The organism is uncultured Pseudomonas sp., from assembly GCF_913774235.1.
In the GTDB taxonomy this organism is placed as follows: Bacteria; Pseudomonadota; Gammaproteobacteria; order Pseudomonadales; family Pseudomonadaceae; genus Chryseomonas.
The window spans coordinates 334,828-415,875 of the sequence record NZ_CAJYDW010000006.1 but is presented as its reverse complement, the minus strand read 5'-3'; the positions used below and the strand labels follow the sequence as shown (position 1 = coordinate 415,875).

69 protein-coding genes, 1 rRNA gene and 1 pseudogene (1 of these 71 only partly in view) are annotated in these 81,048 nt (G+C 66.1%); 44 read left to right on the top strand and 27 right to left on the bottom strand.

Annotated elements, in window-relative coordinates; translation table 11 throughout:
• Positions 1–101, top strand: a 5S ribosomal RNA gene (gene rrf / locus QZ471_RS07110); the annotation flags it as partial.
• Positions 102–494: 393 nt separating this feature from the next.
• On the opposite strand, the gene cmoB is transcribed toward rrf, so the two are convergent.
• The 4 genes from cmoB to lon form a co-directional block, all read right to left on the bottom strand.
• Positions 495–1,463, bottom strand: coding sequence for a tRNA 5-methoxyuridine(34)/uridine 5-oxyacetic acid(34) synthase CmoB (gene cmoB / locus QZ471_RS07105; protein WP_295462171.1), 969 nt, complete (start codon positions 1,461–1,463; stop codon positions 495–497).
• On the bottom strand, positions 1,460–2,197 hold the full coding sequence (gene cmoA / locus QZ471_RS07100; protein ID WP_295462169.1) for a carboxy-S-adenosyl-L-methionine synthase CmoA: 738 nt from the start codon (positions 2,195–2,197) through the stop codon (positions 1,460–1,462). Before cmoA ends, cmoB begins: the two co-directional genes overlap by 4 nt.
• Positions 2,198–2,260: 63 nt before the next feature.
• Positions 2,261–2,653, bottom strand: coding sequence for a protease inhibitor I42 family protein (locus tag QZ471_RS07095; RefSeq protein ID WP_295462167.1), 393 nt, complete (start codon positions 2,651–2,653; stop codon positions 2,261–2,263).
• Positions 2,654–2,714: 61 nt separating this feature from the next.
• Positions 2,715–5,105, bottom strand: coding sequence for an endopeptidase La (gene lon / locus QZ471_RS07090; RefSeq protein WP_295462165.1), 2,391 nt, complete (start codon positions 5,103–5,105; stop codon positions 2,715–2,717).
• Positions 5,106–5,333: 228 nt separating this feature from the next.
• Between lon and QZ471_RS07085 the strand changes: the two genes are divergently transcribed.
• From QZ471_RS07085 to QZ471_RS07060, 6 genes are all read left to right on the top strand, one after another.
• The gene (locus QZ471_RS07085; RefSeq protein ID WP_295462163.1) at positions 5,334–5,999 is read left to right on the top strand and encodes a methylamine utilization protein; all 666 of its coding nucleotides are present in this window, start codon (positions 5,334–5,336) and stop codon (positions 5,997–5,999) included.
• The gene (locus QZ471_RS07080) at positions 5,983–8,301 is read left to right on the top strand and encodes an EAL domain-containing protein (RefSeq protein ID WP_295462161.1); all 2,319 of its coding nucleotides are present in this window, start codon (positions 5,983–5,985) and stop codon (positions 8,299–8,301) included. Before QZ471_RS07085 ends, QZ471_RS07080 begins: the two co-directional genes overlap by 17 nt.
• Positions 8,298–9,149, top strand: coding sequence for a DUF3034 family protein (locus QZ471_RS07075; protein ID WP_295462159.1), 852 nt, complete (start codon positions 8,298–8,300; stop codon positions 9,147–9,149). The genes QZ471_RS07080 and QZ471_RS07075 overlap by 4 nt, the downstream gene beginning before the upstream one ends.
• On the top strand, positions 9,149–9,577 hold the full coding sequence (locus QZ471_RS07070; RefSeq protein WP_295462157.1) for a group 1 truncated hemoglobin: 429 nt from the start codon (positions 9,149–9,151) through the stop codon (positions 9,575–9,577). Before QZ471_RS07075 ends, QZ471_RS07070 begins: the two co-directional genes overlap by 1 nt.
• 78 nt (positions 9,578–9,655) lie before the next feature.
• Positions 9,656–10,093 (top strand): DNA methylase, encoded by a 438-nt coding sequence (locus QZ471_RS07065; RefSeq protein WP_295462155.1) that lies wholly within the window; start codon positions 9,656–9,658, stop codon positions 10,091–10,093.
• Positions 10,094–10,187: 94 nt separating this feature from the next.
• Positions 10,188–10,475: a hypothetical protein gene (locus QZ471_RS07060; protein WP_295462153.1), complete on the top strand. Its 288-nt coding sequence runs from the start codon at positions 10,188–10,190 to the stop codon at positions 10,473–10,475.
• On the opposite strand, the gene QZ471_RS07055 is transcribed toward QZ471_RS07060, so the two are convergent.
• A complete protein-coding gene (locus QZ471_RS07055) occupies positions 10,472–11,455 on the bottom strand; it encodes a DctP family TRAP transporter solute-binding subunit (RefSeq protein WP_295462151.1) in 984 nt (327 codons plus the stop codon). The genes QZ471_RS07060 and QZ471_RS07055 overlap by 4 nt on opposite strands.
• 167 nt (positions 11,456–11,622) lie before the next feature.
• Between QZ471_RS07055 and QZ471_RS07050 the strand changes: the two genes are divergently transcribed.
• On the top strand, positions 11,623–12,456 hold the full coding sequence (locus QZ471_RS07050) for an aldo/keto reductase (RefSeq protein ID WP_295462149.1): 834 nt from the start codon (positions 11,623–11,625) through the stop codon (positions 12,454–12,456).
• On the opposite strand, the gene mnmC is transcribed toward QZ471_RS07050, so the two are convergent.
• Both mnmC and QZ471_RS07040 read right to left on the bottom strand, forming a co-directional pair.
• Positions 12,453–14,393: a bifunctional tRNA (5-methylaminomethyl-2-thiouridine)(34)-methyltransferase MnmD/FAD-dependent 5-carboxymethylaminomethyl-2-thiouridine(34) oxidoreductase MnmC gene (gene mnmC / locus QZ471_RS07045; RefSeq protein ID WP_295462147.1), complete on the bottom strand. Its 1,941-nt coding sequence runs from the start codon at positions 14,391–14,393 to the stop codon at positions 12,453–12,455. The genes QZ471_RS07050 and mnmC overlap by 4 nt on opposite strands.
• A gap of 55 nt (positions 14,394–14,448) precedes the next feature.
• Positions 14,449–14,664, bottom strand: coding sequence for a DUF6316 family protein (locus tag QZ471_RS07040; protein WP_295462145.1), 216 nt, complete (start codon positions 14,662–14,664; stop codon positions 14,449–14,451).
• 286 nt (positions 14,665–14,950) lie between these two features.
• Here QZ471_RS07040 and QZ471_RS07035 point away from each other — a divergent pair, with 286 nt between their 5' ends.
• The 7 genes from QZ471_RS07035 (at position 14,951) to QZ471_RS07005 (ending at position 20,334) form a co-directional block, all read left to right on the top strand.
• Positions 14,951–15,589 carry a peroxiredoxin gene (locus QZ471_RS07035; RefSeq protein WP_295462143.1) on the top strand — a complete coding sequence of 213 codons (639 nt, stop codon included), beginning with the start codon at positions 14,951–14,953 and terminating at the stop codon, positions 15,587–15,589.
• 162 nt (positions 15,590–15,751) lie between these two features.
• Positions 15,752–16,339 (top strand): NADPH-dependent FMN reductase, encoded by a 588-nt coding sequence (ssuE, locus tag QZ471_RS07030; RefSeq protein WP_295462141.1) that lies wholly within the window; start codon positions 15,752–15,754, stop codon positions 16,337–16,339.
• A 14-nt stretch (positions 16,340–16,353) separates the two neighbouring features.
• Positions 16,354–17,319, top strand: coding sequence for a sulfonate ABC transporter substrate-binding protein (locus QZ471_RS07025; protein WP_295462139.1), 966 nt, complete (start codon positions 16,354–16,356; stop codon positions 17,317–17,319).
• Positions 17,320–17,342: 23 nt separating this feature from the next.
• Complete coding sequence (gene ssuD / locus QZ471_RS07020) at positions 17,343–18,491, top strand: FMNH2-dependent alkanesulfonate monooxygenase (protein ID WP_295462137.1); 1,149 nt, start codon at positions 17,343–17,345, stop codon at positions 18,489–18,491.
• 9 nt (positions 18,492–18,500) lie between these two features.
• Positions 18,501–19,289: an aliphatic sulfonate ABC transporter permease SsuC gene (ssuC, locus tag QZ471_RS07015; protein ID WP_295462135.1), complete on the top strand. Its 789-nt coding sequence runs from the start codon at positions 18,501–18,503 to the stop codon at positions 19,287–19,289.
• A complete protein-coding gene (gene ssuB, locus QZ471_RS07010; RefSeq protein ID WP_295462133.1) occupies positions 19,286–20,095 on the top strand; it encodes an aliphatic sulfonates ABC transporter ATP-binding protein in 810 nt (269 codons plus the stop codon). Before ssuC ends, ssuB begins: the two co-directional genes overlap by 4 nt.
• Before the next feature lie 23 nt (positions 20,096–20,118).
• Positions 20,119–20,334: a TOBE domain-containing protein gene (locus QZ471_RS07005; RefSeq protein WP_059230179.1), complete on the top strand. Its 216-nt coding sequence runs from the start codon at positions 20,119–20,121 to the stop codon at positions 20,332–20,334.
• A 249-nt stretch (positions 20,335–20,583) separates the two neighbouring features.
• Here the strand turns inward: QZ471_RS07005 and QZ471_RS07000 are convergent, their stop codons facing one another.
• From QZ471_RS07000 to QZ471_RS06990, 3 genes are all read right to left on the bottom strand, one after another.
• Positions 20,584–21,144: an alpha/beta hydrolase gene (locus QZ471_RS07000; RefSeq protein ID WP_295462130.1), complete on the bottom strand. Its 561-nt coding sequence runs from the start codon at positions 21,142–21,144 to the stop codon at positions 20,584–20,586.
• A gap of 319 nt (positions 21,145–21,463) precedes the next feature.
• The gene (locus QZ471_RS06995; protein WP_074528435.1) at positions 21,464–22,084 is read right to left on the bottom strand and encodes an NAD(P)H-dependent oxidoreductase; all 621 of its coding nucleotides are present in this window, start codon (positions 22,082–22,084) and stop codon (positions 21,464–21,466) included.
• Positions 22,071–23,465 (bottom strand): class II fumarate hydratase, encoded by a 1,395-nt coding sequence (locus tag QZ471_RS06990; protein ID WP_295462126.1) that lies wholly within the window; start codon positions 23,463–23,465, stop codon positions 22,071–22,073. The genes QZ471_RS06995 and QZ471_RS06990 overlap by 14 nt, the downstream gene beginning before the upstream one ends.
• A gap of 170 nt (positions 23,466–23,635) precedes the next feature.
• Between QZ471_RS06990 and QZ471_RS06985 the strand changes: the two genes are divergently transcribed.
• The 5 genes from QZ471_RS06985 to arfB all read left to right on the top strand — a co-directional run bounded on the left by QZ471_RS06985 (position 23,636) and on the right by arfB (position 26,732).
• Positions 23,636–24,172 (top strand): DUF2059 domain-containing protein, encoded by a 537-nt coding sequence (locus QZ471_RS06985; protein WP_295462124.1) that lies wholly within the window; start codon positions 23,636–23,638, stop codon positions 24,170–24,172.
• Between the two features lie 122 nt (positions 24,173–24,294).
• The gene (locus tag QZ471_RS06980; protein WP_295462122.1) at positions 24,295–24,606 is read left to right on the top strand and encodes a BolA family protein; all 312 of its coding nucleotides are present in this window, start codon (positions 24,295–24,297) and stop codon (positions 24,604–24,606) included.
• A 122-nt stretch (positions 24,607–24,728) separates the two neighbouring features.
• Positions 24,729–25,682 carry a rhodanese-related sulfurtransferase gene (locus tag QZ471_RS06975; RefSeq protein ID WP_295462120.1) on the top strand — a complete coding sequence of 318 codons (954 nt, stop codon included), beginning with the start codon at positions 24,729–24,731 and terminating at the stop codon, positions 25,680–25,682.
• Position 25,683: 1 nt separating this feature from the next.
• Complete coding sequence (locus QZ471_RS06970) at positions 25,684–26,319, top strand: DsbA family protein (protein ID WP_295462118.1); 636 nt, start codon at positions 25,684–25,686, stop codon at positions 26,317–26,319.
• Positions 26,320–26,321: 2 nt separating this feature from the next.
• Complete coding sequence (gene arfB, locus QZ471_RS06965) at positions 26,322–26,732, top strand: alternative ribosome rescue aminoacyl-tRNA hydrolase ArfB (RefSeq protein WP_295462191.1); 411 nt, start codon at positions 26,322–26,324, stop codon at positions 26,730–26,732.
• Positions 26,733–26,737: 5 nt separating this feature from the next.
• Here the strand turns inward: arfB and QZ471_RS06960 are convergent, their stop codons facing one another.
• Positions 26,738–27,616: a LysR substrate-binding domain-containing protein gene (locus tag QZ471_RS06960; protein WP_295462116.1), complete on the bottom strand. Its 879-nt coding sequence runs from the start codon at positions 27,614–27,616 to the stop codon at positions 26,738–26,740.
• Positions 27,617–27,741: 125 nt separating this feature from the next.
• Here QZ471_RS06960 and QZ471_RS06955 point away from each other — a divergent pair, with 125 nt between their 5' ends.
• Entirely contained in the window at positions 27,742–28,629 is an 888-nt protein-coding gene (locus QZ471_RS06955; RefSeq protein ID WP_295462114.1) for a DMT family transporter, read from the top strand.
• On the opposite strand, the gene QZ471_RS06950 is transcribed toward QZ471_RS06955, so the two are convergent.
• Positions 28,626–29,474: a universal stress protein gene (locus tag QZ471_RS06950; RefSeq protein ID WP_295462112.1), complete on the bottom strand. Its 849-nt coding sequence runs from the start codon at positions 29,472–29,474 to the stop codon at positions 28,626–28,628. The genes QZ471_RS06955 and QZ471_RS06950 overlap by 4 nt on opposite strands.
• A gap of 60 nt (positions 29,475–29,534) precedes the next feature.
• Entirely contained in the window at positions 29,535–30,995 is a 1,461-nt protein-coding gene (locus tag QZ471_RS06945) for a SulP family inorganic anion transporter (RefSeq protein ID WP_295462110.1), read from the bottom strand.
• 445 nt (positions 30,996–31,440) lie between these two features.
• Between QZ471_RS06945 and QZ471_RS06940 the strand changes: the two genes are divergently transcribed.
• The 8 genes from QZ471_RS06940 to QZ471_RS06905 all read left to right on the top strand — a co-directional run bounded on the left by QZ471_RS06940 (position 31,441) and on the right by QZ471_RS06905 (position 47,430).
• On the top strand, positions 31,441–33,504 hold the full coding sequence (locus tag QZ471_RS06940) for an acyltransferase family protein (protein WP_295462108.1): 2,064 nt from the start codon (positions 31,441–31,443) through the stop codon (positions 33,502–33,504).
• Between the two features lie 125 nt (positions 33,505–33,629).
• The gene (fdnG, locus tag QZ471_RS06935) at positions 33,630–36,710 is read left to right on the top strand and encodes a formate dehydrogenase-N subunit alpha (RefSeq protein WP_295462106.1); all 3,081 of its coding nucleotides are present in this window, start codon (positions 33,630–33,632) and stop codon (positions 36,708–36,710) included.
• Positions 36,710–37,669, top strand: coding sequence for a formate dehydrogenase subunit beta (gene fdxH / locus QZ471_RS06930; protein ID WP_295462104.1), 960 nt, complete (start codon positions 36,710–36,712; stop codon positions 37,667–37,669). Before fdnG ends, fdxH begins: the two co-directional genes overlap by 1 nt.
• A 46-nt stretch (positions 37,670–37,715) precedes the next feature.
• Positions 37,716–38,339: a formate dehydrogenase subunit gamma gene (locus QZ471_RS06925; RefSeq protein ID WP_295462102.1), complete on the top strand. Its 624-nt coding sequence runs from the start codon at positions 37,716–37,718 to the stop codon at positions 38,337–38,339.
• 188 nt (positions 38,340–38,527) lie between these two features.
• Entirely contained in the window at positions 38,528–39,445 is a 918-nt protein-coding gene (fdhE, locus tag QZ471_RS06920) for a formate dehydrogenase accessory protein FdhE (protein WP_295462100.1), read from the top strand.
• A 508-nt stretch (positions 39,446–39,953) separates the two neighbouring features.
• Positions 39,954–42,215, top strand: coding sequence for a catalase/peroxidase HPI (katG, locus tag QZ471_RS06915; protein WP_295462098.1), 2,262 nt, complete (start codon positions 39,954–39,956; stop codon positions 42,213–42,215).
• A gap of 228 nt (positions 42,216–42,443) precedes the next feature.
• On the top strand, positions 42,444–46,439 hold the full coding sequence (locus tag QZ471_RS06910) for a Pls/PosA family non-ribosomal peptide synthetase (RefSeq protein ID WP_295462096.1): 3,996 nt from the start codon (positions 42,444–42,446) through the stop codon (positions 46,437–46,439).
• Between the two features lie 115 nt (positions 46,440–46,554).
• Positions 46,555–47,430: an SdiA-regulated domain-containing protein gene (locus tag QZ471_RS06905; protein ID WP_295462094.1), complete on the top strand. Its 876-nt coding sequence runs from the start codon at positions 46,555–46,557 to the stop codon at positions 47,428–47,430.
• 143 nt (positions 47,431–47,573) lie between these two features.
• Here the strand turns inward: QZ471_RS06905 and QZ471_RS06900 are convergent, their stop codons facing one another.
• Positions 47,574–48,098: an ankyrin repeat domain-containing protein gene (locus tag QZ471_RS06900; protein WP_295462092.1), complete on the bottom strand. Its 525-nt coding sequence runs from the start codon at positions 48,096–48,098 to the stop codon at positions 47,574–47,576.
• 97 nt (positions 48,099–48,195) lie between these two features.
• Positions 48,196–49,287, bottom strand: coding sequence for a hypothetical protein (locus QZ471_RS06895; RefSeq protein ID WP_295462090.1), 1,092 nt, complete (start codon positions 49,285–49,287; stop codon positions 48,196–48,198).
• A gap of 288 nt (positions 49,288–49,575) precedes the next feature.
• Between QZ471_RS06895 and selA the strand changes: the two genes are divergently transcribed.
• On the top strand, positions 49,576–50,985 hold the full coding sequence (selA, locus tag QZ471_RS06890; RefSeq protein ID WP_295462088.1) for an L-seryl-tRNA(Sec) selenium transferase: 1,410 nt from the start codon (positions 49,576–49,578) through the stop codon (positions 50,983–50,985).
• Here the strand turns inward: selA and phnE are convergent.
• From phnE to QZ471_RS06865, 5 genes and pseudogenes are all read right to left on the bottom strand, one after another.
• Positions 50,982–51,713 (bottom strand): phosphonate ABC transporter, permease protein PhnE, encoded by a 732-nt coding sequence (phnE, locus tag QZ471_RS06885; protein WP_295462189.1) that lies wholly within the window; start codon positions 51,711–51,713, stop codon positions 50,982–50,984. The two genes, selA and phnE, sit on opposite strands and share 4 nt — an antisense overlap.
• 60 nt (positions 51,714–51,773) lie before the next feature.
• Positions 51,774–52,577: pseudogene (locus QZ471_RS06880) on the bottom strand (ABC transporter permease); the annotation flags it as partial.
• On the bottom strand, positions 52,571–53,380 hold the full coding sequence (locus QZ471_RS06875; protein WP_295462087.1) for an ATP-binding cassette domain-containing protein: 810 nt from the start codon (positions 53,378–53,380) through the stop codon (positions 52,571–52,573). The pseudogene QZ471_RS06880 and the gene QZ471_RS06875, both read right to left, overlap by 7 nt.
• The gene (locus tag QZ471_RS06870; RefSeq protein WP_295462085.1) at positions 53,377–54,225 is read right to left on the bottom strand and encodes a putative selenate ABC transporter substrate-binding protein; all 849 of its coding nucleotides are present in this window, start codon (positions 54,223–54,225) and stop codon (positions 53,377–53,379) included. Before QZ471_RS06870 ends, QZ471_RS06875 begins: the two co-directional genes overlap by 4 nt.
• A 198-nt stretch (positions 54,226–54,423) precedes the next feature.
• The gene (locus QZ471_RS06865; protein ID WP_295462083.1) at positions 54,424–56,352 is read right to left on the bottom strand and encodes a transglycosylase SLT domain-containing protein; all 1,929 of its coding nucleotides are present in this window, start codon (positions 56,350–56,352) and stop codon (positions 54,424–54,426) included.
• Between the two features lie 210 nt (positions 56,353–56,562).
• Between QZ471_RS06865 and QZ471_RS06860 the strand changes: the two genes are divergently transcribed.
• Positions 56,563–58,476: an ATP-binding cassette domain-containing protein gene (locus QZ471_RS06860; protein WP_295462081.1), complete on the top strand. Its 1,914-nt coding sequence runs from the start codon at positions 56,563–56,565 to the stop codon at positions 58,474–58,476.
• A gap of 31 nt (positions 58,477–58,507) precedes the next feature.
• Here the strand turns inward: QZ471_RS06860 and QZ471_RS06855 are convergent, their stop codons facing one another.
• The gene (locus QZ471_RS06855) at positions 58,508–58,948 is read right to left on the bottom strand and encodes a universal stress protein (RefSeq protein ID WP_007162381.1); all 441 of its coding nucleotides are present in this window, start codon (positions 58,946–58,948) and stop codon (positions 58,508–58,510) included.
• A gap of 413 nt (positions 58,949–59,361) precedes the next feature.
• Between QZ471_RS06855 and fadB the strand changes: the two genes are divergently transcribed.
• The 6 genes from fadB (at position 59,362) to QZ471_RS06825 (ending at position 66,906) form a co-directional block, all read left to right on the top strand.
• Positions 59,362–61,509: a fatty acid oxidation complex subunit alpha FadB gene (fadB, locus tag QZ471_RS06850; RefSeq protein ID WP_295462077.1), complete on the top strand. Its 2,148-nt coding sequence runs from the start codon at positions 59,362–59,364 to the stop codon at positions 61,507–61,509.
• 18 nt (positions 61,510–61,527) lie between these two features.
• Positions 61,528–62,706, top strand: a complete 1,179-nt coding sequence (fadA, locus tag QZ471_RS06845; protein WP_058766676.1) for an acetyl-CoA C-acyltransferase FadA — start codon at positions 61,528–61,530, stop codon at positions 62,704–62,706.
• Positions 62,707–62,777: 71 nt separating this feature from the next.
• Entirely contained in the window at positions 62,778–63,029 is a 252-nt protein-coding gene (locus QZ471_RS06840; protein WP_065242563.1) for a DUF1653 domain-containing protein, read from the top strand.
• 149 nt (positions 63,030–63,178) lie between these two features.
• Complete coding sequence (topA, locus tag QZ471_RS06835) at positions 63,179–65,785, top strand: type I DNA topoisomerase (RefSeq protein WP_295462073.1); 2,607 nt, start codon at positions 63,179–63,181, stop codon at positions 65,783–65,785.
• A 59-nt stretch (positions 65,786–65,844) separates the two neighbouring features.
• The gene (locus QZ471_RS06830) at positions 65,845–66,363 is read left to right on the top strand and encodes a DUF6586 family protein (RefSeq protein WP_295462071.1); all 519 of its coding nucleotides are present in this window, start codon (positions 65,845–65,847) and stop codon (positions 66,361–66,363) included.
• Between the two features lie 306 nt (positions 66,364–66,669).
• Positions 66,670–66,906: a hypothetical protein gene (locus QZ471_RS06825; protein ID WP_059232276.1), complete on the top strand. Its 237-nt coding sequence runs from the start codon at positions 66,670–66,672 to the stop codon at positions 66,904–66,906.
• A 65-nt stretch (positions 66,907–66,971) separates the two neighbouring features.
• On the opposite strand, the gene sulA is transcribed toward QZ471_RS06825, so the two are convergent.
• Both sulA and lexA read right to left on the bottom strand, forming a co-directional pair.
• Positions 66,972–67,472, bottom strand: coding sequence for an SOS-induced cell division inhibitor SulA (gene sulA, locus QZ471_RS06820; protein WP_295462068.1), 501 nt, complete (start codon positions 67,470–67,472; stop codon positions 66,972–66,974).
• A gap of 178 nt (positions 67,473–67,650) precedes the next feature.
• The gene (gene lexA, locus QZ471_RS06815) at positions 67,651–68,262 is read right to left on the bottom strand and encodes a transcriptional repressor LexA (RefSeq protein ID WP_059232278.1); all 612 of its coding nucleotides are present in this window, start codon (positions 68,260–68,262) and stop codon (positions 67,651–67,653) included.
• Between the two features lie 197 nt (positions 68,263–68,459).
• Here lexA and QZ471_RS06810 point away from each other — a divergent pair, with 197 nt between their 5' ends.
• From QZ471_RS06810 to QZ471_RS06800, 3 genes are all read left to right on the top strand, one after another.
• The gene (locus QZ471_RS06810) at positions 68,460–69,170 is read left to right on the top strand and encodes a TetR/AcrR family transcriptional regulator (RefSeq protein WP_295462065.1); all 711 of its coding nucleotides are present in this window, start codon (positions 68,460–68,462) and stop codon (positions 69,168–69,170) included.
• A gap of 79 nt (positions 69,171–69,249) precedes the next feature.
• Positions 69,250–70,242, top strand: a complete 993-nt coding sequence (gene nagZ, locus QZ471_RS06805) for a beta-N-acetylhexosaminidase (protein ID WP_295462063.1) — start codon at positions 69,250–69,252, stop codon at positions 70,240–70,242.
• An 11-nt stretch (positions 70,243–70,253) separates the two neighbouring features.
• Positions 70,254–70,994, top strand: coding sequence for an S-methyl-5'-thioinosine phosphorylase (locus QZ471_RS06800; RefSeq protein WP_295462061.1), 741 nt, complete (start codon positions 70,254–70,256; stop codon positions 70,992–70,994).
• 46 nt (positions 70,995–71,040) lie between these two features.
• Here the strand turns inward: QZ471_RS06800 and mfd are convergent, their stop codons facing one another.
• On the bottom strand, positions 71,041–74,490 hold the full coding sequence (gene mfd / locus QZ471_RS06795; RefSeq protein ID WP_295462059.1) for a transcription-repair coupling factor: 3,450 nt from the start codon (positions 74,488–74,490) through the stop codon (positions 71,041–71,043).
• A 154-nt stretch (positions 74,491–74,644) separates the two neighbouring features.
• Here mfd and QZ471_RS06790 point away from each other — a divergent pair, with 154 nt between their 5' ends.
• Both QZ471_RS06790 and sthA read left to right on the top strand, forming a co-directional pair.
• Positions 74,645–76,087, top strand: coding sequence for a glyceraldehyde-3-phosphate dehydrogenase (locus QZ471_RS06790; protein WP_295462057.1), 1,443 nt, complete (start codon positions 74,645–74,647; stop codon positions 76,085–76,087).
• 204 nt (positions 76,088–76,291) lie between these two features.
• Positions 76,292–77,686 (top strand): Si-specific NAD(P)(+) transhydrogenase, encoded by a 1,395-nt coding sequence (sthA, locus tag QZ471_RS06785; RefSeq protein WP_295462055.1) that lies wholly within the window; start codon positions 76,292–76,294, stop codon positions 77,684–77,686.
• A 358-nt stretch (positions 77,687–78,044) separates the two neighbouring features.
• On the opposite strand, the gene QZ471_RS06780 is transcribed toward sthA, so the two are convergent.
• From QZ471_RS06780 to QZ471_RS06770, 3 genes are read right to left on the bottom strand one after another with little or no spacing between them, the layout of a single operon-like run.
• The gene (locus tag QZ471_RS06780; protein ID WP_295462053.1) at positions 78,045–78,761 is read right to left on the bottom strand and encodes a glycerophosphodiester phosphodiesterase; all 717 of its coding nucleotides are present in this window, start codon (positions 78,759–78,761) and stop codon (positions 78,045–78,047) included.
• Positions 78,762–78,769: 8 nt separating this feature from the next.
• Positions 78,770–79,060 (bottom strand): phosphodiesterase, encoded by a 291-nt coding sequence (locus QZ471_RS06775; RefSeq protein ID WP_295462051.1) that lies wholly within the window; start codon positions 79,058–79,060, stop codon positions 78,770–78,772.
• Positions 79,057–79,608 (bottom strand): PilZ domain-containing protein, encoded by a 552-nt coding sequence (locus QZ471_RS06770; RefSeq protein WP_295462049.1) that lies wholly within the window; start codon positions 79,606–79,608, stop codon positions 79,057–79,059. The genes QZ471_RS06775 and QZ471_RS06770 overlap by 4 nt, the downstream gene beginning before the upstream one ends.
• 107 nt (positions 79,609–79,715) lie before the next feature.
• Between QZ471_RS06770 and QZ471_RS06765 the strand changes: the two genes are divergently transcribed.
• Together QZ471_RS06765 and lolD are read left to right on the top strand one after the other, a co-directional pair.
• Positions 79,716–80,966 (top strand): lipoprotein-releasing ABC transporter permease subunit, encoded by a 1,251-nt coding sequence (locus QZ471_RS06765; protein WP_295462047.1) that lies wholly within the window; start codon positions 79,716–79,718, stop codon positions 80,964–80,966.
• Positions 80,959–81,048: the 5' end (the start) of a lipoprotein-releasing ABC transporter ATP-binding protein LolD gene (gene lolD, locus QZ471_RS06760; RefSeq protein ID WP_295462045.1), read on the top strand. 612 nt of this gene lie beyond the right edge of the window; only the first 90 of its 702 coding nucleotides appear in the window; its start codon is at positions 80,959–80,961; its stop codon lies off the right edge, out of view. The genes QZ471_RS06765 and lolD overlap by 8 nt, the downstream gene beginning before the upstream one ends.

Sequence of the window (81,048 nt, the reverse complement as noted above, 5' to 3'; positions counted from 1 at the left end):
GCATTGGAACCACCTGATCCCTTCCCGAACTCAGAAGTGAAACGATGCATCGCCGATGGTAGTGTGGGGTTTCCCCATGTGAGAGTAGGTCATCGTCAAGCGCCTAACACCCAGCACCCCCGCTCAGTTCACTCTGGCGGGGGTGTTGTCTTTGGGGCGGGGAAAGTTTGGTCGGGCGCCAAAGCGCTCGAGGCGGATAGCCCGGTCAGGGGACGAAGGTAAGCCGCGTGTCCGGGGTTGCCCTCACCCTAGCCCTCTCCCGGAGGGAGAGGGGACCAAGAGCGGTGCACCTGCAGGCTTACTGGTGCCTGCTGGATAACGTGCTGCTGAGCGTAAGAGCAAAAGCAGCCCGGCTGCGCCGGGCTATCACCGCTCCTACGGTACAACGTCTGTAGGAGCGGCCCATGGCCGCGATAGGGCAGTGGTCGCTACCAATGACCCTGAATTAGTACGTCAACCATAGAAAAGCCCGGCATGTGCCGGGCTTTTTGCGTTCAGGGCTTGCGGGCGATGAGGGTGGCGCGCAAGGGGGCGGGGTGGCCTTCGATGGTACGGCTGGGATCCTCTGGATGGAGGAAGTCCGGCAGCGACTGGAAGCCCATCCACTCGGTGGAGCGTTGTTCGTCCACCGTGGTAGGGGTGAGGTCGACCAGGCGGCTGTCCTGGTAGCCGGCGCGGCGGAGCCAGAGTTGCAGGGCGTCGGTGGAAGGCAGGAACCAGACGTTGCGCATCTGGGCGTAGCGATCCTCGGGGACGAGGACGGTGGTGGCGTCACCCTCGACGACCAGGGTTTCCAGGACAAGCTCACCGCCGCTGTCGAGGCAGTTCTTCAGATCCAGCAGGTGGTCGATGGGCGAGCGGCGATGGTAGAGCACGCCCATGGAAAAGACGGTATCGAAGCCGCCGTCCAGTACGGGCAGCTCTTCCAGTGTGATTGGCAGGTGCCAGGTGGGCAGGTCAGGCAGATAGCGGCGCAGCGCTTGGAACTGGCAGTGGAATAGCCAATTGGGATCGACACCTAGGACCAGGCTGGCTCCGGCGCCAAGCATGCGCCACTGGTAGTAGCCGTTGCCGCAACCGACATCCAGAACGCGTTTGCCTTGCAGATCCAGATGGGGAGCGACGCGATCCCATTTCCAGTCGGAGCGCCATTCGGTATCCAGATGGAGATCGAACAGCTGGAAGGGACCTTTGCGCCACGGGCGCAGTTGCAGCAGCGCCTCGCGCAGGGCCTGGTGCTGCTCCGCTGAGGGCGCGCCGACCAGGCGTACGGCCTCACGCAGCTCGACAGCCGCTACAGCAATTTCGGGAAGAGTATCGACACCCGCTTGCCAGCGCTGCAGATCGCCGTGGCCACGAGCGTACTTGGCGGCCAGGACGGCTTCGAGGGCTTGGGACCAGTTGGCCAGCGGGGTATCCGCCAGCGCCCGTTGCAGGGCTGCGAGGTAGGAGGGGTGGGTCATGGCAGGGCGATCAGGGAGACGAAGTTCAGGCATTGGAACCAGGGTACGACGGTGGAAAAACCGGCGGCCTGCAGGCGTGCGCGGTGTTCGTCCAGGGTGTCGGTGAGCATGACGTTTTCCAGCGCGGTACGCTTTTGGGCGATTTCCAATTCGCTGTAGCCATTGGCGCGTTTGAAGTCCAGATGCAGGCCGTTGAGCAGCTGCTGGGTTTGGTTGTCCGGGAAGCGGATCTTCTCGGACAACAGCAGGGCACCACCGGGTAGCAGGCTTGCGCGCAGGCGGCCGAGCAGGGCTGGGCGCTGCTCGGGAGCGATGAACTGCAGGGTGAAGTTCAGGGCGATCACCGAGGCCGGCTTGAGGGTGACTTCGAGGATGTCGGCTTCCACGACTTCCACTGGCAGCAACTCCTCGTGCATGGAGTCCTGGGCACTGAGGTATTCGCGGCAGCGGGTGACCATGGCCGACGAGCTGTCGATGGCGACCACCCGGGCGCCTTCGGCGCGAACATGGCGGCGCAAGGCCTGAGTCACCGCGCCCAGGGAGCAGCCGAGATCATAGAGGCGGCTATTGGGCTGGGCGAAGCGCGCGGCGATGACGCCGAGGTTCTCGACGATGGTGGGATAGCCCGGCACGGATCTCTTGATCATGTCGGGAAAGACGCGCACCACGTCTTCGTTGAAGGTGAAGTCGGCAGGAGGCTGCGGCGACGCGAACAGGCGGTCGGCTTCGCTCATGGGCGGTACCTGGAAAATCGAAAGGGGGCATTGTACCCCCGGTGGGTGCTACAGGACGCGGCTTCAGCGGATTTCGATGCGGCAGTCGAAGCGGGCCTGGGGCGCTGCCTGGGTGTCCCAGGGTTGGCGGGCCTCGAGTTCGAGATGGGCCGTACCGGCGCCCTGGGCGCGGAAGCGCCAGAGGGATTGGCCGGCGCTGCCGATGCCGCCCTGGTCCTGGCGCTGCTCGCGGAAGACTTCCGGGCCGAGTTGCTTGAGGTTGTCGCTGCGCTGGAGGACGGTCCAGCGATAACCGCTGGTGGGATCGCTCGGCAGGGTCAGGGTCAGTTCCTGGCCGCTGTGCATCGCGAGAGGCGTGCAGTCGCTGTCATCGCCGAGGATGAGGTTGCCGCTCAGCTGGGTGCTGCTGCAACCGGCCAGCAGCAGGCTGCTCCAGAACAGAAGGCGCGGGGACATGGAAACCTCCGGGGTATGACGGCAAAACGCAGAGCATACCCCAAGAGGTCGGACGGTCAGACTAGAAGAGCACCTTGGCGACGTCGGCGAAGCGCTTGGCGAAGTGGACGGTCAGCCCCTCCTTGAGATAGGCGGGCAGCTCTTCGAAATCGCCGCGATTGGGCTCCGGCAGGATCAGTTCGCTGATCTTCTGGCGCCGCGCGGCGATGACCTTTTCCCGTACCCCGCCGATGGGCAATACCTGACCGGTCAGGGTCAATTCGCCGGTCATGGCGACGTTCTTCTTCGGCGCCTGGTTGCGCGCCAGCGACAGCAGGGCCGAGGCCATGGTGATGCCGGCGCTGGGGCCGTCCTTGGGCGTGGCACCTTCAGGGACATGCAGATGCACGAAGGCCTGGTCGAAGAAGTTGGGATCGCCCTTGAATTCCTTCAGGTGGGAGGTGACGTAGCTGTAGGCGATCTCGGCGGATTCCTTCATGACGTCGCCCAGCTTGCCGGTGAGCTTGAAGCCGCGGTTCAGGGTATGGATGCGCGTCGCCTCGATGGGCAGGGTGGCGCCGCCCATGCTGGTCCAGGCCAACCCGGTGATGACGCCGACGCCGGAGAGCAACTGCTCCTTGCGGAAGGTGGGCATGCCCAGGTAGTCCTCGAGATCCGAGGCGCCGATCTTGATCTTAAGCTCGGGATTCTCGATGAGCTTGACCACCGCCTTGCGCACGAGCTTGCCCAGCTGCTTCTCCAGCTGGCGCACGCCGGCTTCGCGGGCATAGCCTTCTACGAGGGCCTTGAGCGCGCTGTCGGTGAGGGTCAGGCGATCCTTGGGCACGCCGGCCTTGTCCAGTTGCTTGGGCCAGAGATGGCGCTTGGCGATGGCCTGCTTTTCTTCGGCGATGTAGCCGGAGAGGCGGATGATCTCCATGCGGTCGAGCAGCGGACCGGGGATGGAGTCCAGGGTGTTGGCGGTGCAGACGAAGAGCACCTTGGATAGGTCCAGGCGCAGGTCGAGGTAGTGGTCGAGGAAGTCGACGTTCTGTTCCGGGTCCAGGGTTTCCAGCAGCGCCGAGGCCGGATCGCCCTGGTAGCTCTGGCCCATCTTGTCGATCTCGTCGAGCATGATGACCGGGTTCATCACCTTGACGTCACGCAGGGCCTGGACGAGCTTGCCGGGCATGGCGCCGATGTAGGTGCGGCGATGGCCCTTGATCTCGGCTTCGTCTCTCATGCCGCCGACGCTGAAGCGATAGAAGGGGCGGCCGAGGGACTCGGCGATGGACTTGCCGATGCTGGTCTTGCCGACGCCGGGCGGGCCCACCAGCAGTACGATGGAGCCGGCCACTTCACCCTTGAAGGCACCCACGGCGAGAAATTCGAGGATGCGATTCTTGATGTCGTCGAGGCCGGCGTGGTGACGGTCGAGTACCTTGCGCGCATGCTTGAGATCGAGCTTGTCCTGGCCGTGGACGCCCCAGGGCAGGTCGGTAGCCCAGTCGAGGTAGTTGCGGGTGACGGCGTATTCCGGCGAGCCGGTTTCGAGCACGGATAGCTTGTTCAGTTCATCGTCGATACGCTTCTGCGCGGCCTCGGGCAGCACCTTGCCGTCCAGGCGCTGGCGGAAGCTTTCGAGGTCGCTGCTGCGGTCGTCCTTGGTGATGCCCAGTTCCTGTTGGATCAGCTTGAGCTGTTCCTTGAGGAAGAATTCGCGCTGGCGCTCGTTGATCTTGCGATTGACCTCGGCGGAGAGCTCCTTCTGCAGGCGCGCGACTTCCACTTCCTTGCGCAGTAGCGGCAGGACCTTCTCCATGCGCTGCAGCATGGGCACGGTATCGAGCACCTGCTGCAATTCGGCACCCGGGGCGGTGGTGAGGGCGGCGGCGAAGTCGGTCAGCGGCGAAGGATCGTTGGGGCTGAAGCGATTGAGGTAGTTCTTCAGCTCTTCGCTGTAGAGCGGATTGAGCGGCAGGAGCTCCTTGATGGCGTTGATCAGCGCCATGCCGTAGGCCTTCACCTCGTCACTGGGATCGGGGCTGGGACGCAGGTGTTCGACTTCCACCAGGTAGGGCGGGCGCTGGCGCCGGAGCCAGCCGCGGATGCGCACCCGGGACAGACCCTGGGCGACGAATTGCAACTTGCCGTCCTGGCGACTGGCGTGATGGATGCGTACCAGGGTGCCGTGCTGCGGCAACTGGTCGGGATCGAAGCCTTCGCTGCCCTCGGGCTGCTGCTCCATGTAGAACAGCGCGAGGCTGTGGTGGTCGGTCTTGGCCACCAGCTCCAGGGTTTCCGCCCAGGGCTCTTCATTGACGATGACGGGCAGCACCTGAGCCGGGAAGAAGGGGCGGTTGTGGATGGGGATGATGTAGAGCTTGTCGGGGAGATTCTGGCCGGGCAGGACCAGGCCGGTCTGGCCTTCTTCCTCGCTGAGAATGTCCGTTTGATTATCCTGATCGCTCATTGGCGTACCTTGGGCTTGGATGTGAGGCCAACATGGGGCGAGCGCGCGGCTTTTTCAACGCAGGCCAACGCCTGTCCTTCTTGACCGCCGGGGCGGACCCTAAGTGCGACCGTAGGGGCGATGAGTGGTCGAGAGCGCGATAAAGATTCCCCAGGTACGGCCGCTAATGCTGGAGTCACACCGGAAAGCCGGTGATGGCTTCGACGGGCAAGCACTGGAGCGCGGTAGGTGAACAAGCAGTGGGTGATGGCGGGGCTTCTGGCGTTGGGCCTGGGAACCGCGCAAGCCGCGGAGATCGCGGTCCAGGTACTCGACAAGCAGGGTGCGCCCCTGACCGACGCCGTGGTATTGCTGTCCGGCCAGGGCCTGGTGCCGGACGCGCGACCGGCGTCCATCGACCAGCAGAATCGGCGTTTCGTGCCCCATGTCCTGGCGGTGTCCACCGGGACGGCGGTGAGCTTTCCCAATTCCGATGACATCCGCCACCAGGTCTATTCCTTCTCCTCGGCCAAGCATTTCGAGTTGCCGCTTTACCATGGTATCCCCAGCACGCCGGTGGTATTCGACCAGCCGGGAGTGGTGGTGGTGGGCTGCAACATCCATGACTGGATGGTGGGCTATGTCTATGTGACCGCCGCCGGGCGCGCCGCGGTGACCGACGGTCAGGGCCGCGCCCGGTTGGAGGTGCCGGACGGTCATTATCAGCTGGCACTTTGGCATCCCGACCTGAGCGATAGACGCGAGGTCGCCCAGCCCGACCTGACGGTGGCGGGCAAGCCGGTGGCGCTGCAGCTGCACCTGGCGGTCCAGCCCAAGCCGCAGCCTGCGGAGCCGGCGACCACGGGCTTCGAGGAGGCCTTCCACAAGGCGGCGCACGATGAAGCTCATCCATAGTTTCCAGACCCGGATCGCCGGCAGTCTCTTCCTGCTGATGCTGGTGGTCATCGCCCTGGTCTATCTGACGGTCAAGGCCGCCACCGAGGCCAGTGCGGTGCGCCAGTCCTACGATCAACTCGATACCGGTGCCCGGGTGTTCCGCCAGGAGCTGGACAGCCGTTGTCGCCGCCTGAACGACGCCGTGCGGGTGCTCGCGGCCGATTTCGGCTTCCGCGATGCGGTGGCCAGTGGCGACGTGCCGACCCTGAGGTCGGTGCTGGCCAACCATGGCGCCCGGGTGGGGGCGGGCGATACCTACCTGCTGGACCTGGACGGCCGCCTGATCGCCAGCACCGTCGCCGGCCACAGCCAGGAGGAGCCCATGCCGACCACGGCCGCAGCCCCCAATGGCGCTGGCTGCGTGGTGGCGAGCGCGGGACTGCCGCTGTTGCGCGTGACGGTGCCGGTGCGGGCGCCGCTGCCCATCGCCCAGGTGGTGATGACCTTCGCCATGGATCAGGCCATGGCCGAGGAATTCCGCTCGCTGATCAATCTGGACGTGGTCTTTCTCGGTGAGGCATCGGCCATGGCCAGCACGTTGCCGGAGACGCGCCGGGAGTTGCTGGCGCGGGCCCTGGTCGGTGCACCGGCGACGGATGCCGTCTGGCAGGTGGCGCTCGACGGGCATCTCTATCAGGTCAAGCGCCTGACCCTGGGGACAGCGGAGGCGCCGGTCCAGGTCTATCTGCTGCGCTCGCTGGATATCGCGCTTGCCGAATTCGAACCCCTGCTCAGGCAGCTCGGCTTGATCGCCTGTGGCGCGCTGCTGGCGGCGTTGCTGGGCGCCCTGGCGCTGGCGCGCAACCTGGCCCAGCCGCTGCGCCAACTGTCCGAGGTGTCCTGGCGTATCGGCCAGGGTGACTACTCGGTGAAGATCGAGGTGCCACGGCGGGACGAGTTCGGACACCTGGCGCAGGTGCTCGAGGGGATGCGTCAGGGCATCGCCGAACGCGAGCTGCAATTGAGTCACAACGCCCTGCACGATGCCCTGACCGGCTTGCCCAATCGGGTGCTGGCGGAAGAGCGCCTGCGGGTGTTCATGGCGACTCAGCCCCAGGTATCGCTGCTTTATCTGGGCCTGGACGGCTTCCAGGCGATCAATGAGACCGCCGGGGTAGCGGGTGGCGACCATATCCTCAAGGTGGTGGCCGAGCGCGCCCAGGCCCTGTTGGCCGGGCGCGGCTGCGTCTCTCGTCCGGTGGGTGACGAATTCCTGGTGCAGGTCTGTCGCCTGGACGTGGCGGGTGCGGTCGGCCTCATCGCCCAGTGGCGGGCGCTGCTGGCCGAGCCCATCGAGCACGAGGGCCAGCTGTTTCGCCTGAAGTGCCGCGTGGGTGTCGCGAGCTATCCGCAGCACGGGGATGATCCGCACCTGCTGATCGAAAGAGCCCGGGGCGCGATGCTCGATGCCGGCGGCATGCCGGATCGGCTGCGGGTCTATGACCAGGAGCGCGATGCGGCCCAGCAGCGGCGCTTGCAGTTGGTTCAGGATCTGCCCCTGGCGGCCGAACGTGGCGAGTTGCTGCTGGTGTTCCAGCCCAAGGTGGCCCTGCACCGCCAGGGCGGCCACCAGGCGGAGGTGCTGCTGCGCTGGCGGCACGCCGAGCTGGGCATGGTCTCGCCCGCTGAATTCATTCCCCTGGCCGAGTGCAGTGGCAACATGGCTGGCCTGACCCGCTGGGTGATCCAGACGGCGATCCGTCAGCTGGCGTTGTGGCAGAGCCAGGGACGCCAGGTGAAGGTGTCGCTGAACGTCTCCGCCGTGGATCTCTCCGATCGGCACCTGCCGGAGCGCGTGATCGGCTGGCTCGACGAAGCGGGGGTGTCGGCCCGCCAGCTGACCTTCGAGATCACCGAGAGCGCCATCATGGCCGATCCCGAAGCGGCCATCGCCCTGCTCAAGCAGTTGTCGAGCCTCGGCATTCGCCTGTCGGTGGACGACTACGGCACCGGCCACGCATCCCTGGCGCATCTCAAGCGCCTGCCGGTAGACGAGTTGAAGATCGACCAGTCCTTCATCAGGGAACTGGAGGCCGGCAACGACGATGCCGTCATCGTGCGTTCGACCATCGAGATGGGGCACAACCTGGGCCTGGAAGTGGTCGCCGAAGGGGTCGAGGAGGCCCGGGCGCTGGCCTTGCTGAGAGGCTGGGGCTGCGATGTGATCCAGGGCTACTACATCAGTCGCCCGGTGCCGGCCGCCGAGTTCGAGGCCTGGATGGAGCGGCAGGATCTGCCCGTGACGGAGGCGCTGGCATGAAAAGGGTTTGGGCGCTCGCGCTAGGGCTGCTGGCTGCCGGCGTGCAGGCCGATGGCGGCAAGTTACTCGCCACCGGTGGGGCAAGCAGCCTGGAGGGTGCGGCTGGCGGCGGCATCACCCCCTGGGCGGTGATCGGCGGCTATGGCGAGAGCGGGCAGCTCGGGGCGACGGCCTTCGCCACTAGGGTCTGGACCGGCGATTATCGGCTCGACACGGCCGGTGCCGCGGTGGCCTACGATAATCGGGTGGAATTGTCCTATGCGCGTCAGCGGCTGGACATGCCGACGCTGCGGCGCCTGATGAACCTGGCAGAAGAAAGCCTCAGCCAGGACGTTGTCGGTGCCAAGGTCCGCCTGGCGGGTGACCTGATCTACGACCGCCTGCCGCAGGTGGCGCTGGGTGTGCAGTACAAGCATCAGCGCGATTTCGCCATTCCACAGGCGGTAGGCGCCCGGCGCGACAGCGATGTCGAGGGCTACCTCGGTGCCAGTCGCCTGATCCTCGGTGGCGCCTTCGGCTACAACCTGTTGCTCAACGCCGGCGTCAGGTACAGCCGGGCCAATGAAATGGGGCTGCTGGGCTTCGGCGGGGATCGCAACGATAGCCGTCAATGGCTCAAGGAGGGCTCGGCGGCGGTGTTCTTCAATCCACGCTGGGCCGTGGGGATGGAGTACCGGCAGAAGCCGCAGAACCTGAGCTTCACCCACGAAAGTGACTGGGTGGATGCCTTCGTCGGCTACTTCCCCAACAAACATCTCTCGCTGGTGGTGGCCTATGCCTGGCTGGGCGAGATCGCGACCCTGGACGACCAGCAGGGTCTCTACCTGTCGCTGCAGGGGAGCTACTGATGAAGCTCGGGCACTGGGTCCTGCTGGCCGCCCTGCTGGGCTCGTTCGGCTGCGCTACGCAGCCACCAACGGGCGATCGGCTGTACCAGGAGCTGGGTGGCCAACCGGGTATCACCCGGATCGTCGAGGGCATGCTGCTCAACGTGGCCCGCGATACGCGGATCCGCCATTACTTCGCCAATGTCGACATAGGTCGCCTGCGTGGGCTGCTGATTCAGAAGATTTGCGTAGACGCCGGTGGCCCCTGCGTTTACCAGGGTGCGAGCATGGCGGAGAGTCACCGGGGGTTGAATCTGCAGCCGGCCGATTTCAATGCGCTGGTGGAGGACCTGCAACGGGCCATGGAGCAGGAGGGCGTGCCGCAGCGCAGCCAGAATGCCCTGCTGGCCCGCCTGGCGCCCCAGCGGGGCGAGGTGATCCGGCAGTGAGACGCCGGCGGTCGCCTATGCCGAACCCAGGGCGCCATGGAGCATCCCTAGGCAAGACGCCTACAGCAGGGATATCCCATGAGCAAGACGACCTCCGCTGCCGATCTTGGCCTGACCCTCGCCGCGGATGACGAGCAGGGGCTGTTCGGCTGGTTCCTGGCCAGCTATCTATTCGGCAAGCGCATCTCCCAGACCATCGCCGCCCAGGCCTGGACGGTGATCTATCGCCGGCATGGGCGCGATACTCCGCGCAAGATCCTCAATCTCTCCTGGCAGCAACTGGTCGACCAACTGGGCGAGGGGCATTACCGGCGTTATGACGAAAGCACGGCGACACGCCTGCTGGAGGCCTGTCGCCAGTTGCAGGATGACTATCACGGCCGGTTCGCCGACCTACGCGCGGCGAGTGCCGACAGGGCGGATTTCGAACGACGGCTGCAGACGCTGAAAGGAGTGGGACCCAAGACCTGCGAGATCTTCATGCGGGAAGCCGGCGGCTTGCTGTTTCCCGACTGAGGCTCGACGCCGGAGCGTCTTCGGTACGAAGCGGACTTCCGTCCATCGCGTCTTCAACGGATGATGCGTCAAACGGTTTACCGAGGGTGCGAGGGTGTGGCGTAGGAAAGCGGTGGGCACGGCCAACTGTTCGGTATCGCGAGGGCTGGCCATCGTCGCGCTGAGTCTAATGGCGGGCCTGTGGCCGGCCGGTGCTGCCCTGGCGGCGCCGGCGGCCTACTGGCGCTGGCGCAGCGCCGCGGACGGCCAGGAATTCTGTACCCAGACCCCGCCAGGACCGGGCTGGACCCAGGTCGCCGGGCCGTTCCGCGATCTCCAATGTCGGGAGCCGGGCAGCGTGCCGCTGCGGCGCTGGGCGGCGCCGCCGCAACGTACGCCCTAGTTGGAGTTCTCGGCGGCCTTGAGCAGGGTGCCGCCGATCTCGGCTTCGTACTGTTTCCACACCGGCCGCATGGCATCGCGCCAGTGGGTCCGCTGGTCGGGCGTGAGGGTGAGGATCTCGCTGCCGCCGGTGGCGGCGATCCGGGCGCGGTCCCGCTGGTTCTCGGCTTCGGACTGTTTCTTCACCTCGAAGGTCACCTGATCGATGATCTCTTCCAGGGTGCTGCGCACCGAGAAGGGCAGGGTGCGCCAGCGATCGGCCTTGGCGATCAGCATGTAGTCCAAGGCGCCGTGGTTGGTCTCGGTGAAGTAGCGTTGCTGCTGGTCGAGGCGCTGGCTCCAGTAATTGGACCAGGTGTTCTCGGTGGCGTTGACGGTGCCGCTGGTGAGCGCCTGCAGCGTCTGATTGAAGGGCAGCTTGACCGCCGTGGCGCCCAGGGTCTCGAACTGGGTCTGCAGCACGTCCGAATTCTGGATGCGGAAGATCAGGCCCTTGGCGTCGCCGGGTTCGCGAATCGGCTTGCGCGCCGAGAGTTGCTTGAGCCCATTGGGCCAGTAGGCCAGGCCGATGATGCCCTTCGGCTCCAGGCTCTGCAGCAGCTGCTTGCCGCTGGGACGCGCCTGGAAGTGATCCAGGGCGGCGCGGCTCTCGAAGAGGAACGGCAGGTCGAACAGCTTCAGCTTGGGGCTTAGCGGCGTGAGCTTGGCGATCGCCGGGGCGAGGAGGTCCACCTTGCCGTCTTGCAGGGCCTGCAGCTCGCTGGCGTCGTCGAAGGCCGTGCCGTTGGGCAGCACCTCCACCCGTACCTGGCCGGCAAGGCGCTGCTCCACCAGTTGCTGCAGCAGCAAGGCGCCCCGGCCCTTGGGCGTATCGGGGGATACCACATGGGAAAATCTCAGGGTTATGACATCGGCCTGGACGGCCGCAAGGGGCAGGGTGGCGAGCAGCAAGGCGCAGAGGCCCGGGATCGGTGACTTCATGAAGGCTCCAGGATCTTATTGTTGATTCCTTATAGCCTTACTTTACCAGTGCGACGTCTGGTCGCAGTCCCTGCCGTAGGGCCTTTGCTGCCGTTTGGCGGACGACCGGGAGAACCGCAGCTATTTGGGCGTTTCTAAACCGGTACACCCAAGAGAAGGATGCGCCCATGAATACCGCTCAAACCGTTCGCCTGCCCGATGGCACAACCGTTCCGGCGCTGGGCCAGGGTACCTGGCGTATGGGCGAGAACGCCGCTCTGCATCGCCAGGAGGTCAGCGCCCTGCGCCAGGGGCTTGACCTGGGCCTGACCCTGATCGACACGGCGGAGATGTACGCCGATGGGCGCGCCGAGGAGCTGGTCGGCGAGGCCATCGCCGGACGTCGCGACGACGTCTTCCTGGTGAGCAAGTTCTATCCGCAAAACGCCACCGAGGTCGGCGTACCCCTGGCCTGCGAACGTAGCCTCAAGCGCCTGGGGACCGACGTCATCGACCTCTATCTGCTGCACTGGCGCGGCCAGGTGCCGTTGATCGAGACGGTCATGGCGCTGGAGAAGCTGCGCGACGAGGGCAAGATTCGCCATTGGGGCGTCTCCAACCTGGACACCGCCGATATGCTCGAACTGGCGGACGATCGCTGCAGCGCCAACCAGGTGCTCTATAACCTGGAGCAGCGCGGCATCGAGCACGATCTGCTGCCCTGGTGCCAGCGTCAGCAGATGCCGCTGATGGCCTACTGCCCGCTGGGGCAGGGCGGGGACCTGCTGCGCCATCCCACCCTGGCCACCCTGGCGGAACGGCACCAGGCCACGCCGGCGCAGATCGCCCTGGCCTGGGTGCTGCGTCAGCCTGGGGTGATCGCCATCCCCAAGGCGCGCGATGCCGGTCACTTGGAGGAAAATGCTCGCGCCCTGGATCTGCATCTGGGTGAGGACGACTTCGCGCTGCTCGACGGGGCCTTCCCGCCGCCGCAAGCCAAGTCCCCGCTGGCAATGGTCTAACCTTTGCCGCGAATCAGCCGGCGCAGGGGAAAGCGATTGGGATGGCAGGCTTCCGCCACCCGGCGCGGAACCGGCAGGGGCTCGTCCTCGAGCCAAGCTGCCAGCAATTCGGCGGCCAAGGGCGTAGTGACCAGGCCGCGCGAGCCGTGGGCCAGGTTCACATAGAGGCCTGGTCGCCAGGGCGCCGGTCGATCCGGTACCTGGCGGGCATCCCGTTCCAGCACCTGATAGCGCTCGGCGAAAAGGGCCTCGTCCACCATCGGGCCGACCAGAGGCAGATAGTCGGGTGACGTACAGCGAAACGCCACCCGACCCGTCAGGGTCTCGGCCCGCCGTTCCGCCGCCAGTTCCGGCGACAGTTCGGCGAGCAACTGCAGATTGCTGGCATGTTCGGCCTGACTGGGTTCGGTATCGTCGCGATCGAAGACGAAGCTGGCGCCCAGGCAGTGTTCGCCGTCGCGAGCCGGCGCGAGGTAGCCCTCGCCGCAGACCACGGTAGCCAGGTCCTGGCTTCGGGGCGTTGCGGGCAACGTCGACAGTTGCCCACGGATCGCCTTCAGCGGCAGCTCCGGCAGCAGCGACCGCGCCTGTGCGGCGTTGGCGACCACCACCACGCTGGCGGTGAGGTCAGCACCGCTGGTGATGACCCGCCAGCCCCCTTGCACTTGCTGCAGGTCGACGACGGCGGTGTCGGTGAGCAGCTCGATGTTCGGCTGGCTCAACCAGTGCGCGCATAGGGCCGGCGGATGGACCCAGCCACCTTCAGGGAAGAACAGCCCACCCGCCCTCAGGCCGATGCCGGCACGGGCGCTGGCGGCGTCGCGATCCAGGGGGTGCAGCAGGTCGGCTGGAAAGTGGGCTGCCAACTGTGCCTGGCGAGTCGCATCCTTGTCGCTCAGGGCCAGTTGCAGCACGCCGCAGGGTGACCAGGCAGCGCCCGCGGGTAATGCTTGCAACTCACGTAGGGTGAGGCCGAAGCCGTCGAGGATCAGTCGGCTCAGCGGCGTCTCGTGGGCCGACAGCTTGAGATAGAGCACACCCTGGGGATTACCCGAGGCCTCCTGGGCGGGAGCGGCATGCCGTTCGACGACCTGCACCTGCCAGCCGCGGCGGGCCAGGCTGGCAGCGGTGGCGCAACCGGCCAGCCCCGCGCCTATCACCACAGCCGTACGTGGGCCTTGCGGGCGAGGCGGGCGGGCGTACCACGGGAGCGTTGCGGCGGTGACTGGGCGCTCCAAGCCACCGGCCAGCATCTCCCGCTTGTGGCCGAAGCCGGGCACCTTGCGCATGGCGAAGCCGGCCTCGTTGAGACCACGGCGGACGAAACCCGCGCAGGTGAAGGTAGCCAGGGTGGCACCGGGGCGGGACAGCCGCGCCAGCTCGGCGAACAGCGTCGGCGTCCACATCTCGGGATTCTTGGCCGGCGCGAAGCCGTCGAGGAACCAGGCGTCGACCTGGGCATCCAGCTCCGGCAGGCGCTCCAGCACATCGCCGACCAGCAGGGTCAGGGTGACGCGTCCTTCTGCCAGGATCAACCGCTGGAAGCCGGGATGGATGGCCCGGTACTGGCGCTGCAGCGCTGCGCTATAGGACGCAAGCTCCGGCCAGAGGGTGAGCGCCTGGGCCAGATCGGCCGCGGTGAGGGGAAAGCGCTCCACGCTGACGAAGTGCAGGCGGGCACCCCGCGGCGCCGAGGCCTCGAACAGCTGCCAGGTGCAGAGAAAGTTGAGGCCGGTGCCGAAGCCCGTTTCGCCGACAGTGAAGACCTCTCCCGCAGCCAGGGCCGCGAAGCGCTCGGACAGCCGATTCTGCTGGAGGAAGACGTAGCGGGTCTCTTCCAGGCCGCTGGCGCGGGAAAAATAGACATCGCCATAGGTGCGGGAAAGAGGTTGCCCGGAGGTGTCCCAGTCGAGCTGGGCGTGTTGGAAGTCGGTCATGGACGGCGCGGCCTGGAGGTCAGGGCGCGCAGTCTAAAGGATAGGACGCAGGCGGTCAGACGTTGCTGACGGATTGGCGCAACAGGCCTTCCGCGGTCTGCAGGCGCTCCAGATAACGGTCGATCTGGTTCAGCGCCTCTTCACGACTGAAGAAGGGCCCTTCCAGGGTGCCCTCGCGGGTGGTGAAGAAGAACTGGCCGTTGACCACGCTGACGCGTTCGCTACGGAAATGGGTGCTGGCGCCGGGATCGTCATTGCGTTTGCCGAACATGAAAATTTCCTCCTCGTCTTGCCAAGAGACCATGCCGGGCGCCCTGGGTTGCCCAGGCGGAGTGATTTATCGTTTCCTTTTCTAGCACCCTAGCCGCCGTTGCGCTGGAGCGAGAATAGTCCGATCGAGTTGTGACCGGCTTCTCAACTTTCGCCTGGTCGATTCGGTGGGATGGCCCTGCCGGCCGCGCCTTTCGCGTTATAACCACAGCGCGATCCGATCTTTCCCGCCGCCGGCGCAGAGCGGCATAGTGCTGTCATCCCTACCTGCATCAGGAGAACTGCCAATGAGTATCCGTCTGGGCGACATCGCCCCTGATTTCGAACAGGATTCCAGCCTGGGCCGCATCCGCTTCCACGAGTGGCTGGGCGACAGCTGGGGCGTGCTCTTCTCCCATCCGGCCGACTTCACTCCGGTGTGCACCACCGAGCTGGGCCTCACCGCCAAGCTCAAGGATGAATTCGCCAAGCGCAACGTCAAGGTCATCGCCCTGTCGGTGGACGGTCTGGAATCGCACCAGGGCTGGATCAAGGACATCGAGGAGACCCAGGCCACATCCGTGGGCTTCCCTATCCTGGCCGACGCCGACCGCACCGTGGCGGGCCTCTACGACATGATCCACCCCAATGCCAACGACACCCTGACGGTGCGTTCGCTGTTCGTCATCGATCCGCAGAAGAAGGTGCGGCTGTCCATCACCTATCCGGCCAGCACCGGGCGCAACTTCGACGAGATCCTGCGGGTGATCGACTCCCTGCAGCTCACCGACAACCACAAGGTCGCAACGCCAGGTAATTGGAAGGATGGCGATGACGTGGTCATCGTGCCTTCGCTCAAGGACGAGGAAGAGATCAAGCGGCGCTTTCCCAAGGGCTACACCGCGGTCAAACCCTATCTGCGCCTGACGCCGCAGCCCAATCGCTGAAATCTTCCGTGACAAGAAACCCCGGCCCAGGTCGGGGTTTTGTCTTTCTGGTTATAACGAAGTGCCTAAAGGATATTTTTAGGGAATAAACACCCACTGCTAAGGTCCGCTCATTCCTTTTCGAGCGGCGCGACACCGCTCTTTTTTCTTCCGGAGGCGGCGATGCAGGTGGTGACTTTGGCGGGCAGTCCGGCAGCGCGATCGCGCTCCAGCGGCGTCCTTGATCTGGCGGCGAATTGGCTGCAGACGCGGGGCGTGGAATTGTCGCGCTGGCGCATCCAGGACTTTCCCGCCGCCGATCTCATCGGTGCCCGTTTCGACAGCCCGCCGGTGGTGGAGCTGATCGCCCAGTTGCAGGCTGCCGATGGTCTGGTGATCGCCACCCCCGTGTACAAGGCTTCCCTGGCCGGTGCCCTCAAGACCCTGCTGGACCTGCTGCCCGAGCGCGCCCTGACCCATAAGGTGGTGCTGCCCCTGGCCACCGCCGGCTCCAGCGGCCACCTGCTGGCCATCGACTATGCGCTCAAGCCGGTGCTCTCGGCGCTCAAGGCCCAGGAGATCCTCAATGGCGTCTTCGCCGACGATAGTCAGGTCAGCTACACCGAGACCGGCGTCGCCCTGGTTCCGGCGCTTGAGCAGCGCCTGTACGAGTCCCTCGAACAATTCCACGCCGCGCTGGCGCGGCGTCCCCAGTCCCTGACCCCCGAGCTGCTGGCCGATCGTATCGGCCAGGCGCGCTGGGGTATCTGATCGGAGCGTCATCCATGCAGTTTTCGTTCAAGCGTTCAGTCCTCGCCGTCACCCTGCTGACCCTGGCCGCCGGCCTGGCCCAGGCGGAAGAGACGGTACGCATCGGCTATCAGAAGTACGGCACCCTCATCACCCTCAAGGCCCGCGGCACCCTGGAGCAGCGGCTGGCCAAGGACGGCGTCAAGGTGCAGTGGACCGAGTTCCCCGGCGGCCCACAGCTGCTGGAAGGCCTCAACGTCGGCAGCATCGACTTCGGCGTGACCGGCGAGACGCCGCCGGTGTTCGCCCAGGCGGCCGGTGCCGATCTGGTCTACGTGGCCAACGAACCCCCGGCGCCCACCAGTGAGGCCATCCTGGTACCCAAGGATTCGCCGATCCACTCCCTGGCTGACCTCAAGGGCAAGAAGATCGCCCTGAACAAGGGTTCCAACGTCCACTACCTGCTGGTGCAGGCGCTGGCCAAGGCGGGCATCGACTACAAGGACATCCAGCCGGTCTACCTGCCGCCCGCCGATGCCCGCGCCGCCTTCGAACGCGGCGCGGTGGATGCCTGGGTGATCTGGGACCCCTACCAGGCCGCCGCCGAGACGCAGTTGCAGGCGCGCACCCTGACCGATGCCACGGGTCTTGCCGACAACCACCAGTTCTATCTGGCCACCCGCAGCTTCGCCAAGGCCCATCCCGAGCAGGTCGGCGCCATCGTCGACGAGGTGTGCTCGGTAGGCGACTGGGCCAAGGCTCACCCGGACGAGGTAGCCGCCCAGGTGGCGCCGCTGCTCAACCTGCCGCTGGATACCGCCCTGACCGTGGTCAAGCGCCAGGGCTATGGCGCCCGCTTCATCACCCCCGAGGTGGCCGCGCAGCAGCAGAAGATCGCCGACGCCTTCACTGCCCTCAAGTTGATTCCCAAGCCGCTGGTCATCCGCGACGTGGTGTGGACTCCGCCCGCCAGTCTGCAGACCGCCGCCGCCAAACCCTGATTTCGCTTAGTGGAGAACGCCTCATGAGTCTCGATATCTTCTGGTTCCTGCCGACCCACGGCGATGGTCATTACCTGGGTACCGCCGACGGCGCCCGCGCCGTCGATCACGGCTACCTGACCCAGATCGCCCAGGCCGCTGATCGCCTGGGCTTCGGCGGGGTGCTGATCCCCACCGGCCGCAGCTGCGAGGACTCCTGGCTGGTGGCCGCCTCGCTGATCCCGGTCACCCAGAAACTCAAGTTCCTGGTGGCCCTGCGCCCCGGGATCATCTCGCCCACCGTGGCGGCGCGGCAGGCCGCTACCCTGGATCGCCTCTCCGGCGGCCGGGCCCTGTTCAACCTGGTCACCGGCGGTGATCCGGACGAACTGGCCGGTGACGGCCTGCACCTGTCCCACAGTGAAAGATACGAAGCCTCGGTGGAATTCACCCGCATCTGGCGCCGCGTGCTGGAAGGCGAGCAGGTGGACTACGAGGGTAAGCACATCCAGGTCAAGGGCGCCAAGCTGCTCTATCCGCCGCTGCAGCAACCGCGTCCGCCGCTGTACTTCGGCGGTTCCTCCGATGCCGCCCAGGACCTCGCCGCCGAGCAGGTGGAGCTGTACCTGACCTGGGGCGAGCCGCTGGACGCGGTGCGCGAGAAGATCGAGGCGGTCAAGGCCAAGGCGGCCGCCCTGGGGCGCACCGTGCGCTTCGGTATCCGCCTGCACGTGATCGTCCGCGAGACCAACGAAGAGGCCTGGAAGGCCGCCGACCGCCTGATCGCCAACCTGGACGACGCCACCATCGAGAAGGCCCAGGCTGCCTTCGCCCGCTTCGACTCGGTGGGCCAGCAACGCATGGCCGCCCTGCACAAGGGCCGCCGCGACAACCTGGAAATCGCCCCCAACCTCTGGGCCGGGGTCGGCCTGGTCCGTGGTGGTGCCGGTACCGCCCTGGTCGGCGACGGTCCTACCGTGGCCGAGCGGGTCAAGGAATACGCCGCCCTGGGCATCGACACCTTCATCTTCTCCGGCTATCCGCACCTGGAAGAGTCCTACCGGGTGGCCGAGCTGCTGTTCCCGCACCTGCCGGTCAAGCGGCCGACCCAGGTGGAGGGTGCCAACTACGTGAGTCCCTTCGGCGAGATGGTGGCCAACGACATCCTGCCGCAGAAAGCGGCGCAGAGCTGAGGGGCGGGCATGAGCAGTACGACCGAACGTCAATTGCAGCGGCTGGCGCCCTGGGTGGTGCCGGTGGCGCTGATCGCCGCCTGGCAGCTGTCGGTGAGCAGCGGCCTGCTGTCCAGCCGCATCCTGCCGTCGCCCGCGGCGGTGCTGGAAGCCGGTTGGAGCCTGGTCAAGAGCGGTGAGCTCTGGCAACACCTGGCCATCAGCGGCTGGCGCGCCGGCATCGGCTTCGCCATCGGCGGCAGCATCGGCTTGGCCCTGGGCTTTATTACCGGCCTGTCGAAATGGGGCGAGCGCCTGCTCGACAGCACCCTGCAGATGGTCCGTAACGTACCCCACCTGGCACTGATCCCGTTGGTGATCCTCTGGTTCGGCATCGATGAGTCGGCCAAGTTGTTCCTGGTGGCCCTGGGGGTGTTCTTCCCCATCTACCTCAACACCTATCACGGCATTCGCAACGTCGATCCGGCGCTAGTGGAAATGGCCCGCAGCTACGGACTCTCCGGCGCGCGACTGTTCTGGCACGTGGTGCTGCCCGGCGCCCTGCCGTCCATCCTGGTGGGGGTGCGCTTCGCCCTGGGCCTGATGTGGCTGACGCTGATCGTCGCCGAGACCATCTCCGCCAGCTCCGGCATCGGCTACCTGGCGATGAACGCCCGGGAATTCCTGCAAACCGACGTCGTGGTGCTGGCCATCCTGCTCTACGCGGTACTCGGCAAACTGGCCGATCTCGCTGCCCGCGGCCTTGAGCGCGCCTGGCTGCGCTGGCACCCGGCCTATCAGAAGGGGGCCCACGCATGACCAGTCTCCAACCCGTCCCGCCAGTGGCGCAGGGCATCGCCCTCAAGCTGCAGCAGGTGGTGAAGACATTCGGCGAGCGCACCGTACTGCATGGGATCGATCTGGAGATCCCGGCCGGTCAGTTCGTCGCCGTGGTGGGCCGTAGTGGCTGTGGCAAGAGCACCCTGCTGCGTCTGGTAGCTGGTCTCGACAAGGCCAGCGGCGGCAGCCTGCTGGGCCAGGACGAACCCCTGGCACAGCATCGCGAGGACACCCGGCTGATGTTCCAGGACGCGCGTCTGCTGCCGTGGAAGCGCATCATCGACAACGTCGGCCTGGGTCTCAAGGGTGACTGGAAGCCACGTGCCCTGGAGGCCCTGGAAGCGGTTGGCCTGGCCGATCGCGCCGGCGAATGGCCCTCGGCGCTCTCCGGCGGCCAGAAGCAGCGCGTGGCCCTGGCCCGCGCCCTGATCCACCAGCCGCGCCTGCTCCTGCTGGACGAGCCGCTGGGCGCCCTGGATGCCCTGACCCGCATCGAGATGCAGCAACTCATCGAGCGCCTCTGGCAGCGCCACGGCTTCACCGTGCTGCTGGTCACCCACGACGTGGGCGAGGCGGTTGCCCTGGCCGATCGCGTGGTGCTCATCGAAGACGGCCATGTCGGCCTGGATCTCGACGTCAACCTGGCGCGCCCCCGGGCTGCCGGCGATGCCCAGCTGGCCCGCCTGGAAGCCGAGGTGCTGGCCCGGGTGCTGCAGCAGCCGCTCAATCCCGATCTACCCGAAATCGTGCAACCCCTGCCCACGCAACTGCGCTGGGCCTATTGATCGTTCATCCGAGGAGTTCTGCCATGACCATCAAGGCCATCAACGTTCGCAACCAGTTCAAGGGCACCATCAAGGAAATCATCGAAGGCTCGGTGCTCTCCGAGATCGACGTCCAGACCGCCGCCGGCATCGTCACCTCCGTCATCACCACCCGCTCGGTCAAGGAGCTGGAACTCAAGGTGGGCAGCGAGGTGATCGCCTTCGTCAAATCCACCGAGGTGTCCATCGCCAAGCTGTGAGGCGGCTGCGGTCGTGACGAAACCCGCCCTGGTGGCGGGTTTTTATTGGGCGCTGGGGATAGGGGGCTTCGCTGGCGCTCGACCCAACCCATGGAACACGGGACCGCTCAGGTTGGCGCCGAGCGCAGTGAAAGCCCAGGTTCTCCTGGTTCGAAATGGCGCTGATGAGTCAGGCGAGCGCACCAAGGCCCCGGTTGATCCTGGGCGAAGTCTGGAGCCGAGGCGCTGTTGGATGATGGAAGGGGAGGCTCAGGCGACCCGCAGGCCCTGGTGCGAACCCAGCTTCGCCAGATAGACCAGTCCCTCTTCCCACTGCCGGTGGCCGGAACGGGTATTGATATGACCGGCGCCCGGCAGGATGTCCAGCTCGCTACCCCAGTCGAGTGCCAGGGCTTCGGCGCGGGGCAGGCTGATGGCGTGGTCGTTGTCCGAGGTCACTATCCGCGAGGGGAAGGGCAGCGGTTGGCGTGGCAGCGGGGCGAAACCCACCAGTTCCGCCGGGCAGCCGGGGCGCTCCACGTCGGCCGGTGCGACCAGCAGCGCCGCCAGCACCCGCTGCCGCCGCGCTACCGTGGCGCTGGCCGCCCAGAGCGCCACCGTCACGCAGCCCAGGCTATGGGCGATCAGTACCACCGGCGCTGGCGAGTTGGCGATGGCTCGGTCGAGGGTGTCCACCCAGCATTGCGGATCGGGGCGTTGCCAGTCCTCCTGCTCGACGCGACGGGCGTCCGGCAGGCGGCGTTGCCAATGGGTTTGCCAATGATCGGGGCCGGAACCTTGCCAGCCGGGGAGGATGAGATAGCGGGTCATGGCGGATCTCCGCGGACGAAAGGGGAGAGCCGATAGTGCCGAGATGCGATCCGTACAGGAAAGAATAAAAAGCGCTTTGGTTATGCCAGGCCTTGACGGGCAGCGACGGAATCGTGGCCCTGGCGTTTCGCCGATGCAGCCGCTTTGGGGCGTGGTGTTCTGCAAATCGCGGCCATGCTGGTGCGCCGTAGCGACCGCTCCTACAGGCACTGACGCCACCGTAGGAGCGGCCCATGGCCGCGATAAGACAGTTGCTCCTACGGCCACGTCGGAGCCTGTAGGGGCGGCCGCGATTGCATTGATAGAACCGGCGACAGACCTACTCGTTCCGCCCCAACCGCTCCACCTCTTGCAACCAGCGCAGCCGCTGTTCCTCGTCGGCCGCCCGTACCGGGGAATACTCGTGGACCTGCAGCACCTGGATGCCGCAGGCTTCGAGGCCTTCCTGGATACCCTGGCGGTGGGGCGCCTGGTTGCGCAGGCGTTGCCAGGGGGAGGGCGGGGTGTCGGAAGTCACCAGCAGTTCGGCGCTGCGGCCGGTCAGCAGGGGCTCGCCGCCCCAGGTCTGGTCGCGCTGGGCGAAGGCGAAGCCCGGTTGCAGGACGCGTTCGAGAAAGCCCGCTAGCAGCGCCGGCAGGCCGTTCCACCAGACCGGGTAGATGAACACCAGGTGCTCGGCCCAGTGGATCTGCCGCTGGGCTTCGAGCAGGTCCGGCTCCAGCGTCTGCGACAGATCGTAGCCTTCGCGCAGTACCGGGTCGAACTGGGCCTCGGCCAGTTTCAGCTGGCGCACCACCTGGCCACTGGCCTGGGCGCCCTGGACATAGGCGTCGGCCAGCGACTGGCAAAAGCTGGTGCGCTTGGGATTGCCCTGGATGACCAGCAGGCGCCGGCCATCCCCTTCCAGCGGCGTGGCGCCGCGGGCTTCAGCCACGGCCACCGGCTTCCAGCATGGTTTCCGGGCGGACCCACTCGTCGAACTGGGCATCGGTCAGGTGGCCAAGCTCCAGCGCGGCGGCGCGCAGGGTCTTGTTCTCGGCATAGGCCTTCTTGGCGATCTCGGCGGCCTTGTCGTAGCCGATGTGCGGATTGAGCGCGGTCACCAGCATCAGCCCCTGCTCCAGGTGCTCGGCCATCTTGTGCTCGTCCGGCTCCATGCCAGTGACGCAATGGGTGTTGAAGTTGCGGCAGCCATCGGCCAGCAGGCGGATGGACTCCAGCACGTTGTGAGCGATCACCGGCTTGTAGACGTTGAGCTGCAGATGCCCTTGGCTGGCAGCGAAACCGACGGTGACGTCGTTACCGATCACCTGGCAGGCCAGCATCGATAGCGCCTCGCACTGGGTCGGGTTGACCTTGCCCGGCATGATGGAGCTGCCCGGTTCGTTGGCCGGCAGCTTGACCTCGGCGAAGCCCGCGCGCGGACCGGAGCCCAGCAGGCGCAGGTCGTTGGCGATCTTCATCAGGGCCACGGCCAGGGTCTTGAGCCCGCCATGCAGGGCCACCAGCGGCTCATGGCCGGCGAGGGCGGCGAACTTGTTCGGCGCGGTGACGAAGGGCAGGCCGGTGAGTTCGGCGATTTCCTTGGCGATGGCTTCGTCGAAGCCCTTGGGCGCATTCAGGCCGGTACCCACGGCGGTGCCACCCTGGGCCAGTTCCATGACCGCCGGCAGGGCGTTGCGGATGGCCCGCTCGGCCAGATCCAGCTGGGCGACGAAGGCCGACAGCTCTTGGCCGAAGGTGACTGGAGTGGCATCCATCATATGGGTGCGCCCGGTCTTGACCAGGTGCTGGTAGCGCGCGGACTGCAGCGCCAGGCCACCGGACAGCTCGGCGATGGCCGGCAGCAAGTCGTTCTGCACCGCCAGGGCGGTGGCTATGTGCATGGCGGTAGGGAAGCAGTCGTTGGAGCTCTGGCCGCGATTGACGTGGTCATTGGGATGCACCGGCTTCTTGCCGCCCTTGCCGTTGCCGGCCAGCTCGTTGCTGCGGCCGGCGATGACCTCGTTGACGTTCATGTTGCTCTGGGTACCGCTGCCGGTCTGCCAGACCACCAGAGGAAACTGGTCGTCATGGAAGCCGTCGAGGATCTCGCTGCTGGCCTTCTCGATCAGGGTGGCGACGTCCTCGGGCAATTCACCCAGGCTCAGGTTCACCCGCGCCGCCGCCTTCTTCACCGTGGCCAGGGCATGCACCACTGCCAGCGGCATGTGCTGATTGCCGATGGCGAAGTTCTCCAGCGATCTCTGGGTCTGGGCGCCCCAGTAGACGTCGTCGGCTACTTCGATGGGGCCGATGCTATCGGTTTCGGTACGGCTCATGGCGGTCTCCGGTGATGAGGTAGGGTCCAGCTAGCTTGGGCAGCAGGTTAGCGCCAGGGTTCCCAAATGGGAAGTGTTCTCAACTGTTGGGCGTCTTCGCTAAATTCAGGCCAGGTTCAGCCGCCCTATGGCACACTCGCGGTCCATTTTCAGCCTCCTGAAGGATGCCCATGAAGAAGACCCTCCGTACGCTCGGCGCCGTCATCATGCTCGCCAGCGCCAGCAGCTTCGCCCTGGCCGATGCCAAGAGCCACGCGGCCGACGCGGAGCGCTTTCTCAAGCTGGCCAATGCCGACAAGCTGACCACCCCGGTCTATGCCCAGGTGCAACAGCTGTTCGCCCAGCACTTCGCGCAGGCCAAGGCGCCCGGCAAGAAGGCCGTACTGGAAAGCTACACCGCCCGTGCCAACCAGGCCCTGGACAGCACCATCGGCTGGGACAAGATCAAGCCCGACATGGTCAAGCTGTACACCGACACCTTCACCGAAGACGAGCTGGAAGGCCTGATCAAGTTCTACCAGTCCGACCTGGGCAAGAAGATGCTGGCCACCCTGCCGCGGCTGTCGGCCCAGTCCGCCGAGCTGACCCAGGCCAAGCTGGAGCAGGCGGTACCCAAGGTCAACGGCATCCTCGCCGAGATGGACAAGGAGCTGGGCGTCAAGCCGCCGGCCGGTGCCGCCGAAGGCGCCCCGCCCGCCAAGCGCTGATCTCGCTTCAATCCGCGAAGCCCGGACCCGTTCCGGGCTTCGTCGTTTCCGGGCCGTCGGGGGCGATTCCGACCTGGGCGTGAGCCCGTTAGAATGTTGGTTCTCACAGTCGAGGTAACCCCATGAGCATGCGCGAACGTATCCAGTCCAGCCTGGGCCTGTTGCAACCCGAGCACCTGGAGGTGCTGGACGAAAGCCACATGCACAGCCGCGGCCAGGAGACCCACTACAAGGCGGTGGTGGTCAGCGAACACTTCGCCGGGCTCAATGCGGTGAAGCGTCACCAGAAGGTCTACGGCACCCTGGGCGAACTCATGGGCCAGTTCCATGCCCTGGCGCTGCACACCTATACGCCGGAGGAATGGGCCAGCCGGGGCCAGGCGCCGGATTCGCCCACCTGCCGCGGCGGCAGCCAGCACGACCTGGCGGGCTGATCTCAAGGCGCACTGTTCGGCGTCTCGTCTATTGGTTAAAATTTGACCGGCGCCGGCACTCTTGCCGGCGTTTTCGTCTAACCGGTCCGCCCTTTGCGCGGGCGACCTCTGGGAACTCGAAGATGACCGACAAGATTGTCGTGGCGGCCTTGTACAAGTTCGTCACCCTGGACGACTACGTCCAATTGCGTGAACCCCTGTTGCAGACCCTGCTGGCGCACGACGTCAAGGGCACCCTGCTGCTGGCCGAGGAGGGCATCAACGGCACCGTCTCCGGCAGCCGTGAAGGCATCGACGCCGTGCTCGCCTGGCTGCGTGCCGATCCGCGCCTGGTCGACATCGACCACAAGGAATCCTACTGCGCCGAGCAGCCGTTCTATCGCACCAAGGTCAAGCTGAAGAAGGAGATCGTCACCCTGGGTGTGCCCGGCGTCGATCCCAACCAACGTGTGGGCACCTATGTCGAGCCGCGCGACTGGAACGCCCTGGTCGACGACCCCGAAGTCCTGGTGATCGACACCCGCAACGACTACGAGGTGGGTATCGGTAGCTTCAAGGGCGCCATCGACCCCAAGACCAAGAGCTTCCGCGATTTTCCGGCCTATGTTCGCGAGCATTTCGATCCGGCCCGGCACAAGAAGGTCGCCATGTTCTGCACCGGCGGCATCCGCTGCGAGAAGGCCTCGAGCTTCATGCTGCAGGAGGGCTTCCCCGAGGTGTTCCACCTCAAGGGCGGCATCCTCAAGTACCTCGAAGAGGTGCCGGCGGCGGAGTCGCGCTGGGAAGGCGAGTGCTTCGTCTTCGACAACCGCGTCACCGTGACCCATGAGCTGGCCGAGGGCGTCTACGACCAGTGCCACGCCTGTCGCAATCCGGTCTCGCCGCAGGACATGCAGTCGCCGCACTACAGCCCCGGCATCAGTTGCCCGCACTGCTGGGATTCGCTGTCGGAGAAGACCCGGGCCGGCGCCCGCGAGCGGCAGAAGCAGATCGAACTCGCCCGCCTGCGCAACGAGCCCCATCCCATTGGCCGCGATCCGCGGCTGAACGCCACGCCCAGCCTCGAGGAGGTTTAGGATGCCCGGTCGCCTGCTCTATGTGATGGATCCCATGTGCTCCTGGTGCTGGGGCTTCGCCCCGGTGGTGGATCATCTGGCGCAGCGGGCGGCCGAGCAGGGCATTCCCCTGCGCATCGTGGTCGGTGGCCTGCGCCGCGAACGCGTGGCCCAGGACGCCGCCAGCCGGGTGCGCACCCTGGCCTACTGGCAGGCGGTGCAGGACACCACCGGCCAGCCCTTCGCCCTGGACCAGGGACCGCCGGAAGGCCTGGTGTACGACACCGAACCGGCCTGCCGTGCCCTGGTCGCTGCCCGCCAGCTCGACGAGGAGGCCGTCTGGGGCCTCGCCAAGCGTATCCAGCAGGCCTTCTATGTGGAGGCGCGCGATGTCACCCAGCCGGCGTTGCTGGTGGAGCTGGCCGAAGCCAGCGGCCTGCCGCGCATCGAATTCGCCCCGCTGTTCGATGGCGAGCCGGCGCACCGGGCTACCCAGGCGGACTTCGACTGGGCGCTGAACCTGGGCATCGCCGGCTTTCCCACCTTGCTGGCCGAGCGCAACGGCCAGTTGGCCCTGATCACCAATGGCTACCAGCCGCTGGATGAGCTGGAACCCCTGCTGGACGCCTGGCTGACCCGCGGCGCGCAACCGGCGTGACCCTGGTCATCGACGAGCGCCTGACGCTACCCGAGCAGGAAATCCAGCTCACGGCGGTACGCGCCCAGGGCGCCGGTGGGCAGAACGTCAACAAGGTCTCCAGCGCCGTCCACCTGAGATTCGACATCCAGGCCTCGTCCCTGCCGGAGGCGCTCAAGGAGCGCCTGCTGGCCTTGCGTGACCAGCGCATCAGCCGTGACGGCGTGGTGGTGATCAAGGCGCAGCAGTACCGCACCCAGGAACAGAATCGCGCCGATGCCCTGGAGCGTCTCGCCACCTTGATCGCCGCCGCCAATGTCCAGGAAAAGCCGCGGCGACCCACCAAGCCTACCTACGGCTCCAAGCAACGCCGCCTGGAAGGCAAATCGCGCCGCAGCGGCCTCAAGGCCAGCCGCGGACGGGTGGATTTCTAGGCGCGTCAGCGTGGCGTGGCGCTGTCGTTCGCCAGGGTCTTCAGCCACTCGCCGACCGCCCGCAGGGCGGCATCCGGGCGATTGCGGGTCGGCATGACCAGGTAGTAACCCCAGTCGCTCTGGATGGATCCGGCCACGACCTGGAGCAGCTGACGTCTTTCCAGGGCCTCGCGGACGAAGCAGCGATTGACCATGGCTATGCCTTGACCGGCCAGGGCCGCGTCTATGGCCAGGGCGGCCTGGTTCATGTGCAGTTCCCGCTGCACCGGTTGGCCGTCCAGCACCGCTGGCCAGTCGGCCTGGCCGTCGTTGAGCAGGGGCTGGCGGGCCAACGCCGTGGCATCCAGCGGCAGGGGTTGGGCGCCGATCAAGGCTGGGCTGGCCACCACGATCAGCTCGGCGAAGAGGAAGTCTGCCGTTACGCCGCGCTGGGCGGGGCGGCGGGTGAGACGTATCGCCAGATCGACGCCATCGCGGGCGAAATCCACCAGGACATCGCTGGCCTGCACCCGCAGATCGAGCTCGGGGTGCGCCTGGGCGAAGGCCGGCAATTGCGGGATCAGGCATTTGGCGGCGAAGGTGGGGGTCACGCTCACGGTGACTACCCGCTTGCGCGACAGCAGCGTGTCGGTGGCTTCGCGGAGCAAGGCGAAGGCGCGCTGTACATCCTGGAAGTAGGCGCGACCGCGCTCGCTCAGTTGCACCCCCCGTCGCTGACGCAGGAACAGCGGAAAACCCAGGCGTTCCTCCAGCAGACGCACCTGCTGGGCAACCGCCGCCTGGGTGACGGACAGCTCCTCGGCCGCCGCCTGGAAGCTGCCACGCCGTCCTGCGGCTTCGAAGGCGTGCAGGGCTTTCAGCGGGGGGAGGCGTCGGCTGGTCATCATGGTCGTCCTGACCCTAGTTTCGCTATTGGCTGGGCTCAGTGGATAGCGTGCCAGGAATCGGCGCTAGCCCTGTAGATAGAGACCTTTATTCCACGATTCGGCAGCGCTTGCCAGGAGGAAAAATGGGTCTTACTTTCGTGATGTTCGGGGCGCTCGGACTGTGCTGGGGCTCCAACTTCATCTACATGAAACTGGCCGCCGAGGTCATCTCACCGGCGCAGATGACCCTGCTGCGCGTCGCCTGCGGCTTCCTACCCCTGCTGCTGCTGGCGTGGCGGCGAGGCGTGATGGAGCGCGAGCAACTGCGGCTGCTGCCGCATTTCGGCGTGATGGCGGTGCTGGCCACGGCGTTCTACTACTTCGCTATCGCCAAGGGGACCGAGCTGCTGCCGTCCGCCGTCGCCGGCGTGCTGGGTGGGACCATCGCCCTGTTCACCACCCTTGCCAGCCTGCTGTTTCTGCCTGCCCAGCGACCCACTGCCGCCATGCTCGGCGGTGTCTGCCTGGGTTTTCTCGGCGTGGTGCTGTTGATCGCGCCCTGGCAGGGCGCAGCGGCGGTGCTGGATGGCCGGGGTGTGCTCTGGATGCTCGGGGCGGCGGCGCTGTTCGGCGGCTCCTACGTCTATGTCTGCCGGTTTCTCGCGCCCCACGGCCTGCCGCCCCTGGCGCTGGTGACCTGGCAGATGGGGCTGGCCCTGGCGCTGTTGCTGCTGGTCACCGATACCGCGGGCATGGGCGAGTTGCTGCGCCACCCGCAGGCGCTGGCGGGGGTGACGCTAGGGCTTGGCGTCTTGGGTACCGGGCTGGCCTTCCTGATCTATTACGCCCTGCTCGAGCGGCTGGGCGCCGTCGCCTCGGCGGCCGCGACCTATCTCACGCCGGCGGTAGCCCTGATCATCGGCTGGGCCAATGGCGAGGCGGTGGGGCTGCGTGAACTGTCCGCAGCGGGGGTGATCCTGCTGGGGATCGCCCTGGTGCAACGAGGGCGGACGCGTGCCGTCACGCGCTAGCGCACCACGATCAGGGCACTGCCGGCGGCTTCCAGCATGTTGCGGGTGTTGCTGCCCATGAAGAAGTGGCGCAGGCGGGAATGACCGAAGGCGCCCATCACCACCAGCTCCAGGCCGTGCTGCTTGCGATAGCGCTCCAGGCCCAGTTCCACGTCGCCGTCGGTAAGGGCGGTGGTGACCTGGCGGCCTCCGGCGCGGAGTTCGTCGGCGGCGCGGGCCAGGGCAGCGCGGCGTTCCTCGCGCTCGCGGCCGACGGTCACCAGGTGGCAGGCCAGGCCATCGAACAGCCGACAAGTCGCCACCCAGGTCACCGCCTTGCGCGCGCTGCTGCTGTCGTCGTAGGCCAGCAGCACGCCCTTGGGTTCGACGAATTGATGGCCGGCCACCAGCAGCGGACGCTGCAGCAGGCGGATGGCGCTTTCCAGGTGGCGACCGATCAGCCGCTTGGGCGGGCTGTCCTCGCCCTGGCGACCCAGGACGATGAGATCGAAGTCTTCCTGCAGGCTTTCCAGCGAACTCATCAGATCGCCATGCTGAAGCACGGCGCCGGCGCACTGGGCGCGCCGCTCTTCCACCCGTAGTTGCGCCGCGTCCAGCAGCAGCCGGCCCTGGTCTTCGGCCAGGCTGCCACGCCGGGCATCCAGGGCCGCCAGTTCGGTGAGCAGCTGTTCGCGATTGCCCAGCAGTGGCGCCGGAACGCCGTGACCGGGGCGGGGAAAACGGCGCTGGTCGAGTACGTGCAACAGGGTCAGGGGGACGCCTAGCGCGTTACCGGCCCAGGCGGCGAAGTCGCAGACGGCGGCACTCACGGCCGAGCCGTCGAGGCAGGCGAGGATCTTGGGCATGGCCGCGGGTCTCCGAGAGCAGGGCATTGCTGCGACAGACCCGGGCGCGACGCCCGGGGTTCAATCGCCGAGGGCGAGGTCGTCCGTCACACCGCCCCGGCGTAGCAACTGCTTGCAGCGATTGGACAGGTGCAGCACCCGTACCCGCTTGCCGGCCTTGGCATAGCGTTCGTGCAGGGTGCGCAGCGCCGCGACCGCCGAGTAGTCGACGAAACTCAGGTGGCTGCAGTCCACCACCACCTTCGGCGGATCGCCAGCCGGGTCGAACTGGTTGAGGAAGGCGGCGGTGGAAGCGAAGAACAGGGTGCCGTGCACCTGATACCTCTTGCTGCCATCGGCCTCCAAATGGCTGTCGGCATAGAGCCGGCGGGCGTGCTGCCAGGCGAAGTTGAGCGCCGCCAGGACGATGCCGCAGAGCACGGCGGTGGCCAGGTCGGCGAACACCGTGATCACCGTGACCGCCACGATCATCAGCATGTCGCTGCGCGGTACCCGGTGCAGCACCCGCAGCGAAGCCCAGGCGAAGGTCTGCTGGGCGACCACGAACATGGTGCCCACCAGCGCCGCCAGCGGAATCCGCTCGATCAGCGGCGAGAGAAACAGCACGAAGAGCAGCATCAGCCCTCCGGCGACCACCCCGGACAGCCGGCCCCGCCCCCCGGAACTCAGGTTGATCATGGTCTGGCCGATCATGGCGCAGCCGCCCATGCCGCCGAACAGTCCGGAAGCGAGGTTGGCCGCACCCAGGGCCACGCACTCGCGGTTGGGATAGCCGCGGCTCTCGGTGATCTCGTCGGTGAGATTCAGCGTCAGCAGGGTCTCCAGCAGGCCGACCAGGGCCATCAGCACCGCATAGGGCAGGATGATCTGCAGGGTGTCGAGGGTCCAGGGGATGTCCGGCAAGGCCAGTTGCGGCAGGCCACCGGCGATATGGGCCATGTCGCCCAGGGTGCGGGTCGGCAGATCGAGGCCATACACGGCCAGGCCCACGCCGAGGATGGCGGCCAGGGCCGGCGGCACCGCGCGGGTCAGGCGTGGCAGCAGCCAGATGATGGCCATGGTCGCCGCGGTGAGGCCGAGCATCAGGTACAGCGGCGCGCCGCTCAGCCAGGCACCGCCCTGCTTGAAGTGTTCCAGCTGGGCCAGCGCGATGACGATGGCCAGGCCGTTGACGAAGCCCAGCATCACCGGGTGCGGCACCATGCGGATCAGCTTGCCCAGGCGCAGCAGGCCGAAGGCGATCATCAGCAGGCCGCCGAGTGCCACCGTGGCCAGCAGGTACTGCACGCCGTGCTGGACCACCAGGGCGACGATGACCACCGCCATGGAGCCGGCGGCGCCGGAGACCATGCCCGGGCGACCGCCGAACAGGGCGGTGAGGGTACAGATGAAGAAGGCGCCATAGAGCCCCATCAGCGGATTGAGATGGGCGACCAGGGCGAAGGCGATGCACTCGGGCACCAGAGCGAAGGACGTGGTGAGACCGGCCAGGATGTCGGCGCGGGTGGAGACTCTTTTCATGGCGTATCCAGAACGGGTGACGACGCGGCGGTGCGCGGTCACGCAAAACGATGGGGCAGGACGAGGGGCGCACGCCCCGAGGAAGGGTAGCGGGCGGCAGAGAGGCGTGTGGCTAGGCTATGGCGGCGTCGGCAGGCGATTGGACATGACGGGAAAGGTCCGAGGTATCGCGAGGAAAGTCGGTAAGCCTAGCATGACTTGCGGCTGCCGCCGAATCGGCGGGACTGATGGTCACGGTCGGAGTGGGCAGCAAGGAAGTGACCTGGTTCAAGGTTTTGCCGATTGCTGCCCACAACCGGCGAACGTCTCGGGGGCACGCGACTCGAAGGCGCGTTGCGCAGGTGGATGCGCGACATCCTTGCAGTGGTGCCTCGCCCCAGCCGGTCTGACCAGCCTGGAGCGCTTCGCCACTGGACCGTCGAGGCCTCACGCAGGAGTCAGCCACATGGAGCTCAATTATCGCAGGGACATCGATGGCCTTCGCGCCATCGCCGTGCTGCTCGTCGTCCTCAACCACGCCGGCTTCACCGCCTTCGGTGGAGGCTACATCGGGGTCGACGTCTTCTTCGTCATCTCCGGCTATCTGATCACCCGCAAGACCGCCCCGGACATCGCCCAGGGGCGCTTCAGCTTCGCCGACTTCTACCTGCGGCGGGTGCGCCGCCTGCTGCCGGCCTTCGTCGCCATGGCTTTGGTCACCAGCGTGGCGGCGGCCTTCATCCTGCTGCCGCGGGACCTGGCGGTGTACAGCAAGAGCTTGATGGCGGCCTTGTTGTCGATTGCCAACGTCTTCTTCTGGCGCGCCAGCAACGGCTACTTCTCGCCCACCGCCGACGAATTGCCGCTGCTGCACACCTGGTCGCTGGCGGTGGAGGAGCAGTACTACCTGTTCTGGCCGGTGCTGCTCCTGCTGGGCTATCGCTGGCTGGGCGTGCGCCGCTGCGGCCAGGCCGCGATCCTGCTGGCCGTCGCCGGCTTGGCGCTGTCGGAGTGGGCCGCCCGTGCCCAGCCCAATGCCGCCTACTACCTGCTGCACGCGCGAGCCTTCGAACTCCTGCTGGGCAGCCTGCTGGCCCTCTACTGGGAGCGCCTGCCGCGCCCCAGCGCCGGGCAGGCGAGTGCCCTGGGCGTGCTGGCCCTGGCGCTGATCCTGGTACCGGCCTTCAGCCTCGATCACCACAGCCTGTTCCCCGGCTTCAACGCCCTCTGGCCCTGCCTGGGCGCTGCCTTGCTGATCTGGACCGGCGAGAGCGGTCGCGGCCCGGCGCGCTGGCTGCTGGCGCAGCGGCCGCTGGTGTTCGTCGGCCTGATCTCCTATTCGCTCTATCTCTGGCACTGGCCGCTGATGGCCTTCGCCAACTACATGGAAGTGCCCAAGGATCTGGCCCTGCGCCTGGGCCTGGTGGCGGCCTCGCTGCTGCTGGGTACCCTGTCCTGGCGCTTCGTCGAGCAGCCCTTTCGCGGGCGGCTGCGCTGGTCGCCGCGCGTCACCTTCGCCGCCCTCTACGCGGCCCCTTTGCTGGTCGGCGCCCTGGCGGTCGGGCTGACCCTCAAGTTCCAGGGCTTCCCCCAGCGTTACGATGGCCCCACCGCCGCCATGGTCGAGGCCCTCGACAGCAGCTTCGTCACCGCGCGTGGCGGCTGCTTCATCGAGGAATTCGGCAACGTGGCGACCCAGTGGACGCCGGAGCGCTGCCGCCTGGGCGCTACCGATCGTCCTCGGCCGGACGTGCTGCTGGTGGGCGATTCCCACGCCGCCGCCAGTACCGGGATGCTCGATGTGCTGCTCAAGAACGCCGGCCTGCGCGGCTACGACATGACCCGCAGCGGCACCCTCTACCTGCCCGGGATCAACGGCCTCTACATCACCCGGCCGGGCAATCGCCTGGACCCCTCGATCCAGCTCACCGCCCCGGTGGTGACCCGGGCCATCCGCGAAGGCGGCTATCGCTACGTGGTGCTCGGCGGACGCTGGCCGATGTACCTGGAGGGCATGAGCGAGGCGGGGCTGTCCCAGTACAACGTATTGCGCAAGGAGGGTGATCAGGCGACGCCCGCCGAGCTGCTGCGCGAAGGCATGGAGAACGCCATCCGCATCATCACCGAAAGCGGTGCCACCCCGGTGATCCTCGCCGGCATCCCCGAGGTCGGCGCCGGGCGTGACACCTGCCAGGTGAAGAACCGCCTGTTCCATACCGCCAACGACTGCGCCGTCGACCTGGCCGAGGTGATGCGGCGCCAGGAACCCTTCACCCTGATCCTCGACGATCTCAAGCAGCGCTATCCGCAACTGGTGACCCTGGATCCCAAGGCGATCACCTGCGACGCCCAGCGCTGTCATTCCGCTCTGGACGGCACCCCGCTGTACCAGGATGGCAACCATCTGAACGTCGAGGGTTCGCGGCTGATCGGCGAGCGCCTGATCGAGCAGGGCGACAATCCGCTGCAGCCGGAGCAGGCGCCGCCAGCCGTGCCGGAGAAGGCCAACCGCCAGGCCGCCTCGGGTTGAGGGACGGAAGGACGGCTTCCATTGATCGGCGACAACTGCTTAGTGCTCGATAAGCTGGGCGGTTGGGTTACTCTTGCCTCAGGACCCGGCCATGTACCGGGTCCAGCCTGAACGAGGACAAGAACGTGGATATGAACCGTCGGCAATTCTTCAAGGTCGCGGGAGTCGGCCTTGCGGGATCCAGCCTGGCGGCGTTAGGCATGGCTCCCACAGCCGCCTTTGCCGACCAGGTGCGCCATTTCAAACTGGCGCACACCGTGGAAACCCGTAACACCTGTCCCTACTGCTCGGTCGGCTGCGGCCTGATCATGTACAGCATGGGCGACCGGGCCAAGAACGTGGCCCAGAACATCATTCACATCGAGGGCGACGCCGACCATCCGGTCAACCGCGGCACCCTCTGCCCGAAAGGCGCCGGCCTGCTGGATTTCATCCACAGCCCCAATCGCCTCAAGTACCCCGAAGTCCGCAAGCCCGGCAGCAACGAGTGGACCCGCATCAGCTGGGACGAGGCGCTCGGGCGCATCGCCACCCTGATGAAGGAAGACCGCGATGCCAACTTCATCGCCACCAACGACAAGGGCCAGACGGTCAATCGCTGGCTGACCACGGGCTTTCTGGCCGCCTCGGCGTCCTCCAATGAAACCGGTTATCTGACGCACAAGATCGCTCGGAGTCTGGGCCTGCTGGCCTTCGACAACCAAGCACGCGTCTGACACGGCCCGACGGTGGCAGGTCTTGCCCCGACGTTTGGCCGTGGTGCGATGACGAATCATTGGAGCGACATCAAGAACGCCAATCTCGTCCTCATCATGGGCGGCAATGCCGCTGAAGCCCATCCATGCGGCTTCAAATGGGTCACCGAGGCCAAGGCGCATAACAACGCCCGGCTGATCGTGGTCGATCCGCGGTTCACCCGTTCCGCCTCGGTGGCGGATTACTACGCGCCGATCCGCACCGGCAGTGACATCGCCTTCCTGGGCGGGTTGATCAATTACCTGATCACCCACGACAAGATCCAGCAGGAATACGTCCGCAACTACACCGACGCCAGCTTCCTGGTGAAGGACGGCTTCACCTTCGAGGATGGCCTGTACAACGGCTACGACGCCGAGAAGCGGACCTATACCGATAAGGTGAACTGGGGTTACCAGATCGGCGACGACGGCTTCGTCAAGGTGGATCCGACCCTGCAGGACCCGCGTTGCGTCTTCCAGCTGATGAAGCAGCACTACAGCCGCTACACCCTGGAGGTGGCCAGCCAGACCTGTGGCACGCCGCCCGAGGCGATCCAGAAGGTCTGGGCGGAAATCGCCGAGACCGCGGCGCCCGGCCGCACCATGACCATCCTCTATGCCCTGGGCTGGACCCAGCATTCCATCGGCGCCCAGATCATCCGTTGCGGCGCCATGGTGCAGTTGCTGCTGGGCAACATCGGCATGCCCGGTGGCGGGATGAACGCCCTACGCGGTCATTCCAACATCCAGGGCCTCACCGACCTGGGGCTGCTGTCGATCCAGTTGCCGGGCTACCTGACCATCGGCGGCGATGGTGAGCAGGACTACAACGCCTTCATCACCAAGCGCGCCAGCAAGCCACTGCGCCCGGGGCAACTGAGCTACTGGCAGAACTATGGCAAGTTCCACGTCAGCCTGATGAAGGCCTGGTACGGTGACAAGGCCACCAAGGACAACGACTGGTGCTACCACTGGTTGCCCAAGGTCGACGTCACCGGCGCTGGCTACGACGTGCTGCGCTACTTCGACATGATGGGCAAGGGCCAAGTCAACGGCTACGTCTGCCAGGGTTTCAACCCCATCGCCGCCTTCCCCAACAAGGCCAAGGTGCTGCGGGGGCTGTCCAAGCTCAAGTGGCTGGTGATCATGGACCCCCTGGCCACCGAGACCTCGGAATTCTGGCGCAACCACGGCGATCACAACGAGGTGAACACCGCCGAGATCCAGACCGAGGTGTTCCGCCTGCCCACCACCTGCTTCGCCGAGGAAGACGGTTCCCTGGTCAACTCCAGCCGCTGGCTGCAGTGGCACTTCAAGGGCGCCGAGGCACCTGGGGAAGGGCGTAGCGACATCGCCATCATGTCCGAGCTGTTCCTCAAACTGCGCGAAGCCTATGGCAAGGAGGGCGGGGCCTTCCCCGATCCCATCCTGGGGCTGTCCTGGCCCTACGCCAAGCCGGAGGAGCCTTCGCCGGAGGAGCTGGCCAAGGAGTTCAACGGCTACGCCGTCACCGATGTGCTGGATGCCAAGGGCGCGGTCTCGGCCAAGGCCGGTCAGCAACTCGCCGGTTTCGGTCAGCTGATGGACGACGGCAGCACGGCTTCGGGTTGCTGGATCTTCTGCGGGTCCTGGACCGAGCAGGGCAACCAGATGGCGCGGCGCGACAACAGCGATCCCTTCCACATGGGGCAGACCCTGGGCTGGGCCTGGTCGTGGCCGAACAACAGACGCATCCTCTACAACCGTGCCTCCTCGGATCTCCAGGGCAAGCCCTGGGACCCGAGCAAGAAGCTGGTGTGGTGGAACGACAAGGCGCAGAAGTGGGGCGGCACCGACGTGCCCGACTACAAGATCGACGCCAAGCCGGCCGACGGCATGAGTCCCTTCATCATGAATCCGGAAGGGGTGGCGCGCTTCTTCGCCCTGGACAAGATGGCCGAGGGACCCTTCCCGGAGCACTACGAGCCGTTCGAGACGCCCATCGGCGTCAACCCGCTGCACCCCAACAACCGCAAGGCCTTGAACAGCCCGGCGGCGCGGGTGCTCAAGGACGACTGGGCGGACTTCGGTGATCGCAAGGACTTCCCCTATGCGGCCACCACCTACCGCCTGACCGAGCACTTCCACTACTGGAGCAAGCACTGCCGCCTCAACGCCATCATCCAGCCCGAGCAGTTCGTCGAGATCGGCGAGGTACTGGCCAAGCAGAAGGGCATCGCCGCCGGTGATCTGGTGCGCGTTACCTCCAAGCGTGGCCACATCGTCTGCAAGGCGGTGGTGACCAAGCGCATTCGACCGCTGCAGGTCAACGGCGAGACGGTGCACCATGTCGGCATCCCCATCCACTGGGGCTTCTCCGGTGTGGCGCGCATGGGCTATCTGGCCAACACCCTGACCCCCTTCGTGGGTGACGGGAACACCCAGACGCCCGAGTTCAAGTCGTTCCTGGTCAACGTGGAGAAAGCGTGATGGCAAGCCAAGATATCTATGCCCGCTCCGCGACCACCACGGCCTATTCGTCGGTGCGCACCCAGGCGGAAGTGGCCAAGCTGATCGACGTGTCCAAGTGCATCGGCTGCAAGGCCTGCCAGGTCGCCTGCTCGGAATGGAACGAGTTACGCGACGAGGTGGGCCACAACCACGGCACCTACGACAATCCGGCGGACCTCACCGCGGATTCCTGGACCCTGATGAGGTTCACCGAATACGAGGACGAGGCCGGCAAGCTGGAGTGGCTGATCCGCAAGGACGGCTGCATGCACTGCGCCGAGCCGGGGTGCCTGAAGGCCTGTCCGAGTCCGGGGGCCATCGTCAAGTACGCCAATGGCATCGTCGACTTCAACCAGGATCATTGCATCGGTTGCGGCTACTGCATCGCCGGTTGCCCCTTCGACATCCCGCGGATCTCGAAGAAGGACAACAAGGCCTACAAGTGCTCGCTCTGTTCGGACCGGGTCGGGGTCGGTCTGGAGCCGGCCTGCGTGAAGACCTGCCCGACCGGCGCCATCACCTTCGGCACCAAGGACGCCATGAAGGAGCACGCCGCCGAGCGCATCGTCGATCTCAAGAATCGCGGCTACGAGAACGCCGGTCTGTACGACCCGGTTGGGGTAGGGGGCACCCACGTCATGTACGTGCTGCACCATGCCGACCAGCCGCAGCTGTACAACCACCTGCCCAAGGACCCGACCATCAGCCCCACCGTGGGCCTGTGGAAGGGCTTCACCAAACCCCTGGCGCTGCTGGCCATGGGCGCGGCGGTGCTGGCCGGCTTCTTCCACTACGTGCGTGTCGGCCCCAACCGGACCGATGACGACGACGAGGTAGTCGAGGCGCCGCCCCATCCCGAGGGCGATGCGCCTCGGGGCGAGGTCAAGCAGCTGAGTCCGTCCGTGCAGATCTTCGATCCGCACGACAAGCAGCCCTAGCAGGGGTACGCCCCCGGTTTGGCCGGGGGCGTCCTGGGAGATCGAGATGAAACCTGAAATCCAGCGTTACAACGCCAACGAGCGGACCAATCACTGGATCGTGGCGATCCTGTTCTTCATGGCCGGGCTGTCGGGGCTGGCGCTGTTCCACCCGGCGCTGTTCTGGCTGTCCAACCTGTTCGGCGGCGGCACCTGGACGCGCATCCTGCATCCCTTCATGGGCGTGGCGATGTTCGTCTTCTTCGCCTTCCTGGTGATCCGCTTCTGGCGGCACAACAAGATCGGCCGCGAAGACGCCCAGTGGCTCAAGCAGATCAACGATGTCCTGAACAACCGCGAGGAGAAGCTGCCCCCGATCGACAAGTACAACCCCGGGCAGAAGATCCTGTTCTGGGTGCTGCTGGCCTGCATGCTGGTGCTGCTGGTCAGCGGCGTGATCATCTGGCGGCAGTACTTCGCCCACCTGTTCCCCATCCCGGTGATCCGCCTGGGCGCCTTGGCTCACGCCTTCGCCGCCTTCGTGCTGGTGCTGTCGATCATCGTGCACATCTATGCGGGGATCTGGATCAAGGGTTCGGTAACCGCGATGATGACCGGCTGGGTGAGCCGCGCCTGGGCCAAGAAGCATCACTCGCTATGGTACGAGAAGGTCACCCGCGAGAAGAAGTGAGTCTTTTCGTTAGGCTTCCTACGCTCAACCCAACCTGCGGATCAGGTGTGCATGATTTCTCCCGCGCACCGATCTGACCCCCTCTCCCTCCGGGAGAGGGTTGGGGTGAGGGCAGCGGAGCCCAACATCCCCACCCGCCCGCTATCCTGAATCCTCTCTCTTCCACCGTTCTGCTAAGGAGCCCTGCCATGGCGGGCCAGATCCTCGAACCCGGCGAAATCGAAGCCGCGGCCGTCAACCCCGATTTCCTCCTGCTGCCCGGCGGCGAGCTGTTCGGCTATCGCGCCGACCGCCTGCGTCTCCTGGCCGCCGGCAATGCCCTCGGCGACTACCTGCTGCTGATGGCCGACCTCTGCGAGGCCCAGCAGCGGGTCTTCGATAGCCTCGCCCCTCTGCCGCTTGACGAGGCGCGCAGTGCCCAGAGCCTGGCCCACGGCCTGCCGCCGCTGGGTTACGACACCCTGGTCCGCGAAGGCGACTGGCTGCCCGCGCTGGATGCCCTGCTGGAGACTTTCAAGATCGAGCAGGCGCCGGTGCAGGCCGCCCTGGACGAGTTGCGCGCGGCCGATGCCGGCCAGCGCAAGGCCTGGGCCATCGCCCTGCTGGCGGGTAGCTACGAGCTGGTGCCGGCCGCCGTGGTGCCCTTCCTCGGCGCCGCGCTGCAGCTGGCCTGGACCCACTGGTTGCAACGCAGCGACTTCAGCACCCTGCGCGAACAGGGTAGCCAGACGTCCTGCCCCTGCTGCGGTGCACCGCCCATGGCCGGCGTCATCCATCACCTGGGCAAGGCCAATGGCCTGAGGTACCTCACCTGTTCGCTGTGCGCCTGCGAATGGCACTTCGTGCGGGTCAAGTGCAGCCACTGCGAGACCGGCAAGGGCCTGGGCTACTACTCCCTGGGTGCCGACGACGCCAATGCCCAGAAGGCTCCGTTGCGCGCCGAGACCTGCGCCCATTGCCAGACCTACCTCAAGCACCTCTATCGCGACCACGACGCCCGCAGCGAACCCCTGTCCGCCGATCTCGCCAGCCTGGCGCTGGACGTGCGCCTGGCGGAAGAGGGCTACCAGCGTCACGCGCCCAACCTGCTGTTCGCCCCGGGCTAGAGACGACCCATGACCGCCCAGGGGTAGGGCGGTCGCCTGGCAGAAGGCCTCTTCTTCTGTTTCCGCATGTAGCGGTCTTACCGTCCCTGCCAGTCTGGTTGCCCAAGCGCGGCACCGACTTCTTGAAGCCAAACCGCACGAACCTCGGCAAAGCGGTCGCCATCCTTCGTTATCGCGCAAAGGATGGCGTCGGTGCTGTTTGTCACTGCCAGGTCATGTTGCAGAGCCAGTCTATCGACGGGCACAAAACCTTCTATCACGCGGAGCGGTGAAGCCGTCTAGTATGGAATTTGCGCCGCTTCGTCGGTGTGCCCATCTGATGAGGGGATAACAATGATCGAAACGTCCGCTTTTTTGCCCGTGGTAGGGCTCCCATCGACGCCGGCCCGAGCCCGGCATCGATACCCGTCGAGCCAACAGGCCTAAGCCGCCGGAACCACGACTCAGCAGGCCGTGACGCCGTCGCGGCCGATCACCGGATGAACAAGACCCTGAGGTAGCCAAGAAGATGTCGACCGAATCCAAGTGCCCGTTCAATCACGCCGCCGGCGGTGGTACCACCAACAAGGATTGGTGGCCGAACCAGCTCAATCTCAATTTCCTGCACCAGCATTCGTCCCTGTCCGACCCCATGGGCGAGGAGTTCGACTACGCCAAGGAATTCAAGAGCCTTGACCTGGAAGCGGTGAAAGCCGACCTGCGCGCCGTGATGACCGATTCCCAGGACTGGTGGCCGGCCGACTTCGGCCACTACGGTCCGTTGTTCGTGCGCATGGCCTGGCACAGCGCCGGTACCTATCGCGTCGGTGACGGCCGCGGCGGCGCCGGGCAAGGTCAGCAGCGTTTCGCCCCCCTGAACAGCTGGCCGGATAACGTCAGTCTGGACAAGGCGCGCCGGCTGATCTGGCCGGTCAAGCAGAAGTACGGCCGCAAGATCTCCTGGGCCGATCTCATCGTCCTCACCGGCAACGTCGCCCTGGAATCCATGGGCTTCAAGACCTTCGGCTTCTCCGGCGGTCGCCAGGACGTCTGGGAACCGGACGATGCGGTGTTCTGGGGTTCGGAAACCGTCTGGCTGGGTGGTGATGTCCGCTACGGCGAGCACAAGCAGATGGAACAGCCCGGCGACGGCGTGCTGACCGCGCAACCCGAGCAGCATCCGGTCGAGCAGAGCCGCAACCTGGGTTCCAGCCGCGTGCTGGAGAATCCTCTGGCTGCGGTGCAGATGGGCTTGATCTACGTGAACCCGGAAGGCCCGAACGGTAATCCCGATCCGGTGGCCTCGGCCCACGACATCCGCGAAACCTTCGGCCGCATGGCCATGAACGACGAGGAAACCGTCGCCCTGATCGCGGGCGGTCACGCCTTCGGCAAGACCCATGGTGCCGGTCCGGCTACCAGCGTGGGCGCCGAGCCGGAAGCGGCCGACCTGGAACAGCAGGGCTTCGGCTGGCAGAACAGCTATGGCACCGGCAAGGGCGCCGACACCATCACCAGCGGCCTCGAAGTGACCTGGACCTCCACGCCGACCCGCTGGAGTAACGAATACTTCGAGAACATGTTCAAGTTCGAGTGGGAGCTGTTCAAGAGCCCGGCCGGTGCCCACCAGTGGCGGCCGAAGGACGGTGCCGGTGCGGGTGCCGTGCCCGATGCCCACGATCCGAGCAAGCGTCACCAGCCGACCATGCTCACCTCGGACCTGGCGCTGCGCTTCGATCCGGCCTACGAGAAGATCTCCCGGCGCTTCCTGGAGAACCCGGATCAACTGGCCGATGCCTTCGCCCGCGCCTGGTTCAAGCTGACCCACAGAGACATGGGCCCTCTGGCCCGCTACCTGGGCCCGGAAACCCCGGTCGAGGAACTGCTGTGGCAAGACCCGCTGCCCAAGGCCGCCGCTGCGCCCCTGGGCGAAGCTGACGTCAAGGTGCTCAAGGACAAACTGGCAGCCTCCGGCCTGAGTGTTTCCGAATTGGTGGGTACCGCCTGGGCGGCCGCTGCCAGCTTCCGCGGTTCCGACAAGCGGGGCGGGGCCAACGGTGGTCGCCTGCGCCTGGCGCCGCAGAAGGACTGGGAAGTCAACCAGCCGGCGCAACTGGCCAAGGTGCTGGGCGTGCTGGAAGGCATCCAGCGCGACTTCCAGGGCCAGGGCAAGCAGGTGTCCATCGCCGACCTGATCGTGCTGGCGGGTAGCGTCGGGGTGGAAAAGGCTGCCCAGGCGGCCGGCCACGCGATCACCGTGCCCTTCACCCCGGGCCGCGTGGACGCCTCCCAAGAGCAGACCGACGTTGAGTCCTTCAAGCATCTGGAGCCCTGGGCCGATGGCTTCCGCAACTACGTGGGCGGTCAGTTCAAGGTCAAGCCGGAGTTCCTGCTGGTGGACAAGGCCCATCTGCTGACCCTGACCGCGCCCGAGCTGACGGTGCTGCTCGGCGGCCTGCGCGTGCTGGACATCAACGTCGGCGGCGCCAAGCACGGCGTCTTCACCCAGCGGCCGCAGACCCTGACCAACGACTTCTTCGTCAACCTGCTGGACATGGGCACCGAGTGGAAGGCCACCGGTCCGGACAAGGCCACCTTCGAAGGCCGCGATCGCAAGACCGGCGCCCTGAAGTGGACCGGCACCCGGGTCGACCTGGTGTTCGGCTCCCACGCCCAGCTGCGGGCGCTGAGCGAGGTCTATGGCAGTGCCGATGCCCAGGAGAAGTTCGTCGAGGACTTCGTCAAGGTGTGGACCAAGGTGATGGAACTGGATCGTTTCGATCTGCGTTGATCGCCGCGCGGTGAATAAAACGCCTCCTTCGGGAGGCGTTTTTTTGGTCGCGCAGCTGCACCGCCATTCATCGGCGATCAATGGTGGTTCCTTTGAAAGCCCCATTCCAGAAGGGTTTGGGCCGCCGTGGTACGGCCTCCATCCAGCCTTAAGCAAACCCTAAGCGCACCTTAAGGAGCGCGTAACTCGGGAGATACAAACTGCGCTAAACAACCAGAGGCTGTCCCCATGGAAGCGCTTGCCGAACTCTCCCTCAGTCTGGTCGAAGGTGCCCTGCGCCCCGACCTGTGTCGCGACGAAGTTCTCGCCGATCTGTTCGAGGCCACCGCGGCACGGGCGCCCGAACGACCGGCACTGCTCGAAGGTGAGCGCAGCCTGAGCTATGGCGAGCTGGACGCCTGGGCCGACCGCGCCGCCTCGCGGCTGCTGGCCGCGGGTGCCGGTCCGGGGCGGGTGGTCGGCCTCTGGCTGCCGCGCGGCATCGAGCTGCTGGTGATGCAGCTGGCCATCGCCAAGACCGGCGCCGCCTGGCTGCCCTGCGATGCCGAAACCCCGGCCGATCGCGTGGCGCTCTGCCTGGAGGATGCCCAGGCCGTGGGCGTGATCACCGGGGCACCCTTCGCCGATCTGCTGGCGCGTCCGGGCCTGCAATGCTGGACGCCGCCGCTGCTGAGCGCCCCCTTGGCCACGGGCGAGACCCTGCGTCGCCGCGGCCAGGTCTCGCCGGACAATCTCGCCTACCTGATCTACACCTCCGGCTCCACCGGCAAGCCCAAGGGCATCGGCATCCGCCAGGACAGCATCTGCCACTTCCTGCGCAGTGAGAATTCGCTGCTCGGTATCGAAGCCGGCGACCGGGTCTACCAGGGTTTCTCGGTGGCCTTCGACATGTCCTTCGAAGAGATCTGGATCAGCTACCTGGTCGGCGCCACCCTCTGGCTCGCGCCGCGGGAGATCACCGCCGATCCCGAAGCCCTGGCCCGCGCCCTGACCGCCAATCGCATCAGCGTGCTGCATGTGGTACCGACGCTGCTGGCGCTGCTCCCGGAAGACGTACCCAGCCTGCGGCTGATCAACCTCGGCGGCGAGATGTGCCCCGAGCCCCTGGTGGCGCGCTGGAGCCGCCCGCAGCGCCGGCTGTTCAACACCTATGGCCCGAGCGAGGCCACCGTTTCGGCGAGCCTGGCGCAACTACAACCGGGCGAGCCGGTGACCATCGGCCGGCCGCTGCCCAACTACAGTCTGCTGGTGGTACACGCCGATGCCAGCCAGCCGCTGGCGCTGCTGCCGCGCGACCAGGTGGGCGAACTCTGCATCACCGGTCCGGGCGTCGCTGACGGCTACCTTGGGCGGCCGGAGCTGACCGCCGAGAAATTCCTGCCCAACCCCTGGAGCACCGGCAGTCACGACCTCAAGCTCTATCGCACCGGTGACCTGGCGCGGGTCGACGAACACGGCCAGGTGCATTGCCTGGGCCGGGTCGACGACCAGGTGAAGATCCGTGGCTATCGCGTCGAGCTGGGTGAGATCGAAGCCACCCTGGCCCGCCAGCCCGGCGTGGGGACCGTGGCGGTGGTGCTGCGCGAAGAGGGCGGCGTGGAGCAACTGGTGGCCTTCATGGTCGGCGATGGTGGCCCGCTGCCGCGCAGCGACCTGTTGCGGACCGAGCTGGCCGGCTGCCTGCCGCTGTATATGGTGCCGAGCCGCTTCGAATGGCTCAGCGAGATGCCGCGGCTGAATTCCGGCAAGATCGACCGCAAGCAACTGCGCGCGCGCCCGCTGGCCATCGCTGCCGTGGCGCCAGTGGTCGCCGCCAGCGGTGCCCTGGGCGCGGTCCTGGCGGCCACCGCCGAGCTGTTCCCCGGTCAAGCCCTGCAGGCCGAGATGGATTTCTTCGATGACCTCGGCGGGCATTCGCTGTTCGCCGCGCGGCTGGTCTCGCGACTGCGCCAGGACCCGCGCTATGCCAGCGCCACGGTCAAGGCGGTCTATGCGGGACGTACCCTGGGCGCCATCGCCGAGGCCCTCGAAGCCGATGCCGAACAGGCCGGCCAGGCCACGGCCACCGAGGCCTGGGCCCCGCCCAGTCGCTGGCGGCGCTGGCGTTGTGGTCTGGCCCAGGCGGTGGCCTTGCCGCCGCTGCTGACCCTGCGCCTGGGGCGCTGGCTGGCGCCCTTCCTGGCCTTCCCCCTGCTGATCCATTCCGGCACGGCGCTGCCGCTGGCCATGCTGACCGCCCTGGGGCTGTTCGTCCTGGCCATCGGCCTGGAATTCGCCGTGGCCCTGCTCGGCAAGCGCCTGACCGGTCGCCTGGAAGCCGGTCGTTATCCGCTCTGGGGGCTGACCTACTACCGCTGGTGGCTCGGAGAACGCTTCCTGGCCATGGCGCCGGCCTACCTGCTCAGTGGCTCGCCGCTGGCAAGGGGTTGGCTGCGGTTGCTGGGCGCCCGAGTCGGCGCCGAGGCCTTCGTCGGTACCTTCACCCTGCGTGTACCCGAGCTGCTCTCCCTGGGGCAGGGCGCGAGTCTGGGCAATGGCGTCAATTTCGAGAACGCCCGAGTGCTGCGTGGCGAATTGCTGCTGGGCGCCGTCAGCGTCGGTGCGGAAGCCCAGGTGGGTTCCTATGCCATCCTCGAAGGCGACACTGCCCTCGGTGCTGGCGCTCGCCTGCAAGCCCAGTCCGCGCTACGCAGCGGTCAGCGGGTCCCGGACGGTCGCGTCTGGGGCGGTGCCCCGGCCCATGACCAGGGCGCCGTCGGTGCCCGTGTCGCGCCGCCGGCACCGATCTCCCGTGCGCGCCGTGCGCTACTGAACGGACTCTACGCGCTCAGCGGCTTGCTGGTGTCGGTACTGTTCTTCATGCCGCTGTTTCCCCTGGCGCTGCTGATCGACGAGCTGGAAAGCTTCGGCGGCCTGCCCTGGTGGCACACCTCTTCGTTGCTGCTCGATGCCCTGCAATACGGCGTGCTGGCCCTGCCGCTGGGAGTGGTCAGCGTGGCTTTGACCCTGCTCGGCTGCGCCCTGGCTCGCCGGCTGATCCTGCCGCGCCTCGACGAAGGTCAGTGGTCGGTCGACAGCTTCTTCTACTGGCGCAAATGGCTGGCCAACCTGATCCAGGAGTCGGCATTGCAGAGTCTGCAGGGCCTCTATGCCACGGTCTACTCGGCCCTCTGGTATCGCCTGCTGGGGGCGCGGGTTGGCCGTGACGCCGAGATTTCCACGGCCCAGGGCCCGGTATCCTCCTTGCTGGAGCTGGGCGCCGAAACCTTCATCGCCGATGCCGTGATGCTCGGTGACGAGCAGGTCGCCCAGGGCTGGATGACCCTCAAACGCACCTCCATCGCCCGCCGCAGCTTCGTCGGCAACGGTGCCTACGTCGCCGATGGTTGCCATATCCCCGAGGATGCCCTGATCGGTGTCCTGGGTCGGCTCGATGAAGGCGTACCCTTGCGCCAGGGCGAAACCTGGCTTGGCTCGCCCGCCGTGCGGCTGCCGGCGCGGGAAACCCTCACCGGCTACCCGGAAAGCCTGACCTTCCGTCCGGCGCCCTGGCGCCGGGTGGTCCGCGGCCTGATCGAGGCCCTGCGCATCGTGCTGCCCACCGGCTTCACCGTGGCTGCCGGCTGCGCCATCGCCGAAGCCCTGGTGCCGCTGTGGCAGCAGGGTGCCTGGCTGCAACTGCTCGGCGAGACCCTGCTGGCCGGCAGCACCTTCGCCCTGGCCAGCTTCCTGGTGGTGCTGGTGCTCAAGTGGCTGGTGGTAGGTCGCTATCGTCCGCGCTCGGCGCCCATGTGGACCTTCTTCGTCTGGCGCAGCGAGGCCATCACCAGCCTCTACGAGACCCTGGCGGTACCCAACCTGCTCGGCACCCTGCGCGGCACGCCCTGGCTGCCGCTGGCGCTGCGCCTGCTCGGTGCTCGGCTGGGTCGCGGTACCTACCTGGACACCACCGATCTCACCGAATTCGACTGCGTGCACCTCGGTGACCATGGCGAACTCAACGCCCTGGCCGGTCCCCAGACCCACCTGTTCGAGGATCGGGTGATGAAGGTCGGCGAAGTGGAGCTGGGCAAGGGCATCAACCTCGGCCCGCGCAGCGTGGTGCTCTACGGCGCCCGCGTCGGCGACGACGTGGAGCTGGGCCCGCTGTCGCTGGTGATGAAGGGAGAAAGCCTGCCGGCGCGGTCGCGCTGGGAGGGCAATCCGGTTCAACCCCGCCGTTAGCACTGTCACACAACCATAAAGACAGCCTTGGATACTCCGCCCCGTACAACGATGACGGGGCAAGGCGATGACGGCGTGGGTACGACGGATCAGGATCGGCCGCAGGGGTTGGCTAATGGGGCTGGCCCTGCTGCTGGCGCTGGGGGCAACCCAGGGCCTGCGCAGCAGTCACCTGGATAGCCAGTTGCTGTTCTGGCTCGGCCAGCAATGGCAGAGCGAACCCCGTACGTCCCTGGAACTCGGTCGCTACCGGGTGGTGGTGGAAGCCAAGCCGGTGGCCGGGGTCAGCGAGAATCTCTCGGACCTCAGCTACGACCCGGTGCGGGACCGGCTCTGGGCGGTGGTCAACAATCCGCCGGAGCTCCTGGCCCTGAGTCGCGACGGCGACCTGCTGCAACGCCATCGCCTGGAAGGCTTCGACGACGTCGAGGGCGTGACCTACCTGGGCGACGACCGCCTGCTGCTGGCGGAAGAGGGCGCCAATGCCCTGACCCTGGTGAACATCCCCGAGGGGGACGACGTGCTGCGCCGCAGCGACTACCGCAGCCTGACCCTGGACCTCTTCCCCCGCGCCAACCAGGGCTTCGAAGGGCTGGATTACGACCCTACCCATGATCGTCTGTTCGTGGTCAAGGAACACTCGCCGCGCAAGCTCTATGAAATCCGCGGCCTGCTGAAAAGCTTCGACGGTGACTTCGCCCTGCGCATCATCGACCGCCAGGCCTGGCTGGACCAGGCACCCAGTACCGGCGATCTGTCCGCCGTCCACGTCGATCGCCGTAGCGGTCACCTGCTGCTGCTCAGCGACGAATCGCGGGTGCTGATCGAACTCGACGACCAGGGCCGCACCCTGGATACCCGCTCCTTGTCTGCCCCCTTCGGCGGCCTCTCGCGGCGCATCCGCCAACCCGAGGGTGTCACCCTGGATACGGCCGGCAATCTCTATGAGGTCAGCGAGCCCAATCTGTTCTATAGCTACCAGAAGCGCTAAGAGCCTGTTCAAAGTCTGCTGCGCGTCGGCCAAACGGCGTTGAAAATGCCTTCGGAATGCTCATTTACCACTCGTAAACTCCGCTTCCTCAGGCATTTTCGCCTTGTTTGTCTCTAGCTCGCGAGCCTTTAAATAGGCTCTGATCAGGCGCCGCCCAGGCGCTCCAGCACGGCGGGGGTATCCTGGGCGCCCATGGCGCGGGCCACGCTCAGCGCTGTGTTGCCGGCGGCGTCGCGGGCCTTGGGATCGGCGCCCCGCGTGACCAGCAGTTCCACCATCTGCACGTGATTGAACATGGCCGCCATCATCAGCGCGGTCTTGCCGTCGGGCATGGCGCCTTCCACCGCGGCGCCGTGTTCCAGCAGCAACTCGGCCATGGGCAGATTGTTCTTGAAGGCCGCGCCGGCCAGCGGCGACTGGCCCATGTCGTTGGCCAGGTTCGGATCGGCACGATGCTCCAGCAGCACCCGACTGGCTTCCAGATGACCGTGATAGCTGGCCAGCATCAGCAGGCTGTCGCCCTTGTGATTGCGCAGGTTGGGCGTCAGGCCCTTGTCCAGCACCAGGGCCAGTACCTCGGCATTGCCGGTGCGGGCCAGGTTGAATACCTCGGTGGCGAATTCCTGGGCTTCTTCGTCGGTCATGCGCTGGGGACCCTGGTCGGTCATGGCTCTCTCCTGGTCGATACGGGCAGCGGGGCCTGAAGGCCCCGAGCGATAGGGAGGCAGACCCGGGCGATCCGGCGGAAGTTTCGTCACAGCGTCGCTAACCAAAGGTGGCGTGGGTCTCGGCAAAGGCCTGCAACTCCGCCACGCTGTAGTTGCCGACCATCAAAACCGGACCATGGGCCGTGCCGATATGCGCCGGCAGAGTATCGAGAAAGCCGCCGGTGGGTGTGACGCCCAGGTTGGTGTACTCGGCCGCTGGCAGATGGAATTCGGCGATCAGCCGCGCTGCCTCGGCCAGGCCCGCGGTGACGCTGATCGGATGCAGGGCGGCATCCAGGGGATTGACCTGGCCGCCGTTATCGCCGGTGAACAGATGACCCACCTTGGCCGCCGCCTGGGTCAGGTCGTGCTGGTCGGACTGGGCGCCGATCAAAAACAGCGAGCCATAGTGCGGCAGGCTGCCGCCGCCATCGGCCTGGCTGACGAAGGTGGGGGCGAAAGGCTGCTCGCCACGGATATCGGAGCTGTAGTTGGCCACCGGATCACCGAGGGTGACCACGTTGACGAAGTTGCCGCCGTGGCCCGCCGCCTGGGCATCGCGGGGAATGCCCGAGGCTTCGAAGCTGATGCCGCCCAGGCCCGTCTGCTGGGCGACGTATTCCGCCGAGATGCCGCCCAGGGAATGACCGGTGACGAAGATGTCCTGGGTGCCATAGCCCTGCTTGGCCGCGGCTTCGATGACCTGGTGGGCGAAGTCCAGCGACTGCCGCTGGGCGCTGGAAACCTGTTGGCTGAGGATCTGCAGGTCGCTGAGCAGGCCGCCGGCGGTGGACAGGGGATCGATCAGAAGATTCTCGCCTCTGGTAGTGCCGGCGTAGGTGATGAGCACCTGGTTCTCGGCGGTGATCCAGGTATGGGCCGTCGCACCGTTGAGCGAATTGTGCAGCGTCAGCTGATGGCCATCGACCAGGAAGGGGCGCATGCCGTCCGGGGTGCCGTTAAGTACGTACTCGCTGATGGCGCCATTGAGGAATTCGCTGACGGTAGGTGTCGTGGCCGAAGCGGTCTGGTGCAACGGCGTCGGGGTGGCGCTCTTCAGCGCCTGTAGGTAAGTGAAGTTGCCGAGGCTGATGAGGTCACTGGTGTCGAGGAGGGCATCGCTCGCCCAGGGGGAGGCTTTCTTGGACATGACGGCACCTTTGTTGTTGTCGTGGGCGGTGGACGTGGTGGCCAGGGCTTTCCGCTGGGTGCCTTGCACAGGCTCTCGGGAAAGCACTCGAGGTTCATCCTAGGACGGGCTCTGGCACGCGGCAAACCGGGAACTCGGAGGTCATTTCCAGACGACCGAGGTCCGCTTTCCAGGCTCGCCACCCAGGACCGCGCGGGCGTTCGGCGATCGTCGGCGTCCTTCGCCACCCGGGAGGATCCGCCACGGGTTCGGGCTACACTGGGACTCGACTCGACCCGAGGGGCCTCCATGACCGCCATTCGCCTGCCGTCCATCGACCGCCTGTTGCGCCATCCCGCTTCGCGTCCATTGGAGGAGCGCCATGGCCGCGAGCAGGTGCTCGGCGGCTATCGTTCCTTGCTGGACGATCTGCGCGAGGGGCTGAGGGCCGGGACGCTGACCGCCGTGGAGGTGGAAGAGGGCGTGCTGGCCGGCCGCCTGGGCGAACGCCTGGCCCTGCGCAGCCGGCCGCGGGTGCGGCGGGTGTTCAACCTCACCGGCACGGTGCTGCACACCAACCTGGGCCGGGCATTGCTGGCGGAGGAAGCCATCGCCGCGGTGACCGAGGCGGCGCGCCAGCCGATGAATCTGGAGTTCGACCTGGCCACCGGCAAGCGCGGTGATCGCGACGACCTGGTGGCCGAGCTGGTGCGCGAACTCACCGGCGCCGAGGCGGTGACCGTGGTCAACAACAACGCCGCGGCGGTCTTGCTGGCCCTGCATGCCATAGGCGCGCGGAAGGAAGGGGTGCTGTCCCGCGGCGAGCTGATCGAGATCGGTGGTGCCTTCCGCATCCCCGACATCATGGCCCGCGCCGGGGTCAAGCTGGTGGAGGTGGGCACCACCAACCGCACCCATGCCCGCGACTACGAAGCCGCCATCGGTACGCGCACCGCGCTGCTGATGCGGGTGCATACCAGCAACTACAGTGTCCAGGGCTTCACCGCCAGCGTGGCGACGCCCGAATTGGCCGCTATCGCCCGCGCCCACGCCGTGCCGCTGCTGGAAGACCTGGGCAGCGGTACCCTGGTCGACCTGACGCGCTGGGGCCTGCCCGCCGAACCCACGGTGCAACAGGCCCTGCGCGATGGTGCGGACCTGGTGACCTTCAGTGGCGACAAGCTGCTCGGCGGCCCTCAGTGCGGCCTCATCGTCGGCCGCCGGGACCTCATCGAGCGCATCAAGAAGAACCCGCTCAAGCGCGCCCTACGGGTAGACAAGCTGACCCTGGCCGCCTTGGAGGCGACTCTGGCGCTCTATCGCGATCCGGATCGGCTGGCCGAACGGCTGCCCAGCCTGCGCCTGCTGTCGCGCCCGGCAGCGGACATCACCGCCCAGGCCGAGCGGCTGCTGCCCACCTTCGCCGCCGTGCTGGGCGAGACCTACGCGGTCAGCGTCGAGCCGGCGCTGGGCATGATCGGCAGCGGCGCCCAACCGGTAGCCCGCCTGCCCGGGGCGGCGCTGTGCTGTCGCCCCCAGGTCAGCAAGCGTCTGCGTGGCCGCGCCCTGCGGCAACTGGAAGAAGGCCTGCGCCAGCTACCCATCCCTGTGGTGGGACGCATCGACGCCGATGCCCTCTGGCTGGACCTGCGCCAGCTCGACGACGAATTAGCCTTCCTGGCTCAGTTACCGGAGTTGCTGCTGCCGGAAGTTCGTTAACGGACGACCCAGCGCTGCCGGGCCCAGTTACTCAACAGATCCACGCCCAGCACCAGTACCAGCATGCCGAGGATCACGGTAGCGGCCTGGGCCTGCTGGAACAGGCTCAGGCTGAAATACAGCTGCTGCCCCAGGCCTCCGGCACCGACGAAGCCGAGGATGCTGGCCATGCGGATATTGTTTTCCCAGCGATAGAGCAGATAGGCCAGCAACTGCGGCCAGACCGCCGGCAGGGTGCCGTAGAGAAAGGCCGCCAAAGGTCCGCCGCCGGCCAGGCGGATGGCCTCGGCCGGCGCCTTGGGGGTGTTTTCCAGGGCTTCGGCGAACAGGCGGCCGAGGACCCCGGCGGTGTGCAGGGCCAGCGCCAGGGTACCGGCGTTGGGTCCCAGCCCGGCGGCCAGCACCATCAGCGCTGCCCAGACCAGCTCGGGCACGGCGCGCAGGGCATTGAGCAGCAGCCGGGCCAGCGCCAGGGCGACCAGGCCGAAACGACCGGCGGCCGGCAATGCCAGCAGTAGCCCCAGCAATCCAGCGAGCAGGGTGCCCAGGGCCGACATCGCCAGGGTTTCCACTGCGCCCCGAACCACAGCGGTCAGCTGGGCGAGAGAGAAATCGGGCTTCAGGAAGTCGGCCAGGAAGCTGCCCATCTGGCCCAGGGCGCGGGCACTGAGCAACTCACCGAAGGCGGTGCCTAGGTAGCTGGCGGACGCCACCAGGGCGGCGCCCATGGCCAGCACGGTCAGAGCGCCACGGCCCCGGCCCTGGCCGCGCTCCACCTGGCGTAGTAGGCGACTGAGCACATCGGCCAAGAGCACCAGCACCAGGAAGGTCAGCAGCAGGCTGGCCACCTCGCCCCCGGCGAACATGCGCAACGACAGATCGACCTGCTGGCCCAGGCCACCGGCACCGACGAAGCCCATCACCACCGAGGCGCGGATGGCGCATTCCCAGCGGTAGACGCTATAGGAAATCATCTCCCCGGCGGCATTGGGCAACACCCCATAGACGAAGGCCTGCAAGCGCCCGGCACCTTGCAGCAGCAGAGCGCGGGCCGGGCGCGGATCGACCGATTCGAAGATCTCCGCATAGACCTTGCCCAGCATGCCGCCATAGGTGATGGCGATGGCCAGCACCCCGGCGGTGGGTCCAAGGCCCACGGCGCGGACGAACAGTAGCGCCCAGACGATTTCCGGCACGCTGCGCAGCACGATCAGCACGCCGCGGATCAGGCCGCGCAGTACCCGCGGCAGCCGTCCCGGGCGTCCGGCGCGAGGCAGGGCAGAGATCGACAGCACACGGGTGGCGAGCAGGGCGGCAGGCAGGGCGATCAGTGCGGCCAGGGCCATGCCCAGGGTGGCGATGGCCAGGGTTTCCAGGGTGGCGCGCCCGAGCACAGCGAGAAAGTCGACGTCATGGGCCGGCGGCCAGAAGCCGGCGAGAAAGTTACCCATGGTGCGGGCATTGTCGCCGGTGAAGAGGCCGAGGAGATCGAATTCCGCCAGGTGCAGCGTCGGCCAGGCCAGCAGCAGGGCCAGCAGGGTGAGTAGCAGACGGGGACGGGTGGCGGGATCCCGGTAGGGTGGCGTCAGCATCGTGGCAGATCGAGGGGCGTCTCGGCCGGGGCCGGCACGGCGGGCAGCGTGGCTGTGCTGAGTCCTTCGTTGGCATAGAGCGTGGCGAGATCGTCCGCCGTCACGGCGTTGGCGGGCTTGTCCCACAGCAGCCGCCCGGCGCGCAGGCCGAGGATGCGTGGGAAGCGTTGCAAGGCCAGTTCGACGTTGTGCAGGCTGGTGACCAGGGTGGTGCCCTGGCGGGTCGCGGCGTCGCGCAGCACCTCCAGGGTGTGACCGGCCAATACCGGGTCCATGGCCGACACGGGTTCGTCGGCGAGCAGCAATTGCGGCTGCTGGTAAAGCGCCCGGGCGATGCCGATGCGCTGCAACTGGCCGCCGGATAGCTGATCACAGGAGGCGTAGAGACGGTCGGCCAGGTCCAGCGGCGCCAGGACCGCGGCGGCCCCGTCACGATCCAGTGGATGCACCAGGCTGACCAGGCTGCGCGCCAGCGACCACTGGCCGAGCCGTCCGGCGAGTACCGCGGTGATGACTCTTTGACGTGCCGGCAGGGGTGGGGCCTGGTGGATGAGCCCGATGCGCGCGCGCAGCTGGCGTCGCGCCCGTGCGCCCAGGGTCCAGGGGTCTTCGCCGAGCAGCTCCAATTGCCCGGCGACCGGTCGCAGCCCGGTGGCCAGCAGCCGCAGCAAGCTGGTCTTGCCCGCCCCGGAGGGACCGATCAGGGCGACCTGCTCACCCTGTTCCAGGCGCAGGTCGAGATCGGCCAGGGCGGGGGAGCCATCGGCGTGTACCAGCGTCACGCCCCTGAGGGCGAGACTCACTTGAGCAGGCCGGCCGCCAGGGCGGAAGCCTCGATGCCCTTGTAGTTGTCCGGCGAGGTCGGCACGAAGCGGCTGGCCGCCTGCAGGTCGAGGATCGCCTTGTCCGCCGGCTTGGCCGGGTCCAGGTCGAGGAAGGCTTGCTTGATCTTGGCCGCCAGTTGCGGGTCGAGGTTGCCGCGTACCGTCCAGTTGTAGTCGTAGTAGGGCGGGGTGGTGGAGATCACCCGGACCTTGCTGGTATCGACCTTGCCGGCATCGACCAGCTTCTTCCACACCGAGGCGTTAAGTACCCCGGCATCGGCCTTGCCCGCGGCGACCCAGGCGACGGTGGCGTCGTGGGCACCGGAATAGGCCACCCGCGAGAAGAACTGCTCGGGGACGATGCCGTCCTGCTGCAGGAAGTAGCGTGGCATCAGGCTGCCCGAGGTCGAAGACACCGAACCGAAGGCGAAGGTCTTGCCCTTCAGATCCTGCAGGGTCTTCACGGCCGGGTCGGCGGTGATGAACTTGCTGGTGAACTTCTGATCTTCCTCGCGCTGCACCAGGGGGATCATCGGCGCCTTGCGCTGGGCCTGGACGAAGGTGAAGCCGCCGAACCAGGCCAGGTCCAGTCGATCCGACGCCATGGCTTCCACCACGCCGGCATAGTCGGATACCGGCACGAATTTCACCGGCATGCCCAGGCGCTGCTCCAGGTATTCACCCAGGGGCTTGAACTTGCGGATCAGCTCGGTGGGCGCCTCATCGGGAATGGCCGAGACGCGCAGTTCGTCGGCGGCGTGGGAGAGCAGGGACGTCAGGGACAGGGCCAGGCCTGCTGCCAGGGCCAGCGAACGCTTGAGCATGGGTTTCTCCGGTTCAATAGCGGAAAAAAAGGGGCTGCAGTATAGGGGGTGGCGCTGTTTTGCGCAGCCGTCACGGGGCCGCAGGCTTTGCCGGATACCGCCACGGGGTAGCGCAGGGGCTCTAGGCGGCGACTGTACAGCGGACTCGAACAGACGCTCGAGTCCGCTGCGGTGGTATCAGGGCTGGCCGCTGGGCGCTCAGGTCTCGTCGAAGAAGCGCTCGTTCCAATCCACCAGGGGTTGGGGTGCATTGAGCTTCTGGCCGTAGATCACCGCATAGGCCAGCACGTTCTGCACGTATTGCCGCGTTTCGTCGAAGGGGATGGTCTCCACCCAGACGTCGAAGGCCAGGTGGCGCGCGCCGCTCAGCCAGCGCTTCACCCGGCCGGGCCCGGCGTTGTAGGCGGCGGAGGCCAGCACCCGATTGCCGTTGAACTGGGCGTGGACCATGGACAGATAGGCGGTACCCAGCTGGATGTTCTTCTCCGGCGTCAGCGCCTGCTGCGGCGAGGCCAGGGGGATGGCGAACTTGCTGGCGGTATGGCTGGCGGTGGCCGGCATCAGCTGCATCAGGCCCATGGCGCCCACTCCGGAGCGGGCATCGGCCATGAAACCGCTCTCCTGGCGGGTGATGGCGAACACCCAGCTGCTGTGCAGGCCACGGGTCTGGGCCTCGCGCAGGAAGCTCTCGCGATAGGCGATGGGGAAGCGGATGTCCAGGTCATCCCAGTACTTGGCCAGGCTGATGGTGCGGATCGCCGGGAAGTACCACTGCATATCGTAGGCCAGGCGCGCCTGGGCGACCAGTTCGTCGCGATTGAAGTGGCGGCTGACGTAGAACCATTCGCGGCGGGCATTGATCGGCTCGCCCCGGGCGATGAATTCCAGGGCGCGCTGGACGCCGGGGGTATTGCGCACCTTGCGCTTGAGCGCTTCGCTCAGCACCAGCGGCTTGTTGTTGAGCTGGTAAGGCGCCTTGCTGCGGTCGGCGGCGAGGAAGCCATAGTAATCGCGCTCGCGACTGACCTCGGCGTATTCGCGCAGGACCGCCGGACTCTGCGGCTGCATCAGCTCCAGGGTACGGGCGCGCCAGTATTCCCAGCGATTGGCCTTGGCCAGGCTCGGCGGAAAGCGCTCGATCAGGGCGTGGGCATCGCTCCAGCGACCCAGGCGCAGCAGTAGCCGGGCGCGCCATTCGCTGACGTCATCGTCGCGTAGTTCGGGGTCGTAGCGCTCCATCAGCGGCAGGGCGCGCGGATCGAAGTTCTTCGCCAGGGTCAGGCCGATCTGCCGGGCGATGGCGACCTTCTCGTCACGGGTGAAGGGCATGCGCTGGCTGTAGACGTCGAGCAGGCTCATGGCCTGTTCCGGGTCCTGGCGCGCCAGCTTGCGCAGGCCCAGGCCGACCACGTCGGCAAGGCTCTCGCTGGCCGGGGCGAAGGCCTGGACATTGGCGATCAGCTGCGGCTTCTGGGCCACGTCGATCAGGCGCTGGGCCTGGCCAGATAGCGTCGGCAACTGGGCCATCAGGGTGCGTACCAGGCCGTACTCGCCCTTGTCGGCGGCCAGCTTGGCGCGTTCCCACACCCGCTCTTCGGTGAGCTGGCCACGGGCCGCCCAGGCCTGGAACAGGCCATCGCAGGTGGTCGGCTGGGCCTTGCCCACCAGCCAGTATTTCTCCGCTAGCTTGAAGCCCTCGCTGGCATCGCCCTGGGCGATCAGGTACTGGCCGTGCAGGCAGTCCAGCTCGGTGAAGTTGTAGTCGGGCGAATAGTATTTCTCGAAGCGATTCCAGTCGCCGCGGTCGGCCAGACTGCGCAACCAGCGCAGACGTAGCCAGTTGGACTGCGGCAGATCACCGTGCTCGGCGAGAAAGGTCTCGATCTCGGCATCGCTGGCGCCAGGGACGCGCTTGATCAGCTCGTCGTAAGCCAGATAGGGCTCCAGCGGATAGGTGCGCAGCTCGCCGCGATTGGCCAGGTAGACACTGGCGTCACCCTTGTCCAGCGCCGCCTTGGCCTGGTCGTAGAGTTGCCGCTGCTGCTCCAGGGGAGCGGCCTGGGAGGTGGTGGAGCCGATCAGCGGAGCGAGGAGCAGGGGCAGAAGAACGAACAGGCGACCGCGCATGGGAATTCCGTAAAAGCTGGATGCGGAGAGGCGGGCGCGCACTGCGCAAGGCAAGCGGCCGACCGTCACGGGGCAGTCTAGCTTACGTGCCGGCGCCAGGCGGCGAAAGCGGTGCGGATCGCCTGCCGTCGGGCGGCGCGGGCGTTTCGCCGGCCGGCGCCGGGGTGGGCGTCTCTGCTAGACTGGTTGGCCTTTTTCGCGGAGAAACCCATGGCGCTGCTCAAGTTCACCAACGTATCCCTGGCCTTTGGCGTCACCCCCTTGCTGGACGGGGTGTCCTGGCAGATCGAGCGGGGCGAGCGGGTATGCATCATCGGCCGCAACGGTACTGGTAAATCCAGCCTGCTGCGCATCGTCAAGGGCGAACAGCAGGCCGACGACGGCGAAGTCTGGCGCGCCCCGGCGCTGAAGATCGGCGAATTGCCGCAGGAATTGCCGCGCGCCGACGACCGCACGGTGTTCGACGTGGTGGCCGCGGGCCTGGCCGGCGTCGGCGAACTGCTCGCCGAGTATCATCACCTGACCCAGGACACCAGCGGCGAGTTGGACATGGATCAGCTCATGCGCGTGCAGCAGGAGCTGGAGGCCCGCGACGGCTGGCGTCTGCAGCAACTGGTGGAAAGCACCCTGAGCCGGCTGCAACTGCCGGCGGAAAAGACCCTCGCCGAACTCTCCGGTGGCTGGCGCCGACGCGTGCTGCTGGCCCAGGCCCTGGTCGCCGAGCCCGATCTGCTGCTGCTCGACGAACCCACCAACCACCTGGACATCGGCGCCATCGCCTGGCTGGAAGAGGCCTTGCGCGGCTATCCCGGTGCCGTGTTGTTCATCACCCACGACCGCGCCTTCCTTCAGGCCCTGGCCACCCGCATCCTCGAATTGGATCGCGGCAACCTCATCGATTGGCAGGGCGACTACGCCAGCTTCCTGGTGCACAAGGAACAGCAACTGGCGGCCGAAGAAACCGCCAACGCCCTGTTCGACAAGCGCCTGGCCCAGGAAGAGGTGTGGATTCGCCAGGGCATCAAGGCCCGGCGCACCCGTAACGAAGGCCGCGTCCGTGCGCTCAAGGCCATGCGCAACGAGCGCAGCGAGCGGCGTGAACGGCAGGGCAAGGCCAACCTCCTGCTGGAAACCGCCGACAAGTCCGGCAAGCAGGTCATCCTCGCCGAACACATGAGCTATGCCCATCCCGGTGGCGAGCCACTGATTCGCGATCTGACCCTGCTGATCCAGCGCGGCGACCGCATCGGTCTGCTCGGTCCCAATGGTTCCGGCAAGACCACCCTGCTCAAGCTGCTGCTAGGCGATCTACAGCCCACCGCCGGCAAGATCCAATACGGCACCAAGTTGGAGATCGCCTATTTCGACCAGTTGCGTCTGCAACTGGAGCCGGAGAAGACGGTGATCGACAACCTCGCCGAGGGTCGTGAATTCATTACCATCAACGGCCAGGATCGCCATGTGCTGAGCTATCTCGGTGACTTCCTGTTCAGCCCTCAGCGTGCGCGGACCCCGGTCAAGGCGCTGTCGGGTGGCGAGCGGGCGCGGCTGCTGTTGGCCAAATTGTTCAGCAAGCCAGCCAACCTGCTGGTGTTGGACGAACCCACCAACGACCTCGACGTCGAGACCCTGGAATTGCTCGAAGAGGTATTGCTGAGTTTCGAGGGCACCGTGCTGATGGTCAGCCACGACCGGGCCTTCCTCGACAACGTGGTGACCAGCACCCTGGTGTTCGAAGGGGAAGGGCGAGTCCAGGAATACGTCGGCGGCTACCAGGACTGGCTGCGCCAGGGCGGCTCGCCACGCCTGCTCGGCGTGCAAACCCGCGAAGACAAACCGACGCAGCCGGCCGCCAAGGTCGAACCCGCTCCGGTTGCGGCACCCGTGGCCGCCGCAGCGGCACCGGCCAAGCGCAAACTCAGCTACAAGGAGCAGCGCGAGCTGGATGCACTTCCCGCCGCCATCGAAACCGCGGAAATCGAGCTGGAAGCCTTGCAGACCGCTATCGCTGATCCAGGCTTCTACCAGCTACCGGCCGAGGTTACCCAGGCCAAGCTAGCGCGCATGGACGCATTGCAGGCCGAGCTGGATCGCCTCATCGAGCGCTGGGCCGAACTGGAGTAGTCCAGCCCGGCTGCGGGCTTTGAACGGGCTCTTAGGCCTTGTCTTTCTTCAGGGCAACTGCCAGGGTATCGCAGGGCGCGCCGTGCAGCAGATCGTTGGACGTCGAGCCCAGCAGCAGCGCCAGACCATGACGCCCATGGCTGCCGACCACGATCAGGTCGCAGCCCTGTTCCTTGGCCATGCGGTGGATTTCCTGGCGCGGCTGACCATAGGCCAGCACGCAATTACCCGCCAGTTCCGCGTACTGGGTGGTGAAGCCATCCAGTCGCTCGCGCGCCTGCTCGATCTGCTGCTGTTGCAGCGACGACAGATCCATGGGCACGTCGCCGCCGAAGGCCATGGCCATGGGCTCGACCACGTGCACCAGCGACACCTTGCTGCCGCAGCACTGACCCAGGGCCACCGCACGACGGATCACCGGCTGGCAATCCTCGGTCAGGTCGACTGCGACCAATATGTGTTGGTAGGCCATATGCCTCTCTCCTTCATGATGGGGCGCCAGTCCATACCGTGGCTGACGCTCGATGCGCGGACTTCGGGCTTCAGCGGGAAAGCGCCGGCACTCACGCGGCGGCTTTTCAGCCAGGCTCCAGTCCACTTGTAGTTTCGACTCCAGGAGTCGGGGATAGCTCCACGGCTATCTTGCACAGAAGCGCGGCAAGCTCAAGCGCCCACCGCTCGAACCTCCGGCTACGCTTTCCCCGTGCGTCCCAATTGACAAGCGCCCGCTTTTGCCAGAAGGTTGTGCGAGCCGTTCAAACGGTTGTATGAATTTTCGCCCCGGCCTGCCGGTGCCCTCCACAGAACAATATCGGGGCTGGCGATTCTCGGCTTCCATCCAAGCCGCCGCCCGCTTCGCGACCAGGACTCAAGGGAGACCCGCTGATGATTTTCGAAGGCAAAGCCCTTTCGGTGCGCGACGTGGAGGACGGTATCGCCGAACTTCGCTTCGACCTCCAAGGCGAATCGGTCAACAAGTTCAGCGCCATCACCCTGCGTGAATTCCGCCAGGCCGTGGATGCCCTGAAAGCCCACGCCGGCCTGCGCGGCGTCATCGTCACCAGCGGCAAGGACGTCTTCATCGTCGGCGCCGACATTACCGAATTCGTCGAGATGTTCAGCCGGCCGACCGAAGAGCTGCAGGCCGGCATCGCCGAGATCAACCGCATCTTCAACGACTTCGAAGACCTGCCGGTGCCCACCGTGGCCGCCGTGGGCGGCATCGCCCTTGGTGGTGGTTGCGAGATGACCCTGGCCGCCGACTACCGGGTGCTGAGCACCGCGGCGCGCATCGGCCTGCCGGAAGTCAAGCTGGGCATCTACCCGGGCTGGGGCGGCACCGTGCGCCTGCCGCGCCTGATCGGTAGCGACAACGCCATCGAATGGATCGCCTCCGGCAAGGAAAACGACGCCGCCACCGCCCTCAAGGTCGGGGTGGCCGATGCCGTGGTCGCCCCCGAGCACCTGTTCGACGCCGCCCTGGACCTGGTCCGCCGCGCCGCCGCTGGCGAGCTGGACTATCGCGCCAAGCGCAAGCCCAAGCTGGAGAAGCTGCAGCTCAATGCCATCGAGGCCATGATGGCCTTCGAATCGGCCAAGGGCTTCGTCGCCAGCCAAGCCGGCCCGCATTACCCGGCGCCGCTGGAAGCGATCAAGTCCATCCAGAAGTCCGCCAACTACGGTCGTGACAAGGCCCTGGAAGTGGAAGGCGCCGGCTTCGCCAAGATGGCCCAGACCTCGGTCTCCGCCAGCCTGGTCGGCCTGTTCCTCAATGACCAGGCGCTCAAGCGCAAGGCGAAGGGGCTGGAGAAGCTGGCCGCGCCGGTCAAGCTGGCCAGCGTCCTGGGCGCCGGCATCATGGGCGGCGGCATCGCCTACCAGTCCGCGCTCAAGGGTACCCCGATCCTGATGAAGGACATTCGCGACGAAGCCCTGGAACTGGGCCTGAGCGAAGCCAGCAAGCTGCTCAACAAGCGCGTCGAGAAGGGCCGCCTGGAGCCGGTGAAGATGGCCGAGGCGCTCAACCGCATCCGTCCGACCCTGTCCTATGGCGACTTCAAGAGCGTCGACCTGGTGGTCGAGGCCGTGGTGGAGAATCCCAAGGTCAAGCAGGCCGTGCTGGCCGAAGTCGAAGGCCAGGTGCGCGAAGACGCCATCCTCACCTCCAATACCTCGACCATCTCCATCAGCCTCTTGGCCCAGGCGCTCAAGCGCCCGGAAAACTTCTGCGGCATGCACTTCTTCAATCCGGTGCACATGATGCCCCTGGTCGAGGTGATCCGCGGCGAGAAGACCAGCGAAAAGGCCATCGCCACCACCGTGGCCTATGCCCGCCAGATGGGCAAGAACCCCATCGTGGTCAACGACTGCCCCGGCTTCCTGGTCAACCGCATCCTCTTCCCCTACTTCGGCGGCTTCGCCGCGCTGCTGGCCCAGGGTGCCGATTTCCAGCGCGTCGATAAGCTGATGGAGAAGTTCGGCTGGCCCATGGGCCCGGCCTACCTGATGGACGTGGTCGGCATGGATACCGCCCACCATGCCCGCGACGTCATGGCCGAGGGCTTCCCGGAGCGCATGAAGGAAAGCCGCAAGACCGCCGTGGACGCGCTCTACGAAGCCCAGCGCTTCGGCCAGAAGAACGGCAAGGGTTTCTATGTCTACGAGACCGACAAGAAGGGCAAGCCGAAGAAGGTCGCCGATCCGGCCGTGGCCGAGGTGCTGGCACCGGTCACCTACGAACAGCGTGAATTCACCGACGAGGAAATCGTCGAGCGGATGATGGTACCGCTCTGCCTGGAAGCCGTGCGTTGCCTGGAAGACGGCATCGTCGACAGCGCCGCCGAGGCCGACATGGGCCTGATCTACGGCATCGGCTTCCCGCCCTTCCGTGGCGGCGCGCTGCGCTACATCGACAGCCTCGGCGTAGCCGAATTCGTCGCCATGGCCGACAAGTATGCCGATCTCGGGCCGCTGTACCACCCGACCCCCAAACTCCGCGAAATGGCCGCCGCCGGCCAACGCTTCTTCGGTTGAGCCAGGAGCCAGAACAAGATGAGCCTTAATCCGAGAGACGTCGTCATCGTCGACTTCGCCCGCACGCCCATGGGTCGTTCCAAGGGCGGCATGCACCGCAACACCCGCGCCGAGACCCTCTCCGCACGCCTGATCGATGCTGTCCTCGACCGCAATCCCCAGGTCAATCCGGCCGAGGTGGAAGACGTGATCTGGGGCTGCGTCAACCAGACCCTGGAGCAGGGCTGGAACATCGCCCGCATGGCCTCGCTGCTGACGCGCATCCCCCACACCAGCGGCGCCCAGACGGTGAGCCGCCTGTGTGGTTCCTCCATGAGCGCCCTGCACACCGCCGCCCAGGCGATCCAGACCGGCAACGGCGACGTCTTCGTCGTCGGCGGGGTGGAGCACATGGGCCACGTCGGCATGATGCATGGCGTCGACCCGAATCCTCAGCTGTCGCTGCACGCCGCCAAGGCCTCCGGCATGATGGGCCTGACCGCCGAGATGCTGGGCAAGATGCACGGCATCACCCGCGAGGCCCAGGACCAATTCGGCTATCGCTCGCACCAGCTGGCGTGGAAGGCTACCCAGGAAGGCAAGTTCAAAGACGAGATCATTCCCCTGGAAGGTCATGACGAGAACGGCTTCCTCAAGGTCTTCGATTTCGACGAGACCATCCGCCCGGAAACCACCGTCGAGGGCTTGGCCGCGCTGAAGCCGGCGTTCAATCCCAAGGGCGGCACCGTGACCGCTGGTACCTCCTCGCAGATCACCGATGGTGCTTCCTGCATGCTGGTCATGTCGGCCCAGCGGGCCCAGGACCTGGGCCTGCAGCCGCTGGCGAAGATCCGCTCCATGGCGGTGGCCGGCGTCGATCCGGCGATCATGGGCTACGGTCCGGTACCGGCCTCGCAGAAGGCACTCAAGCGCGCCGGCCTGACCATCGCCGACATCGACTTCATCGAGCTCAACGAAGCCTTCGCCGCCCAGGCCCTGCCGGTGCTGAAGGACCTCAAGGTGCTGGACAAGATGGACGAGAAGGTCAACCTGCATGGCGGTGCCATCGCCCTGGGTCACCCCTTCGGTTGCTCTGGCGCCCGGATTTCAGGCACGCTGTTGAATGTCATGAAGCAGAATGACGGCACCTTCGGCTTGGCCACCATGTGCGTAGGTCTCGGCCAGGGCATCACCACGGTGTTCGAACGCCTGCGCTGATTGGCGGCGTGCGTCATCCGACCGGGGCGCCCCCAAGGGCTGCCCCGGTTTTCTTTTTTTCGAGGTGGAACATGGCATTGCAGACGGGACTCTACCGGCACTACAAGGGTCAGCAGTATCGGGTGCTGGGTCTGGCCCGGCATTCCGAGACCGAAGAAGAGCTGGTCATCTACCAGGCCCTGTACGGCGAATATGGTCTCTGGGCCCGGCCCCTGAGCATGTTCCGCGAAAGCGTCCAGGTGGATGGCGAGCAGGTGCCGCGCTTCGCGCTGATCAGCGTCGAAGCCGATCCCTTGGGTCTGGAAGCCAAGACCCAGCCTTGACCTTGCCGACATCGCCACTATATATAGCGGTGCCGCGTTGGCCGACCGCCCCCGGCGCACCAGACTGACATCGGTCTGGTCCTCCATTCGCCGTCCCGGCGCTCGCCTTTCGCTCGCTCATCGCTTTCAAGCAGGAATCTGACTCTCCCATGGGTAAATCGCTGGTCATCGTGGAATCCCCGGCCAAGGCCAAGACCATCAACAAGTATCTGGGCAACCAGTACGTGGTGAAGTCGAGCATCGGCCACATCCGCGACCTTCCCACCAGCGGCGCCGGCACCGCTAAGGAGCCCGCCGCCAAGACGCGCAAGACCGCCGCCGAGGCGCCTGCGCTGTCACCCAAGGAAAAGGCCCGGCGTCAGCTGTTCGCCCGCATGGGCGTCGACCCTGAGCATGGCTGGAAGGCGCACTACGAGATCCTGCCCGGCAAGGAAAAGGTGATCGAGGAACTGCGCCGCCTGGCCAAGGACGCCGACACCGTCTATCTCGCAACCGACTTGGACCGCGAAGGGGAGGCCATCGCCTGGCACCTGCGGGAAGCCATCGGTGGCGACGACTCGCGCTACAAGCGCGTGGTCTTCAACGAGATCACCAAGAAGGCCATCCAGGAAGCCTTCTCCCAGCCCGGCGAGCTGGACATCAACCGCGTCAACGCCCAGCAGGCGCGCCGTTTCCTCGACCGCGTGGTCGGCTACATGGTCTCGCCGCTGCTGTGGTCGAAGATCGCCCGTGGCCTGTCCGCCGGTCGGGTACAGTCCGTCGCGGTCAAGCTGGTGGTGGAGCGCGAACGCGAGATCCGCGCCTTCGTCCCCGAGGAATACTGGGAAATCCACGCCGACCTGGCCACGCCAAAAAAGGCCCAGGTCCGCTTCGAGGTGGTGCGCGAGAAGGGCGAAGCCTTCAAGCCGCTGAACGAAGCCCAGGCCAAGGCCGCCCTGGCCAAGCTGGAGAAGGCTGCCTATCGCATCGCCAAACGCGAAGACAAGCCGACCAGCAGCAAGCCCTCGGCACCCTTCATCACCTCCACCCTGCAGCAGGCGGCGAGCAATCGCCTGGGCTTCGGGGTGAAGAAGACCATGATGATGGCCCAGCGTCTCTATGAAGCCGGCTACATCACCTACATGCGTACCGACTCGACCAACCTGTCGGGCGATGCCATCGCCATGGCCCGCGGCTACATCGAGAGCGAATTCGGCAAGCAGTACCTGCCGGAAAAGGCCAACGTCTACGGCAGCCGCGAAGGTGCCCAGGAGGCGCACGAGGCCATCCGTCCGTCCGACGTCAACGTCAAACCCAACAGCCTGTCGGGCATGGAGCGGGACGCCGAACGCCTGTACGAACTGATCTGGCGCCAGTTCCTGGCCTGCCAGATGCCGCCGGCCGAGTACCTGTCCACCACGGTCACTGCCGCCGCCGGTGACTTCGAGTTGCGCGCCCGCGGCCGCATCCTCAAGTTCGACGGCTATACCCGCGTCCTGCCGCAGCAGAGCAAGCCGGGCGACGACGATGTCCTGCCCGAGATGAAGCAGGGCGAAGACCTCGGCCTGATCAAGCTCGACCCCAGCCAGCACTTCACCAAGCCGCCGGCGCGCTTCTCCGAAGCCAGCTTGGTCAAGGAGCTGGAAAAGCGTGGTATCGGCCGGCCGTCCACCTACGCCGCCATCATTTCCACCATCCAGGATCGCGGCTATGTGACGGTGCACAATCGCCGTTTCTATGCCGAGAAGATGGGTGACATCGTCACCGATCGACTCAACGAAAGCTTCGCCAACCTGATGGACTTCGGCTTCACCGCCAGCATGGAAGGCAACCTGGACAACGTCGCCCAGGGTGAGCGGGACTGGAAGAACCTGCTCGACGAATTCTATGGTGACTTCAAGCAGAAGCTGGAAACCGCCGAGTCCGGCGAGAAGGGCATGAGGGCCAACCAGCCGACCCTGACCGACATTCCCTGCCAGCTCTGCGGTCGGCCGATGATGATCCGTACCGCCTCCACCGGCGTCTTCCTCGGCTGCTCGGGCTACGCCCTGCCGCCCAAGGAACGCTGCAAGGCCACCATCAACCTGGTGCCGGGCGATGAGATCGCCGAGGACGACGAGGGTGAATCCGAGTCCCTGGTCCTGCGCGGCAAGCACCGTTGCCCCATCTGCAGCACGGCGATGGATGCCTACCTGATCGACGAACACCGCAAGTTGCACGTCTGCGGCAACAACCCGGACTGCCCGGGCTACGAGATCGAAGAGGGCAGCTATCGCATCAAGGGCTATGAAGGCCCGTCGCTGGAATGCGACAAGTGCGGCAGCGAGATGCAACTCAAGACCGGTCGCTTCGGCAAGTTCTTCGGCTGTACCAACCCGGCCTGCAAGAACACCCGCAAGCTGCTCAAGAACGGCGAGCCGGCCCCGCCGAAGATGGACGCCGTGCCCATGCCGGAGCTGCGTTGCGAGAAGGTCGACGACACCTATGTGCTGCGTGACGGCGCTTCGGGTCTGTTCTTGGCCGCCAGTGGCTTCCCGAAGAATCGCGAGACCCGTGCGCCGTTGGTCAGCGAACTGCTGCCCCATCGCGACGAGATCGATCCCAAGTACCATTATCTGCTCAGTGCCCCGGTGAAGGACTCCGAAGGTCGCCCGGCGGTGATCCGCTTCAGCCGCAAGACCAAGGAGCAGTACGTGCAGACCGAGGTCGAGGGCAAGCCCACCGGCTGGAAGGCCTTCTACGACGGCAAGAAGTGGCAGGTGGAAGAGAAGCGCTGAGGCCAGTCGGTCCCGGCGGGAGACAGTCGACCGGCGCGCGCCGGTCGTAGGAGAGAGCCATGGCCAACGAGCGTTACACCCGCACCAACCAGAAGCTGTATTTCGCCGGCCTGGCCCTGGAAAGCTGGCGTGCCGCCCTGGCCGCACCTTCGGCGCAAAGCCAGGGGCGCATCATGGCCGAGCGCGAGGCCTGCCTGTTCCACCTGCAGGGTGCGCTGCTGGGTCTCTGCCAGGAGGTAGCCGGCTTCTACCGCCACCCCACCATGGATGCCACCTCACTGGCCGCTCACCTGGCACCCGAGACCCTGGCGAGCGCGCCCAGCCCTGAAATGGGCGAGCTGGTCGAGCTGGCCGGCAATCCCGAGACCTGGCTGGCGCAGCTGCTCGCCGAGTACCAGCGCCTGCTACAACCGCCCCAGGCCCCGCGCCGCGCCAAGCAGGACCCGACGCTACCCTTGATCGAGGCGGTGAGTCTGGAGCCTGCGGAGCCGGAATTGCGTCTGGAAGACGTGGAAGCCTGGCGGGAAAGTCTCAAACAGACGGCGCTCAGATTCCGCGGTGCCATGACGGAGTGGTAGAGGGCGGCGTCCACGTAGCTCCCCGACAACCTGTCTAAGGGGCGGTAGTCAGGACATCACCTTAGCGAGACCGTCCGCTCCAGCGACATTGCCCTTTCTCTTCCGTCTTCTGCATAGCGACGCCTGGCAACCCTTGTTCCGGCGAAGCTGCTCCGGCGGGGCGCGCACCGCTCAGGAGTCCTCGCTAAGTTTCGCGCGAAGGGTTAGGTACGTCGGTCGCTCTGCAGGCCATCGAAAAAGACTCAGGCAGTCCAGCCTCTCAGACCCCACGCTGTTACACTATCCGCTTAGCTGTGGAGATACTGAATGACTACTGCCTACCTGGAAATCGTTGAACTCTCCGATGGTCGCATCGTGTTGCGCCGTGCGGACGATGAGGAAGCGCTCGTCACCCTGGAGTTTTCCAGCGATGCCAAGGATTTTCTGCATGGCCAACAGGTGGAGGTGGCCAAGGCCATGTTCAATCTGGGCGTGCAGATGGCCGGTCGGCTGGCCGAAGGCGATAGCCTCCAGCGCGACGATCAACCCCGCGTCCTGCACTGATTCCGTGTCGATCCCGGCATCCCGAATAGGGATGCCGCCTCTTCCCAACCAGCGTTCCGCCCGGTTCAGGCGAATCTGATGTTCAGGCTCTGACTGCCGCCCTGGGCTGCGGCCCGCGCCAGTTGTTGCTTGCCCGCATCGCTCAGGTCATGCAGCCAACTGATCACCGTATGGCTTTGCCCCTTGCGCAGCACCTCGCAGGCCAGCTGCAGGGTCTTGGCAGAGCTCGGGGTCTGCAACAGCAGTACCCGCTCCTTGTTCAGATGGGTGCTGCGCAGCCAGGCGTTGCTCAGCAGCGAAGGCGGGGTGACCAGGGTCAGCCAGCGGGCATCGTCCTTCTCGCTGAGTTGCCGCAGGATCGGCGCCAGCAACTGCAGGCACTGCTCCTGACTGCCATGCAGGGACATCTCGCTGAAGGTATCCGGCAGCGGCGCGACCGGTGTTTCCCGGATGGGTTTGCCGGGCTTGGGCAGGAAGGCGGTCAGCTCCTGCAACAACACCGTGGGAGCCAGGTTCAGCTCTTGAACCGACGGGCGCGGTGTATCGAACATCAGGGGAAATTGCATGGCGACCTCCTGGAGGCGACTCGATCAATCCACTCGACGTCCGTGCCACTGCTACGGGACGTCACTGTTCTCCGGCCTGGTCTTGAGCGCTTTCTGGAGCGCGAAGCTATCCCCCCGATCAAGACTTCGGCGTTGTTGGTGCTGGTTGGAAGGGGCTGGCGGTGGCCAGCCCAAGAGGTTAGCGGCGGATAACGCCGACGCTTAACCCTTCGATAGCGAATTCCTGGGTGGAAAGATCGACCTCGATAGGGGAGAAGTCGGGATTTTCCGCCAGCAGGGTGACCTGGTTGCCCGAGCGCTTGAATCTCTTCACGGTCACTTCGTCACCCACCCGGGCCACGACGATCTGGCCGTTGTGCACTTCGCGGGTCACGTGGACGGCCAGCAGGTCGCCATCCAGGATGCCGACGTCCTTCATGCTCATGCCCTTCACCTTGAGCAGGTAGTCGGCACGAGGCTGGAAGAAGGCCGGGTTGATGGCACAGTTCTCCTCGACGTTCTGCTCGGCGAGGATGGGGGCACCGGCGGCGACCCGACCGATGACCGGCAGGCTTTCGTCGGCCTTGCGCGAAGTATCCAGGCCCGGAATCCGGATGCCGCGGGAGGCGCCCGGGGTCATCTCGATGGCGCCTTTGCGGGCCAGGGCCTTGAGGTGCTCCTCGGCCGCATTCGGCGATTTGAAACCAAGCTCCTGCGCGATCTCGGCGCGGGTGGGCGGAAAGCCATTGGCTTCGAGGCAACGCTTGATGAAGGCCAGGATCTCGGCTTGTCGCGGTGTCAGTTTCAGCATGATGCACGTCGCGTCGTCTAGTGATGCTGTGATTATATACAGTAACCTCCCGGGGTAAGCAAGACCGCGTCTTCAACATCCGATGGCAGGGTCCCGGACCTGTCCCCGCATCTTCTCGCTTCGCCAGGATCGGCGTGATTGACTCAATCGCGTTTGAAACATATGTTTCAAACGGAATTCTTCAGGTAGGGAAGGTCATGGCCCAGTCGGATACCGTCGAGCGCATCCTGGATGCCGCCGAACAGCTGTTTGCCGAGCGGGGCTTCGCTGAGACCTCGTTGCGGCTGATCACCACCCGGGCCGGCGTCAACCTGGCCGCCGTCAACTATCACTTCGGCTCCAAGAAGGCGCTGATCCAGGCCGTGTTCTCGCGTTTCCTCGATCCCTTCTGCTACAACCTGGAACGGGATCTGGATCAGTGGCAGCCCAAGCCGGGGGAAGAGGTGAGCCTGGAGGCATTGCTCAACCTGTTGGTGGACCACTCTCTGGCCATCAAGCCGCGCCATGGCAACGATCTTTCGGTGTTCATGCGCCTGCTCGGCCTGGCGTTCAGCCAGAGCCAGGGGCATCTGCGCAAATACCTCGAGCAGACCTATGGCCGGGCCTTCCGCCGCTTCCTGCTATTGGTGAATCGCGCCGTGCCCGAGATCCCGCCGCTGGAGCTGTTCTGGCGCGCCCACTTCATGCTCGGCGCTGCGGTGTTCAGCATGTCCGGCATCAAGGCGCTGCGGGCCATCGGCGAGAACGACTTCGGGGTCGACACCCACACCGACCAGGTGCTGCGGCTGATGGTGCCCTTCCTCGCCACCGGCATGCGCGCGCCTACGGCGATGCACGCCCCGGAACTGGCCCAGGCGCAGTATCGACCGCGCCGTCCGGTCGCCGTCGAGACGGTCGAGACCTTCTAGGCTGCGAGGCCACTATCGCCTGGGGTAAGCTTGCGTCCCTTTCCCGGCCGCTGCGCCGGAGCAATCGGACGAGGTACCCATGCAAGGCTCCCTGATGGTCGATATCGCCGGCACCTGGCTCACCGCCGAGGACCGGCAGTTGCTGCGCCAACCGGAAGTGGGCGGATTGATCCTCTTCGCCCGCAACATCGAAACCCCGGCGCAGGTACGGGAACTGTGCCGCAGCATCCGCGCGCTGCGTCCCGACCTGCTGTTGGCCGTAGACCAGGAAGGCGGTCGCGTCCAGCGGCTGCGGCGTGACGTGGTGCGCCTGCCAGCCATGGGACAACTCTCCGGTCGGCCGGACAGCCCGGAGCTGGCGCGCCTCTGCGGCTGGTTGATGGCGACCGAGATCCTGGCGGTGGGGCTGGACTTCAGCTTCGCTCCGGTACTGGATGTCGACCACCAGCGCAGTCAGGTGATAGGCGCCCGTTCCTTCGGCAGCGCCGAGCTGGTGATCGAGCTGGGTGGCGCCTTCATCGCCGGCATGGGCGATGCCGGCATGGCCGCAACGGGCAAGCACTTCCCCGGTCATGGCTGGGCGGAGGCCGATTCCCACTTCGCCATTCCCACCGACGAACGTGATCTGGAAACCCTCAAGCGCACCGACCTCCGCACGTTCCTGGCCCTGTTGCCCAAGTTGGGCGGAGTGATGCCGGCCCACGTCATCTATCCGGCGGTGGATGCCCAGCCGGCTGGCTTCTCGCGACGCTGGCTGCAGGACATCCTGCGCGGTGAACTCGCCTACCGGGGCGTCATCTTCAGCGATGACCTGTCCATGGCTGGCGCCCATGTCGCGGGGGACGCCGGGCAACGCGTCGAGGCAGCCCTCACCGCTGGGTGCGACATGGCGCTGGTCTGCAATGACCGGGGCGCCGCCGAGCTGGCCCTGAGTCGGGCGCAACGGCTGGGTCTGACGCCACCGCCGCACCTGGCCAGCATGAGGGCCCGCCGCCACGTCGATCTCGATTATCGGCAGCAGCCGCAGTGGAGCTACACGCTGCAGCGGCTGCGCCAGGCTGAACTCATTTAGAGGACCTTCCTATGACCACTTACGCCATCATCGGCGGTACCGGCCTCACTGCACTCGCCGGCCTGGAGCTGGACCAGGCCCAGACCTTCGAGACGCCCTGGGGCGAGCCCTCGGCGCCCGTGCAGCGCGGCCACTACGCCGGGCGCCCGGTGCTGTTCCTCGCGCGCCACGGCCATCCCCATCGCATTCCGCCGCATCAGGTCAACTACCGCGCCAACCTCTGGGCACTCAAGGAAGCCGGTGCCGAAGCCATTCTCGCGGTGAATGCCGTGGGCGGTATCCATGCCGCCATGGGCAGTGGTCATCTCTGCGTGCCTCATCAGCTGGTCGACTACACCTGGGGGCGCGGCCATACCTTCTTCGAAGGTGCGGACCTCGAGCATGTCACCCACATCGACTTCAGCTTTCCCTACGACGAGCCGCTGCGCCAGCGGCTGCTGGGCGCCTTGCGCAAGCTGCACCTTCCGCACAGCGATCACGGGGTCTATGCCGCGACCCAGGGGCCGCGGCTGGAGACGGCCGGGGAGATCGTGCGACTTGAGCGCGATGGCTGCGACATTGTCGGCATGACCGGGATGCCGGAAGCGGCCCTGGCGCGTGAGCTGGGCTTGCCCTATGCGTGCCTGGCACTGGTAGTAAATCCGGCGGCCGGCAAGGTGCAGCGGGAAATCACCATGGCCGAGATCGAAGCTGTGCTGGCCAGCGGCATCGACCAGGTCCGTGAGGTGCTGGCCGAGGTGTTGGCGGGCTGATGGGTCCAGCGCCACTCCCGAGGGCATCCCGGGAGCGGCGTGATCGTCAGCTGGCGGCGGGTGTCAGGCGGTCGAACAGGGCTTCCAGTACGTTGAAGCGCTCCTCGGCGCGTTCCATCGGCACCTGGAACTTGAACAGCGTGGCGCCTTCCAGCCGGTACTTCTTCGGCTGTGCCTGGATCATCTTCACCAGCACCAGCGGATCCACCTGGGTATCGCCGGCGAATTCCAGCCGCCCACCCTGGGGCCCGGCATCCACCTTGACGATGCCCAGGCCCTCCGCACGCAGCTTCAGCAGCGTCAGGCGCACCAGGTTCTTGGTCGGCTCCGGCAGCAGGCCGAAGCGGTCGATCATTTCCACCTGCAGTTCCTTGAGGGCTTCCTCATCCGCCGCCGAGGCGATGCGCTTGTAGAGGATCAGCCGCGCGTGGACATCGGGCAGATAGTCCTCCGGGATCAGCGCCGGCACGCGCAGGTTGATATCCGGACCGCCGCCCAGGGGTTGCTCCAGGTTGGGCTGCTCACCCTTGCGGATGGCCTTGACCGCGCGCTCCAGCATTTCCATATAGAGGGTGAAGCCCACCGCCTGGATCTGGCCGCTCTGGCCTTCGCCGAGCAATTCGCCTGCGCCGCGGATCTCCAGGTCGTGGGTGGCCAGGATGAAGCCAGCCCCCAGGTCCTGGGCACCGGCGATGGCTTCCAGGCGCTTTTCGGCGTCCGGGGTCATGCCCTTGCGCGGCGGGGTGAGTAGGTAGGCGTAGGCCTGGTGGTGGCTGCGCCCGACCCGGCCGCGTAGCTGGTGCAGCTGGGCCAGGCCGAACTTGTCGGCGCGCTCGATGATGATGGTGTTGGCGCTGGGTACGTCGATGCCGGTCTCGATGATGGTCGAGGCCACCAGTACGTTGAACCTCTTGTGGTAGAAGTCGCTCATCACCTGTTCGAGTTCGCGTTCGCGCATCTGGCCGTGGCCGATGCCGATCCGCGCCTCGGGCACCAATTCGGCCAGGTCGCGAGCGCGCTTCTCGATGGTCTTGACCTCGTTGTGCAGGAAGTACACCTGGCCGCCGCGCAGCAATTCGCGCAGCAGGGCTTCCTTGATCACCGCGTTCTGCTCCTCCATCACGAAGGTGCGCACCGACAGGCGTCGCGCCGGTGGGGTGGCGATGATGGACAGGTCACGCATGCCCGACACGGCCATGTTCAGAGTGCGCGGGATCGGCGTGGCGGTGAGGGTGAGAATGTCCACCTCGCTGCGCAGCGACTTGAGCTGTTCCTTCTGGCGCACCCCGAAGCGGTGTTCCTCGTCGATGATGGCGAGGCCCAGGTCCTTGAACTTCACATCGCCCTGCAACAGCTTGTGGGTGCCGATGATGATGTCGATCTTGCCTTCGGCCAGTTCGCGGGCCGCGGCAGCGACCTCCTGGGTCGACTTGAAGCGGCTCATCACCTCGACCCGTACCGGCCAATCGGCGAAACGGTCACGGAAGCTGTTGTAGTGCTGCTGGGCGAGCAGGGTGGTGGGCACCAGTACCGCCACCTGGCGGCCGCCGTGCACGGCGATGAAGGCCGCGCGCATGGCCACCTCGGTCTTGCCGAAGCCGACGTCGCCGCAGACCAGGCGATCCATGGGCGTACCCGCCAGCATGTCCTTGCGCACCGCCTCGATGGCGGCCTGCTGGTCCGGGGTTTCCTCGAAGGGGAAACCGGCGGAGAAGGTGGCATAGTCGGCGGCCGGGTCCTTGAAGGCATAACCCTTGCGCGCGGCGCGGCGGGCATAGATGTCGAGCAGTTCGGCAGCGACGTCCCGTACCTGCTCGGCGGCCTTGCGCTTGGCCTTCTGCCAGGCTTCGGAGCCGAGCTTGTGCAGCGGCGCCAGGGCGTCGTCGGTGCCCGAGTAGCGGGCGATCAGGTGCAGGTTGGCCACCGGCACGTAGAGCTTGGCGTCGTCGGCGTATTCGAGCAGCAAAAATTCCTGGGGCTGGTCGTCCAGTTCCAGGGTGATCAGGCCCATGTAGCGGCCGACGCCATGATCGATGTGCACCACCGGCGCGCCTTCGCGCAGCTCGGTAAGGTTCTTGATGACGTTCTCGCCACCGTCGCGACTCTTCTCGCGGCGGCGACGCTGCATGATGCGCTGGCCGAACAGCGGGTTTTCCGGGATCAGGGCGACCGCGGGATCGTCCAGCACCAGGCCTTCGTCCAGCGGCGCGAGGGCGATGGCGATGCGTTCGCCGCTGGCTTGGAAGGCCGCCCAGCCGTCGACCTGACCAGGACGCAGATTCAGACGGGCCAGCAATTCCAGCAGCACTTCACGGCGCCCGGCGCTTTCCGCGGTGAACAGTACGCGGCCAGGGAAATCGGTGATGAAATGCTCCAGGGCCGCCAGCGGCTGGCTGGCCTTGGCGTCGATAGCCAGGTCCGGCAGGGCCCGCGCGGCGAAGCGCTCGCGGCCGACACCGGACTCCAGGTCGTCCGCGCCTATGACCACCCGCGGCCAGGCCTTCAGGCGGGCGAAGCAGTCTTCCACGGGAAGGAAGACCTCGGCCGGCGGCAACAGCGGCCGCTCCGGATCGACCCGACGGTCCTCATAGCGGGTGCGGACGTCGGTCCAGAATTGCTCGGCGGCCTGTTCGATGCCAGGCAGGGAGAACACCTGGGTGTTGGCCGGCAGGTAGTCGAAGAGGGTGGAGGTCTCCTCGAAGAACAGCGGCAGGTAGTACTCGACGCCCGCCGGGGTGATGCCGCTGGCCAGGTCCTGGTAGATGGGGCAGCGGCGATAGTCCACGTCGAAACGCTCGCGAAAGCGCGCCCGGAAGCCGGTCACGGCTTCCTTGTGCAGCGGGAATTCCCGGGCCGGCAGCAGGCGGATGCTGTCGACCTTGTCGATGGACCTCTGCGTCTCCGGATCGAAGGTGCGCAGCGTCTCGATCTCGTCGTCGAACAGGTCGATCCGGTAGGGCAGGCTGCTGCCCATGGGAAAGAGGTCGATCAGGGCGCCGCGCACGGTGAACTCGCCGTGTTCGTACACCGTGTCCACATATCTATAGCCGGCCGCTTCCAGGCGCGCACGGGTGTCGTCCACGTCCAGCCGTTGGCCGACGTCCAACACCAAGCTGCTGCCGAGCAGGAAACGCGTGGATGCCAGGCGGTGTAGGGCGGTCGCCAGAGGGACTACCAAAATGCCGTAGGATAGCTCCGGCAACCGATAAAGGGTGGCGACGCGCTGGGAGATGATGTCCTGGTGCGGAGAGAAAACATCGTAGGGCAACGTTTCCCAATCAGGAAAATTCAGCACCGGCAGTTCGGGGGCGAAGAAGCGCAGTTCCTGCTCCAAGCGGTCGGCACTCTGGCTGTCCTGGGTGATCAGCAGGGTGAAGCGGCGAGTCGCGGCCTTGGCCGCTTCAGCGATGGCGAGGGCTAGCGCGGCGCCGGGGAGGTTGCCCCATTGCTGGCGGCCGGCGGTTTCAGGAATTGACGGGGTACGCAAAACTGACACGCGGGCGGAACTCCGGTGGATTTTCGGTGGGTTGGGATTGTAACGACCGGGCTTTCACGCTGTCAGTGCAGCGACGCGCGTTGATTGCCTGGGACAGGCGGCGCGGTCATAATGTAGTTCCTTTTTTCAGCTCCTACATAGGGAAGGATTTGTCGTGAGTCAGAAGCCTGAGCAGTGCCTTGAAGAATGGATCGATCGCGAAGCGCTCGCCGAGGCCATGATTCCCCTGATTGGTCAGCTGTACCGCAACAACAATGTTGTGACCTCCATTTATGGTCGCGGTTTGGTCAACCGTTCGGTGATCTCCATTCTCAAGGCTCACCGATTCGCTCGCCAGATCGATAACGTCGAGCTGTCCGTGCAGGACACCTTCCCGCTGGTGAAGGCCCTGAGCGAGCTGGAACTGGGCGCCGCCTCCATCGACCTGGCCCGCCTGAGCCTCAAGTTCAAGGCCGAAGGCGCCGGGCGTGATCTCAAGGACTTCCTGCGTAGCGAGCTGTCCGCCGTGGTCGGCAAGCAGGGCGTCGAGCAGCGCAAGGGCACCGATGTTGTCCTGTACGGCTTCGGTCGCATCGGTCGTCTGCTGGCGCGTATCCTCATCGAGCACCAGGGTAGCGGCGACGGCCTGCGCCTGCGCGCCATCGTCGTGCGCAAGGGCGCCGACAACGATCTGGTCAAGCGTGCCAGCCTGCTGCGCCGCGATTCCGTGCACGGTTCCTTCGACGGCACCATTACCGTCGACGAGGCCAACAGCACCCTGTGCGCCAACGGTACCCTGATCAAGGTGATCTACTCCAACGATCCCACTACCGTCGACTACACCCAGTATGGCATCCAGGATGCCATCGTCGTCGACAACACCGGCAAATGGCGCGATGCCGAAGGCCTGGGCCAGCACCTCAAGTGCAAGGGTGTTTCCCGCGTGGTGCTGACCGCACCGGGCAAGGGCAACCTGAAGAACATCGTGCATGGCATCAACCATGACACCATCACCGCCGAAGACACCATCGTCACCGCGGCCTCCTGCACCACCAACGCCATCGTGCCGATCCTGAAGGCGGTCAACGACAAGTACGGCATCGTCAACGGTCACGTCGAGACCGTGCACTCGTACACCAACGACCAGAACCTGATCGACAACTTCCACAAGGGCGATCGTCGTGGCCGCAGCGCCGCGCTGAACATGGTGATCACCGAGACCGGCGCTGCCAAGGCCGTGGCCAAGGCCCTGCCGGAACTGGCCGGCAAACTGACCGGCAACGCCATCCGCGTGCCGACGCCCAACGTGTCCATGGCGATCCTCAACCTGAACCTGGAAAACGGCACCAGCAAGGACGAGATCAACGAGTACCTGCGTGAGATGGCGCTGCACTCGCCGCTGCACAAGCAGATCGACTTCGTGAACTCGCCGGAAGTGGTCTCCAGCGACTTCGTCGGCTCCCGTCATGCCGGCGTGGTCGATGCCGGCGCCACCATCGTCAGCGACAACCGTGTCGTGCTCTACGTCTGGTACGACAACGAGTTCGGCTACAGCTGCCAGGTCGTTCGTGTGCTGGAAGAGATGGCTGGTGTGAATCCGCCGGCCTTCCCGGCCTGAGTCTTGCCTTCCAAGTAAGGCTGACTTGCAAGAAAAACGGGAGCCATAAGGGCTCCCGTTTTCGTTTTGGTCGGGTTTTGCGCCACAATAGCCACCCGTGACAAGAGGTCGCAGCCCCGGGCTTGCGTCTCACGTCGGACGGCCTCCCGAGGCTGCCCGGCTCCAGCCGTCGCCTGCGGACGGCTAACCTTCTGAGGAGAAAGCATGGCGGTCTATAGCTACGATGTGGTGGTACTGGGTTCGGGACCGGCAGGCGAGGGCGCGGCGATGAACGCCGCCAAGAACGGCCGCCGGGTGGCGGTGGTGGACAATCGCCAGGTGGTCGGCGGCAACTGCACGCACCTGGGCACCATCCCGTCCAAGGCGCTGCGCCATTCGGTCAAGCAGATCATCCAGTTCAATACCAACGAGATGTTCCGCTCCATCGGCGAGCCGCGTTGGTTCTCCTTCCCTGATGTGCTGCGCAGCGCCGAACGGGTGATCGCCCGTCAGGTGTCCTCGCGCACCAGCTATTACGCGCGTAACCGCGTCGACCTGTTCTTCGGCACTGCCAGCTTCGCCGACGAGAACACCATCGAGATCGTCAACCTACGCGGTGACCTGGAGCGCCTGGTGGCCAAGCAGGTCATCATCGCCACCGGCTCGCGGCCCTATCGCCCGGTGGACGTGGACTTCAGCCATCCGCGCATCTACGACAGCGACACCATCCTCTCCCTGACCCATACTCCGCGCCGCCTGATCATCTACGGTGCCGGGGTGATCGGCAGCGAATACGCCTCCATCTTCAGCGGCCTCGGCGTGCTGGTGGACCTGATCGACAACCGCGATCAGTTGCTCAGCTTCCTCGACGACGAGATCTCCGACGCCCTCAGCTACCACCTGCAGAACAACAACGTGCTCATCCGCCACAACGAGGAATATGAGCGCATCGAAGGTCAGGAGCATGGCGTGGTGCTGCACCTGAAGTCCGGCAAGAAGCTGCGCGCCGACGCCTTGCTCTGGTGCAATGGCCGGACCGGCAACACCGATCACCTGGGCCTGCAGAACGTAGGGCTCTCGGTCAACAGCCGCGGCCAGGTCACCGTCGACGAGAATTACCGGACCTCGGTCCCCAACATCTACGCCGCCGGCGACGTCATCGGCTGGCCGAGCCTGGCCAGTGCCGCCTACGACCAGGGGCGCTCGGCCTCGGACAACATCCTTCACGACAACCGTGGGCGGGTGGTTAACGACATTCCCACCGGCATATACACCATTCCGGAGATCAGTTCGCTGGGCAAAACCGAGCGCGAGCTGACCCAGGAAAAGGTGCCCTACGAGGTGGGCAAGGCCTTCTTCAAGAGCATGGCGCGGGCGCAGATCTCCGGCGAGCCGGTGGGCATGCTGAAGATCCTCTTCCACCGCGAGACGCTGCAGGTACTAGGCGTGCACTGCTTCGGCGACCAGGCCTCGGAGATCCTGCACATCGGCCAGGCGATCATGAACCAGGAAGGCGAGGCGAACAGCATCCGCTATTTCGTCAACACCACCTTCAACTACCCGACCATGGCCGAGGCCTATCGGGTGGCGGCCTTCGATGGGTTGAATCGGTTGTTCTGAGTCGGCCCAGGTTGAGCGGACGGAGGCGAATGTTCGCTCGGCTAGCCCCCTCTCCCCTCGGGAGAGGGCTGGGGTGAGGGGGCCTCTCCGTAGCAGCCTCCAGTGGAAAAGGCTGCGCCGTTTTCCACGCTACGGAGTCGGCTCGCATCACGGCCATGGCGGTCCGCCGCTGCGGCCGCTCCTACAGGTGTTTGCCTATAGGTAGGAGCGCTGTCTTTATCGCGGCCATGGGCCGCTCCTACGGTTACATCGAGCCTGTAGGAGCGGCCCATGGCCGCGATCAGTGAAGCATCAGAGTCCCGCAGAGGCGGCCGCAGCGACGGACCCCATGGCCGCGACTGCTCGGGCAGGCAGGAGCCTACCCCAACGTCCGCCGCGCCAGGCTTGGAAAGTCGGTGATCAGGCTATCCGCGCCGAAATCGGCCAGGCGGCGCATCAGGCTGGCATCGTTCACCGTCCAGACCGAGACATGCAGGCCCTGGCGCTGGGCCTTGAGCAGCCGTTCCGGAGTGCACAGCGTCCAATTCAGCGCCAGCAGATGACAGCCGTAGTGGGCTGCCACCTTCAGCGGATCGAGCCAGGCGTATTCCGCCACCAGTCCGCGGGCCAGGTGGGGCGTGTCGCGCTGCAGGGCGCGCAGGACTTCCCGCGAGGCACTGGTCACGGTGATCTTGTCCTGCAGGCCGAATTCCTCGACCAGATGGGCGATGGCCTTGACCGTTTGCGCTGCCCGTACCCGCGAGGCGCTCTTCACCTCCAGTTGCCAATGCTCGAAGCGGCATTTCTCGAAGAGTTCGCGCAGGGTGGGGATGGGGGCAGGGCGTGGCCAAGCCGGGCCACCTTGGCGCGCGTCCAGTGTCACCAAGTCGGCCACCGCCTTTTCACTGACCTTGCCGCCCCGCCCGGTCGTGCGCTTGAGGGTGGGATCATGGATCACCACCAGCTCGCCGTCCCGCGAAAGATGCAGATCCAGCTCGCAGCGGTGGACGCCCAGTTCCAGGCACAGCTCGAAGCCGGCCAGGGTGTTTTCCGGCGCTTCGCCGCGGGCGCCGCGGTGTCCGTAGATGAGGGTCATGAAGGCTCCTAGGGTGAGGGGGACGGGTGACGCGGTTCGCGGACCGCATCCAGCACCCGGTCGTTTTCGAAATAGACGCTGAACTCTCGATAGTCCCAGCGGCGGATGGCCGGGCGGCCGACCGGGGGATGTTCCTGGTCGGGCAGGCCGAAGCGTTCCAGTACCTGAGTACGACTGTCACCGCGCTGGGGAAGGGGGACGCCAGGGTCGCCCTGCTGGCCCAACGGGATCTGCAGGGTATCAGCCCAGCCGGGTACCGCCGTGCCGAGCAGCAGTAAGGCCAGCCAGGCGCCTTTCACGCCTCCTCTCCGCGGTCAGCGCGGCGGCCGCGGGCCTGCTGGCGCAGGACGTGGCGAGCCAGCAGTTGGCGCTGGGCGTCTTCCAGTTCGATGAAGCTGGTACCGATTTCATGACCGCCGGCGACAACCTGGCAACTGGTCACCTCGGCGAGGACCTGCAGGCCCAGCCCCTGGGGCGGCAGGGCCATGCGCAGCTCCAGGCGCGTGCCCAAGGCCAGTGGCTCGCTATCGACGAAGGCCAGGCCGCCCTCGGACAGCACCACCTCGCGAGTGGCGCCGCTGTCGTGCATCAGGTTCCAGGCGAAGGCCTGGCCGAGCAGGTCGAGACGCTTGTGCACCAGGCGCAGGCAGGCGGTGATGGCGCGGTCGCGCTCGTCCAGGTTGCGCAGCAGATGACGGGATTCGAATTCCAGCTGGTGCAGTTCGCTCAGGAGTGCGAACAGCGGCGCGGTCTCGCCGGAGGCGCCTTCGGCAGGGCCGATTTGCAGTGCGATGCGGTCGGTGATGCGATAGTATTCCCGCCGTTCACGCGCGTCTGGGGTGGTCATGTCGGGCCGCTCCGTGGGTGATGGCTCCGAGTGTAGCCGGCGAGCCGGCACGGTGTCGCCGTCCACCCCGCAGGGCGCCTACGTCTTTCCGCCGTGCAAGCGAGCCTATGTTCAGACCCCTGCCGATCTACCTTGGCCTGCGTTACGTCCGCGCCAAGCGCCGCAATCATTTCGTCTCCTTCATCTCGCTCACCTCCATGATCGGCCTGGCCCTCGGCGTGGTCGTCATGATCGTGGTGCTGTCGGTCATGAACGGCTTCGACCGCGAGATGCGCGAGCGCGTCCTCGGCATGATTCCCCATGCGACGGTGGAGTCCTACCAGCCGGTGACCGACTGGCGCAGCGTGCGCGAGCGGGCACTGCAGAACAGCCAGGTGGCCGCGGTCGCGCCCTTCACCCAGTTGCAGGGCATGCTGGCCCACGACAAGGCGGTGCAGACCGTCCTGCTCAACGCCATCGACCCGGCCGAGGAGCCCAAGGTCTCGATCATCGCCAGCTTCATGCGCGAGGGTAAGCTCGATGACCTCAAGCCGGGTGAGTTCGGCATCATCATCGGCTCGCTGGCCGCCGAGAAGCTGGGCGTCAAGGTCGGCGACAAGCTCACCTACATCGCCCCCGAAGTGGCCGTGACCCCTGCCGGCATGTTTCCGCGCATGAAGAGATTCACCGTGGTGGGGATCTTCAGCGTCGGTGCCGGTGAGCTGGACGGCTCCGTGGGCCTGATCCACATCGAGGACGCGGCGCGGCTGCAACGCTGGCCGGCGAACGCGGTGCAGGGCGTGCGGCTGAAGCTGCACGACCTGTTCCAGGCTCCCGACGTGTCCTGGAACATCGCTCGCCAACTGCCGGGCAACGACTGGTACGCCCGCGACTGGACCCGTACCCATGGCAATCTCTACCAGGCCATCGGCATGGAGAAGACCATGATCGGCCTGCTGCTGCTGCTCATCGTCGCCGTGGCCGCCTTCAACATCGTCTCCACTCTGGTGATGGTGGTGACCGACAAGAAGTCCGACATCGCCATCCTGCGTACCCTGGGTGCCACGCCCCGGCAGATCATGGCGGTGTTCATGGTCCAGGGGACCTTCATCGGTGTCATCGGTACGGCCATCGGCTGTGTACTGGGCGTGCTCGCCGCGCTCAACGTCAGCGCTGCGCTGGCCTGGGTGCAGCGTCTCACCGGACACCAGTTCCTCAACGCCGAGGTGTATTTCATCGACTACCTGCCGGCCCAGCTGCAGCTGCACGACGTGCTGCTGGTCTGCGGCGCGTCCTTCGCCCTGAGCTTCCTGGCCACGCTCTATCCCTCCTGGAGCGCCGCCCGTACCCAACCCGCCGAGGCCCTGCGTTATGAATGATCGAGCCGTTTTGCGTTGCCAGGACCTGGGCAAGCGCTACGAGGAAGGCCCCCAGACCGTCGAGGTGCTGAGCAACGTCCAG

Bases quoted from the DNA above. Each gene is read 5' to 3' on its own strand.
- QZ471_RS07005 (WP_059230179.1), top strand. From the start codon at position 20,119: ATGACCATCAAGGCCATCAACGTTCGCAACCAGTTCAAGGGCACCATC.
- cmoB (WP_295462171.1), bottom strand. From the start codon at position 1,463: ATGACCCACCCCTCCTACCTCGCAGCCCTGCAACGGGCGCTGGCGGAT.
- QZ471_RS07070 (WP_295462157.1), top strand. From the start codon at position 9,149: ATGAAGCTCGGGCACTGGGTCCTGCTGGCCGCCCTGCTGGGCTCGTTC.
- ssuD (WP_295462137.1), top strand. From the start codon at position 17,343: ATGAGTCTCGATATCTTCTGGTTCCTGCCGACCCACGGCGATGGTCAT.
- fdhE (WP_295462100.1), top strand. From the start codon at position 38,528: ATGGCGGGCCAGATCCTCGAACCCGGCGAAATCGAAGCCGCGGCCGTC.
- QZ471_RS06860 (WP_295462081.1), top strand. From the start codon at position 56,563: ATGGCGCTGCTCAAGTTCACCAACGTATCCCTGGCCTTTGGCGTCACC.
- QZ471_RS06840 (WP_065242563.1), top strand. From the start codon at position 62,778: ATGGCATTGCAGACGGGACTCTACCGGCACTACAAGGGTCAGCAGTAT.
- QZ471_RS06940 (WP_295462108.1), top strand. From the start codon at position 31,441: ATGGAGCTCAATTATCGCAGGGACATCGATGGCCTTCGCGCCATCGCC.
- selA (WP_295462088.1), top strand. From the start codon at position 49,576: ATGACCGCCATTCGCCTGCCGTCCATCGACCGCCTGTTGCGCCATCCC.
- mnmC (WP_295462147.1), bottom strand. From the start codon at position 14,393: ATGACCGACTTCCAACACGCCCAGCTCGACTGGGACACCTCCGGGCAA.
- QZ471_RS06855 (WP_007162381.1), bottom strand. From the start codon at position 58,948: ATGGCCTACCAACACATATTGGTCGCAGTCGACCTGACCGAGGATTGC.
- QZ471_RS07035 (WP_295462143.1), top strand. From the start codon at position 14,951: ATGAGTATCCGTCTGGGCGACATCGCCCCTGATTTCGAACAGGATTCC.
- QZ471_RS06895 (WP_295462090.1), bottom strand. From the start codon at position 49,287: ATGTCCAAGAAAGCCTCCCCCTGGGCGAGCGATGCCCTCCTCGACACC.
- QZ471_RS06960 (WP_295462116.1), bottom strand. From the start codon at position 27,616: ATGACCAGCCGACGCCTCCCCCCGCTGAAAGCCCTGCACGCCTTCGAA.
- QZ471_RS07055 (WP_295462151.1), bottom strand. From the start codon at position 11,455: ATGAAGTCACCGATCCCGGGCCTCTGCGCCTTGCTGCTCGCCACCCTG.
- QZ471_RS06825 (WP_059232276.1), top strand. From the start codon at position 66,670: ATGACTACTGCCTACCTGGAAATCGTTGAACTCTCCGATGGTCGCATC.
- ssuE (WP_295462141.1), top strand. From the start codon at position 15,752: ATGCAGGTGGTGACTTTGGCGGGCAGTCCGGCAGCGCGATCGCGCTCC.
- QZ471_RS06975 (WP_295462120.1), top strand. From the start codon at position 24,729: ATGACCGACAAGATTGTCGTGGCGGCCTTGTACAAGTTCGTCACCCTG.
- QZ471_RS06765 (WP_295462047.1), top strand. From the start codon at position 79,716: ATGTTCAGACCCCTGCCGATCTACCTTGGCCTGCGTTACGTCCGCGCC.
- fdxH (WP_295462104.1), top strand. From the start codon at position 36,710: ATGGCAAGCCAAGATATCTATGCCCGCTCCGCGACCACCACGGCCTAT.
- QZ471_RS06950 (WP_295462112.1), bottom strand. From the start codon at position 29,474: ATGCCCAAGATCCTCGCCTGCCTCGACGGCTCGGCCGTGAGTGCCGCC.
- ssuC (WP_295462135.1), top strand. From the start codon at position 18,501: ATGAGCAGTACGACCGAACGTCAATTGCAGCGGCTGGCGCCCTGGGTG.
- QZ471_RS06900 (WP_295462092.1), bottom strand. From the start codon at position 48,098: ATGACCGACCAGGGTCCCCAGCGCATGACCGACGAAGAAGCCCAGGAA.
- katG (WP_295462098.1), top strand. From the start codon at position 39,954: ATGTCGACCGAATCCAAGTGCCCGTTCAATCACGCCGCCGGCGGTGGT.
- fadA (WP_058766676.1), top strand. From the start codon at position 61,528: ATGAGCCTTAATCCGAGAGACGTCGTCATCGTCGACTTCGCCCGCACG.
- QZ471_RS06945 (WP_295462110.1), bottom strand. From the start codon at position 30,995: ATGAAAAGAGTCTCCACCCGCGCCGACATCCTGGCCGGTCTCACCACG.
- QZ471_RS06905 (WP_295462094.1), top strand. From the start codon at position 46,555: ATGGGGCTGGCCCTGCTGCTGGCGCTGGGGGCAACCCAGGGCCTGCGC.
- QZ471_RS06985 (WP_295462124.1), top strand. From the start codon at position 23,636: ATGAAGAAGACCCTCCGTACGCTCGGCGCCGTCATCATGCTCGCCAGC.
- QZ471_RS06955 (WP_295462114.1), top strand. From the start codon at position 27,742: ATGGGTCTTACTTTCGTGATGTTCGGGGCGCTCGGACTGTGCTGGGGC.
- QZ471_RS07095 (WP_295462167.1), bottom strand. From the start codon at position 2,653: ATGTCCCCGCGCCTTCTGTTCTGGAGCAGCCTGCTGCTGGCCGGTTGC.
- QZ471_RS06865 (WP_295462083.1), bottom strand. From the start codon at position 56,352: ATGCGCGGTCGCCTGTTCGTTCTTCTGCCCCTGCTCCTCGCTCCGCTG.
- topA (WP_295462073.1), top strand. From the start codon at position 63,179: ATGGGTAAATCGCTGGTCATCGTGGAATCCCCGGCCAAGGCCAAGACC.
- QZ471_RS06810 (WP_295462065.1), top strand. From the start codon at position 68,460: ATGGCCCAGTCGGATACCGTCGAGCGCATCCTGGATGCCGCCGAACAG.
- fadB (WP_295462077.1), top strand. From the start codon at position 59,362: ATGATTTTCGAAGGCAAAGCCCTTTCGGTGCGCGACGTGGAGGACGGT.
- sulA (WP_295462068.1), bottom strand. From the start codon at position 67,472: ATGCAATTTCCCCTGATGTTCGATACACCGCGCCCGTCGGTTCAAGAG.
- QZ471_RS06800 (WP_295462061.1), top strand. From the start codon at position 70,254: ATGACCACTTACGCCATCATCGGCGGTACCGGCCTCACTGCACTCGCC.
- lexA (WP_059232278.1), bottom strand. From the start codon at position 68,262: ATGCTGAAACTGACACCGCGACAAGCCGAGATCCTGGCCTTCATCAAG.
- QZ471_RS07025 (WP_295462139.1), top strand. From the start codon at position 16,354: ATGCAGTTTTCGTTCAAGCGTTCAGTCCTCGCCGTCACCCTGCTGACC.
- cmoA (WP_295462169.1), bottom strand. From the start codon at position 2,197: ATGAGCGAAGCCGACCGCCTGTTCGCGTCGCCGCAGCCTCCTGCCGAC.
- QZ471_RS07000 (WP_295462130.1), bottom strand. From the start codon at position 21,144: ATGACCCGCTATCTCATCCTCCCCGGCTGGCAAGGTTCCGGCCCCGAT.
- QZ471_RS06830 (WP_295462071.1), top strand. From the start codon at position 65,845: ATGGCCAACGAGCGTTACACCCGCACCAACCAGAAGCTGTATTTCGCC.
- QZ471_RS07050 (WP_295462149.1), top strand. From the start codon at position 11,623: ATGAATACCGCTCAAACCGTTCGCCTGCCCGATGGCACAACCGTTCCG.
- QZ471_RS06925 (WP_295462102.1), top strand. From the start codon at position 37,716: ATGAAACCTGAAATCCAGCGTTACAACGCCAACGAGCGGACCAATCAC.
- QZ471_RS06910 (WP_295462096.1), top strand. From the start codon at position 42,444: ATGGAAGCGCTTGCCGAACTCTCCCTCAGTCTGGTCGAAGGTGCCCTG.
- QZ471_RS07080 (WP_295462161.1), top strand. From the start codon at position 5,983: ATGAAGCTCATCCATAGTTTCCAGACCCGGATCGCCGGCAGTCTCTTC.
- ssuB (WP_295462133.1), top strand. From the start codon at position 19,286: ATGACCAGTCTCCAACCCGTCCCGCCAGTGGCGCAGGGCATCGCCCTC.
- QZ471_RS06980 (WP_295462122.1), top strand. From the start codon at position 24,295: ATGAGCATGCGCGAACGTATCCAGTCCAGCCTGGGCCTGTTGCAACCC.
- lon (WP_295462165.1), bottom strand. From the start codon at position 5,105: ATGAGCGATCAGGATAATCAAACGGACATTCTCAGCGAGGAAGAAGGC.
- QZ471_RS06990 (WP_295462126.1), bottom strand. From the start codon at position 23,465: ATGAGCCGTACCGAAACCGATAGCATCGGCCCCATCGAAGTAGCCGAC.
- QZ471_RS06780 (WP_295462053.1), bottom strand. From the start codon at position 78,761: ATGACCCTCATCTACGGACACCGCGGCGCCCGCGGCGAAGCGCCGGAA.
- QZ471_RS06770 (WP_295462049.1), bottom strand. From the start codon at position 79,608: ATGACCACCCCAGACGCGCGTGAACGGCGGGAATACTATCGCATCACC.
- phnE (WP_295462189.1), bottom strand. From the start codon at position 51,713: ATGGGCGCCGCCCTGGTGGCGTCCGCCAGCTACCTAGGCACCGCCTTC.
- QZ471_RS07065 (WP_295462155.1), top strand. From the start codon at position 9,656: ATGAGCAAGACGACCTCCGCTGCCGATCTTGGCCTGACCCTCGCCGCG.
- sthA (WP_295462055.1), top strand. From the start codon at position 76,292: ATGGCGGTCTATAGCTACGATGTGGTGGTACTGGGTTCGGGACCGGCA.
- nagZ (WP_295462063.1), top strand. From the start codon at position 69,250: ATGCAAGGCTCCCTGATGGTCGATATCGCCGGCACCTGGCTCACCGCC.
- QZ471_RS07040 (WP_295462145.1), bottom strand. From the start codon at position 14,664: ATGTTCGGCAAACGCAATGACGATCCCGGCGCCAGCACCCATTTCCGT.
- QZ471_RS06870 (WP_295462085.1), bottom strand. From the start codon at position 54,225: ATGCTCAAGCGTTCGCTGGCCCTGGCAGCAGGCCTGGCCCTGTCCCTG.
- QZ471_RS06970 (WP_295462118.1), top strand. From the start codon at position 25,684: ATGCCCGGTCGCCTGCTCTATGTGATGGATCCCATGTGCTCCTGGTGC.
- QZ471_RS07075 (WP_295462159.1), top strand. From the start codon at position 8,298: ATGAAAAGGGTTTGGGCGCTCGCGCTAGGGCTGCTGGCTGCCGGCGTG.